This is a genomic window from Streptomyces sp. SDr-06 (assembly GCF_003324565.1).
In the GTDB taxonomy this organism is placed as follows: Bacteria; Actinomycetota; Actinomycetes; order Streptomycetales; family Streptomycetaceae; genus Streptomyces.
In genome coordinates, this window is record NZ_QOLA01000013.1 from 54,777 (window position 1) to 166,986 (window position 112,210).

Genomic DNA, 112,210 nt, shown 5'->3' on the forward strand with positions numbered 1-112,210 from the left:
ACGCGAACAAGGCCCGCTGCGGCGCCGGTCGGAACGTGGGCCTTGGGCGCAACGGCGGGCTCAACGGGGCGCGAGCGCAGCCCAGTTCACCGTGATCTCACCCTGGCGCCAGCGCCGTACGCCGTCCACCACCGGCCAGTCGGCCGAGAGATCCCGTACGGACCTGATCCACCGCTGCCGCGCACCGAGCGAGGCGTACGGGGCGGCCGCCGCCCACGCCCGGTCGAAGTCCCGCAGGAAGGCGTGCACCGGCTCGCCCGGCACATTGCGGTGGATCAGCGCCTTCGGCAGCCGCTCGGCCAGGTCGGAGGGGCGCTCCAGGGAGCCGAGCCGGGTCGCGAAGGTCACGGTGCGCGGGCCCGAGCGGTCCAGGGCGACCCATACGTGGCGGCGCCCGATCTCGTCGCAGGTGCCCTCGACCAGCAGCCCGCCGGGCGCGAGCCGCGCGCACAGCCGGGCCCAGACGGCGGCCACCTCGGCCTCGTCGTACTGGCGCAGCACGTTGGCCGCGCGGATCAGCATCGGGGGCTCGGCCAGCGGCACCTCGAAGCCGCCGTGGCGGAAGGTGAGGCCCTCGCGCTCGTACGGCCGGGCGGCGGCGACCCGGGCCGGCTCGATCTCGATGCCGACCACCGAGATGGCGGGGGCCGCGGTGCGCAGGCGCTGGAGCAGTTCCACCGCGGTCCAGGGGGCGGCCCCGTACCCGAGGTCGACGGCGACCGGGGCGGCCGCGCGGCGCAGCGCGGCCCCGTGTGCGTCGGCGATCCAGCGGTCCATGCGGCGCAGCCGGTTCGGGTTGGTGGTGCCGCGGGTGACGGTGCCGACGGGGCGCTTCGCGGGCGGGGCGGGTGGAGCCATGGAACGAGGGTAGGCGCCGGGGCCGCCGCCCCGCCCCGCCCCGCCCACCTGCGGCGACGCCGCGCCGCCGGGTCCCGTCCCTCGACGACGGACGCCGCCCCGAAAAGGCCTGGCCGAGGGATCCGGCAACATTTTGGCAAAGTGGAAATGAAAGGGCGGATTCCGGTGTTCGGGGCTTTGGAGGGGCGTGTTCGCGTGCCCGCTCCACGTCCGAAGGCAGTGCCCCGAGCCGAGGAGGGCCTCGACGTGAGCCAGTACGTGTCCCGGTTCGCCGGCACCCTGGCGGGGCCGCCCAGGCTCCGGCTGCCCGGCGGCCACCGCAAGCCGCGCCGGGTCGCCATGCTCAGCGTGCACACCTCCCCGCTGCACCAGCCGGGGACGGGCGACGCGGGCGGCATGAACGTGTACATCGTCGAGCTCGCCAAGCGACTGGCCGCGATCAACATCGAGGTCGAGATCTTCACCCGGGCCACCACGGGCGGCCTCGCGCCCGCCGTGGAGATGGCGCCCGGGGTGCTCGTCCGGCACGTGGACGCGGGGCCCTACGAAGGGCTCGCCAAGGAGGAGCTGCCCGCCCAGCTCTGTGCCTTCACCCATGGCGTCATGCAGGCCTGGGCCCACCACCGGCCCGGCTACTACGACCTGGTCCACTCCCACTACTGGCTCTCGGGCCACGTGGGCTGGCTCGCCGCCGAACGCTGGGGGGTGCCGCTCGTCCATGCCATGCACACCATGGCCAAGGTCAAGAACGCGGCGCTCGCCGAGGGCGACACCCCGGAGCCGAGCGCGCGGGTCATCGGCGAGACGCAGATCGTGAACGCGGCGGACCGGCTGATCGCCAACACCGCCGAGGAGGCCGACGAACTCGTCCGCTTCTACGACGCCGACCCCGGCAAGGTCGCCGTCGTCCATCCCGGCGTCAACCTCGACCGCTTCCGCCCGGCGGACGGCAGGACCGCTGCCCGGGACCGGCTCGGGCTGCCGCGCGACGCGTTCATCCCGCTCTTCGCGGGCCGCATACAGCCGCTGAAGGCGCCGGACATCCTGCTGCGCGCGGCGGCCGAACTCCTTGAGCGGGACCCCTCGCTGCGTACGCGGATGATCGTGCCGATCGTGGGCGGGCCGTCCGGGAGCGGCCTGGCCAAGCCGGAGGGGCTGCAGAAGCTGGCGGCCAAGCTCGGCATCAGTGACGTCGTACGGTTCAAGCCACCCGTCGGCCAGGACCGGCTCGCGGACTGGTTCCGGGCGGCGTCCGTCCTGGTCATGCCCTCGTACAGCGAGTCGTTCGGGCTGGTCGCGATCGAGGCGCAGGCGGCCGGCACGCCGGTGGTCGCGGCGTCGGTCGGCGGCCTGCCGGTGGCGGTGCGGGACGGCTCGACCGGCTTCCTGGTGCGGGGCCACGACCCGAAGGACTACGCGAGCGCGCTGCACCGCTTCGTGCGGGACCCCGAGCTGGTCCGGCGGATGGGCGACGCGGCCGCCCGGCACGCCCAGTCCTTCGGCTGGGGCACGGCCGCCGCGGCGACGGCGGACGTGTACACGGCGGCGATGCAGGAGCACCGGCGGCGGGTGCGCTCGCACGGCTGAGGCGGCTCCGGCCGGGCCGGGGGGCTTCGCGTAGGCTCGCGTCATGGCTGACGTGCGGCAGGTCATCGAAGCGGCTCTCAAGGACGCGGAGCTCTCGTGGGAGTCCCCGGAGCCCGGAACGTATGTCCTGACCCTGCCGGGCACACGCAAGCTCTCGACCACCTGCTCGCTGCGGGTCGGCCGCCACTCCCTCTCCGTGAACGCCTTCGTGGTGCGCCATCCCGACGAGAACGAGCCGGCCGTCCACCGCTGGCTCCTCGAACGCAACCTCCGCCTGTACGGGGTGAGTTACGCGGTCGACCAGCTCGGGGACGTGTACCTGGCGGGCAAGCTCCCGCTCTCCTCCGTCACCCCGGACGAACTCGACCGGCTGCTCGGGGTCGTCCTGGAGGAGGCGGACGGCGCCTTCAACACCCTGCTTGAGCTGGGGTTCGCCTCCGCCATCAAGCGGGAGTACGCATGGCGGGTGTCGCGGGGCGAGTCCACGCGGAACCTGGAGGCGTTCGGGCGGCTGACGGGCGGGGCGGAGCAGACCCCCCGCCCGTGAGCGCGGGCCGCCCGCCCCTTCACACCGCCGAATCCGCGCGCTCCCTCACACCGCCGAATCCGCCCGGACCTCGACCCGCCCGGCAGCCGTGTCCGCGTTCTGCTCCCCGGCCGACGGCTGGTCCGGGGACAGGCCGCGCATCAGGAGCCAGTACCCCAGGGCCGCCGCCGTACCCAGGACCGCGCACGCCGCCCACAGCCACTGACCGCCGAAGTGGTCGATCACGTACCCCGACATCAGCGGAGCGACCAGTGCCGCCACCGACCACGACATCGTGTAGACGCCCTGGTAGCGCCCCCGGCCGTGGACGGGGGAGAGGCGGACCACCAGGCCTGTCTGGGTGGGGGCGTTGACGATCTCCGCCAGGGTCCAGACGCAGATCGTCAGGGCGTACACCGCGACCGAACCCGCGAACGCCGTCAGGCCGAAGCCGTAGCCCGCGAGCAGCGCCGAGACGATCAGCAGGCGGCGCGGGTCGCGGTGCTGGATGAAGCGGGTGATGGGGATCTGCACCGCCACGATGAGGACGCCGTTCACCGCGATCGCCAGGCCGAAGTCCGCGCTGGAGAAGCCGTCCGTGCCCATCGCGACCGGCAGTCCCACGTAACCCTGCTGGAAGATCAGGGAGATGAGGAAGGACAGGCCGACCACGCCCATGAACCGGCCGTCCCTCAGCACCGTGCCGATGCCGATCGGCGGTTCGGCCGCCTTCTCCACCGCGGTCCGCACGGGGCGGGACTCCGGCAGCTTGAGGAACACCACGATCGCGCAGACCAGCGTGAGCGTCGCCTCGCCGAGGAAGCCCGCCAGGTAGCTGTACTGCGCGATGAAGCCCGCCGTCGTCGACGAGACGGCGAAACCCAGGTTGATGGCCCAGTAGTTGAGGGAGAACGCGCGGACGCGGTCCTCGGGCTTCACGATGTCCGCCATCATCGCCTGCACCGCGGGCCGCGACGCGTTGCTCGCCATGCCGACGAGGAAGGCCACCCCCGCGATCGCCACCGGATCCGTCATGAAGCCGAGCAGCGCGACCGAGAAGGCCGTCGAGGTCTGGGCGATGACGAGGGTGGGGCGGCGGCCGAGCCGGTCGGTCATGATGCCGCCGCCGATCGACGAGACGACCCCGCCGAGCCCGTGCAGGGAGGCCACAAGTCCCGCGTACGAGGCCGAATAGCCCCGGTCCAGGGTGAGGTAGAGCGCCATGAAAGTGGCGACGAAAGCCCCGAGCCGGTTGATCAGCGTGCTGGTCCACAGCCACCAGAACTCTCGGGGCAGACCCGAGACGGACTCTCGTGCGGCGCGCCTCAGACGGTCGACGGACATGCGGCTTCCCCCGGAACTGTGTCACTCGCGTAAGTGGTGCTGCTGATGGCCGCACGTTACAAGTGGCCCGTTCCCGGGGGCCACTGAATTGACGGCGTCCGTCAATCGAGACGGGTCGGGACCTGTGTCCCCGCGCGCGCGGGGGCCGCGGAACGTCGATTAGGCTCGGACGCATGGCCGACGCACCGTACAAGCTGATCCTCCTCCGCCACGGCGAGAGCGAGTGGAACGAGAAGAACCTGTTCACCGGGTGGGTGGACGTCAACCTCACCCCGAAGGGCGAGAAGGAGGCGGCGCGCGGCGGTGAGCTGCTCAAGGACGCCGGCCTGCTCCCCGACGTGCTGCACACCTCCCTCCAGAAGCGCGCCATCCGCACCGCCCAGCTCGCGCTGGAGTCCGCGGACCGCCACTGGATCCCGGTGCACCGCAGCTGGCGCCTGAACGAGCGCCACTACGGCGCCCTCCAGGGCAAGGACAAGGCGCAGACGCTCGCCGAGTTCGGCGAGGAGCAGTTCATGCTGTGGCGCCGCTCGTACGACACCCCGCCGCCCGCCCTCGAGGACGGCACGGAGTTCTCGCAGAGCGACGACGCCCGATACGCGACGATCCCGCCGGAGCTGCGCCCGCGGACCGAGTGCCTCAAGGACGTCGTCACGCGCATGCTGCCGTACTGGTACGACGGCATCGTCCCCGACCTGCTCGACGGCAAGACCGTCCTGATCGCCGCCCACGGCAACTCGCTGCGCGCGCTGGTCAAGCACCTCGACGGCATCTCGGACGCCGACATCGCGGGCCTGAACATCCCGACCGGCATCCCGCTCGTGTACGAGCTCGACGCCGACTTCAAGCCGGTCAAGCCGGGCGGCACCTACCTGGACCCCGACGCGGCCGCCGCCGCGATCGAGGCCGTGAAGAACCAGGGCAAGAAGAAGTAACGCCCCGGTACGCCCCGACGTGCCCCACGCCCCCCGCCTGCGGTTTTCCGCGGTGCGGGGGGTTTCGCGTTACGCACCGTAGTGGGCCGCACCCTCTCCGGTCGCCATCTGCGCGCACCGTGGATAGCCTCGAAAGGCGCATTTCGCCCACCGCGAGCACCTACCCCTTCCGGCTCCGGGCGGCGAACCGCGCATCACCTGGGGGAGTCCGCCAAGACAGGAGACCAACGTGAAAGCCACCCTGCGCAGCCGTTGTGCCCGGACGTTCGCGGCCGGTGCGCTGTCCGCCGCCCTGCTGACCGCCGGCGCGGCCGGCACCGTCGCCTCGGCCGCCACCAGCGCCAAGCCGAGCCCGTCCGCGTCCGCGTCCGCTTCCAAGTCGACCGCCTCGATCACCGTGAAGGCGACGCCGACGTCGGTGAAGGCCGGCGACAAGGTGACGTTCACCGGCCGCACCAAGGGCATGCCCATAGGCAGCAAGCTCGTGCTGCAGCACAAGAAGGGCAACAAGTGGACGACCCTGCAGGCCAGCACCACGGTCAAGCAGGGCAGCAGCTACTCGCTCGACGCCAAGCTCAACGACAAGGGCAAGCAGGAGCTGCGGGTCAAGTACGACGAGGTCACCTCGCCGACGGTCACCGTCACGGTGAAGTGACCCGGTCGAAACCTTGAGGCCCTGAGGCCCCTGAGGTCATGAGGCCCCTGAGGTCATGAGGAAGGGCCCCGCCCGACCGTGGGCGGGGCCCTTCCTCATGCTCAAAACAGCGCGTTCAGCCGCCGCACTGGCAGGGTGCGCCCGACTGGCAGCCGCAGCCGCAGCCCGAGCCGCAGCCGCAGGCGCCGATCAGGCGCGTTCAGCCGCCGCACTGGCAGGGTGCGCCCGACTGGCAGCCGCAGCCGCAGCCCGAGCCGCAGCCGCAGGCGCCGATCAGGGGCAGCCGGACCACTTCGACGGGGGTGACGGGTGCTTCCTGCCGCGGTTCGGTCGTGGGCGAATCGGCCATGGGTCCCTCCCGGGGGTAGGCAGACGCAAGGAGCCTTCGCTCATTGCATGCCCACGGGAGCGGGCGCGTCAACGGCGCATGCGTGCAAGCCTGTTGGAGCTCCGGGCCGGTCGGCGCGGGCGGGCGCGTTCAGCCGCGTACGGCCGCACCCGCCGCCCCCGGGGTCAGGCCCCCTCGACCTGCGGGGCCGCCTGGAGCTCGTCGGCGTGTTCGCCGGTGACCAGGTAGACCACGCGCTTGGCGACGGACACCGCGTGGTCCGCGAAGCGCTCGTAGTAGCGGCCGAGCAGGGTCACGTCCACCGCGGTCTCGATGCCGTGCTTCCAGCGGTCGTCCATCAGGTGCTGGAAGAGCGTGCGGTGCAGCAGGTCCATCTCGTCGTCGTCCTGCTCCAGCTGGAGGGCCAGGTCGACGTCCTTGGTGATGATGACCTCGGCGGCCTTCGCCATCAGGCGCTGGGCGAGCTGGCCCATCTCCAGGATGGTGGCGTGCAGGTCGTGCGGCACGGCGCGCTCCGGATAGCGCAGCCGGGTCAGCTTGGCCACGTGCTGGGCGAGGTCGCCCGAGCGCTCCAGGTCGGCGCTCATGCGCAGGGAGGTCACCACGATGCGCAGATCGGTGGCGACCGGCTGCTGGCGGGCCAGCAGGGCTATGGCCCTGGCCTCCAGGTCGTGCTGGAGATCGTCGACCTTCTGGTCGGCCGCGATCACGCTCTCGGCGAGCTTCAGGTCGGCGTCGAGCATGGCCGTGGTGGCGCGCCCGATCGCCGACCCGACAAGGCGGGCCATTTCGACCAGGCCCTCGCCGATCGAGTCAAGTTCCTCGTGGTACGCGTCCCGCATGGGTGTCCCTCTCTACAACGTCTCCGGGGGCCGGGGGTGCCTGTGAACCCCACGCTCCCACGTTCCGTCCGTTACGCGTCCGATTCGGCCATAGGAAGTGAACCGTCCCTATCACCTCGGTGAACTCTGGGCGACGAACGTTCGAGCGGCCACCCATTTGGCTGGGAGAGTGTCGGCGCGGCCGCATAACCTGGGTGCATGGACGTGAACGCGGCGGTCGCCGCATTGGCAGCGATCGCCGGGGTGTGCACCGGCGTGATCGCCATGCTGGCGTTCCGCTGGAGCGAGCGCGACCAGGCGCGGCCCACCCGGACATCCCTGCACACCGACGCCGTACTGCCGCCGGGCGTGGACACGGTCCTTTCCGTACTGCGCTCCTCCGCGGTCGTCCTCGACGAGAGCGACTCGGTGGTCAAGGCCAGCTCCGCGGCGTACGCGCTCGGCCTGGTCCGGGGCGGCAAGCTGGCCGTCGAGCCCATGCTGCACATGGCCCGCGACACCCGGCGCGACGGAGAGATACGCCAGGTCGAGCTCGACCTGCCCCGGCGCGGCACGGGCCGGGGCGAGGCCCTCGCGGTCTCGGCCCGGGTCGCCCCGCTCGGCTCCCGCCTCGTCCTGCTCCTCGTGGAGGACCTCACCGAGGCCCGCCGCATCGAGGCCGTCCGGCGCGACTTCGTGGCCAACGTCAGCCACGAGCTCAAGACCCCGACCGGGGCGCTCTCGCTGCTCTCCGAGGCCGTCATGGACGCATCGGACGACCCCGAGGCGGTCACCCGCTTCGCGGGCCGCATGCAGATCGAGGCCACCCGGCTCACCAACCTGGTCCAGGAGCTCATCGACCTCTCCCGGGTCCAGAACGACGACCCGCTGGAGGACGCCGAGCCGGTCCGCGTCGACGAACTCGTCGCCGAGGCCATCGACCGCTCCCGGCACGCCGCGTCCACCAAGCAGATCACGATGGCCGCGGGCGGCACCGCCGACCTGTACGTCTGGGGCAACCGCGGCCAGCTCGCCGCGGCCCTGGGCAACCTCGTCGAGAACGCCGTGAACTACTCGCCGGCCAGGACCCGGGTCGGCATCGCCGGGCGCCGCATCGCCGCGCCGGGCGGGGACCTGATCGAGATCGCCGTGACCGACCAGGGCATCGGCATCTCCGAGAAGGACCGCGAGCGCATCTTCGAGCGCTTCTACCGGGTGGACCCGGCCCGCTCCCGTGCCACCGGCGGCACCGGCCTGGGTCTGGCCATCGTCAAGCACGTGGCCGCCTCGCACGGCGGGGAGGTCACGGTGTGGAGCTCCGAGGGACAGGGCTCCACGTTCACCCTGCGGCTGCCGGAAGCCGGCGCCGTCCGCGACCGCGCCTCCGCGGGGCGCGGTCCGGTCACGGTCGACGAGGACGACGATGTTCCGTACGAGACCTTCAGTTCCGCTGTGCCTGAATCACACGCCATAGTTCCTGCCCCGGAGGTCCTTCCGTGACCCGAGTGCTCGTCGTCGAGGATGAGGAATCCTTCAGCGACGCCCTGTCCTACATGCTCCGCAAGGAGGGGTTCGAGGTCGCGGTGGCGGCCACCGGACCCGACGGTCTGGACGAGTTCGAGCGCAACGGCGCCGACCTGGTCCTGCTCGACCTGATGCTGCCCGGCCTGCCCGGCACCGAGGTCTGCCGTCAGCTGCGCGGCCGCTCCAACGTCCCGGTCATCATGGTGACCGCCAAGGACAGCGAGATCGACAAGGTCGTGGGCCTGGAAATAGGAGCCGACGACTACGTCACCAAGCCGTTCTCCTCGCGCGAGCTGGTCGCCCGCATCCGTGCCGTGCTGCGCCGCCGCGGCGAGCCGGAGGAGGTCACCCCGGCCGCCCTGGAGGCGGGCCCGGTCCGCATGGACGTCGACCGCCACGTGGTCACGGTCTCGGGCGGCAAGGTCGACCTGCCGCTGAAGGAGTTCGACCTCCTGGAGATGCTCCTGCGCAACGCGGGCCGCGTGCTGACGCGTATGCAGCTCATCGACCGGGTGTGGGGCGCGGACTACGTGGGCGACACCAAGACCCTCGACGTCCACGTCAAGCGCCTGCGCGCCAAGATCGAGCCGGACCCGGGCGCGCCGCGCTACCTGGTGACGGTCCGCGGCCTGGGCTACAAGTTCGAGCCGTAGACCGACGGGCCCTGATCCACGGGCCCCGATTCCCCGGTACACGGGCCCCGTCACGCGGGCCGGTAGGGGTACGGCCGTACGCAGACGGTCGGACCGGAACGACAGGAGGGCGGCCCCGGATGTGCTCCGGGGCCGCCCTCCTCGCGTGCTGGTGTCAGTGCCCCGTCGCGCTGTGCGACGCCGAGCCGGACGCCGCGGGCTTGCCGCTGCCGCCCGGGGTGTTCGGCTTGGAGGAGTTGCTCGGGGAGCCCGAGGGAGTGCCCGACGGCTCGCCGGAGGGGGTCTCCTTCGGCTTCGGGAGCTCGCTGGGGCCGACGCCCTGGAAGTAGCTGGTGGCCGGGACCACGAAGGCCGACAGGCTCACCGCGCCGGCCTTGCTGAACTGGAAGGTGACCTTCTGCGCGTCGCCGTTCTTGGCGGCCTCACGGCCGTTGTCGATGACCGCGGAGGCGTTGTCCTTGCCGCCGAGCACGACGGAGCCGTGCGCCGGAACGGTGATCGGACCCGCGCCCTTGGCCGGGGAGAGCTTGACGGTGGCGCTGCCGACCTGGACGGCGTCCAGCGTCTGCGGATCGGCGCCGTTGTTGAACAGCGTGGCCGCGACGACGGCCGGTCCCTCGGCGTCGGGCTTCGGCTGGGTGACGACCGTCGCGTTCTGGACCTTGATGTCGCCGACGGTGACGTAGGCGTTGTCCGCCTTGACCCCGAGCGTCTGGGCACCGTTACCGGCGGCGCAGGCGGAGAGGGAAGCGAGCGAGAACGCGATGGCAGAAGCGGCGAGGGCGCCGCGTCGAAGGCTGCGGCTCACGGCGGCGGCAACTCCTTGGACGTACGAGACGGACTGCTTCGGACGGGCTACGGGTCAGCCGGCCGCGTACCTAAGGGCCAGCTAAGGGTGTGTCAGCGGGCCTAGATTACCGAGCCGTCCGACACGCCCCGCACCCGACCCGCCCCTACGGCCGACGGGTCCGCCGATCCCGGGCGGATCACGTGCTGATCTTGGTCTTTCGCGCGCCGTTCACATATGCCGGGTGATCAATTCCCCTGGCCGCCACACATTCCTTACGGGAAATCCTCCGCGCCGGTCCGGCCGGATCGTTCGTTGATCAATTCCGGAAAGAATCCCGACCGGCCGAACGGGTGAACGAGCGCCGAACGGAGTAGATGAAGTTCACCGTCCGGAACCCGGCAAAACGGGACGTTCAGCCTCTCCGGGCGCCGATCGGGGCCGGGTGGTGTACGCGTTTCGCACCCCCTTCGCAGCCGCTCCGACCTGCGAATACCGCCTTCCGGAAGCCCTCCGCAGCACGTTCCTGTTGCTGTTGTCAAGCCCCGAGATATGCCCTGACCTGCGAAAACGCCATTCAGAAGAAGCCGTATCCGTGTTACCCTGGATAGCCACGGAAGGGGTACCTGTCACATGACGTTCAAGGTTGGCGACACCGTGGTCTATCCCCATCACGGGGCCGCGCTGATCGAGGCCATCGAAACTCGCCAGATCAAAGGCGTGGACAAGACCTACTTGGTGCTCAAGGTCGCCCAGGGCGACCTGACTGTGCGCGTGCCCGCGGACAATGCGGAGTTCGTCGGTGTTCGCGATGTAGTGGGTCAGGACGGGCTGGACCGGGTCTTCGAGGTGCTGCGCGCGCCGTACGCGGAGGAGCCCACGAACTGGTCCCGTCGTTACAAGGCAAATCTTGAGAAGCTCGCCTCCGGCGATGTCATCAAGGTCGCCGAAGTGGTGCGTGACCTGTGGCGTCGCGAGCGCGAGCGCGGACTGTCCGCAGGTGAGAAGCGCATGCTCGCCAAGGCACGGCAGATCCTGGTGAGCGAGCTCGCCCTCGCGGAGAACACCAACGAAGACAAGGCCGAGGCCCTTCTCGACGAGGTTCTCGCGTCCTGACGCCGTAGGGCCTGTCCGGACAGGCCCTTTGTTCCGGGGTGCGCTCCGGAATGCCCGGCATTGCCGCGGTGCCCGCTGACCAGCAGTGAACATTGCTGTGTCGCCGGGCGCTGCGGCATGTTCGTATCCCCTCGCCGCCAGCACCCGCACTGTGTGTGCCGGGTCCGGGCGGCTCGCCTGACCAGTCGTCACGGAAGGGCCGGTCAGGGCGTCGCGCCCGGCACTCCCCCAGGCTCCAGGAGCAGGGGGTACCCCCAGGCCATACCCATGTCGTTTGAGGACACAAACCTTGTCAGACGAATCGCGCCCTTTCCGCACCGCCGCGGTGATTCCAGCGGCCGGACGCGGCGTGCGGCTCGGCCCGGGCGCCCCCAAGGCACTCCGCGCGCTGAGCGGCACCCCCATGCTCATCCACGCCGTCCGGGCGTTGGCCGCGTCCCGCGCGGTCTCGCTCGTCGTCGTGGTCGCGCCGCCGGACGGCGCCACGGAGGTGAAGAACCTCCTCGTCGAGCACGCCCTGCCGGACCGCACCGACTTCCTCGTGGTACCCGGCGGCGAGAGCCGCCAGGAGTCCGTGAAGCTCGGACTGGACGCCCTGCCGCCCGGCTTCGACGCCGTACTGGTCCATGACGCGGCCCGCCCGCTGGTCCCCGTCGACACCGTCGACGCCGTCATCGAGGCGGTACGCGACGGGGCGCCCGCCGTGGTGCCCGCGCTCCCGCTCGCCGACACCGTCAAGCAGGTCGAACCGCGCGCCGACGGCTCGCCCGAGCTGGTCGTCGCCACCCCCGAGCGGGCCCGGCTGCGCGCGGTGCAGACCCCCCAGGGCTTCGACCACGCCACGCTCGTACGCGCCCACGAGACGGTCACCGGCGCTGTCACGGACGACGCCGGCATGATCGAGCAGCTAGGCCTGGACGTCGTGGTGGTGCCCGGCCACGAAGAGGCGTTCAAGGTGACCCGCCCCCTCGACCTCGTACTCGCCGAGGCCGTACTCGCCCGACGGAGGGCCAACGATGGCTTCTGAGGCATCCGGTTCCGGGCTGCCGTCCGGTGACCGCCCGCTGATCCCGCTGGTCGGCATCGGCACCGATGTCCACGCCTTCGAGCGCGGGCGCGAGCTGTGGTGCGCCGGGCTGCTGTGGGAGGACGGCGACGGGTACGGCCTCGCCGGGCACTCCGACGGTGACGTCGCCGCCCACGCCGCCTGCGACGCGATCTTCTCGGCGGCCGGCGTCGGCGATCTCGGCGCCCACTTCGGCACCGACCGCCCCGAGTGGTCCGGCGCCTCCGGCGTCACCCTGCTCGCCGAGGCCGCCCGGATCGTGCGGGCCGAGGGCTACGAGATCGGCAACATCGCGGTGCAGGTCATCGGCGTACGGCCGAAGATCGGCAAGCGGCGTGACGAGGCGCGCGAGGCGTTGTCGGCCGCGGCCGGGGCGCCCGTCTCGGTGTCCGGCACCACCACCGACGGGCTCGGTCTGACCGGCCGGGCCGAGGGCCTGGCGGCCGTCGCCACGGCGATGGTGTACCGGTTGCCGTAGAAACGTGCCGGGTTGGGGTAGGAGAGGAGGCGACCATTCCACCTCGCCCGGAAGGACCCGCCGTGTCTGCTGAGCTCAGCGACAAGCTCAAGAAAATGCTCGACGCCCCCAACTTCGTCAACATCGCCACCATCCAGCCCGACGGCAGCCCCCAGGTGTCGCCGGTCTGGGTGAAGCGCGACGGGAACGACGTGCTGATCTCGACGACCGTGGGCCGGCGCAAGGAGAAGAACCTGCGCCGCGACCCGCGCGTCAGCGTGCTCCTCCAGCTCTTCGACTCCCCGTACGAGTACGCCGAGATCCGGGGCACCGCCGACCTCACCACCGAGGGCGGTCAGGAGCTGATCGACGAGCTCTCGATGAAGTACAGCGGCAAGAAGTACCGCGAATTCAATCCGGATTCGGTCAACGACGCCCCGCGCGTGGTCGTCCGGATCACTCCGCGGAAGATCGTCGGGATGCTCTGAGTCCCAACAGACGCCAAATTGTGTGCCCCGAGGCCCGGAAGGGTCGCGGGGCACTGGTATGAGGCCACTACCCTTGTGGGGTGACCATTCGCCTGTACGACACCAGCGCCCGGCAGATCCGTGACTTCGTCCCGCTGACGCGGGGTTGTGTCTCGATCTACCTGTGTGGTGCCACGGTGCAGGCGGCTCCGCACATCGGGCACATCCGGTCGGGGCTGAACTTCGACATCATGCGGCGGTGGTTCGCCTACCGCGGTTATGACGTGACGTTCATCCGCAATGTCACCGACATCGACGACAAGATCATCAAGAAGGCGGCGGAGCAGGGCCGTCCGTGGTGGTCGATCGGGTACGAGAACGAGCGGGCGTTCAACGACGGCTACACCGCGCTGGGCTGCCTGCCGCCGACCTATGAGCCGCGGGCGACCGGCCACATCACCGAGATGATCGAGATGATGCGCGGTCTGATCGAGCGGGGCCACGCCTATGAGGCGGACGGCAGTGTCTACTTCGACGTGCGGTCCTTCCCCGGGTATCTGGCGCTGTCCAACCAGGACATCGGTGATCTGCGCCAGCCCGACGAGGGTGTCTCGGGCAAGCGTGATCCGCGGGACTTCGCGATGTGGAAGGCGTCCAGGCCGGGCGAGCCGGACTGGGAGACGCCGTGGGGGCGGGGCCGTCCGGGCTGGCATCTGGAGTGCTCGGCGATGGCCCACAAGTACCTGGGTGCCGCGTTCGACATCCATGGCGGGGGCCTCGACCTGATTTTCCCGCACCATGAGAACGAGATCGCGCAGGCCAAGGCGTTCGGGGACGACTTCGCGTCGTACTGGGTGCACAACGCGTGGGTGACGATGTCCGGCGAGAAGATGTCGAAGTCGCTGGGCAACAGTGTGCTGGTCTCGGAGATGGTCAAGCAGTGGCGGCCGATCGTGCTGCGCTACTACCTGGGGACGCCGCACTACCGGTCGATGATCGAGTACAGCCAGGAGGCTCTGCGCGAGGCGGAGTCGGCGTTCGCGCGGATCGAGGGCTTCATCCAGCGGGTGGTGGAGAAGGCGGGGGGCGTCGTCGAGGCGGCCGCCGAGGTGCCGCTCGCGTTCGCCGAGGCGATGGACGACGACCTGGGGGTCCCGCAGGCCCTCGCGATCATCCACACCACGGTCCGCCAGGGCAACAGTGCGCTGGCCGCCGACGACAAGGAAGCCGCCACCGCCCGCCTGGCCGAGGTCCGCGCCATGCTGGGCGTGCTCGGACTGGACCCGCTGGACGCGCACTGGGCCGAGGAGAGCGACCGCGGCGAGGACCTGCACGGGGCCGTCGACACCCTCGTACGCCTGGTCCTGGAACAGCGGGAAGCGGCCCGGGCCCGCAAGGACTGGGCCACCGCCGACGCCATCCGCGACCAGCTCACCCAGTCCGGCCTCGTCATCGAGGACAGCCCCCAAGGCCCCCGCTGGACCCTCGGCCCCCGCTGAGCAGCGCCCTGATGTGCCGCCCGGGCGATCGGGCGGCACACTTCATATACGTACGTACACGATCTGCATCCGCATGTGGATCGCCGATTCACTGAGGAAACAGGTAGTCATGGCCGGGAACAGCCAGCGCAGGAACCGCCGCACGTCCAACAAGAAGGGCGCTACGGTCGGCAGCGGTGGCCAGCGGCGCAGGGGTCTGGAAGGCAAGGGCCCCACGCCGCCCGCCGAGATGCGCAAGAAGCACAAGAAGAACCGCATCGCGACCGCCAAGGCCAAGCAGGCGGCCACCCGCCGCCCCGCCCCGCGGCGCGGTGGCGTCAAGGGCACGTCCGAGATGGTCGTGGGCCGCAACCCGGTCTTCGAGGCGCTGCGCGACGGCGTCCCGGCGACGACGCTCTACGTCCAGCAGTACATCGACAACGACGAGCGGGTCCGCGAGGCCCTTCAGCTCGCCGGTGAGCGCGGCAACATCAACCTGATGGAGGCCCCGCGCGTCGAGCTCGACCGGATGACGAACGGCCTCAACCACCAGGGCCTGGTCCTCCAGGTCCCGCCGTACGAGTACGCCGACCCGCAGGACCTCACGGCCTTCGCGTACGACAACGGCGAGGACCCGCTGATCGTCGCGCTCGACGGCGTGACCGACCCGCGCAACCTCGGCGCGATCGTCCGCTCCACCTCCGCCTTCGGCGGCCACGGCGTGGTCGTGCCGGAGCGGCGCGCGGCCGGCATGACGGCGGGCGCCTGGAAGTCGTCGGCGGGCACCGCGGCGCGCACTCCGGTCTCCCGGGTCACCAACCTGACCCGCGCCCTGGAGGCGTACAAGAAGGAAGGCCTCACGATCGTCGGCCTCGCCGCCGACGGCGAGCACACGGTCGAGGAGCTGGAGCAGATCGGCGGCCCCGTCGTCATCGTGATCGGCAGCGAGGGCAAGGGACTTGGCCGGCTCGTCGGCGAGACCTGCGACTACCGCGTGCGGATCTCGATGCCGGGCGGCGCCGAGTCCCTCAACGCCGGTGTGGCGGCGGGCATCGTGCTCTACGAAGCGGCCCGCCGACGCGGCTGACCTGGGTGATCTTGACGGGTCTCGGACAGATTCGGACCCGTCAAGCAGTGTCCTAACCACTCGTCACTCGGTTAGATGAGTGTGGACACAAGAACGCCCCGGCCCGGGTTCGACGACCAGCCTGCCCTGAGCATGGCCAAGGTGGACTGCGACCCCGCGCAGGTCATCGTCAACCACGCGAGTTTCCGGGTGCAGCTTGCGCCCAAGTCGCTGCCCAAGCCCCTGATTTCGGGAACCGCGGTGCGCCGCAGGGCGCCCGTGGTGTGGAGCGGGAAGTCGGCCCCGGGGGCGAGCGGACTCCTCCAGGCGGTCCGCGCCACCTCCGTCGTCGGCGGCGGCGAGGGCTACGAAACCGGCGCGACCCAGACCATCCCGCGCGTCTCCGTCGACGACACGATGCCGACGCCGCTGATCCCCGGGCCCGGCGCAGGACCGGAGACCGCGCTGCTCCCGCAGATGCGCACTCCCTACGGCCAACAGCCGTACGAGCGCGACGAGTTCGAGGACATCGACGAGCTCGACGGCGGACCGGACGACGGCTCGACCGCCAAGCGGCGCGGCGCCGACCCCGTGCGGCACGCCTACTACCCGGGCCGCCGGATGAACCTCGGCGTCGTGCTGCTCCCGCTGCGCGTCTTCCTCGGCTTCATCTCCGTGTACGCGGGCATGGGCAAGCTGAGCGACCCCGTGTACTTCGACGGCGGCGAACGCGGCTCGATGGTCAAGTGGCTGAATTCGCTGCACCCTTGGGCGCTCGCCGAGCCCCTGCGCGACTTCGCGCTCCAGCACCCCGTGGGCGCCGGCCTGACCGTCGCCTTCCTCCAGGTCGTCGTCGGCGTACTGACGATGCTCGGCCTGTGGCAGCGGGTGGCGGCCGTCTTCGGCGCGATGCTGTCGGCGGCCCTGCTGGTGACGGTGAGCTGGCAGACCGTACGCGCCTACGACGCCCCGGACATCATCTACCTCGCCGCGTGGTCCCCGCTGATCATCGCCGGGGCCCCGGTCTACTCGCTCGACGCCCGGCTCGCGGGCGAGGCCTGGCGCAAGCTCGGGCCGCGTTCCGAACTCTGGGAGCTGCGGCGCCGGGTGCTGCGGCGCGGCCTGGTCATGACGACCATCGTGATCGGCCTGACCCTGACGGTCGGTGCGCTGCTCGGCGGCGCGGTCCGCTCCACCACCGTGGTGACCGTCCCGGGCCCCGACGACGACCCGACCAACTACCTGCCCGGCACCCCGCTGCCGAGCGAGACCGGGCCCGCGCTGGCGCCCCGTACGGCGCCCAGCAGCGCCACGCCGTCGGCGGTCCGGGGCAAGACCTCGGCGAGCCCGTCCGCGAAGGCGTCCAAGAAGCCCAAGGTCCACCAGAGCGCATCGGCGGGCACCTCCGGACAGCCGAGCCACTCGGCGGGCACCGGCGGCCAGGCCCCGTCCCACCACCGCACCGCCCCGCAGGCCCCGCCGTCCACGAGCGCGGGCCCGACGTCCTCGGGCGGCACGGGAGCGGGCAGCGGCAACCGCAACCCCATCGGAGGCCTGCTCGGCTGACCCGGGCGACCGCACCGCGAAGGGGGCCGGAATCCTCCGGCCCCCTTCGCCATGCGGCGAGCACGCCGCGAGCGGTCAACTCCCCTGTCTGGCCAGCTCCTTGGCCGCCTCGGTGAGGTCCTTGGCGGTGTCGATGGCGCGCCAGTACGCTCCGTGGGGCAGCGGGAACCCGGCCAGGCGGCGCTCGCGGGCGAGCCGGGGGAAGGTGGTGCGCTCGTGGTCGCCGACGTCCGGCAGCATCGCGGTGAAGGCGGCGGAGAACACGTACACGCCCGCGTTGATGAGGTACGGCGAGGGCGGCGACTCGATGAAGTCGGTGATGTGGCCGAAGGCGTCGGTCTCGACGGCGCCCCACGGGATGCGGGGGCGGGCCAGGGCCAGGGTGGCGGTCGCGTCACGCTCACCGTGGAAGGAGGCCATCTCGCGGAGCGAGAAGCGCGTCCAGATGTCGCCGTTGGTGGCGTACCAGGGCTGGTCGGGGTGGGGCAGCGAGGCCGCCGCGTACTTGAGGCCGCCGCCCCGGCCCAGCGGCTCGTCCTCGACGACCGTGGTCACGCGCAGCGGCAGATCGGCCTTGGCCAGCCAGTCCTTGAGGACGTCGGCGAGGTGGCCGCAGGAGATGACGGCGTCAGTGACGCCCTCGGCGGCCAGCCAGGCGAGCTGATGGCCGATGATCGGGACCCCGGTGCCCGGGATCTCGACCATCGGCTTGGGGCGGTCGTCGGTGTACGGCCTCAGTCGTGAGCCCTGGCCGCCCGCCAGGACCACGGCCTGCGTCGGAAAGGTCGCAGTTGTGCTCGCAGTCATGCGGTGAACGATAGGCGTCCCCGCAGCGGGGCGTCACCGCTCCTGGGCCACGCCGGAGGCGAAGGAGGTGTCGCAGACGGGGCGGGAGTACGACTGGGCCTTCGCGGGGCCGTAGTGCTCCACGGCGGCCCTGCCGAGCGCGCGGGCGATCGACATGCAGTGCTGGGCGAGCGAGGGCCGGTGCTCCACCTCGCGCTGGAGGTGGGTCAGCGCGGTGCCGGGGTCCTTCTCCTGGAGCTCGGTCAGGAGGGCGTCGCGCAGTACGTCCTGCGGGGCGCGGGACTTGGCGCGTACGGAGACGTTCTCGGAAGAGGCGGTCAGGATCTGCGATTCGTTGCTGCCTGCCCAGTTGACCCGGGTGACCGCGAGTGTCCCGGAGAGCACGAGGACGACGGGCAGGACAAGGGCGAGGGTTCGGCCGATTCGGCGGGCTGTGTGCGTCACGGAGGCGAGCGTAGCGGGGGGTGATGATTTGGCGACATTTAGTCACCCTGTCGGGGGATGGTTCGACGTCGCTTTTCGAATCACCGGTTGACGAACAGGATTCGAAATGGGCGGTGTGCCGGGGTATTTGTCGACAACCGGCGGTGGCCCCGCGCTCGCGCGCGGGGCCACCCCAACCGTAGACCCCCTGGTGGCGGGCGTGTACCGGTCTCAGTCCGTGAGGCGCTCACCCGTGGAGGTGGAGAACACGTGGGTCTCACCCGGACGCGGGACGACGTGCAGCTGAGTGCCCTTGTCGGGGACCGCACGGCCGTTGACGCGGACCACGAGGTCCTTCACTTCGCCGCCGACCTCGGCGGAACCGTACACATAGCCGTCGGCGCCGAGCTCCTCGACGACGTTGACGGTGACGGCGAGACCGGCCGGGGCGTCCGCGGACTCCTTGGTGAGGGTCTTCGCGGCGCCGCCGTTCTGCTCGACGATGTCGAAGTGCTCGGGGCGGACGCCGACCGTGACGGTGCGGTCGCCCTTGTCGGCGGCCGCGGCCAGCGCCTCGCGGCTGACCGGCACCACGCTGTTGCCGAACTTCACGCCGCCGTCGGTGATCGGGACCTCGACCAGGTTCATGGCGGGCGAGCCGATGAAGCCCGCGACGAACAGGTTGGCCGGGCGGTCGTACATGTTGCGCGGCGAGTCGATCTGCTGGAGCAGACCGTCCTTGAGGACGGCCACGCGGTCGCCCATCGTCATGGCCTCGACCTGGTCGTGCGTGACGTACACCGTGGTGATGCCGAGCCGGCGCTGGAGCGAGGCGATCTGCGTACGCGTGGAGACGCGGAGCTTGGCGTCCAGGTTGGACAGCGGCTCGTCCATGAGGAAGACCTGCGGCTCGCGCACGATGGCGCGGCCCATCGCGACGCGCTGGCGCTGACCGCCGGACAGGGCCTTGGGCTTGCGGTCGAGGTACTCGGTCAGGTCGAGGATCTTCGCCGCCTCCTCGACCTTCTTGCGGATCTCCGCCTTGTTCACGCCGGCGATCTTGAGGGCGAAGCCCATGTTGTCGGCGACGGTCATGTGCGGGTAGAGCGCGTAGTTCTGGAACACCATCGCGATGTCCCGGTCCTTGGGCGGCAGGTGCGTGACGTCACGCTCGCCGATGCGGATCGCTCCGCCGTTGACGTCCTCCAGGCCCGCGAGCATGCGCAGGGAGGTGGACTTTCCGCAGCCGGAGGGGCCGACGAGGACGAGGAACTCGCCGTCCTCGATCTCGATCTCCAGCCCGTCGACCGCGGGCTTGGTGGAGCCCGGGTAGATCCGGGTCGCCTTGTCGAACGTGACAGTGGCCATGACTGATGTGTCCCTTCACCGGCAGGAACGTGCCGGACGATCCGAGTAGAGGGAGAAGTGGTGTAGTCCACCTGGGCGAACTGGGTCAGGACGCTACCCGGGGATGTCCGTCTTGTCAGCAGCCCGGCGAAGGGAAGTTCCGGGGGAAGCTCCGCGAAACGACCCCGCCGGGCCCCGCTCCCCGCCGGGCCCCACGAATTTCCGGCCGCACCCGGGCGAGCGTTGGTTACACTTCACGCGTTGCCTCCTTAGCTCAGCTGGCCAGAGCACCGCTCTTGTAAAGCGGGGGTCGTCGGTTCGAACCCGACAGGGGGCTCTTGGGGGAAGGCTCCCGGCCGATCTTGGCTGGGGGCCTTTTCGCGTTCGGGGGTGGGCGCGGGGGCCTGGGTGGGGGGCTTGTGATCATGGGTGTCGTGCCGCCGTGGAAGGGGTGTCGGCCAATGCGATCCTTGGTGGGCAGGGGTGAATCGGGGAGGGGTGCGCGAGGATGAGTCGTCGTTCCGGTGGGCTGGTCGGCGTCTGGGCGGAGGCGCAGCGCCAGCAGCAGCGTCAGCGGGAGGCGCAGCAGCGGGCGGTGGTCCAGCAGCAGCGGCAGCAGCGGGCGTACGAGCGTGATCTCGCGCGGGCGCAGCGGGAGCAGCAGGCGGCGTACCGGCAGGGGCGGGACGCGGACGCGCGGCAGCGCACCCAGGAGCTCGAGGATCAAGTCGCGGCCCTGGCCGGGCTGTTGACGGCTGGGTGCAGGGCGGCGCCCTTCCGGGTGGCCTCGCTGACCCGGGAGCAGAGGGTCGCGCCGTTCGAGCCGGGGCAGCTCGGGCAGCCCGTGGTGATGCCCGACCCGGCGCACTACCAGGCACAGGGCGGCTGGTCGGCCGGGCGGCGGGCGCAGGCCCAGCAGGAGGCGCAGGCCAGGTACGAGCACGACTGGCGGGCCGCGCAGGCCGCTGAGGCGCACCGGGTCCAGCAGCTCGCGGCGTACCGGGCGCAGTACGACGCGTGGGCGGCGGAGCAGCTCGCCGAGGTGCGCGCGCACAACGCGGGCCTCGCCCAGCTGGTGGACGCGCTGCGGGCCGGGGACCCGGGCGCCGCGGTCGACTACTTCTCGGCCGCCCTGTACTCCTCCGGCGCCTGGCCCGAGGGCTTCCCCCGGCAGGTGGCGGCCGCGTTCGACCGGGGCGCCCGCCAGCTCGTCCTGGACTGGGAGCTGCCCGGGATCGACATCGTCCCCGAGGCCAAGTCCGTGCGCTACGTGGCCAGTTCAGACCAGGACAAGGAGACGGCCCGGCCGGTGACCCAGCGCCGGGCGCTGTACCGGGACGCGCTCGCGCAGTGCGTGCTGCTCGTGCTGCGCGAGGTGTTCGCGGCGGACGAGTTCGGGGTGCTGGAGTCCGTCGTCCTGAACGGGTTCGTCGACGACGTGGACCCCGCCACCGGGCGCCGGGCCGAGATCTTCCTGGCGACCGTGAGCGTGCCGCGCGCCTCCTTCGAGCAGCTGAACCTCGGCCAGGTCAGCGCGGTCGACTGCCTGGTGGACGCGCTGCGCGGGCAGCTGTCCGCCCGCCCCGACCAGCGCACCGCCGTACGCCCCGGGCGGCGCCCCGCCGACGTCGGTACGGGTGTGGTGTCGCTCGGCGGCGGCGAGGAGCCCGACCTGTTCACGATGGACCCGATCGAGTTCGAGGGCCTGGTCGCCGAGCTGTTCCGGGCCCGCGGGATGCAGGCGCTCACCACCCAGCGCTCCAACGACGGCGGCGTGGACGTCGAGGCCCTCGATCCCGACCCGATCAGCGGTGGCAGGATCATCGTCCAGGTCAAGCGGTACCGCAACACGGTCCCGCCGACGGCGGTGCGCGATCTGTACGGGACGGTCCAGGGGGCCGGGGCCAACAAGGGCGTCCTGGTGACGACGTCGGGCTTCGGGCCCGGGTCGTACGGGTTCGCCGAGGGCAAGCCGCTGACCCTGGTCTCGGGGGCGGAGCTGGTGGATCTGCTGCATCAGCACGGGTTGCGGGGGCGGTTGGGCTCTGCGGGTCCTTCGGGCTCTGCTGAGGGGGGCGGGTCTGTCGTGCCGGCCCAGCGGTCGGCGCCCGAGGAGGCCGAGGACTTCAGCCTGCTCGGCATGACGTGGGCCGGGGCGGTCGCGCTCGACGTGTGCGCGCTGGTGTGCCGGGGGTCGCGGGTGCTGGCCGAGGACCACTTCGTGTTCTTCAACAACCCCGCGAATCCAGGGGGTTCGGTACGGATGGTGCCGGGCACGGGGGGTGACCGGGCGGCGATACGGGTGGTCTTCGACGCGCTGCCCGAGGGGGCCGACCGGCTGGTGCTGGTCGCCGCCGTCGACCCCGAGGCCGACCCGGGGGGCGACCTCGCGGGGTTCACCGATGCGGCGGTGTGCCTGCGGGACCCTGCCGGGCGCGAACTCGACCGGCTGCCCGTGGCGGACGGGCGGCCCGGGGAGACGGCGCTGGTCCTCGGGTCGTTCCGGCGGCGTGGGGGTGGGGACTGGGACTTCGTGGCGGGGGGCAAGGGGTATCGGGGTGGGTTGGGGGAGCTGGTCGGCGAGTACGGCATCGCGGTGGCCTGAGCGTCCCCCACCCCGCCCCTTCCCGAGACCCTCCGGGGGTGTGGAGGGCTGAGGACGACTCCCGGGGCTCCGCCCCAGACCCCGTTCGCGCCTAAAGGGCGCTCGTCCTCAATCGCCGGACGGGCTAAAGATGCCCATGCTGGCCCCCCTACAGGGGCGCGGGGAACTGCGCGAGCGGCCACGCACGGTGGGCGGATGAAGGCGGGTTTCAGGGGCGCGAGGAACTGCGCGAGCAAGTGGGCACGGTGGGCGGATGAAGGCGGGTTTTTGGGGGCGCGGGGAACTGCGCGAGCGGCCACGCACGGTGGGTGGATGAAGGCGGGTTTTGGGGGCGCGGGGAACTGCGCGCCAAGCCACGCACGGTGGGTGGATGAAAGCGGGTTTTGGGGGCGCGGGGAAGTGCGCGAGCAAGTGGGCACGGTCCGCGGATCGAAGGGGGTTGAAGGGGCGCGGGGAACTGCGCACGGGGCCGCTCTGACGCCGGGCTGGGTCAGTTGCGGGACGCGATACGGTTGGCCAGGGTGGCCAGGCGGGACGTCGCGGGGCCGTGGCCGACCAGTTCCTGGCGGTCCGCCACGCGATACGCCGCGTACATCCCCCGCACCCCCACCCACCGCAACGGCTCCGGCTCCCACATCCGCACCTTGTGGTTGACCCACGGCAGCGTCGTCAGCTCGGTGGCGCCCGCCTGGCCCGAGTCCTCCTGGATCAGGTCCCGCAGCGTACGCGCCGCGAGGTTCGCCGTGGCCACGCCCGAGCCGACGTAACCGCCCGCCCAGCCGAGCCCCGTCGTGCGGTCCAGGGTGACCGAGGCGCACCAGTCGCGCGGCACGCCGAGCACACCCGACCAGGCGTGGCTGATCCGGACCCCGGCCAGCTGGGGGAAGAAGCGGACGAGGATCTCCCGCAGCGCCTCGACCGTCGCCGGCTGCGTACGGCCGTCGTTGTCGGTGCGCGAGCCGAAGCGGTACGGCACGCCCCTGCCGCCCAGCGCGATGCGGTCGTCGGCGGTGCGCTGCGCATACATGTACGCGTGCGCCATGTCGCCCAGCGTCTCGCGGCCCGCCCAGCCGATCGCCTCCCACACCTCGGGACCGAGCGGCTCCGTGGCGATCATGGAGGAGTTCATGGGCAGCCAGGCCCGCCGCTGCCCCTTGAGCGAGGCGGTGAACCCCTCCGTGCACCGCAGGACGTACGGCGCGCGGACCGTTCCGTACGGCGTGACCGCGTGCCGGGGGCGGATCTCGGTGACCGGTGTCGACTCGTACACGGTGACGCCCAGCGCCTCGACCGCGCTCGCCAGCCCCTTGAGTAGTTTCACCGGGTGGACGCGCGCACCGTGCGGGGTCCAGGTCGAGCCGACCGCCCCGCTGACCCGGACGCGCCCGGCGGTCTCGCGCGCGCCGAGCAGCTCGCGGTCCTTCTCGCCGAAGGCGACCTCCGCCGCGTGAAAGGCCTTGAGCCGCCCCAACTGGGCCGGGGTGTAAGCGACTTCGAGTACGCCACCCTGGTGGATGTCCGCGTCGATCGACTCCGCCCCGGCGACCCGCACCACCTCGCCCACGGTGTCGTTCATCGCCCGCTGGAGGCGCACCGCGCTGTCCTGGCCGTGCAGCTTCGCGTACCGGTCGCGGCCCGCGATGCCGTTGTACAGCCAGCCGCCGTTGCGGCCGGACGCGCCGTAGCCGCAGAACCGGGACTCCAGGACGGTGATGTTGAGGAAGGGGGCCGCCTTCTTCAGGTAGTACGCCGTCCACAGGCCGGTGTATCCGCCGCCGACGATCACCACGTCGGCGGTGGCGTCGCCGGACAGCGGCTCGCGGGGCACGGGTATGCCGTCGGTCGCGTACCAGAAGGAGATTCCGCCGTTGATCGCGCTCATGGGGCTTGTTCGTACACCCGCTCCGGCGGCCTGTCCAGCTTCGGAATCCGCAGGTGGGCGGGGTCGTTGCGGAATCCGTGGGACCAATGGCGGCGTGGGGCGGGACCTTTGGCGGCCGGGACGGCGCGGCGGGGTGTTTAGTGTCGAAGGTCAGGCTTTTTGCACTGTTTTGGGCCGGAGGGTTGGTTTTTCATGGGCGTACGCACTTTCCGTCGTGCCGCCGTCGCGGCGGTGGCGGCCACGGCCCTCGGCCTCTCGGCGGCCGCCTGCTCCTCGGACTCCGGTTCGGGCGCGTCCTCGCAGGCAGAGCTCGCCGTGAAGACCTCGCCGGACGCCGCCACGCTCGCGAAGCTCCCCGCGAAGGTCGAGGGTGCGGAAATCGTCGTGGGCGATCCGGCCGCGCCCCATACCGTGACGGTGTACGAGGACCCGCGCTGCCCCTTCTGCAAGCACTTCGAGGAGGGCGGCGCGACGGCGGTCGCCAAGCTCGCCGCCGAGGGCAAGGTCAAGATCCGCTACACGATCGCCTCGTTCCTGGACGCCAACTTCGGCGGTGACAGCTCCAAGCGAGCCGTGAACGCCATGCGCGCCTCGGTCGAGCGGGGCAAGTTCGCGGAGTTCCACGCGGCCGTGTTCGCCAGTCAGCCGCCGAAGGAGACGGACGACGCCTTCACCGCCGACAACCTCCTCAAGATCGCCGACAAGGTGCCGGGCCTGCGCGGGGCCGCCTTCGACAAGGCGGTACGGGAGAACACGTACAAGGACTTCGTGAAGGCGGCGGAGGGGGCTTTCGAGGACTCGGGCGTCAACGGCAGCCCCGTGGTCCTGATCGACGGGAAGAAGCCGGCCGGCGACGGGCGGGCGATCTTCGACGCGGACGCGTTCAAGAAGGTGCTGGCCCAGGCGGGCATCTCCTAGCCGGACCCCTCGCCCGCCGCCCGGGGCGCGCTCGCCCGCCGCGCCGCCGTACGCAGCGTGTCGACCGGGTTCCAGGGCGGCCCGCCCCGGCCACGGGTCAGCGGGTAGCAGGCGAGGCCGATGAGGACGGACGCGAAGTGGCCCAGGTCGGTGAAGGTGCGGCCGTCGAGGAGCGGGGCGGTGTACAGGACGAGGACCACGGCGAGGTAGAGGTAGCGGTACGGGCGGGCGATCCGGTAGGTGAGCACCGCGACCACCCCGGCCAGGGCGTAACTGACGCCCACGTCGAGGGTGTTGACCGCCGCGTGGGGTGCGTAGTCGTGCCGGATCGCCCACAGCAGCGCGCCCTCGCTGATGAACGTGGCCGCCACGTGCGTACCGAAGGCGACCACCAGCCAGCGCAGGGTGCCGAGCCAGCGCTCGGCCTGGGCGTGGAAGACGCTGTAGAGCACGGCGTACGGGAGCCAGCCTCCGCCGTCGATCCAGAAGGCGCTCGCGATCAGCACCCGGCGGGGGTTGGTCGACAGCGCGTGAATGTTGGTGGAGCGCTGCCGCAGGAAGTCCGCCTCGAACTCCGGGGACATGTGGTGCAGGGCGATCGTCGTGACGAACAGGGCGGCGAGCCAGAGGTAGGTGCCGGGGGAGCGGCGGACGTACCGCCGCGCTCGGCGGGCCAGGCGGGTGGCCCGCCGCGGGCCTGGGTGCGTCTTCGTATGCCGGTCGGTGGGGGTGCCGGGTCGCCCGCCGAGACCCACTTCGGGCCTTTCCGCTGGCCCTTCCTCGGGTCGTCCGCCGGGTCGTCCTTCGGGTGGGAATCGCCGCATGGATCGATTCACGCATGGGGGGTGGGGCGGGTGGGGGAGCGACATTCGGCCCGGCGGGGTGAGGGGACGGGGCGGGTCGCCCCGCGCCCCCGTGCCGTCTTCGGTCTGCGGGCCGTGGATGGTTGCTCGCGCAGTTCCCCGCGCCCCTGAACCCCCTCCGATCTGCGGACCGTGCCCGCTTGCTCGCGGGGTTCCTCGCGGTCCTGAAATCCTTGGGGGGTGGGGCGGGGTGGGATCTACTCTTCCGGCATGATTCGTAACGCCACAGCTGCCGACATTCCCGTGATCCACCAGATGGTCCGCGAACTCGCCGACTACGAGAAGTGCCTCGACGAGGCCCGCGCCACCGAGGAGCAGCTTCGTGAGGCGCTCTTCGGTGAGCGCCCGGCCGCCTTCGCGCACATCGCGGAGGACGGGGCGGGCGAGCCGGTGGGGTTCTCGATCTGGTTCCTGAACTTCTCCACGTGGCGCGGGGTGCACGGCATCTACCTGGAGGACCTGTACGTACGACCCGAGGCCCGGGGCGGCGGCCACGGCCGGGCCCTCCTGGCCGAGCTGGCCCGCATCTGCGTGGCCCGGGGGTACGAGCGGCTCGAATGGTCGGTCCTGAACTGGAACACCCCGTCGATCGCCTTCTACGAGTCGCTGGGGGCGCGGCCGCAGGACGAGTGGACCGTTTACCGGCTCACGGACGAGGCGCTGGTGACCCTCGGCGGCGCGGGGGACTAGGCGCGTACCGCTCCTCAACCGCCTTGGGCGCTCGCCTCGTTGGCGCGGCGGGACAGGCGCAGGGCCCGCAGGGCCAGGGACGCGGCTTCCATTCCGCTGTTGAACGCCACCTCCGAGAGGATGCCGGGGGCAGCCACCTGGTCGCCCGCCAGGTACACGCCGTGGCCCCGGTCGATCGCGGGGCGGTCGCGCCAGGTGGTGCCGGGTGGGTCGACCGCGCCGGTGCGGCCCGTCGCCAGGGCCTCGCGGCGCCAGGTGGTGCGCTCGCGCCACGCCGGGAACCCGGCGTCCAGGAGGCGCTCGGCACGGGTGATGCCGTCGGCCTTCGACTCGTGCGGGGCGATGGGGAAGTGGCCCTGGAAGAGCTGCTCGCCGGCCGGGGCGAGAGCCGGGTCGTGGCCGGTGAAGCGTTCCAGCCAGCCGGGTCCGTCCAGGTCGGCGACGACGAACGGGTCGCCCCGGCGTGCGGCGAGGGCCAGGTCGAGCAGGACGGTGCGACCACTGGGCCAGCTCAGGGTCTCGTCGCCGAGGAGGCGGCGGGCCGCGTCCAGGGAGGTCGCCACCACCACCGGCCCCTCGACGGTGGGGAGTTCGCCGACGCGGGCGTCCGTCTCGATGCGTACACCGAGGTCCCACGCGCGGGACGCCATCCGCTCGATGAGCGCGCCCCAGCCGCCGACCGGGTAGTGCGCCTCGGGCGGCAGGGCCGCCGCCCGGTGCAGCCGCTCCTGCACGAAGCGGGCGGAGAGCGAGCCGGGATCGTGGTGGAAGAGCGCGACGGCGACGTAGTACGCGGCCGCACGGGCACCCCGCGCGCCGACCTGCCGGGTGGCCCAGGTGGTGAAGTCGTCGTTCACCGGGGCGAGTTCGGGTGCCGTGCGGGCCAGGCGCGGCAGGGTGAGGGGCGGGATGCGGTGCAGGGTTCCGTGCCGGTGGAAGCGGAACCGCAGGGCCTCCGCCGGTCGTACCGCCGAGACCGGGCCGAGCAGTCCGCGCTGCTTGAGCCAGGCCCAGTGCGGGCCGCCGCTGTAGAGGGCGTGCGGTCCCTCGTTGGTGCGGTAGGGGGCGGCGGCGGTGCGGGCCCGGCCGCCCAGGTCGGCGTGCGCCTCGTACAGCGTGACGGTGGCGCCGGACTCGGCGGCGGTGATCGCGGCGGTCAGTCCGGCGAAGCCGCCGCCCACGACCGTGATCCGGCCCGCGTCGCGCGGCCCCCTCCTCGTCCCCGTGCCTGCCTCTGTCCCCATCCCTGTCTCCCTTCGCGCGGTGCGGCGGGCGTGCCGCGGTCACGGAAACAGGACGGAGCGGGGTCCGCGAATGTGACATGTCCTGAGCGCGAATTTACGGAGTGGGGGCTTCCCCGGCTTCCGAGCAGGGGTGATTGTCAGTGCCATGGTCCAGCATGGGGACATGGCAGCGGCACGGAGTGCGAAGAAGACGGCGGCTACGGCGGGTGCCCGCAGGACGGAGGTGCGACTGCCGCCACTGGCGCCGTTCGGCGCGGGTGAGCTGGAGCCGGAGGGCGATTATGACGGGCTGGAGTTCAGGGACCTCGACCTGGCGGGACAGCAGGCGCACAGCGCGCGCTTCCTCGACTGCGGGATCTACGGCTGCGGTCTGGACGATACGCGGCTGACGGGAGCCCGCTTCATCGACTCGGTCCTGTCCGGGGTGCGCGGTGTGGGTACGGACCTGGCGCGGGCGAACCTGCGGGACGTGGAGGTGCGCGACGTCCGGATGGGCGGGGTGCAGCTGCACGGGGCGATGCTGGAGCGTGTGCTGATCAAGGGCGGGAAGATCGACTACCTGAACCTGCGGGAGGCCGAGCTGCGTGACGTCGTCTTCGACGGCTGCGTGCTGTCCGAGCCCGACTTCGGCGGGGCCACGCTGACGCGGGTGGAGTTCCGGGGCTGCGAGCTGCGCCGGGCCGACTTCACGGGGGCCCGGATGAAGGACGTCGACCTGCGCGGGGCCACCCTGCTCGACATCGCGCGCGGGGTGGAACGGCTCGCGGGTGCGGTCATCAGCCCGTCCCAACTCCTCGACCTGGCACCGGCGTTCGCGGCCCAGGTGGGGGTGCGGGTGGAGGCGTGATGCTCTGCCGTGCTCGGGGGGCGGTCAGGGGAGCCGGGGGAAGCGGGCCTGGAGGTCCCAGACGATCGGGTTGTCGCCGAGGTCCTCGTGCAGGTCGGTGAGGTCGGCGATCAGGTCGTGCAGGAAGTCCCTTGTCTCGCGCCGGAGTTCGGCGTGCGAGAAGGTGAGGGGCGCCTCCTCGGCGGGCATCCAGTCGGCCTCCACGTCCACCCAGCCGAAGCGGCGCTCGAAGAGCATGCGGTCGCTCGACTCGGTGAAGTCGATCTCGGCGTACTGGGGGCGGGCGGCGCGCGAGCCGAGGGGGTCCTCGTCGAGGCGCTCGACGGTGTCGCACAGGGCCCAGGCGAAGTCGAGCACCGGCACCCATCCCCAGGCTGTGGACACCTCGCGGTCCGCCTTGGTGTCGGCGAGGTAGACGTCTCCGCAGAACAGGTCGTGGCGCAGGGTGTAGACGTCCGCGCGGCTGTAGTCGATCCGGGTGGGGTCGGGGAAGCGGCGGGATAGGGAGTAGCCGATGTCGAGCACGGGTCGATGGTGTCACGCCGGGAGCGCACCCCCCTCCGGGGGCCTCCGCCCCCGGGCCCGCCCGTCCCTTTGCGGGGCGGGCGTCGTCCGCGCTGGCCCCCCTGCGAGGGCGGGGCTGTCCGCGCTGGCCCCCTGCGGGGTCTGGGCGGGGCTGTGCCCCGGGCCGCTTGCGGGTCTGATGTCCCCTGCGGGCCGTGCGTGGCCGCTCGCGCAGTTCCTCGCGCCCCTGAGCCCGCCTTCGTCCGCCGACCGTGCGTGGCTGGTCGCGCAGTTCCTCGCGCCCCTGTAGGGGGGCCAGCATCGGCATCCTCAGCCCGTCCGGCGATTGAGGACGAGCGCCGTTCAGGCGCGAGCGGGGTCTGGGGCGGAGCCCCGGGAGTCGTCCTCAGCCCACTCGCAGGAATCGGGCCGAGCCCACCCGCCCTCACGGCAGAAGGCGCCGTTCCTTGGCGACGGACACCGCCCCCGCCCGCGTGTCAACGCCCAGCTTTTCGTAGATGCGCCCCAGATGCGTCTTCACCGTGGCCTCGCTGATGAACAGCGCACGGGCGATGTCCCGGTTGCCCAGACCGTTGGCCAGCTGCGCCAGGATGTCGAGTTCGCGGGGCGTGAGGGTGGGGCGGGCGGCGCCGCGCAGCTGGTTCATCACGCGGCTGGCCACCGGCGCGGACAGCGTGGTGCGGCCCTCGGCGGCGGCCCGGATCGCGGCGAAGAGCTCCTCGGGGCGTTCGGCCTTGAGGAGGTAGCCCGTCGCGCCGGCGGCGATGGCCCGGGTGATGTCGGCATCGGTGTCGTACGTCGTCAGGACGAGGACGCGCACCCCGGTCGCGGAGATGCGGCGGGTGGCCTCGACGCCGTCGATGCCGGGCCCCAGCTGGAGGTCCATGAGCACGACGTCCGGCTTCAGCTTGGCCGCCGCGGCCACGGCCTCCTCGCCGCTGCCCGCCTCCCCGGCCACCTCGATGTCCGGCTCGCTGCCGAGGAGGGCGAGCAGCCCGGCGCGCACCACGGCGTGGTCGTCGCAGAGCAGAATCCGTACGGGGTCGGTCATGGCCGGGGCTCCAGGGGGATCGCGGCGGACAGGACGGTGCCTTCGCCGGGCGCCGACTCGACGGTGAGGCTCCCGCCGAGCTGCCGCACCCGCGCGTACATCGCGGGCAGCCCGTGCCCCCGCACCCCGGCGCCTCGCCCCGTCGCGTCCGCCCCCTCGCCCGGGGTCAAGCCCCGGCCGTCGTCCGCGATGTCCAGGACCACCTGGTCGCCCAGGTAGGTGAGGGTGAGGGCCGCTGTCGTCGCGGACGCGTGTTCGCGGACGTTCGCCAGGGCGCCCTGGGCGATGCGCAGCAGGGCGGAGCCGACGCGGTCGGGCAGGGGAGTGGTCGGGGCGCCGTCGATGTGGCAGCGAACCTCGAACGCCCCGGACTCCGCCGACTCCCGCGCGGCCAGCGCGCGCAGGGCCGCGTCCAGGCCGCCGCCCTCCGCGAGCTCCGCGGGGGCCAGGTCGTGCACGAACCGGCGGGCCTCGGCGAGGTTGCGCTCGGCGATGGACTCGGCGGTACGGACATGGCGGCGCGCCGCGTCGGGGTCGGCGGCCCACACCCGGTCGGCCGCCTGGAGCAGCATCTGCTGACTGGACAGGCCCTGGGCGAGGGTGTCGTGGATCTCCATGGAGAGCCGCTGCCGTTCCGCGAGCGTGCCCTCGCGGCGTTCGGTGGCCGCGAGTTCGCGCCGGGTGCGCAGCAGGTCGTCGATCAACTCCCGCTGCTGGTCGGTCAGTTCCCGCTGGCGGTCGGACTGGCGCTGCATCTGGACGAAGACGGCGGTCGCGATGGCGGCCACGGCGGGCGGCGCGAGGACGAGGTTCGGGTCGAAGCCGTTGTGCGACAGCTCGACCTGCGCCGTCACCACGAACGCGGTCAGCACCCCGACGAGCACCAGCGCCGCGCGGGGACGCAGGGTGCGCAGCCCGGTGTAGAACAGCGGCACCGCGCACCACGCGAAGCTCGGCGCGAGCACGACGAGGACCATCCAGGTGGCCACGACCCCGGCGAGCCAGCCGAGGCGGCGCGGGGTCGGCCGCGAGCCCAGCGCGGGGCCGAGCACGTAGAGCAGGGCCAGCGTGGCCGACAGCGCGATGATCCAGGGGGTGCGGGCCTCCCCGGGATGGCGGATCAGGAACCGCGCGAGCGAGGCGCCGAGCAGCAGGAAGAACGCCGCGTGCATCACCACGGGCAGCCACCGCTCGGTGCCCCGCGGGTCCGCACCGTCCTTCATCCGCTTCCTCCCTGCGCCTCTCACCTGCGCGTACGTACTCATCGTGACCCGATGCGGCCACCCCCGCATCAACCGATCGGCTGACGGGAGGGTCGGCCGTACCGCGCGCCGTGAGCAGCCGGTACGCCGACGGGATCGGGGCGCGTCCGCCCGGAGGATCGAAGCATGAACCTCACCACGAAGAACCCGGACCTCTCCACGGACCACGCGAAGGGTGCGAAGCGCACGATGAACAAGAAGCTCGCCCTCGCGCTCACCGGCCTCGCGGTCGCCGCCGCCGGAACCTTCGGCGTCGTCTCCGCCAACGCCGCCACCCCGGCCGCCCCCGCCGCCCCGGCCGCGAGCGGCGCCGCCGTCGGCGACCGGGACCTGACCACCACCACCCACCTCACCGTCGGCGCCGCCACCAAGGCCGCCCAGGCCGCGCTCGACGCCGCCGCGAAGGAGAACCAGAAGGTGTCGGTCGCCGTCGTCGACCGCGACGGCAACACCCTCGTCACGCTGCGCGGCGACGGCGCCGGGCCGCAGTCCCCCGAGTCGGCCGTGCGCAAGGCGTACACCGCGGTCTCCTGGAACGCGCCCACCTCGGAGCTGGCCAAGCGCCTCGCGCAGGCCCCGAACCTCAAGGACATCCCCGGCACCCTGTTCCTGGCGGGCGGCGCCCCCGTCACGGCGAAGGGCGCCCCGGTCGCGGGTGTCGGCGTGGCCGGTGCCCCGAGCGGCGACCTCGACGAGAAGTTCGCCCGGGCGGGCCTCGCGGCCCTCAACAAGTAACCCGGGCACCAGCGGTCACGGGGCCCGGCCGCGAAGCGCCGCGAAGAGTACGGACACAGGTAGCGGGCCCCCGCGCCGCCCGTAGGATCACAGGCGTGGACTCAGGAACGGAGAGGCGGGCGGCGCCGCAGCGGCGCGGGGCGCACCGTGCCCGCCTCGTCTCCGTCGCGCTGCTCACCGCCCTCGCCGTCATCTCGTGCAGCGGGGGCGTGACCGGCACCCCGGGCTCCTCCGGCGCGCACGACCGGCTCTTCCCCAAGCTCGGCAACGACGGCTACGACGTCCAGCACTACAGCCTGGACCTCGACTACGACCCGGCGACCGGCCACCTGGTGGGCGCGGCCACGATCGTGGCGCGGGCCACCAAGGACCTCAGCGCCTTCGACCTCGACTTCGCCGGGATGGACGTGCGGGACGCGACCGTCGACGGCCGGCCCGCCGCCGTCAACCGGGCCGGGGACGAGCTGACCCTGCGCCCCCGGGAGGACCTCGGCAAGGGTGCGACGTTCACGGCGGTCGTGCGCTACTCGGGTAGCCCGAAGACCCTCACGGACGCCGACGGCTCCCAGGAGGGCTGGCTGAGGTCGCCCGGCGGGGGCGTGCTCGCGCTGGGGGAGCCGACGGGTTCGATGGCGTGGTTCCCCTCCAACAACCACCCGAGCGCCAAGGCCACGTACGACATCAAGGTGACCGTGCCCGACGGTCTGCAGGCCGTGTCCAACGGCGAGTTGGCGTCCAAGGTGAGCAACGGCGGCCGCACCTCGTTCAGTTGGCGGGTCAAGGAGCCGATGGCCACCTATCTCGCGACCGTGGCGATCGGGCCGTACGAGATCGACGACAAGGGGACGACCAAGTCCGGCATCCCGCTCTACAGCGCTGTCGACCCGGGGGTGCGCCAGCAGGCCGCCGCGGTGGTGGCGCGGATCCCGGACATCCTGGAGTGGGAGGAGAAGAGGTTCGGGCCGTATCCGTTCTCCTCGGCGGGTGTGATCGTGGCGCCGGAGAAGGCCTCGGGCTACGCCCTGGAGACGCAGAACCGGCCGGTGATGCCGCTGGACCACTTCGACACCAGCACCCTCGTGCACGAGCTGGCCCACCAGTGGTTCGGCGATTCCGTCACCCCGGCGGCGTGGCGCGACATGTGGCTGAACGAGGGGTTCGCGCAGTACTCGGAGTGGCTCTGGAGCGAGGACCACGGCGGCGCGACGGCGCAGCAGCACTTCGACGAGGAGTACGCCAAGGGCGAGGGCGACGAGATCTGGGCCTTCCCGCCGGCCGATCCGCCGACGGCCGCCGACGTGTCGGGCCGTCCGGTGTACGTGCGCGGCGCCATGGTCGTCCACAAGATCCGCGGGATTCTCGGGGACCAGAAGTTCTACGCGCTGCTTCAGGCCTGGACGCGCGCGCACCGGCACGCCAACGCCTCCACCACGGACTTCACCCGCTTCGCCGACGAGCAGGCCGGCGAAGCGGGCGGGAAGCTCTCGGCGGTGTGGGACACCTGGCTCCACGGGGACGGGAAGCCCGACTCCCCGTAGAACCAGGCGGGTCGACCGCCGGTCGTTCGTCTACGTCGCGATGGTGACGGTCACTTCACGTTGATGGCGGTCCAGGCGGCCGCCACCGTCTTGTACTCGGTGCTGGTCGCGCCGTACAGGTCGGCCGCCGCCTTCAGGGTCGTGGTGCGCGCGCCCTTGTAGTTGGTGGTCGAGGTCATGTAGGTGGAGAGCGCCTTGTACCAGATCTTGTACGCCTTGACCCGGCCGATTCCGGTGACCTTGGAGCCGTCGTACGTGGGGGAGTTGTAGTTCACCCCGTTGATCGTCTTCGCGCCGCTGCCCTCGGACAGCAGGTAGAAGAAGTGGTTGGCGGGGCCGGACGAGTAGTGCACGTCCTTGTTGCCGACCGAGCTCGACCAGTAGTCGGCGGAGTTGCCGTCCTTGCTCGGCTTGTCCATGTAGCGCAGCGGCGTGCCGTTGCCGTTGATGTCGATCTTCTCGCCGATGAGGTAGTCGCCCTTGTCGGAGGCGTTGTTGGCGAAGAACTCGACCGACGTGCCGAAGATGTCGCTGGTCGCCTCGTTGAGGCCGCCGGACTCCCCGCTGTAGTTCAGCTTGGCGGTGGCGGCGGTCAGGCCGTGGCTCATCTCGTGCCCGGCCACGTCGAGCGCGGTGAGCGGCTTCTTGTTGCCCGCGCCGTCGCCGTACGTCATGCAGAAGCAGCTGTCGTCCCAGAACGCGTTGACGTACGCGTTGCCGTAGTGGACCCGCGAGTAGGCGGCCTTGCCGTTGCCCGCGATGCCGTTGCGGCCGAGCTCGGTCTTGTAGAAGTCCCAGGTCTCGGCGGCGCCGTAGTGGGCGTCGACGGCGGCGGTCTCGCGGTTGGACGGCAGGCCGTTGCCCCACGTGTCGGTGGACTTCGTGAAGAGCGTGCCGGTGCCGGAGCTGCCGCCCTTCAGGTCGTACGTCTTGTGACCGCCGCGCGCGGCGTCGGTGAGGCTGTAGGTCGAGCCGCTCTTGGTGGTGCCGAGGGTGACCTGGCCGGAGTACTCGCTGGTGCCGATGCCGGTCTCGATCTCCTCGTGGGAGTAGAGCTCGGCGCCGGTGGTGGCGTCGGTGACGATGTCGCGGCGGCTCGGGGTGCCGTCCGGCTGGGTGCCGGTGACGGTGCGCTCGTAGGCCAGGACGGGCTTGCCGGAGGCGGCCCAGACGACCTTGCGGGAGCCGGTGGGGGCGGCCTTGAGCGAGGTCGTGGTGGCGACGGCTATCTTCGCGTCGGTCGCCTTGTCGACGCCCTTGAGGGCGCCGTCCTTCGCGGTGTGCACGACGAGGTCGCCACCGAGGACGGGCAGGCCGTTGAAGGTGCGCTCGTAGCGGGTGTGGACCGTGTCGTCGGCGTCCTTGAGCACATCGCGGACGACGAGCTGCTCGCCGGAGCCGAGCCCGATCTGGCGGGCGGTGGCGGGCGCGGCGGTCTGGGCCGCGCTCAGGGCGGCGGCGCGCTGGGGGGTGCTGAGGTCAAGCGCGGTGGCACCGGCGGCGCGGTCGGTGGCACCGGCGGTCGAGCCGGCCTGGACGCCGACGACGACCATGGCGGCGGATGCAGCAAGAGCGGCGGCACGCAGAGTGGTTCGCACTCGGTGGTCTCCTTCACTCGTTCTGTGGGGGCGAGTTGGAGACTGCCAGCAGATGACCACTTCTTGACAGTGACCCGACAAGCATTTGGCTTGATCGTGTCCGAAACGGGGTCCCTGGTGTCCGCTGAGCGACTAATTCAAGCCGCGCATGGGGGAGTTGATGCCCCCGGTACGACTGAGGTGCCCCCGGTGTTCACACCGGGGGCACCTCGGACACGTCAGGGGCGGTGTCAGACGTTGACGCCGAAGTCCTGCGCGATGCCGACCAGGCCCGAGGCGTACCCCTGGCCCACGGCGCGGAACTTCCACTCGGCGCCGTTGCGGTACAGCTCGCCGAAGACCATCGCGGTCTCGGTCGCGGCGTCCTCGCTCAGGTCGTAGCGGGCGATCTCGGCACCGCCGGCCTGGTTGACGATGCGGATGTAGGCGTTCCGCACCTGGCCGAAGTTCTGCGAGCGGGCCTCGGCGTCGTAGATGGAGACCGGGAAGACGATCTTGTCGACATCGGCGGGCAGGCCCGCGAGGTTGACCTTGATCGACTCGTCGTCGCCCTCGCCCTGGCCGGTGGTGTTGTCACCGGTGTGGACGATGGTCTGGTCCGGCGTCGACTTGTTGTTGAAGAAGACGAAGTGCCCGTCGGAGTACACCTTGCCCGCCGCGTTCACCGCGATGGCCGAGGCGTCGAGGTCGAAGTCGGCTCCGGTGGTGGTGCGGACGTCCCAGCCGAGGCCGACCGTGACGGCGGTCAGGCCCGGGGCCTCCTTGGTGAGCGATACGTTGCCGCCCTTGGACAGGCTTACAGCCATGGGATGTCCCCTCATCGTGTTCATCGTGGTGTGCGGGCTCCGAGCCGTCCCGAAGCTGCCGTCACTCCCCATAACGTCGGTGGGGGACCGCGAGGTTCCAATCCGCTTTGCCTTCTTTGCCAAGAGCCCGACAAGAGCCCGGCACGAGGCCGGGGGGCCCGGCCGGAGCGCGGCAGGGCGCCCGCACGAGCCCGGCCGGGACCCGCCGCGGAGTGCGGAGGCGGGAGCGGGCGAGGCGGGAGCCCGGGAAAAGCGGGTGACGCGGTGCTGGGGAGGAGTCACCATGGATGTCATGTCCGGGCCCTACCTCATCCGCGGCTCCGTCTCCCTCCCGGAGGCCGAGCTGATCTGGCGTTTCTCCAGGTCGTCAGGGCCCGGCGGCCAGCACGTCAACACCAGCGACTCCCAGGTGGAGCTCCGCTTCGACCTCGCGCGGACCGAGTCGCTGCCGGAGGTCTGGAAGGCCCGCGCGCTGGAGCGGCTCGCGAGCCGCCTGGTGGGCGGCGTCATCTCCGTACGCGCCTCGGAGCACCGCTCGCAGTGGCGCAACCGCGAGACCGCGGCGGTCCGGCTCGCGTCCCTGCTGGCCGAGGCCACCGCCCCGCCGCCCAAGCCGCGCCGCGCCACGAAGATCCCGCGCGGCATCAACGAGCGGCGTCTGCGCGAGAAGAAGCAGCGTGCCCAGACGAAGAAGGGCCGCTCCGGCCGCGACTGGTGACGTCGCGGCGGGCGCGGCCCGCGTTCCTCCGGGCGCCCGGCCCGGCCGCCCGGGGCAACTCCCGTGGCGGCCGGACGGGTCGGAGCGGGGGAGCGGCTCAGAACGGACGGCCGTGTCACAGACCGGAACGGATCGGTTCAGCCCGGAAAAGCCGTTCTGCGGACCGGTTTTGGCGCAACCGGCCGACGCCAGCGGTCCCGGCTCCGGACCACGTCAGGCGACACCGGATGCCGTCGGGCGTCTCCGCAGGCGGTGCCGCCGGTCACCCCAACCGCCGGTAGCGGCCCCGGAAGTACGTCAGCGGGCCGCCCTCCGCGCTCGGCAGGTTCGCCGTCAGGACGTGGCCGATCGCCAGCGTGTGGTCACCCGCCTCCACGCGCTGTTCGGTACGGCACTCCAGCGTCGCCAGCGCGCCGCCGACCAGGGGTGCGCCACTGGCCTCGCCCCTGCTGTACGGGATGTCCTCGAACAGGAGGCGGTCGCTGATCCGGCCCTTCATCGCGAACCGGCCCGCGATGTGCCGCTGGCTCTCGGACAGCACGGAGACCGCCCACAGCGGCTGCTCCGCGAGCAGGTCGTCCATCCGCGACCCGTTGCGCAGCGAGACCAGGACGAGGGGCGGGTCGAGGGAGACCGACATGAAGGCCGTCGCGGTCATGCCCACGTCCTCGCCGCGGGGGCCGTCGTCGCTGTCGTGCGCGGTCACCAGGACCACGCCCGCGGCCAGCCGGGACATCGCGGCGCGGAACTCGTCATTGCTCACCCCCACAGGATGAGGGGTTCCGGGGGAGAGTGCGGAAAGGGCGGCGGTAAGGGGTGTCTGCAACACAAACGGAACGCTAGTCTCCTGCCACCGCGGACCGCATCGGGCCCGGGGACCAGCCGGGACCTAGGTCTCGCGGCCGACGCGTGACAGGCCGCCGTGGCGCCCCCGCCGTTCCCAGCCCGTTCTCAGTTTGCGTTCAGGAAAGGTAGGGGGCAAAGACGGAAAGAACGGCCAACCCCCCATCATCTGCTGTGACTTGAGTCACAGAAGGCACTATTTGTTGACCCTGTGTACCGGCTAGACAGCTCGCTGTGATTCAGTGGCGGGGACCGTGCAAAAGGAAGGCCGATCTGAAGCCAGGAGTTGCTGTCGAGGTCTCGGGGAGAGCGAGCAATGGAGACCGAGTCGGAGCCCTACGTCCGTCTTGCGACCCTGCGGCAGCTGCACCAAGTGGTCGGGGAACTCAATACGGCCCGCAGCCTCGCGGACACGTTGCAGACCGTCGCGGACGGTGTCATCGCCGGACTCGGCTACGAGCTGGCCTGCGTCAATCTCGTACGCCCCGACGGTGACCTGGTCGTCGCCGCCTTCGCCGGCAACGCCGCGGCGGAGGCCCTGATCACCGGCCGGGTCGGATCCCGCAGCTCCTGGGAGCGGCGCCTGGCGATGGGCGAGGACTGGGACGGGCTGCGCTTCATCCCGCACACCGAGGGCTGGGTGCTCCTGGAGGACGACGTGCCCCAGTGGTACACGGAGGGCCCCGATCCCCGGTTCGCGGACGAGTGGCACCCGCAGGACCGCCTCTACGCCCCGATGTACACCTCGGGCGGCACCCAGGAACTCCTGGGCGTCATCTCCGTCGACAAGCCCCGCAACGGCCGCAAGCCCGGCGCCTGGGGGCGCGAAGCGCTCCAGATGTATGCATCGCAGGCCGCGATTGCGATCAGCAACGCCCGGCTCCGCGCAAACATGCAGCGCGCCCTGGTCCGCCTGGAGCGCGAGCAGCAGGCGCTGCGCGCCAGCGAGGAGAGCTTCCGCCAGGCCTTCGAGTACGCGCCCTCCGGCATGGCCATCGCCGAGATGGGCGGCGACCAGCACGGACGCCTGCTGCGGACGAACGACGCCCTGTGCCGGCTGCTCGGCCGCCCCGCCTCCGTCATGCGGCGCTACTCCTTCGCGGACCTGGTGCACCCCGAGGACATAGGGACACTCCTGCGGACCTCCGCCGAGGGCGGCCGGGCGGAGCTGCGGCTCGGGCGGCGCGACGGCACCTACGTCTGGGTGTCGCTGCGCAACTCCGTGGTCGCCGACACCGCCGACGGACCCCGCTTCCTGCTCACCCACGTCGAGGACATCGAGGACCGCAAGCGGCACGAGCTCCAGCTCGCCCACCGCGCCTCCCACGACGCCCTCACCGGCCTGCCCAACAGCGCCGAGCTGCGCGCGAGACTGTCGGCGCGGCTCTGTCCCCGGCCGCACTCGGTCGGCCCGGCGAGTGCGGTCGAGGCCCTCGACGCGGCCTACGGCAGGCCCCCGGGCGCGGGGGAGTCCGAGGCGCACGGGCACGCCTTCCGCGCCGACGGCTTCGACTTCGATGCGGTGCCCGGCGGCGGCCCCTACGACCACCATGTCCACACCGTGGCCCCCGACAGTGAGATCGACGACGGCACGAAGGGGCTCGCGGTGCTCTTCTGCGACCTCGACGGCTTCAAGTCGATCAACGACAGGTTCGGCCACCACACCGGCGACGCGGTCCTCATCGAGGTCGCGCGGCGGCTCACCACGGGCGTGCGCGACGGCGACACCGTGGCCCGGCTCGGCGGTGACGAGTTCGTCGTCCTCGCGGACGGGCTCGGCGCCGCGGACGCCGCCGACCTGGCGGTTCGGCTGCGCAACGCGATCATCCCGCCCATCCGGGTGGACGGCCGGGCGGTCCGCGTCGGCGCCAGTTTCGGCATCGGCTGGGCCAGCTGCGGGATGTCCGTCGAAGAGGTCCTGCGCTCCGCCGACCAGCGGATGTACATCGAGAAGCGGTCGCGCTCCAAGGTCCACCGCCGCGCGGGCTGAGCGGATTGGGGTCTGGATCACGTGTGGCCAGGGCCAGACCGGGCAGTGGTCCGTTCGGGGTAGGCTCGGCCGGTCGGCGACGGCTGGCGGACAGTGAGGAGTGACCCCGGATGACGACGCCCGGCAACAACGGCGCGAACACCCCCGAGGACGACGATCCGTTCGGCTACCTGTACGAGGACGGGCAGGCGTCAGGCGCCACGCCGCCCCGCACCGGTGGCGGCTACGGCTACCCGGGTCCGACGGTGGGGCACCAGCAGCCCGGAGTCCCGAGGACGTCGTACAACCAGGTGCGCACGGTCGGTGAGCGCCAGTACGGACAGATCCCGCAGCAGCAGTACCAGGGACCTCCCCAGCAGCAGTACGGGCAGCCGACCGCGCAGTACGCGGCGCCCGAGACCTACCCCGGCGGCGCCCCGCCCCGGCAGGGACCGCCCCCGCAGCAGAACGGCGGCGGTGGCCGCGGCCCCAACACCAAGGGGCTCCTGATCGGCGCGGTCGCGGTGGTCGCGGCCGTCGTCATCGGCATCGCCGTGGCGCTCGCCAGCAACAGCGGCGACAAGGACAAGAAGGACAACACCGCCAACCCGGGCGCGACCACCTCCGGCCAGCCGACGCAGCCGAGCACCAACCCGTCGCCGTCGGCCTCCGCCCCGGCCAGCCTGCCCAAGGACGACGCGGCGACGCTCACCCTGGGCGGCTCCGCGCAGGTCGGCACCAACGTGCCGGGCGCGCAGGGCACCGGCGGCGCGTTCGTCGGCAACTTCAACAGCGTGGGCGCCTCGGTCACCTGGAAGCCGAACGTCCCCAAGGCCGGCTCGTACAAGCTGAACCTGCGCTTCGGCATCCCGGGCACGGACGCGAACGCGACGATAACGATCAACGGCAAGCCCGAGAGCCGGCCCATGAACATGAAGAACTTCGCCCACTCCCCGGCGGGCGACTGGGCCAAGGGCTGGCAGAGCACCTACGCGCTTGTGCAGCTCGACAAGGGCGCCAACGAGATCAAGCTGTCCTGCGAGCAGGGCAACCAGTGCAACGCCAACCTCGACCAGGTCTGGCTGACCCCCGCCTAGACCGCCCGGCTCAGTGCGCGTGCTCGGTCACGCGCACCGAGCCGAGCATGTCCTCGTACGCCGCGGGGTCGAACTCGCCCGCCGCGGGCGCCAGTACGGTCGCCGCGGACAGCGCCACCGCGCGCGTCAGCCGCCCCGGCCAGTCGAGCCCCTCGACCAGCCCCGACAGCAGACCGGCCACCGCCGAGTCGCCCGCGCCCGTCGGATTGCCGCGCACCGCGGCCGGCGGGGCCGCCTGCCACAGCCCCTCGGGGGTGGCCGCCAGCAGGCCGTCCGCGCCGAGCGAGGCGACCACCGTGTGGGCCCCGCGCCTGCGCGCGTCGCGGGCCGCCCGCAGCGGCTCGCGCGCACCCGTCAGCTGGGCCAGCTCGTCGGCGTTGGGCTTGACCAGGTCGGGCCGGGCCGCGATGCCGCGCCGCAGCGCCTCACCGCTGGTGTCCAGGAGCACGGGCACCTTCGCGCCGCGGGCCTGGCGCACCAGCTGCGCGTACGCCCCGACGGGCAGCCCCGGCGGCAGGCTCCCGCACAGCGCCACCGCCTCGGCGCCGTCCAGCAGCCGCCCGTACGCGGCCAGGAAGGCGTCCCACTCGGCGGGCGTGACGAGCGGGCCCGGCTCGTTGAGCTGGGTGGTGTCGCCGGTCGCCGCGTCCGCGACGGCGATCGTGCGGCGGGTGGCGCCCGCGACGGGGACGAGTGCGTCGACGGGCGCGAGCTCCGCGAGCAGCGCGCGCAGCACCTCGCCGCTCGGGCCGCCCGCGAACCCCGTCACCACCGCCTCGTGCCCGAGCGCGGCCAGCACCCGCGCGACGTTGAGCCCCTTGCCGCCGGGGCGCTCCGTAACCTCTTCGACGCGATGGCTCGCGTGCGGTACGAGGGCGGGGACGCGGTAGGTGATGTCGAGCGCGGTGTTCAGCGTGACGGTCAGAATCACGGGGTGATCATGCCAAACGGACGGCGGCAGGCCCAGACCTCCAACCGGCCGCCGTCCGGATACCGCGATCCGGTGTGCGCGGGGCGGGCTTCAGCCGAGCTTCGGCTCGACCACCCAACTGCCCTTGCGCAGCACGCCCTTGACGGTGAAGTCGGCGTCCAGGACCACCAGGTCGGCGTCCTTGCCCGGTTCGAGCGAGCCCACCGTGTCGTCGACGCCGAGCAGGCGCGCCGGATTGGCCGAAAGCGCCCGTACGGTGTCCTCGACCGAGATGCCGTCGATCGTCACCGAGCGCTTGAACGCGCGGTCCAGGGTGAGCGTTGAGCCCGCGATGGAGCCGCCCTCCACGAGCCGCGCCACGCCGTCCTTGACCTCGACCTCCAGCGGGCCCAGGTGGTAGAGCCCGTCGCCGAACCCGGCCGCGTCCATGGCGTCGGTGATGAACGCGACGCGGCCTGCGCCCTTGTGCCGGAAGGCGAGTTCGAGGGCGGCCGGGTGCAGGTGCGTCCCGTCGTTGATGAGCTCGACGGTGACCCGGTCGTCCTCCAGGAGGGCCGCGATCGGACCCGGCTCGCGGTGGCCGAGCGGGGGCATCGCGTTGAAGAGGTGGGTGGCCACGGTGGCGCCCGCGTCGATCGCCTCGACGGTCTGCTCGTACGAGGCGTCGGTGTGGCCGATCGCCGCGATCACGCCGTGCTCGGCGAGCAGGCGTACGGAGTCGAGGCCGCCGGGCAGCTCGGTGGCGAGCGTGAACATCTTCGCGGTGCCGCGCGCGGCGTCCAGGAGCTTGCGGACCTCGGCCGGGTCCGGGTGGCGCAGCAGGCCCTCGCTGTGCGCGCCCTTGCGGCACGGCGAGATGAACGGGCCCTCGAAGTGGATGCCCGCCAGGTCGCCCTGCTCGACCAGTTCGGAGAGCAGCCCGGCGCGCTGGGCCAGGACGTCCATCTCGCCGGTCACGGTGGAGGCGACCACGGTGGTGGTGCCGTGCAGCCGATGGGTGTGGACGCCCTTGAGGACGTCCTCGACCGTGCCGTTGGTGAAGGAGGCGCCGCCGCCGCCGTGGTTGTGCAGATCGACGAAGCCGGGCACGACCCAGTGGCCCGCGAGATCGAGGGAGGGCGCGTCGGCCGGGGCGGCGCCCGCGATGGCGGTGCCGTCGACGATCACGCGTCCGTTCTCGACGACCCCGGTCGGGAGGACGACGCGGGCGCCGGAGAGAACAAGCGATGCGGCCATCAGGCGGTTACCTCACTGGAGTCGGGGTCGGCGTCGGCACGGAAGTGAGCGGCGGTCTCGGCGTTCCCGGCGGTCTCGGCGACCAGGTCCCAGGCGAGCAGGCCCGCCCCGAGGCAGCCGGCGGTGTCGCCGAGGGCCGCGGGGACGATCTCGGGCAGCTTCTGGAACGTCACGCGCTCCTCGACGGCGGCCCGAAGCGGCACGAACAAGGTTTCCCCGGCTTCGGCGAGTCCGCCACCGATGATCAGCGTGCGGGGGTCGAGCAGGGTGAGCGCGGTGACCAGCCCGTCGGCGAGCGCCTCCACCGCGTCGCGCCACACGGCGAGCGCCCGGGGGTCGCCGGACTCGACGGCCTTGGCGCAGTCGGCGGCGTCCGCGTCCGGGTCCCCGCTCGCCTCGGCCCAGGCGAGCGTCACCGCGGAGGCCGAGGCCAGCCGCTCCAGACAGCCCCGCTGGCCGCAGGGGCAGGGGATGCCTCCGGGGCGTACGACGATGTGGCCGATCTCCCCGGCGAAACCGTGCGCGCCCGGCTCGACCCGGCCGTCGATGCCGATGGCGCCCGCGATGCCGGTGCCCAGCGGCACGAACAGGAAGCGGTCGGCGCCCTTGCCCGCGCCGATCCGGCCCTCGGCCAGTCCTCCGGTGCGCACGTCGTGGCCGAGCGCGACCGGCACGCCGTGCAGCCGCTCGCTGAGCAGCCGCCGCATGGGGACGTCGCGCCAGCCCAGATTGGCCGCGTAGGCGGCGATGCCGTTCTCGGCGTCCACGATGCCGGGCACGGCGACGCCCGCCGCGACCGCGCTCTCGCCCAGGTGCTCCTCGCCGTACGCCCGCAGGTCCGCGGCGAAGTCGAGGATCGACTCGACGACGGCCTCGGGCCCGCGCTCTCTGCCGGTGGGCCTGCGCGCCTCGTGGAGGAGCGTGGGCGGGCTGGGGGGATTCCCCCCGGACAGCACGGTTCCCGCCCCGACCAGGGCGGCCTTCATCCCGGTGCCGCCCACATCCAGGGCGATGACGTGTCTCACGGGGGACAGTCTCGCGCCAACACCCACTAAAGGTCTAGTCCACTCGCCGGAAGAGGGAGAAAGCGCTTTCCGCGCTGAAAATTCCCCAATGTACTCTTGCACCGGGCGTTGCGGAAGCGATATGCGACTGGTGTAGACCTCATACCCCCGTATGAGGGAAAATCGCAGCTCATTACAGGACGTCACGGGGGACCGACTGGATCCGCCAGGATCACGACGAGGGTGGGATAGCGCGTGCAGCGGCGCTTCTTGGGCTTGACCGCGGCGGTGGCCGCATTCGGCATGACGGCAGTGCTCTCGGGATGCGGCGGGCAGAGCGGCTCCGGCGACGTCACCCTCAAGCTGGTGGCCGCGGACTATGACATATCCGGCGGCGGCAGCACGAAGACGTACTGGCACAACGTTGTCGCGGACTTCGAGAAGAAGAACCCGGGCATCAAGGTCGACGTCCAGATCTTCTCCTGGGACGTCGTCGACGCCAAGGTCGCCGAGATGGTGAAGGCGGGCAACGCCCCCGACATCGCGCAGATCGGCGCGTACTCCGACTACGCGGCGACCGGCAAGCTCTACAGCGTCGACCAGCTGCTCTCCATCCCCGTCGAGGCCAACTTCCTGTCGCCGCTGGCGGACGCGGGCAACGTCAAGCGCGTCCAGTACGGCATGCCGTTCGTGGCCTCCACGCGCCTGCTCTTCTACAACCAGACGCTGTTCGACCAGGCCCACATCAAGGCGCCGACCACCTGGGGCGAGCTCGCCTCCGACGCCAAGGCGCTCAAGGCCAAGGGGGTCAAGACCCCCTTCGCGCTGCCGCTCGGCAGCGAGGAGGCGCAGGCCGAGACCATGATGTGGATGCTCAGCGGCAACGGCGGCTACACCAACACCGTCGACGGCTACGACATCGACTCGCCCGAGAACATCCAGACCTTCGACTGGCTGAAGACCAACCTGGTCGAGCCCGAGCTGACCGGCCCGGTCGCGCCCGGCAAGCTCAACCGCCAGGACGCCTTCGACGCGTTCGCCAAGGGCGAGGTCGGCATGCTCAACGGCCACCCCTCGCTGATGGAGCAGGCCAAGAAGAAGGGCATCAAGTTCGGCATGGTCCCGCTGCCCGGACCGAACGGACCGGCCAAGGCGGCGATGGGCGTCGCCGACTGGATCATGGGCTTCAAGCAGGGCGGGCACCGGGCGCAGATCGGCAAGTTCCTGGACTTCACGTTCGCCGACCAGAACGTGCTGAATTTCGCGGAGCAGTACGACCTGCTGCCGTCCACGGTGTCGGCCTCCTCGGCGATGGCCGTGGACGCCAAGCACAAGGACCTCAAGCCGTTCCTGACCGCCCTGCCCACGTCCGAGCTGCCCCCGGTCGGCAAGACGTCGTGGCCGAAGGTGAGCGAGACGGTGAAGAAGAAGATCGGCTCGGCGGTGACTCCGGGGGGCTCCCCGAAGGCGGTCCTCCAGGACATCGCGAAGGTGGCGACGGACGCGGAGAACGCGGAGTAGTCCGCGCGAGGGTGGGCGCACGCAGGGGCTCGCCCCTGCACCCGGCCCCACCCGGTCCGCACCCCGGGCCCCTTCTGCCCGGGGCGGGCCCCGACCCCGGGGCCCGTATGTCGTCCGCGGGCCGTGGGCGGCTGGTCGCGCAGTTCCCCGCGCCCCTGGGTGGGTTGTTCCCTGCGGGGTGGTCATGTGTGCCCCGCGCCCCTCAGCAGTACTGGTGCCGGCCGGCATGGGCTTCTTCGGTCTGGGCGGGGCCGGACCGGCACCCCGGGACGGGGGCTACCGTGGGGCCATGACAGAGGAGCTGGACGACCGCGCGAAGGCCGTGCTGCGGATGGAGGGGCGATCCTGGCCCGCCCCGGGGGCCAAGGAGAGGGCCGTCCGAGAAGAGCTCGGAATGTCCCCCACGCGCTACTACCAACTGCTCAACGCCCTCCTCGACGACACCCGCGCCCTCGCCCACGACCCCGTCACGGTCAACCGCCTGCGCCGGGTCAGGGACGAACAGCGCGACCGCCGCTGAGGGACGCGCGCCGTTGCGCCATACGTGCCCCCGCCCCGCCGGGCCCGCTCCCCGATAAGGTCGACCGCATGGGCAGCCAACCGCAACCCTTGCCGACCCCCGCCACTCAGTCCGGCCGTGAGGGACTCGCCGCGATCCTGGAGCGGCCGGAGCGCACCGTCGTGGCGATCGACTTCGACGGCACGCTCGCCGAGATCGTCCCCGACCCCGAGCAGGCCCGGGCCCACCCGGACGCAGTGCCCGCGCTGGCCGCACTCGCCCCGCACGTGGCCTCCGTCGCCGTGATCACCGGCCGCCCGGCGGGCGTCGCGGTCCGCTACGGGGGCTTCGCGGGCGTACCCGGTCTGGAGCACCTCGTGGTGCTCGGCCACTACGGTGCCGAGCGCTGGGACGCGGTGACCGGCACGGTCCGTACCCCCGACCCCCACCCCGGCGTGGCCGCCGCCCGGGCGGACCTGCCCGGGTTCCTCGAAGCGCATGGCGCCTGGCGCGGTACGTGGGTGGAGGAGAAGGGGCAGGCCGTGGCGGTGCACACGCGGCGGGCCCGCGACCCGCAGGCCGCGTTCGAGGCCCTGCGCGGCCCCCTCGCGGAGCTGGCCACGCAGCACGGCCTGGTACTCGAACCGGGCCGCCTGGTACTGGAGTTGAGGCCGCCCGGCATGGACAAGGGGGTGGCGCTGGCGGCGTACATACGAGAGGTGGGCGCGGAGTCGGTCCTGTACGCGGGGGACGACCTGGGCGACCTCCCCGCGTTCACGGCCGTGGAGAAACTCCGCTCGGACGGGGTGCCGGGGCTGCTGGTGGCGGCGGACACGGTGATCCCGGAGCTGGCGGAAAGGGCGGACCTGCGGATGTCCGGCCCGGAGTCCACGGCCCGATTCCTGACCACCCTGGCCACGCACCTGAACCAGCCCCCGTCCGCGCAGTAGCCCCGCCTTTCGTCCGCGGGCGCCGGGGCGGCTTTTCGCGCAGTTCCCCGCGCCCCTAAAGCCGTCTTCCTCCGCGGGCCGCGGGTGGCTGGTCGCGCAGTTCCCCGCGCCCCTGTAGGGGGCTCAGCATCGGCAACCTCAGCCCGTCATGGGGGTCCCCCCTGGCCCTTAAGGCCTTGGGGGAGATTGAGGACGAGCGCCCCTAAGGCGCGAACGGGGTCTGGGGCGGAGCCCCAGGGGTTTCGGTCAGGCCAGCGCCTCAAGCTGGGCCAAGAACCAGCGCCGGGGCGAAAGCGCCGTCCCCGCCGCAGCGAGCCGCTTCGTCCGCTCAGCCCGCTCCCCCGCCCCCATCCCAAGCCCCGCGTGCAACGCGTCAGCCGTCCCCGTCACGTCGTACGGGTTCACGACCAGCGCGTCCTCCCCGAGCTCCTCGTACGCCCCCGCCTCCCGCGACAGCACGAGCACGCACCCCGCGTCGGACACGACGGGCACCTCCTTGGCGACGAGGTTCATGCCGTCCCGTACGGGGTTGACGAGGGCGACGTCCGCGAGGCGGTAGGCGGCCAGGGAGCGGGCGAAGTCGTCCTGGACGTGGAGCACGACCGGGGTCCAACCATCCGTCCCGTACGCCGAGTTGATGTCGGCGGCGACCCGCGCGACCTCCGCCGTGTAGTCGCGGTACACCGCGAGGTCCTGCCGCGAGGGGTACGCGAAGGCGACGTGCACGACCCGCTCGCGCCACTCCGGGTGCGTGTCGAGCAGATGCCGGTAGGCGAGCAGGCCGCGCACGATGTTCTTGGACAGCTCGGTGCGGTCGACCCGCACGATCGTCTTGCGGCCGGCCCCGATCTGCTCGCGCAGGGAGACCATCCGCTCCTCGACGTCGGCCTCGTGCGCACGCCGGCGCAGGAAGTCGCCGTCCGCGCCGAGCGAATGGACGGCGATGTCCGTCTCGCGCGAGGGCGCCCCCGCCGGCCCGTGCCGGAAGAACCGGCGCCCGTCGACCCCGGGACCGGACAGCTCGCCCTCGTCCGGCCCCAGCACGCCCGCGACACAGTCCATGAACGCCGAGGCCCACCGCGAGGTGAGGAACCCGAGCCGGTCCGCCCCCAGCATCCCCCGCAGCAGCTGCCGCGCGATGTCGTCGGGCAGCATCCGGAAGTAGTCGACCGGCGCCCAGGGGGTGTGGGAGAAGTGGCCGATCCGCAGGTCGGGGCGGAGCTCGCGGAGCAGGCCCGGCACCAGCGCGAGATGGTAGTCCTGCACCAGGACGCGCGCCCCGTCCGCGGCCTCGGCCGCGAGCGCCTCCGCGAAGGCCCGGTTGTACGCCTCGTACGAGGCCCACTGGCGCCGGAACTCCGCGTCGAAGACCGGTTCCAGCGGCGTCTGGTACAGCATGTGCTGGACGAACCACAGCACCGAGTTCGCGATGCCGTTGTAGGCGTCGGAGAAGACGGACGCCTCGATGTCCAGCATCCGGACACCTTTCTCGCCCACGCCGCGCCGCACCGCCTCGCGGTCCCCGTCGCCAAGCGCCGCGCACACCCACAAAGACTCCACGTCGGAGCCGATCGCGCTGAGCCCGGACACGAGCCCGCCCCCGCCCCGCTTGGGTTCGAGCGAGCCGTCCTCCTTCAGGGCGTAGGAGACGGGGCCGCGGTTGGACGCGACGAGTACCTGGGCCCGGGGGGCTGCGTGCGCGGTGACCATGTGGCGAACCTAGCCCGACCCGGGGGCCCTCAAACACGCGTGCGCCCGCCCCTGGGGACCGGATCCGGCCACCGGCGCCCGGCTATGCCGCCCGGTGGACCTGGTACTCCTCGATGTCCCGCATGGGCGGCCGCTCCTCGGTGTCCACGGCGTACGTACGCGGCACGAAGCCGTGCTCGCCGCGCTCGAACTGGGTCAGCTCCGGGCGTACGAGAGGGGCCCGGGACAGCCGCAGCTGCGCGGTGCGGTAGATCGCGGCGGCCATCCGGCCGAGCGCCTGCCCGTCCTGGTGGCGGTGCTTGCGCACGCCCACGTCGACCTGCGCGAGCGCGTCGAGGCCCACCGTGTGCAGCGCGTCGACGAGGAGCGCCATCTCCACGCCGTACCCGACGGGGAAGGGCAGCCGCTCAAGGAGCGAGCGCCGGGCCGCGTACTCGCCGCCCAACGGCTGGACCACTCCGGCCAGTTGGGGCCAGTGCAGGTTGAGCAGCGGGCGCGCCACCAGCTCGGTGACCCGGCCGCCCTGGCCCGCCGCCGCCCCGAAGGGACGGTCGTACATCGCCTTGACGAAGTCGATGTCCGGGTCGGTCAGGAGCGGCCCGACGATCCCGGAGACGAACCCCGCGTCGAAGTCCTTCAGGTCGGCGTCGATGAAGCACACGATGTCGCCGCTGGTCACCAGGAGCGAGCGCCACAGCACCTCGCCCTTGCCGGGCAGCGCGGGGACGCGCGGCAGGATCGCGTCCCGGTGCACGACCCGCGCGCCGGCCCGCTCCGCGACCTCGGCCGTACGGTCGGTGGAGCCGGAGTCGACGACCACGAGCTCGTCGACCAGAGGCACGGAAGCGGTCATCAGCTCGCGCCGGATCGCGGCCACGATGTCACCGACCGTGGCCTCCTCGTCGAGCGCGGGCAACACGACGCTCACCGTCGTGCCCGTCCGCTGTTTCGCGGCCAGGATCGTGTCGATCGGCCGCTGGGCCGCGGACCAGGAACGCCTGCTCAGCCAGCGTTCCACCTCTTCCAGCACGTCTCCCGGCCTCCTCGTGTGATCCATCTCGCGGTTCGGACGACTATCTCAACCGTCCAGGGCTTCGGTTACAGTCTTGAACAACGCGGATGACCGTCGCATGTCGGGGGTCGTCGTCACGCTGACAATCGAATACCGCTCATCCAGAGGGGCAGAGGGAAACGGCCCGTTGAAGCCCCGGCAACCCTCCAGTCGGTTCTCGTCGATCAAGACACGAGGCCACCGGCTAGGGAAGGTGCCAAATCCGTCTCATGGCGAAGTTCGCCCTGAGGAAGATGAGGAGAAAGGGCCTCCCCTCCATGTCCGCACAGACTGTTGACAGCGCTACCTCTGCCGAGACCACTTCCGGCACCCCCGTCGATCTCGGTCCCGCGTCCGGGCTTTCCTGCCGTGAGTGCGGCCAGCGTTTCGAACTCGGCCCGATCTTCGCCTGCGAACTGTGTTTCGGACCGCTCGAAGTGGCTTATGACCTGCCGCTCGGCGACCCCGAGGCGCTGCGCAAGCAGATCGAGGCGGGCCCCGAGAACATCTGGCGTTACGCGCCGCTGCTGCCCGTCCCCGCCGACGTGGCCGACAAGCCGAACCTGAACCCGGGCTTCACCAAGCTCGTCAAGGCCGAGAACCTGGCGCGCGAGCTGGGCGTCGAGCCGGGCAAGCTGTTCGTCAAGGACGACTCCGGCAACCCGACGCACTCCTTCAAGGACCGGGTCGTCGCCCAGGCCCTGGAGGCCGCCCGCGCCTTCGGCTTCACCACGCTCTCCTGCTCCTCCACCGGAAACCTCGCGGGCGCGGTCGGCGCCGCCGCCGCGCGGGCCGGCTTCCGCTCGTGCGTGTTCATCCCGCACGACCTGGAGCAGGGCAAGGTCGTCATGGCCGCGGTGTACGGCGGCGAGCTCGTCGGCATCGAGGGCAACTACGACGACGTGAACCGCTTCTGCTCCGAGCTCATCGGCGACCCGCTCGGCGAGGGCTGGGGCTTCGTCAACGTCAACCTGAGGCCGTACTACGGCGAGGGTTCCAAGACGCTGGCGTACGAGATCTGCGAGCAGCTCGGCTGGCGGCTGCCCGACCAGCTGGTCATCCCGATCGCCTCGGGCTCCCAGCTCACCAAGATCGACAAGGGGCTTCAGGAGCTCATCAAGCTCGGCCTGGTCGAGGACAAGCCGTACAAGATCTTCGGCGCTCAGGCCGAGGGCTGCTCCCCGGTGTCCACCGCCTTCAAGGCCGGGCACGACGTCGTACGGCCCCAGAAGCCGGACACCATCGCCAAGTCGCTGGCCATCGGCAACCCGGCGGACGGGCCGTACGTCCTGGACATCGCGCGCCGCACGGGCGGTGCGGTGGAGGACGTCGACGACGAGCAGATCGTCGACGCCATCAAGCTGCTCGCCCGGACCGAGGGCATCTTCGCGGAGACCGCGGGCGGTGTGACGGTCGGCGTCACGCGCAAGCTCATCGAGGCCGGTCTCATCGACCCGTCGCTCACCACGGTCGTGCTCAACACCGGCGACGGGCTCAAGACCCTGGACGCGGTGGCCGCCACGTCCCAGGCGACCGCGACCATCCGCCCGAGCCTGGACGCCTTCCGCGACGCGGGCCTCGCCCACTGAGCCTCTGCCGATCGACTAGGAGTACCGAACCATGAGCGTGAACGTCCGCATCCCCACCATCCTGCGCACCTACACCGGCGGCCGGGCCGAGGTCGCCGCCGAGGGCGCGACGCTGGCCGAGGTCATCGCCGACCTGGAGAAGAACCACGCCGGGATCGCCGCGCGCGTCCTGGACGACCAGGGCAAGCTGCGCCGCTTCGTCAACGTGTACGTCAACGACGACGACGTGCGCTTCGAGCAGGGCCTCCAGACGGCCACGCCCGAGGGCGCCGGCGTCTCGATCATTCCGGCGGTCGCGGGCGGCTGAACCGCCGCGCGCTGAACGTCATCTGTACGCAGAGTTGCCCCCTCCGCACGAGAAGCGGAGGGGGCAATTCAGCATGGTTGAGCGGGGTACAGTTGGGGAAGCGCCTTCGCTTCGAGTGCCACGTGCATATGAGAACGCGACAACATGAGGTCAAAGTGTGTGTGTCCTTTGTGCCTTAAGTGCGCTTTGCCCGGCCCGACTTGCCCCGGAATGCTGAATTCATGGCATTCCGCTCACTGCGCGTGCCCGGAATTCTCGTCCGATTGACCTGTTGCAGAGGGCAGTTGGGCAGATACATTCAGCCGCGGTCGACGCGTTCCGGCGCACACCCTCTCCTGTCGGAGGGTGGAGGTCTGACCCGGGTCCGCGAAGTGTGGTCCCGTGCAAGGGCCAGTAATAGGGGAGTTAGGCATGGCTCAGGGCACCGTCAAGTGGTTCAACGCGGAGAAGGGGTACGGCTTCATCGCGGTCGACGGTGGTGCGGATGTTTTCGTCCACTACAGCGCGATCCAGATGGACGGTTACCGCACCCTTGAAGAAGGTCAGCGAGTCGAGTTCGAGATCTCGCAGGGCCAGAAGGGTCCGCAGGCGGACATGGTCAAGCTCGCCGTCTGATCTCGGCGCGATCGGCCACCGACGCACGCACGCATGAAGGGGGCCACCCATGAAGGGTGGCCCCCTTCACGCACCCCCGGCCCCGGGGGCTTGCCCGTACGACTCGACCCCCGCCCCTCCTGGGGCTCCGCCCCAGACCCCGAGGGTTTTCCCACCCGCCCGCCCGTACAGGGGGTTGGTTGGTTCCGCCCCTGGGGCTGCGCCCCAGACCCCTCGAGGGGCTCCGCCCCTCGGACCCCGGGGGGTCTGCCCACCCGCCCGCCCGTGCAGGGGGTTGGTTGGTTCCGCCCCTGGGGCTGCGCCCCAGACCCCTCGAGGGGCTCCGCCCCTCGGACCCCGGGGGGTCTGCCCACCCGCCCGCCCGTGCAGGGGGTTGGTTGGTTCCGCCCCTGGGGCTGCGCCCCAGACCCCCTGAGGGGCTCCGCCCCTCGAACCCCGGCGGGGGCTCCGCCCCCTGCACCCCCGTTCGCGCCTGAACGGCGCTCGTCCTCAATCTCCCCCAAGGCCTTAAGGGCCAGGGGGGACCCCCATGACGGGCTGAGGTGCCCGGTGCAGGCCAGCACGAGTACTGCCAGGGGCGCGGGGAACTGCGCGAGAAGCGGGCACGGTCCGCAGATCGAAAGGGGTTTGAGGGGCGCGAGGAACTGCGCGAACAACCACGCACGGTCGCCAGCCGAAGGACGGCCCGAAAGGGGCGCGGGGAACTGCGCGAGCAACCACACGCGGCCCGCGGACGAAGCCGCATCGAGGGGCGCGGGGAACTGCGCGAGCAACGACGCACGGCCGTCGGCCGAAGGACGGCCCAAAGGGGGCGCGGGGAACCGCGCGAGCGCGTGCCCGCGGCCTGCGGAAAAGGGGGGCGGAGGGGGCCCGGGGGCGGAGCCCCCGCACGCCCGAGGGGCCCGCCCGCCGCGGCCAGGCAACCCCCCCGGTTCCAGAGACTCGCTTGCACTCGCAGGTGCCGAGTGCTAATCATTGGGCTTAGCACTCTCCGAGTGAGAGTGACAGAACTTGGATCGGGTCAGTGAGGCCCGCAGACCGGGTGGGGCAAGGAACCACAAGGGCTGCAGGCCGTCCGTCGCGGGCACCGGCGCGATCCACGAAGAACGCCACCCCTGTCCGGGAGGACCACTTCACATGGCCAAGATCATCGCGTTCGACGAGGAGGCACGGCGCGGTCTCGAGCGCGGGATGAACCAGCTCGCCGACGCCGTCAAGGTCACCCTCGGCCCCAAGGGCCGCAACGTCGTCCTCGAGAAGAAGTGGGGCGCCCCCACGATCACCAACGATGGTGTTTCCATCGCCAAGGAGATCGAGCTCGAGGACCCGTACGAGAAGATCGGCGCCGAGCTGGTCAAGGAAGTCGCCAAGAAGACGGACGACGTCGCCGGTGACGGTACGACCACCGCGACCGTTCTCGCCCAGGCCCTGGTGCGCGAGGGTCTGCGCAACGTCGCCGCCGGCGCCAACCCGATGGCCCTGAAGCGCGGTATCGAGAAGGCCGTCGAGGCCGTCTCCGCCGCCCTCCTGGAGCAGGCCAAGGACGTGGAGACCAAGGAGCAGATCGCTTCGACGGCCTCCATCTCCGCCGCCGACACCCAGATCGGCGAGCTCATCGCCGAGGCGATGGACAAGGTCGGCAAGGAAGGCGTCATCACCGTCGAGGAGTCGCAGACCTTCGGGCTCGAGCTTGAGCTCACCGAGGGCATGCGCTTCGACAAGGGCTACATCTCGGCGTACTTCGCCACCGACATGGAGCGTATGGAGGCGTCGCTCGACGACCCGTACATCCTGATCGTCAACTCGAAGATCAGCTCGGTCAAGGACCTGCTGCCGCTCCTCGAGAAGGTCATGCAGTCCGGCAAGCCGCTGCTGATCATCGCCGAGGACGTCGAGGGCGAGGCCCTGTCGACCCTGGTCGTCAACAAGATCCGTGGCACCTTCAAGTCCGTCGCCGTCAAGGCCCCGGGCTTCGGTGACCGCCGCAAGGCCATGCTCGGTGACATCGCCATCCTCACGGGCGGCACGGTCATCTCCGAGGAGGTCGGCCTCAAGCTGGAGAACGCCGGTCTCGACCTGCTCGGCCGCGCCCGCAAGGTCGTCATCACCAAGGACGAGACGACGATCGTCGACGGTGCCGGTGACAGCGACCAGGTCCAGGGCCGCGTCAACCAGATCCGCGCCGAGATCGAGAACAGCGACTCGGACTACGACCGCGAGAAGCTCCAGGAGCGCCTCGCCAAGCTCGCCGGCGGCGTGGCCGTCATCAAGGCGGGCGCGGCCACCGAGGTCGAGCTCAAGGAGCGCAAGCACCGCATCGAGGACGCCGTTCGCAACGCGAAGGCGGCCGTCGAGGAGGGCATCGTCGCCGGTGGTGGCGTGGCCCTGCTCCAGGCCTCCGCGGTGTTCGAGAAGCTTGAGCTCGACGGTGACGAGGCGACCGGCGCCAACGCCGTGAAGCTCGCCCTTGAGGCCCCGCTGAAGCAGATCGCCGTCAACGGTGGTCTCGAAGGCGGCGTCGTCGTGGAGAAGGTGCGCAACCTGGCCGTCGGCCACGGTCTGAACGCCGCCACGGGCGAGTACGTCGACATGATCGCCGAGGGCATCATCGACCCGGCGAAGGTCACCCGCTCCGCGCTGCAGAACGCCGCCTCCATCGCGGCGCTCTTCCTCACCACCGAGGCCGTCATCGCCGACAAGCCGGAGAAGGCCGCCGCGGCCGCTCCGGGCGGCATGCCGGGCGGTGACATGGACTTCTGAGCCCCGGCTCGGTAGATCCTGGTTGTACGCCGAGGGCGGCACCCCCATCACGGGGGTGCCGCCCTCGGGCGTTTCCCGGAACTTCGCGGTTGCGAACCGTGGGGGTACGGAAATCCGAAGGTCGATACGGGTGCTGGCTCCATGGTGCGAGGCCTGGTGGCGGGGCTAATTTGGTGACCGGAGGGGGCGAGAACAGGCCCCAACTGGCACACATTCGGGGGACTTTCATGAGCACCACACGACTGCGGATCCGCACCCTCGCGGCCGTGACCCTGACCGCCCTCGCGGCCGGCGCCCTCGGCGCGTGCGGCCCGCTGGACGACAAGACGTTCAAGGACGACGCCACGGTCAAGGAGAGGATCACCGCGGTGCGCCTCGACGGGCACTCGGACGGTTTCCGGGTGCGCGGCAAGAAGGACCCCGGCAAGGTGTCGGTGCACCGCGAGGTCAATTACCGGGGAAAGACGAAGCCGGAGGGTACGACCTACCGCGTCGAGAACGGCGTGCTGGTGCTGGAAGGCTGCGGGAAAAACTGCTCGGTGGACTACACGGTCGACGTCCCGGCCGGAATCCCGGTGACCGGATCGAGCACTGAGGGAACGCTGAGCCTGTCCTCGGTCGGTGAGGTCAAGGTCTCCACGAAGGACGGCGACGTGCGGGTGTCCGGCGCGACGGGCCCGGTCGACATAGGCACCACCAACGGCTCGATCAGCGGCAACGGCCTGAAGGGCACGGGCGTCACGGCCCGCACGTCGAACGGCTCGATCTCCCTGACCCCCGACACCGTGCAGGACGTCACGGCGCAGACCTCCAACGGCAGCATCAGCGTGACCGCGCCGTCCGCTCCGTACCACGTCTCGGCCCGGACCAGCAGGGGCGCCACGAAGCTCGGCATACCCGACGCCCCGACCGCCGCCCACCAGCTGAACCTGACCACCAGCAACGGCGACATCACCCTGAAGGCGTCCAAGTAGCCGACAGGGCCCGGGGCTTGGAAGTCCCGGGCCCGGCGCTACACCTTCAGCTCAGGCGCGTACGTCGTCGATGAACGCGGACCAGGCGGCGGCCGGGAACACGAGGACGGGCCCGTCGGGGTCCTTGGAGTCGCGAACAGGGACGAACTCGCTGTACCCGTCGCCTACTTCGAGGCAGTTGCCTCCGCTGGCGTCGCTGTGCGTGGACTTACGCCAGTGGCCGACCTCAAGGCAGTTGCCGCCCTCGCCACCGCTGTAGCTGGACTTGTGCCAGCGGGCGACCTCAAGGCAGTCGCCGCCGCTTCCACCGCTGTAACTCGACTTGTGCCAGGTGGCCTTGCTCAGGTCGTACTCAGGGCTGATCCTCATGCGCGTAATCCTCCGCCACTGATTCGATCAGGGCCAGGGATTGTTGTGGTGACAGTGCGCTGGCCCCCATCAAATCGTAGGTGAGTTCGTAACGTGTGACGGTCGCTGGGTCGTCCTGCAAGCGCCCTGTGCCGAGGCCTTGGAGGTAGGCGAGTGGGGGAGCGTCCTCGAAGGACATCAGCTTGAGGGAGCCTTCCAGGGCCATGTGTGCACCCGAGCTGAACGGCAGCACCTGAACAATGATCCGGTGTCGGGAGCCGAGGTTGGCTACGTGGGCGAGGGCTTCGGCCATCACCCTGGGGCCGCCTACCTCCCTCCGCAGTACGGCCTCGTCAAGTACGGCCCACATCAGGGGCGTTGTTGGATCAGCGAGGAGGTGGGCGCGGTCCAGGCGGGCCGTCACCAGGTCGTCGATGACGGCTTCCGGGGCCGTGGGCTGGTAGGCACGGAACACGGCCCGCGCATACGCCTCGGTCTGAAGGAGACCCGGGATGAGAAGGAGCGCGTACTCGCGAATGGCCGTGGCGATGGCTTCCGCCTCGGCGGCCTCGGCGAAGTGGTCGGGGTACTTGGACTTGGCGGCGGCGACGCAGTTGCGGGTGAAGAAGCCGTTGGTGCCGAGGATCTTGTCGATCTGGCGGGCGTATTCGAGGTGCATGCGGCGGGTGCCCGCTTCGAGCTGGCCGATGAAGGAGCCGGAGACGAAGAGGGGCTGACCGAGTTCGTCCTGGGTGAGCCCGGCCTTCTCGCGGGCGAAGCGGAGTTCGGCCCCGAGGAGGGCGCGGGGAGAGGAGGAGGGGTCGAGGTTCTTCGGTCCTGGCATGCGCAACTCCCTGGACACGCGGGGTTGTTGGATCGCCGACAGTAGTCAGGCTAGCCCGTTTCGGACACGCTGGGTGAGGAAATCAGTACAGTCGGTGGAGCGGAAGGCTAGGGACATGGCGCTGACGGCGGAGGAGAGGGTGCGGGCGACGGAGAATGCCGTCGAGCAGTTGCGGGAGGTGCTGATGCGGTCCGGGGTGGTGCTGCCGTCCCTCAGGATCGACCCGCTGACGTGTGCGGGCCACGTGCTGTATCCGCTGGTGGACCTGGGCCGCTGCAATCTGGACATGGCGCTGCGCCTGGTGTCCGTGCTGGCGGGGACGTACAGCGCGGAAGGGGCACCGCCGGTGGGCGGCACCCCTTCCGTGAGGTCGACGACGGGTCACTGACGCGGCGTCGGGGACCGAGGGTTATCCCAGGCTGTTCCTGCGGCGTCGCAGCCAGACGAGTCCGGCTCCGGCGGCGAGGAGGGCGAGGGCGGCGGCCGCGACCGTGGCGATCTGGGTGCCGGTGTTGGCGAGACCGCCACCGGCGTGCGGGTCGCCCGGCTGGTTCCGGCCGCCCTGGCCGGTGGGCCCGGGGTTGGGGCTGGGGGAGGCCGGGGGAGTGGACGGCTGGCCGGAGTGGGTCGGTGTGGGCGTGGGTGTCGGGGTGGGACCGCCGCCGGTGCCGGTGTGGGCGGCGGTGTTGCCGCCGAGGGCGAGGAGGGCCTTGTTCTCCGCGTCGTCGGTCATCGCCTTGACGGAGATGTCGGTCGTGCGGGGGAGGTGCTTGTGCTCGGCGGTGAACTTGGCCTGGGTGACGTTCTGCTTGGGCGACTTGGAGAAGTCGACGCCGCCCATGACGCAGGTGCCGGGTCGGCCCGCCTTCTCGCAGGGGTAGCTGTAGTCGCCCTGGGTGAAGGACTTCACGTAGTCCCGGTAGGTCTGCTCGGGCGTCCAGGAGGCGTTCGTGCCGCGCAGCGGCCAGTCGGCGACCCGGTTGCTGTTGATGACGGCGTGGTAGTCCGTGGGGGACTGGGTGTCCTGCTGGCGGATCCACTCGGCGGCGACGCGGGCGTTGTAGACGGCGCGCAGGTCGGCGTACCGGGGGTCGGTGTTCACCTTCTTCTCGATGTCCGGCACGATCAGCGCGTCCATGAGCGCGGTGACGCGCTTGTGCTGGGCGTCGGTGAGGTTGCACTTGCCGTTCGGGCTGGGGGTGTTGACCTCCTGCGGAACGGAGTTGACCTTGAGCGGGGCGTCGAGGATGTAGAGGCCGCCGTTCTGCTCGCGGACCTCGGCGGGCTTGGGGACGATCCAGTTGCGCACGCCGTGGGTGCAGGGGATGTGCTCGGCGTTGAGCTGGTCCCAGAGCTGCTTGCCGACGCCGGTGCGGGGGTCCATGTCCTTGGCGTAGTCGTGCTTCATCTCCAGGTCGGCCTGGAGCAGGACGCGTCCGGCGTCGGTCTTGCCGAACGTCTTGTCCATGATCTTGTCGGGCTGGTCCGGGTTGAGGTTGACCCAGAACTTCTCGGGGGTCAGGGCGAGCCAGGTGAAGAAGGAGTCGGAGATGAGCTCGGCCTTCTGCCGCCCGCCGTAGCCGAGGCCGGAGGACTCGTCGACCTTGTTGGCGGAGAAGGAGTAGTTCAGGCCCTGGCCCTTGACGGGCTTGCCGACGTAGCGGAGCTCCAGGGTGGAGAAGTCGACGCCGCCGGGCCCGCGCACCCGCATGCCCTCGGGGTCGGCGGCGCGGATGCGGTCCAGCTGCCGCTTCATGTCGCCCGGGGTCGCGGGCGACTGCCGGATGACGTCGGAGCCGCGCCCGATGCTGTTGCGGGTGTCCTGCGCGGTGTACTTGCCGGGCTGGAACTCGGTCTCCGGGGTGGAGACGTGCTCGTACGTGGTGACCCGGCCCTGGCCGCCCAGCTGCTTGAGCCCGTTGGTGTACTTGAGGGTGTCCTCGGACTGCGGCTGCCCGAAGGTGTACCGCAGCTTGTAGTCCTTGAACTTGGGGTCCTTCAGGAACGCGCGGTCCTTCGGTGCCTGCGAACTGTCGTGGTTGCCGCCGGACTTGACCTCGAGGACCTCCTTGGTCTTGTGGTTGACCGCGTCGAAGCGCCGTTGGTAGGTCTTGCCGGTGTCCGGGTCGGTGACCGAGACGGTCTCCTCGCAGATCCAGTCCGGCCCGAGCAGCCCGAGGTCCTTGACGACCTTGCCGTGGAAGGCCTCGCCGCGCGGGTTGCGTCCGTACACCTCGATGTAGGCCTCGTTGAGCCAGTTGCCGAAGCCGCCGTACTTGGTGTCGGTGTTGCCGTTGCGCGAGAGGTAGTCCTTGTACGTCGCGTAGACGCGCTCGGGCGTGCCTTCCGGATACTTCTTGTAGGGCAGGGTGAGCTTGTCGAGGATCTTGTCCCGCTCAACGGGGTCGTCGGGCAGGGTGAGGCCGTCCATGGCCTGGCGCTGGTTGGGGAATCCGTAGGAGTCCCAGTCGGTCTCGGGCCGGACCGCGTCGCCCTTGGCCCATGGCAGGCTGCCCGGATCGGTGGGCTTCCCCTTGAGCTTGAACATCTGCTCGCAGGGCATTGCCTTGGTCGCCGCGTCGGCCGTGCCCTGGAGTTGCGGCAGGCCGCCGGCGGAGAGGATGCCGACGGTGGCGAGAGCGACCGCGGCGCGCGCCCACAGGTGGTGCCGGCGCGTGGATATCGGATGGTTCACGCGAACGTGTCTTTCCCCGGGAGCCCAGAGAGGTGGGCATGGAGCAGTGCCGCGACACCAGGGGCCCCCGTGCTCAATGGTGTCGCGCAGCACCACACGCTAGCCCTCCCGAGCCACAGGCGCCCCACAGTTTTCCCGCTCCCCAAACTCCCAACTCGCCATCTCCACAAAGCCCTTACGCCCCTGCCGTACGCTCGCTGCTCATGAGCGAACAGCAGTGGACGAGCCATCCCCGGCTGACGGCGTGGCTGGCGGAGCAGGAGGCGGCGTTCGGGGAGTGGGCCGCGTCGCATCCGGGAAGCTGGGACTTCTCGGCGGAATCGGTCGACGCGCTGGAGCGGGCGGTGCGGGAGGACTTCGCGGCGTCGGAGTGGGAGGACGTGAGGGCCGCCCAGCACACCCCGAGGGTGACCGCCCCCGCGTGGTACCTCGGCGAGGTCTGCGTACGCGCGGGCGCGGTGTGGAAACTGAACCCGGCGGCCCCCGTCGACCCCGGCACGTGGGAGGGCCCCTTCGTGGGAGTCCCCGGCGACCCGATGGAGAACCCGGACCACGAGGACCAGTACGAGGACGACGACTACTACCCGGCCGCGGTCCCGGTGGCCGAACTGCGCGGCATGTTCCTGAAGTCCCCACCGTGGCGCCTGCGGAACGTGGTGGAGGAGTTCGAGGAGTGGGAACGCCCGTGAACCCGACCGCGCGGAGCTAGGGGGCGGGCGTGGGGGCGGACCAGAAGTCGTCCTGGAGGTAAGGGCGGGGGAGCGGCTTGCCGCCTTCGTAGGCAGGGGTGTTGGTGTCGACGTTGGACGGCGTGGTGGGTTTCCCCACCGGGGACTTGGGTGCGCAGGGGCTGGTGACGCCGAATCGGAACTGGCCTTCGCCCCCTACCGCCGCCTCCAAGCGGAAGCCGTCCGGAGTCGACGCGTACACCGCGGGGAACTCGGCGTCCGCGCGCACGTTCGTCACGGTGAAGCCGCGACCCTTCCAGCCGCGCTCGACCATGCCGAGGAGGCTGCCGCGCCGTTCGGGGGAGACGACCGTCATCACCATGAGGCCACGGCTGACGTAGCCGGTCCCGGCGTCGGTGTTCTTCCAGTCCGTGCAGGTGCTCTGGCCGGGTGCCTCATGCACCCAGCGCAGCTTCGGAGTGACCCCGGCGACGGTTTCCTGGAGAAGGGCGTCGGCCTTGTCGGCGGCCTGCTGCATGTTCATGTCCGTCGACACTCCTTTCTGCTTGCTGGTGGAGGTGGGTGAGATGAGGCCACAACCGGCGACGGCCAGCATCACGAGCAGGCCGCATGCGCGGCGGAAGTGCTTCATCGGGGCTCCTGAGACGTGACCAAGCGGGGTTTCCCCGCGACGACGGCGGCGATGTTGGCCGCGGACACCGGATCGTCGTCGAAGTAGTTGGAGTGGGCGGGCACGGGCCCCTGACCGTCGATGAAGGGCCGAGGGCCGTCCCCCACCTGGAATCGGTGGGCGCCGAAGGTGTGGTTCGCAGGGTCCGTGCCGAAGTAGATCTGACTGGGGTCGCTGGCTGCGTTCCCGATGATGTAGCCGTCCAGAGCGCCCGCCGCGGCACCCAGGAGAGACCCTCCGGGGACTGGGGAGACGAGCCCCTCAAGGGCCCCGACAGCCCCTCCGCCCAGGATGGCCTGCGCTTCCCTCTTGTTCGGCAGCATCGTCACTGGATCGTTCTCGGCCGCGCCCACGTAGACATGATCGCGGCCCACCCCGAGGGCGTCGGCGGTTTTCGCCCCTGTTCCCGGGCTGCCGACGAGGATGATGTCGTCGGCACCGGGAATGCCGCCCGGCCGCTGGGCTGCCAGGCCTACGGTGAGCGAACCGTAGGAGTGGCCGATGGCGGTGATGTGCGGGTCTGCGCTCTGGTTCGTCACCCGGATACCGTCCATGAAGTGGTTGTACGACGTCGCGCCCACCTCCGCGTCGTGGGTCCCCATGACGGCCACGTCGTCGACGACTTGATCGGCGGGCAGCTGAGGAGCGTCATAGCCGAGCCAGACGATGGAGGCGCTGGAGTGGTCGAGGAAGGCTGCGGACTTGGCGGTCGAGCGGGCGCGCTCGATGTCGTTCGTCGCGAAGTGCTCGCTGAGCGTGGTACCGAGCCCCGGGACGTATGCGGAGACGTTGTGCGCGGTGTCGGGGTCGCCGAAGGAGACGATCGCCCGGCCGTTGCCCTGATCGCCGATGCCCAGCAGGTACATCGGGGGTACTCCGGTATCCGGGGTGGCCCGCAGCTGTTTGTCGATGGACAGCAGCCCGGCCAGCTGTGTCCGCGAACGCTCGTCGTCCGCTCCCGCCAGCTTCCCGATCAGCACCTGCAGGTTGTCGCGGTTGGCCTCGTCGCGGACTGTGCTGGGGATGCCGTCCAGGTTTCCGATGATGTCCGGGTACGCCGCGAGGTACTCCTCGCGTTCCTTCTCCGTGAGGTAGGACCACCAGGCCTTGCGTTCGGCCGGAGACTTGTCCGTGGGGATGTCGTTCTTCAGATAGTGGTCGGCTACCTCCCGTACCGCGGCCGCGTCGGCGGCCATGTCCTGCCAGGTCGCGGTGGCCACGCTCAGGCCGGGTTCGGCCTTGAGCTTCGTGAGGGTCGCACTGAAGCGCTCGTCGATGCGGCGGGCTTCCTGGAGCGCGTCGTGGATCCGGTCCGCGATGGCCTGGGCCTTCGCGTGGTTCGGGTTGGTGTCGGTGAAGCCTGGCGGGGTCTGGGTGAGCGAGGGCGGGCGCGAGAAGAGGGGAGAGCCCCCGGTCACGCTGCCGCCGGGAAGCGGCTGCTTCGACATCAGGTTCTCGCCGCCGGGGGGATAGCTGACGGAACCGTCCCCGCCCACGGTGAACCTCAGCGCCGCCGCGTCGGACAGCGCGTCCGTCAACTTGCGTTGGGGACCGGCCAGTTCATAGGCGAGCGAGTCGAGGGAGGCGCGGACCAGTCCGCATTCGATGTGGACGTAGTCGTAGTTGCGGTCCAGGCCCCTCAGGCGGACCGCCGCGTTGTCGGCGGCGTTGCTGATCTGGGACTTCTCGATCGCGCCCAGCATCTCGTTGCTGAGCCGGCCTCGGGCGGCGTCGGCGTGGCGGCTGACGGTGCCCCAGCCGTCGGCCGCGTGCTGGAGGCCGGTCAGTTTGAGGTCGCGAAGTTGCTGCCAGGTGAGCACCACGTCACCGGCCCTTCGGGTCGGCCGGGGCCGGGTCGGCGTATCGGGTGAGGGAGGACTTCACGCCGTGGTCGGTGCTGCCCATCGTGCGGGCGACCGCGCGCAACGCGGGTTCCAGGGAGGCGCATTCGTCGCGCACGGCGGCGAGCCGCTCCTCCCAGGACGTCAGCACGGTCTTGAGCGCGGCGACACTCAACAGGCCTTCGGTTTCCGTGTCGATACCCGCGTGGGCGCTGGTCAGCGTGCCCTTCGCCGTGTCGGTGTCGGTGCGCAGCGAGTGGGCGGCCGCGGCGGCGTCGTTCCACGGTTTGGGCGTGTGCCGCAGGTCGCCTCCCCCGCCGGGGGTGGCCGATGCCAGCGCCATGGCGGGGCTGGGCGGCCCGGCCAGATCGAGCATCCGCTGCCAGCTCTCCGGATGTGCCGCAGTACTCATGTCCCCCGCGCCCCTTGTTCCCCGTGCGGCCCCTCCGCCGCCCCGTATGACGTTAGGCCGACGGATGTGGGGCTGTGCAAGCGCGAACAGGGCGTTGGCTGAAAAAAGTGCGGCGTCGCATAACAGGCCGCGCGCCGTCCGCGCAAGAGCGATCCCCCTCAGGCCGTGCGGAGGGGGTCACCCAGATGGGGAGCTGCCGCCCGACCGGCCGCCCTGGTCAGGCCTCGGCGGGTTGCCGGGTTGGGGTGGGGGCGGGGGCCGGTTCGGTTGGGGGGGTGTTCAGGTCGGTCAGGGACTGGCGGGTGAAGCCGAAGTAGTACGTGGCCAGGAAGCCCACCGCGTAGCCGGTCAGGAGGCCGCCCGCGTAGATCGCGATCGTCGTGCCGAGGCCGTGGTTGCCCTGGAGCAGGGGGAACAGGGCCCAGCCCGAGGGGCCGATCGCCGTCGAGCCCACCTTGTCGCCCAGCATCGAGAACAGGCCGACGAACGCGCCGCCCGCGGCTCCGCCCGCGCATGCCGTGACGAAGGGGCGGCCTAGGGGGAGCGAGACTCCGTAGATCAGGGGTTCGCCCACGCCCAGGAAGCCCGCCGGGAGCGCGGATTTGATGGTGGCGCGCAGGGAGTCGTTCCTCTTCGCGCGCAGGTAGACCGCCACCGCGCAGCCCACCTGGCCCGCGCCCGCCATCGCCAGGATGGGCAGCAGGACGGTGTAGCCCTGCTGCTCGATCAGGGTGGTGTGGATCGGGATCAGCGCCTGGTGCAGGCCCAGCATGACCAGCGGGAGGAACAGGCCGCCCAGGACCAGGCCCGCGAAGGCGCCGGTGTTGTCCAGGAGCCAGTTCGCCCCGTGGCCGATGCCCGTCGAGACCTCGCCCGCCAGGAACATCAGGCCGTACAGCGTGACCAGGCCGGAGATCAGCACCGTCAGGGTCGGCGTCACCAGGACGTCCAGGGCCTCCGGCACCCAGCGCCTGCACCACCGCTCGACGTACACCGCGAGCAGCGCCGCTCCCAGGGCGCCGAGGACGCCGCCCTGGCCCGGGGCCAGGGTCTGGCCGAAGACCGTGATCTTCGCGACGCCCGCGAAGACGATGATCGACGCCACCGCCCCGCCGAGGACGGGAGTGCCCCCGAACTCCTTCGCCGTGTTGAAGCCGACGAACACCGCGATCAGCGCCATGAAGCCGGACGCGATGGCGGCGAGGGCGGGGGTCACGCCCGTCAACCAGCCCAGGTTCACCAGGAGGCCGTTGAGGCCCGCGATGATGCCGCAGCCGATCAGGGCCGGGATCAGCGGGACGAAGATGTTGGCGATCCTGCGGAGGAAGAGTTTGAACGGCGTGGCGTTCTTCGCCTTGCGGGCCGCCTTCAGCTCCTCGCCCCTGCTCGCCAACTCCTGTGCGGTGACAGGCGGTTGGGCGTCCCTCTGCGACGCCACCAGCTCCTCGAACTCGGGGGCCACCCGCGCCACCGTGCCCGGCCCGAGCACGATCTGGTACGTGTCGTCCTCGACCACGCCCATGACCGCGGGCAGTGCCTTCAGGGCGTCGTCCTGGACCAGCGCGCGGTCCTTCAGGCCGAGCCGGAGCCGGGTCATGCAGTGGGCGATCGAGTCGATGTTCCGGGCACCGCCGACGAGCGGGAGGATCGCGGCGGCGGTGGCGCGGTTCTTGTTCTCTGGTGCCATGGTGCTGGTGCCTTGCTGTGCGGAGCCGGGAGGGGATGTCAGGGGGCGGCGTGCAGCGCCGCACGCAGGTGGCCCCGGCTCTCGGTCAGGAGGCGGGCCGCCGTCGGGCCCTCCACGCCGCCGAGGATGACGAGGATCGCGTTCTTCACCTCGCCGTCGGTCGCGGCGAGCGCGGCCTCGATCTCGGCGTCGTCCGCGCCGGTCGCCAGCGCCACGATGCGGCGCGAGCGGGCGCGCAGCTTCTCGTTGGAGGCGCGCACGTCGACCATGAGGTTCCCGTACGTCTTGCCGAGCCGGATCATGGTGATCGTCGAGATCATGTTGAGGACCAGCTTCTGGGCCGTGCCCGACTTCAACCGCGTGGAGCCCGTGAGGAGTTCGGGTCCGACCACGACCTCGATGCCGTGCTCGGCCGCCGCCGCGAGCGCGCTGCCCGCGTTGCAGGACAGGCCGATGGTGAGGGCGCCCAGGCGGCGGGCGTGCTCGACCGCGCCGATCGCGTACGGCGTGCGGCCCGAGGCCGAGATGCCGACGACCGTGTCGCGGTCGGTCAGGCGCAGCCCGTCGAGGTCCTCGGCGGCCAACTGCCGGGAGTCCTCGGCCCCTTCGACCGCCTTGACCATCGCGGAGGGGCCGCCCGCGATCAGGCCGATGACCTCGGACGGGTCGGTGTTGAACGTCGGGGGGCACTCGCTGGCGTCCAGGACGCCGAGCCGCCCGGCCGTGCCGGCGCCCGCGTAGATCAGCCGCCCGCCCTCGGCCATCCGCGCGGCCGTGGCGTCGATCGCGGCCGCGATCTCCGGGAGCCGCTCGGCCACGGCGGCGGGGACGGTGGCGTCCTCGCCGTTCATGATCCGCGCGATCTCGGCGGTCGGGAGCCGGTCGATCTCCGCGAGGTCGGGCCGGAACGCCTCGGTGGTGAGGGTGGCCAGCTGGGCGCGGAGCTCGGCGTAGTCCTGGGTGGTCATGTGACGGCGGCTCTTTCTCTGCGTACGGCTCTGACGGGTGCGGTGCTAGCGGGTGCGGGGGTTGTGGCGGTGGGCGAGCGCCTCGTACGAGGCGGACAGGGCCGGGGCCGCCGTCTCGTAGGTGCGCTGGGCGATGCCGACGAACAGGCAGTCCACGACGAGGAGCTGGCTCGTGCGGGACGACATGGCGGCCGGGCGCAGCTCGCTCTCGCGGGCCGTGGAGGTGGTCAGGACGTGGTCGGCGTACTGCGAGACCGGGCCGTCGGGGCGGCCGGTGATCGCGATGGTGGTGGCGCCGTGGTCGAAGGCGACCCGCAGCGGCTCGATGACGTCGCCGGTGGAGCCGGAGTGGGTGATCGCCACCGCCGCGTCGCCGGAGCGCAGCTGCACGGCGTTGGTGACCGCCAGGTGCGGGTCGGTGTGGGCGTGCGCGATGAGCCCGATGCGCAGCAGCTTCTGCGCGAGGTCCTGGCCGACCAGCGAGGAGGCCCCGGCGCCGTAGATGTCGATCCGCCGGGCACCCGCCAACGCGCCCACGGCGGCGCCGAGTTGGACGGTGTCGAGACCGGCCGCGGTGTCGGCGAGGGTCTGCTGCTCGTCGTAGGCGAGCTTCGCGACGACGTCCGCGATCGGGTCGTCGACGGCTATGTCGGCGGTGACGGCGGGGGCCCGGCCGGACTGCTGCTGGGCGGCGAGCCCGGCCAGCGCCAGGCGCAGGTCGCGGTAGCCGGGGTAGCCGAGGAGGCGGGCGGTGCGCACCACGGTGGCCTCACTGGTGCCGGTGAGCTCGGCGAGGCCGGTGACCGTGAGGGCCGCGCAGCCGGCCGGGTCGCCGGCGACGGCCTCGGCGACCCGCTGCATGGAGCGGGTCATGGACGGGGCGAGCGTGCGCACCTTGGCCGCGAGGGCCGCCGGTGCGGGCGGGGCGCCGCCGCTGAAACTTTCCTTCACGTCATTGGTCACACTTGAAAGATATTTTCGCGACCTTGTGGGGTCAACCCCCTTTGGTCCCGTCGCGGCCCGGTCCTTGGTCCCCGCGCCCCGGTGGCCGTGGTGCGGGTGGGGTGACAATGGAGGACATGGACGACGCACAGCCCATCCGGCCGCTGGAACAAGCACTGCACGCCGCCCGCGCCCTGGTCCTGGCGGACCTCGCGGCGCGCGACGTGGCGCACGCGGACGTCGTCTCGCTGGTCGAGGACGCGGTGACCCACCGGCGCTGGTGGGTGGAGCAGTGGCCCGAGGGCACGGAGTACGTCGCGGGGCTCGTCGCCCAGGACGTACAGGACGCGCTCCTTGAGCGGTACGGCCGCTGGCCGCTGTGCCCGGTGTGCGACGCGGGCGATCCGCACGCGCTGGACGTGGAGCCCGAGCTCGGCCCCGACCCGCACTGGGTGTGCGCCAAGGCGGGCGTCGTGGTGGCCCGGGTCGGCGGGCTCGGCGGATGACCCTGTATATCGACCCGCCCACCTGGCCGGGCCACGGCCGCATGTGGTCGCACCTGGTCAGCGACGTCTCGTACGAGGAACTGCACGCGTTCGCCGCGTCCATCGGCTGCCCGCCGCGAGCCTTCGAACGTGATCACTACGACGTGCCCTCGCACCGGTACGACGACGCGGTGCGGGCGGGCGCGGTGGAGATCGGCTCGAAGGAGCTCGTACGCCGTCTCACGGAGGCGGGACTGCGGCGGCCCAAGGGCCGTCCGGCCTGAGGCGCGGCGGCCTGGGGGCCAGGTGCGGGGCCCGTCGGACCGCCCGTCCGGCCGCCGGGAAGGCCCGCCGGACCTGCCCCGGAGCCGCCCCGGAGGCGTCCGCCCGGCCGGAACTTGTCCCCGGTTCGGCTGCGGCCCGTAGCCAGACGACTGCGGATCGGCTAACTTCCTTGCCAGTAGTCGTGGTTCCGAAGTCTCAACGCCCGCGGTTTACGCCGTGGGCGTTTGCTGTGCAGCAATGTCCGAGGACCAGGGCGATCACCTCACCCAGGGGTACTGACAAGCCAGTACCCCGCGATCCTCGACAGGGGAAACACATGGCAACCGGCACCGTGAAGTGGTTCAACGCCGAAAAGGGCTTCGGTTTCATCGCGCAGGACGGCGGCGGCCCGGACGTCTTCGTCCACTACTCCGCGATCAACTCCACCGGCTTCCGTGAGCTGCAGGAGAACCAGCAGGTCAACTTCGACGTGACCCAGGGCCCGAAGGGCCCGCAGGCGGAGAACGTCACCCCCGCCTAAGCACCGCACCGAAGCGCCCCGCACCCGGTCACCGGGTGCGGGGCGCTTCGCCGTGCGGGGCGGGGTCAGACGCGGGCGCGCGCCCGGGCGGGGGCCGATTGCGCCGAGCGGGCCACCACGCGGGACCGCGACCGGTGCAGGCGCAGCGAGGCCGTGACGAGCGCCAGGGCGAGGACCGTCATCGCGGCGCCCGCCCAGGCGGTGGCCGCGAAGCCCAGGTTCGCGCTGATCACCACACCGCCGAGCCAGGGGCCCGCGGTGTTGCCCAGGTTGAACGAGGACGTCGTCGTCGCGCCGGCCAGCGTGGGGGCGGCGCCGCCGACGTTGAACATGCGGGCGTTGAGCGCCGGGGCCGTGTAGAACGCCGACAGGCCGATCAGGAACGACAGGGTGATCGCGACCGCGGGCGTCGAGGCGAACAGCGCCAGCGCGACCAGGAACACGGTCGAGGCGGTGATGCCGCTGAGCAGCACGCCGAAGAGGTGCGCGTCGGCGACCCGGCCGCCGATCGTGGTGCCGATCAGCGCGCCCACCCCGAACAGGCCGAGGACGGCCGGGACCCAGCCCGCGTCCACGTGCGCGACATCGGTGAGCAGCGGCTTGAGGTAGCTGAACGCGCAGAACACGCCGCCCGCGGCGAGCGCGGTGATCGCGACCGACAGGAGGACCTGCGGATCGCGGTAGATCCGCAGCTCTCGGCCGAGCCGGGGCCTCTCGGCGGGGAGCGGGATGCGGGGGATGCGCGTCACGATGCCGACGAGCGCGATCGCGGAGGCCGCGCCGACCGCCCAGAACGCCGCGCGCCAGCCCAGCCCGTCACCGAGCAGCGCGCCGAGCGGCACGCCCAGGACGTTCGCGATCGACAGTCCGCCGATCATGACGGCCATCGCGCGGGCCCTCGCGTTGACCGGGACCATCGCGATGGCGACCGCGGCGCCGACCGCCCAGAACCCGGCACAGGCCAGCGCGGAGACGATCCGCGAGGCGAAGAGCAGCGCGTAGTTCGGGGCCAGCGCGCCCGCCACCTGCCCCAGGCCGAACGTCGTGATCAGCGCGATCAGGGTGGTGCGCCGCGGAAGGCGCAGCGTCGCCACCGCGAGCAGCGGGGCGCCCACCACCATGCCGATCGCGAAGGCCGAGATCAGCAGGCCCGCCTGCGGGATGGACACGCTCATGTCGTCGGCGATGGCCGGGAGCAGCCCGGTGAGCATGAACTCGCTGGTCCCGAGGGCGAAGACGGACAGGCCCAGGATGTAGACGGCGAGCGGCATGCGGCCGCCGGAGGGCGCGGAGGATTGAGCGGGAGAAGCGGGGGTGGGCGCGGGCACGGGCGTGGGTATGGGCTCGGCGGGCATATCGGGTGCCAACGCCGGATGGCCGAATCCGTATTCCCGAGCCCGGTCCTCCGCCCACCCCGGGCCCGCTCGAAGAGGACCGGCGGCCCCGTCAGTCCCGGGTCTGCTCGAAGAGGTGCTGGGCCTCCCTGCCGCCGATGGGGCGCGGGGTGTCGCCGATGCGCCGGAAGCCCGCGCGTTCCAGGACGCGCTGCGAGGCGGTGTTGTCCTCGTCCGTCGTGGCGTACACCGTCTCGACGGACGGCTGGGCCAGCGCCCACGCGGTGAGCGCCTTGAGGGACTCGGTGGCGTATCCCCGGCCGCGTACGGACTCCGCCAGGTCGTAGCCGATCTCGACCCGGCCGTCCTCGGGCGGGCCGTGGAAGCCGATGCCGCCGATGGCCCGGTCGTCCTCGGTGCGGACGATGACGTAGGCGCCCCAGCCCGTGCGGTGGCGGCCGGTCTCCATGCCCGCCAGCATCTTCGCGGCGGCGAAGCGGCTGCCCTCGTGCGGGCCGCCGGGGGCCCAGCGCCAGCCGCCGGAGCCGCCTTCCTGGAGCTCGGCGGCCGACGCGCGGGTCAGCTCGTGGAGGGCGATGCGTTCGGCCTGGACCGTCACGGGGAGCACGCCGGGACACCTGCTTTCCGTCAGGGAGCGGAGCGAGCCGTGGGCTCAGGCTGATTATGTGGTGAGCAGGGTCAGTTCCGCCTCCAGGTTCTCCCGGGCCGCCGCCTCCCACTCGCGGGCGCCGTACGGGGTGCGGAACAGCCGCGGCAGCCCCAGCAGTTGGGTCAGCACCTCGGCGCGGCCCGCCCGGAACGCCTCGGCGGGCACGAAGGCGTACTCCTCGCGTACGGCCGCGGCGTAGGCGGCGTACGCCTCCGGGGCGGCGGCCAGGATCGCGAGGTCGGCGTCGCACAGGACCTCGCCGTCGGTGTCGCCGTCCTCGGGCGCGTGGGTCACGGTCAGCCGCACCAGGCGGGCCACCTCCGCGGTGTCCTCGGCGCTCAACCCGGCCTCGGCCAGGGCGCGTTCGGCGAGCCGGGCCGAACGCTCCTCGTTCTCCGAGCGGTCGGGCAGGTACACGGCGTCGTGGAACCAGGCGGCCAGGCGTACGAGGTCGGGGTGGTCGGCGTATCGCTCCAGTACGTCGATGTGGTCCAGGACCGCGGTGAGGTGGGCGGTGTCGTGGTAGCGGCGGTGGGGTTCCGCCCACCGGGCCAGCAGGGCGTCGCCGTACGGCGCGGGGTCGACGGCGTCGTCCTGGGCGGGGCGCACCGCCGTGAGCGCGGCCCGCCAGCGGGCGCGGAGGGGGTCGTTGTCCGGCATGCGGCCGAGCGTAGCGGGCCCGGTTTTCCCGCCCGCCCCGTGTTCCGCCGCCGGGCGGTGCCGCCTCGCCCCGGTCACCTCTGGCGGGTGCGCTGTCACATTCGTCCGGGCCCGTGGGTCAGCGCGGTGACGGTCCTGGTGGCGAGGGTGAGGAGAGGTGGGCCATGGGCGGGCACGACTACCTGGCGGAGCGGTTCGAGGGGCACCGGGGGCACCTGCGGGCGGTGGCCTACCGGATGCTCGGGTCACTGCACGAGGCCGACGACGCCGTGCAGGAGGCCTGGCTGCGGCTCAGCCGGTCCGACACCAGCGCGGTGGAGAACCTCGGGGGCTGGCTGACCACGGTCGTCGGACGGGTCTGCCTCGACATGCTGCGCGCCCGGGTCTCGCGCCGCGAGGAGCCGCTCGGGCTGCGCGTGCCGGACCCGATCATCAGCGGCGCGGACGGCACCGGGCCGGAGGGTGACGTGCTGCTCGCCGACTCGGTGGGGCTGGCCCTGATCGTCGTCCTGGAGACGCTGGGCCCGGCGGAGCGGCTCGCCTTCGTGCTGCACGACCTGTTCGCCGTGCCGTTCGACGAGATCGCCCCCGTGATCGGCCGCTCCCCGGCCGCGGCCCGTCAGCTCGCCTCCCGGGCCCGCCGCCGGGTCCAGGGCGGCGCCCCGGCGCCGGACACGGACCTCGCGGGCCGCCGCAGGGTGGTCGAGGCGTTCATGGCGGCGGCCCGGGGCGGTGACTTCGAGGCGCTGGTCGAGGTGCTCGACCCGGACGTGGTGGCCCGGTCCGACGGCGGCGAGCTGCGGCCCGGCGGCGTGCTGCGCGGCGCGCAAGCGGTGGCGGGCGGGGCGCTGTTCGGGGCGCGGCTCGCCGAGTTCACCGTCCTCGTGCTGGTCAACGGCAGCCCGGGGCTCGTCTCGCTGGCCGAGGGGCGGCCGCTGTCGGTGATGGCGTTCACGATGACCGGCGGCAGGATCGCCACGATCGACATCCTGGCCGACCCCGACCGCCTCAGCGAACTCGACCTCACGGTCCTGACGGCCTGAACTCCCCTTCGAGGAAGGGGAGTTCAGGGTCTGCACATCGCCGGTTCAGGAGGCCTTGAAGCTCCTCAGGCGCAGGGAGTTGCCCACCACGAAGACCGAGGAGAAGGCCATCGAGGCGCCCGCGATCATCGGGTTCAGCAGGCCCGCCGCCGCGAGCGGCAGGGCGGCCACGTTGTAGGCGAAGGCCCAGAACAGGTTGGACTTGATGGTGCCGAGCGTCTTGCGGGAGAGCCGGATCGCGTCGGCCGCCGCCCGCAGGTCGCCGCGGACCAGGGTCAGGTCGCCGGCCTCGATGGCGGCGTCCGTGCCCGTGCCCATCGCGAGGCCGAGGTCGGCCTGGGCGAGGGCGGCCGCGTCGTTGACGCCGTCGCCGACCATGGCGACCGAACGCCCCTTGGCCTGAAGGGACTTGACGACGTCGACCTTGTCCTGGGGCATGACCTCCGCGTACACCTCCTCGATGCCGACCTCGGCGGCGACCGCCTCGGCGACCGCCCGGTTGTCGCCGGTCAGCAGGATCGGGGTGAGGCCGAGGGCGCGCAGCCGCCGGATCGCCTCGGGGCTGGTCTCCTTGATCGCGTCGGCGACCTCGATGACCGCGCGGGCCTCGCCGTCCCAGGCGACCGCGATGGCGGTGCGCCCGGCCGCCTCGGCCGTCTCCTTCGCCGCCTTCAGGGCGGGGGTGAGCTCCATCGCCCACTCCTTGAGCAGCTGCTCGCGGCCGACCAGGACCGCGTGGCCCTCGACGACGCCCTGGACGCCGAGGCCCGCGAGGGTGGCGAAGTCCTCGGGGGTGGGCAGGGTGCCGGTGCGGGCGGTGGCTCCGTCGGCGACCGCGCGGGCGATGGGGTGCTCGGAGGAGTGCTCCAACGCGCCCGCGAGTCGCAGGACTTCGGCCTCGGTGGTGGTGTCGGCCACGTGCACGGCGAGCAGGGTCATGCGGCCGGTGGTCACGGTGCCGGTCTTGTCCAGGACGATCGTGTCGACCTTGCGGGTGGTCTCCAGGACTTCCGGGCCCTTGATCAGGATGCCGAGCTGGGCGCCCCGGCCGGTGCCGACCATGAGCGCGGTCGGCGTGGCCAGGCCCAGGGCGCAGGGGCAGGCGATGATCAGTACGGCCACGGCGGCCGTGAACGCGGCGGTCAGGCCGGAGCCGTTGCCGAGCCAGAAGCCGAGGGTGGCGAGCGCGAGGCCGATGACGACCGGCACGAAGACCGCCGAGATCCTGTCGGCGAGGCGCTGGGCGGCGGCCTTGCCGTTCTGGGCGTCCTCGACGAGCCGGGCCATGCGCGCCAGCTGGGTGTCCGCGCCGACCCGGGACGCCTCGACGACCAGGCGGCCGCCCGCGTTGAGGGTGGCGCCCGTGACGGTGTCGCCGGGGGCGACCTCGACCGGTACGGACTCGCCGGTGAGCATGGACGCGTCCACGGCGGAGGAGCCCTCGACGACCGTGCCGTCGGTGGCGATCTTCTCGCCGGGGCGGACCAGGAAGCGGTCGCCGACCTTCAACTCCGTGGTGGGAAGGGTCTGTTCGGTGCCGTCGGCGCGCAGCACGGTCACGTCCTTGGCGCCGAGTTCGAGCAGCGCCTTCAGGGCCGCGCCCGCCTTGCGCTTGGAGCGGGCCTCGAAGTAGCGCCCGGCGAGGATGAAGGCGGTGACTCCGGCGGCGGCCTCCAGGTAGATGTCGCCCGAGCCGTCCGAGCGGCCGATCGTCAGCTCGAAGGGGTGGGTCATGCCCGGGGTCCCGGCCGTGCCGAAGAACAGGGCCCACAGGGACCAGAGGAACGCGGCCGATGTGCCGACCGAGATCAGCGTGTCCATGGTCGCCGCGCCGTGCCGCGCGTTGGTCCAGGCGGCCCGGTGGAAGGGCCAGGCGGCGTACGTCACGACGGGCGCGGTCAGGGTGAGGGAGAGCCACTGCCAGTAGTCGAACTGGAGGGCCGGGACCATCGACATCGCGATGACGGGGAGCGCGAGGGCGACCGCGGTGAACAGCCGCTGGCGCAGCGGCCGCAGCGCGTCGGCGGGCTCCGGGGCGCCGTCCTGGCTCTCGGTCCGCACCGGCGCGGGCTCCTCGGCGGTGTAGCCGGTGGCCTCGACGGTGGCGATGAGGTCGGCGACGGAGACGTCCTCGCGGAAGGTGACCTTGGCCTTCTCGGTGGCGTAGTTGACGGTGGCCTCGACCCCGTCCATCCGGTTGAGCTTCTTCTCGATGCGGGCCGCGCACGAGGCGCAGGTCATGCCGCCGATGGCGAGTTCGACGTCGGCGGCGCCGGGTGTGGTGGTGGTCATGGCTGCGGCTCCTCGTGCGTAGGGCGGTGCGGGCGGAGACCGGGATCGGGTCCCCGTCCGGTCCGGGGTGGTCAGGCGCGGCCGGCGAAGGTGTAGCCCGCGTCGTCGACGGTGTCGGCGATCAGCTGGTCGTCGGGGGCGCCGGTGGTCGTGACCGTCGTGCGGCCGGTGCCGATCTCGACGTCGACGGAGATCACGTGGTCGAGCCCGCCGATGGCCTTGGCGACGATGCTCTGGCAGTGCGCGCTGCCCACGCCCTCGACCGTGTAGGTGGCGGTGGTGGTGGCTGCGTCCGGCATGACGTCCTCCGTGTGATGAGCAGGGTCCGTGGTCCTTGGTGGACCATGGTACCCCCCGGGGGTATGGCGATGGGTCATGTATACCCCCCGGGTGTATCGATTCGCAAGGGGTTCCCGGGGCTTGACTAGATACCCCTAGGGGGTATGTTGAAGGCGTCGGTCACCGGAACGGGTGGCCGGTCGGCGGGGATCTGCCGGAGCGCAGGCAACGTGGGGAGTTCGTCATGAAGGTCGTCATGAACACAGGGCTGAAGATCACCGCCTTCGCCGCCGCGCTGGCCGCGACGTTCGGCACGGCGTACGGCGTGGGCAAGGGGGTCGACCCGGTGGTGGCGCGGCAGGCGCCGCACGCCGGGCACGGGGAGGCTTCGGGCGGGAGCGCCGGACCGGAGCACGCGGGGCACGGGGAGGCGTCCTCGACGCCGGGCGGGCTCCAGGTCGCCGACGGCGGCTACCGCCTCGACCTCAAGACGCCCCGGGTCGCGGCGGGCGGGGCCGCCGAGCTCCGGTTCGCGGTGACCGGGCACGACGGGCGCCCGGTCACCGCCTTCCGGAGCGAGCACGGCAAGGAACTGCACCTCATCGTCGCGTCGACCGACCTCGGCGTGTACCGCCACCTGCACCCCGTGCGGGCCGCCGACGGCACGTGGTCGGTCGCCGCCCAGCTCCCCGAAGCCGGGGGCTACCGGGTCCTCGCCGACTTCACGCCCGCCGACGTGAAGGACGCCAAGGGCCTCGTCCTGGGGGCGGACCTCGCGGTCTCCGGGGCGTACGCGCCCAAGGAACTGCCCGCACCGGCGGCCACGGCGCAGGCGGGCGACGGGTACGAGGTCGCCCTGGAGGGCTCGCTGCTCCCCGGCCGGACGACCGAGCTGAAGCTCTCGGTGTCCAAGGACGGGAAGCCGGTGACCGACCTGGAGCCCTACCTCGGGGCGTACGGACACCTCGTCGCGCTGCGCTCCGGTGACCTCGCCTATCTGCACGTCCACCCGAACGAGGGCGGCCCCGGCCCGGTCGTCTCCTTCAGTGCGACCCCGCCCAGCGCCGGTGCGTACCGTCTCTTCCTGGACTTCCAGCACGGCGGAAAGGTCCGCACGGCCGCGTTTACCGTCCACGTGGGTGGGCATTTCGCCGCGTAGGCTAGTCAATGGACTAGACCTATTGGGGCCGAGCTGGGCCCGGGTTACGGAGGAATGGGGTCAGATGAGCAACCGTGCACTGCTTGAGGTGATCGCGCTCGACGCGGAGGACGCCGTCGCGGCCCAGGCCGGCGGGGCGGACCGCCTGGAGCTGGTCACCGACATGGCGGCCGACGGGCTGACCCCGCCCCTGGAGACCTTCGCCGCGATCCGCGCCGCCGTCGACATCCCGCTGCGCGTGATGCTGCGCTCGGCGGACGGGTTCGCGGCGGGCGACGTCGACGCACTCGTACGGGATGCGCAGGCGCTGCGCGCCGAGGGCGCGGACGAGTTCGTGCTGGGCTTCCTCGACGAGACCGGAGCCCCCGACATGGCGGCCGTCCGCGCCCTCGCCGCCGCGCTGACCGGGTGCCGGTGGACCTTCCACCGGGCCATCGACCGGGCCGCCTCCCGCGACGCCCTGCGCAAGGAGCTCTCCGACCTGCCGGGCCTCGACACCTATCTGACCGCCGGGTCCCCGCAGGGTGTCGACGACGGCCTGCCGGTGCTCCTCGCGGAGGCCGCGCGATCCGGCGAGCCGGGCTACGAACCCCGGATCCTGGTCGGCGGCGGGCTGCGCCTCTCCCATCTGCCGGTGCTGCGGGCCGCGGGCATCGACGCGGTCCACATCGGCGGCGCGTCGAGGCCCGGCGGCTGGTCCGCCCCGGTCTCCGCGGCCGCGGTCGCCGAGTGGCGCTCGGCACTGGACGCCTAGGGGCCGGGAGCCGGTTCGCCGCCGCCGCGTCGCGCCCGTCGAACCGCACCGGCCTGCGGCGTATCAGGCGAGCTGGGCCGGGAGCGGGGCGGTGTGCACGACCGTGAGGCCGGAGACCGCACGGGTCAGGGCCACGTACAGGCGGCGCAGGCCGGTGCGCTCGTCGGGCTCGCCGCCGACCACCGCGGCGGGCTCGTCCAGCACCACGTAGTCGTACTCCAATCCCTTGGCGAGCGAGGCCGGGACCAGCGTCAGCCGGGACTCGGCCGTCGTCTCCTCGCCCGGCGCCAGATGGGCGAGGCCCGCGGCCTCAAGTGCCGCCGCCAGTACGGGAATGCGGGCATCGGCCGCGATCAGCCCGATGGAGCCCTCGTGCGCGAGGGACTCCCGGCACGCCGCCACCACGTCCGCGTCCAGATCCGCCGACGCGCGCACGTCGAGCGAACCCGGCGTCTCACGCACCGACTCCACCGCCGCCAGGCCGGGGGAGATCGACGGCAGCAGCTTCGAGGCGTACGCGATGACCTCGCGCGGCACGCGGAAACCCGCCGTCAGCTCCTCGACCACCGCGTCCTGCTTGCCCAGATGGCGCAGCGCCTCGGCCCAACTCGCCGTCGCCCAGGGCGTGGTGCCCTGCGCCAGGTCGCCGAGCACCGTCGCCGAACCCGTCGTGCAGCGCCGCCCCACCGCCCGGTACTGCATGGGGGAGAGGTCCTGCGCCTCGTCGAGCACCACATGGCCGAGCGAGTGGGTGCGGGCCACCAGGTCGTTCGCCTCGTCGACGAGGACGGCGTCCGCGGCCGTCCACTTCGCCGACTTCACGCTGCGGGCGGGCCGGGGCGCGAGGATCGCCTTCTGCTCCTCGTCGGTGAGGACGCCCGCGGCGTGCTCGGCGAGGAAGTCCGGGTCGTTGAGCAGCCGCAGCACCAGCTTCGCCGGGTCGACCGGGGGCCAGATCTCCTTGACGGCCGCCTTCACCGCCGCGTTGCGGGCCACCGCGTCCTGCACCCGGTCGTCGGGGGCCTCGCCCGCCTGCTCCATCCGCACCAGGACCGTGTGCGCGATCCGCTGCGGCAGCGCCTCCCGAGCGGCCCCGTAACGGATGTCCCGGTCCCTCAACTCCTCGACGATTTCGGCGAGTTCGTACGCCGGGACCCGCCAGCGGCGCGAACCGCGCACCACCACGAGCGGCTCGGCGGGAGTGGTGACGTGCGACCACACCGCGCGGCGCAGCACCTCGGCCATACGGGCGTCGCCCTTGACCACGGCCGCCTCGGCGGGGTCGGCGGCGCGCACCTCGATGCCCCCCGCGACCAGGTCGTCCACGGTGGCCTGGCGCACCTCCAGCTCGCCGAGCGCGGGCAGGACCTGCTCGATGTAGTGCAGGAAGGACCGGTTCGGCCCGATGACCAGGGTGCCGGTGCGGGCCAGGCGGTCGCGGTGGGCGTACAGGAGGTAGGCCACCCGGTGCAGGCCGACGGCGGTCTTGCCGGTGCCGGGGCCTCCCTGCACACAAACGCTGCCGTTCAGGCCGGACCGTACGATCTCGTCCTGCTCGGGCTGGATCGTCGCGACGATGTCGCGCATCGGGCCCACGCGGGGGCGCTCGATCTCCGCCTGGAGCAGCTTGCTGGTCCGCGCGTCCTCCGTGGGGTCCGTGAGGTGCTCGTCCTCGTACGCCGTGAGGTCGCCGCCCGTGTAGCCGAAGCGGCGGCGCAGCCCGATGTCCATCGGGTCCTTCTTCGAGGCGCGGTAGAACGGCTGCGACACCGGGGCGCGCCAGTCGATGACCATCGGGTCGCCGTCCGCGTCGTGGACGTGCCGGCGGCCGATGTAGAACCGCTCGCCCTCGGCCCCCTCGGCGAGGGCCGCGCCCGGGGCGTGCAGGTAGTCGAGGCGGCCGAAGAAGAGGGGAGTGTGGGAGAGGTCCGCCAGGGCCTTGATGCGGTCGTCGATCTGGCGCTGGAGGACGGCGGCGTTGACCCAGTTCGCGGTGACGTCCTTGATGTCGAGGGCCTCGACGTCCTCGCGCATGGCGCGCAGGGCTGCGCGGGAGTGGGCGAGGTGGGTGCGTTCGCGGAGCAGGGGGTCGAGGGCTTCGGGGTCGTGCCTCTGCACGGGGTGCCTCCGGCGGTTTTGGGGGAGGGGGGATTTTAGGCGCGGCCGGGCTCTGCGGGCCACTGCATTTCCCCCGGGGGTTGAAGGCCCCCCTGGGGCTCCGCCCCAGCCCCCGTTCGCGCCTGAACGGCGCTCGTCCTCAATCTCCCCCAAGGCCTTAAGGGCCAGGGGGGACCCCCATGACGGGCTGAGGTTGCCTGTGCTGGCCCCCCTTGAAGGGGCGCGGGGAACTGCGCGAGGGGCGGGCACGGTCCGCGGATCGGAGGGGGTTTTGGGGGCGCGGGGAACTGCGTGGGGAGTGGGCGCGGCCCGCAGGTTGAAGGGGGTTGAAGGGGGGCGGGGCCCGCCCCCCTCATGGGGTCAGGCGCAGAGGAACGTGGTGTTCAGGGTGGGGAGGCGCTGGGGGTCCGCCAGGATGTTGAGCTCGGTGACCCGCCCGTCCACCCCCAGCGTGAAGGCCAGCACCGAGAACACCCGCCCCTCGCCCGCCGCCACGATCCCCGGCATGCCGTTGACAAGCACCAGCCGGTTGAACGCGGCCAACTTGCGGAAGGAGTGGGCCTGTTCGGCCACCACCCGCGCACCCCGCACCAGCTTCGTCGCCGGCAGCCGCCCCGCGTCCGCGCGCAGCACGACGTCCGGGTCGAGCAGGGCGAGCAGCGCCTCGAAGTCACCCCCGCGCGCGGCCGAGATGAACGCCTCGACCACCTCGCGCTGCCGCGCGCGGTCCGCCGACGGCGAGGGCGCCTGGCCCTGCACCCGCCTGCGCGCCCGGCTCGCCAGCTGCCGCGCCGCCGCGGGCGTCTTGTCGACGATCGGTGCGATGTCCTCGAACGGCACCGCGAACATGTCGTGCAGCACGAAGGAAAGCCGCTCCGCGGGGGCCAGCGTCTCCAGGACGACCATCAGCGCCAGGCCCACCGAGTCGGCGAGCAGTACCTCCTGCTCGGGGTCCACCGCGTCCACCGGGCCGAGCACCGGATCCGGCACGTGGACGTACTCGTACTCCTCGACGTCCAGGGCCGCCTCGCGCCGGGTGCCGCGCGCACGCAGCATGTTGAGGCAGATCCGCGCGACGATCGTGGTCAGCCAGCCGCCCATGTTGTCCACCGCGCCGCTGTCCGCGCGGCTGGCCCGCAGCCAGCCCTCCTGGACGGCGTCCTCGGCCTCGCTGAGCGAGCCGAGCATCCGGTACGCCACCGCGCGCAGGTGACCGCGGTGTTCCTCGAAGCGCTGCGCGAGGTGTTCCTCGGCGTCCATCTCTGTCGTTCCTCCGTCGCGTTGCGTGGTGGCACTGCTCTGACACGGACAAGGGGGCCGATGTGACAGCCGGGTAGGGGGCGATCGCTCCTACCCGTAGGGGACGGGGTCGCACCAGAGGACTACGCGGCGGACGGTGAGGTTCAACCCGGGGAGCGATGTGACGGGGATGTCCGAAATCCATCATGGATACATGAGTGCAGCGACCTTCACCCCAGCCCCCTCCGCCCGCCCCGGCACCCCCAAGGGCGCCACCGCCTCGGGCGCCGCCCCTCACCGTACCCACAAGATCGGCAACGCGGTCCGGGCCGCGCGGGTCCTCGCCGGTGCCGCGTTCAGCGTCGTCGTCATGGGCGAGTTCGCCGAGGAGGCCGGGGTCCGGCGCCGTCAGCACTGACCGGCCGGACGGCATCGGCGCGCACACGGGCGCGCGGACCCGCCGCTGATCACCCGCGCCACTAGGGTCACTTCGTGTGACCGACCGTTCACCCCGCGCCGTCGCCCCGGCCCTGCTCGGGCTCTCGCTCGCCGCGCTCGCCGCGCTCTGCCTGACCTTGCGCATCCCCATGGCGGACGCCCTGGTCTACCGGGCGGAGGGGGCGGCCGTCGCCCACGGCACCTCCCTGTACGGCTTCACCGTCACCGCCTGGCGGCTGCCCGCCACCTATCCGCCGTTCGCCGCCCTGCTCTTCGTGCCGGCCGCGTACGTGCCCCTCGCCGCGCTCAAGGCGGCCTTCTGCGTCGGCAACGTCGCGCTCTGCGCGCTGCTGGTCCACCTCTCCTGCCGGTTCGCGGGCCTCGCGCCGGGCCGCACCGTCGTGCTGGGTGCCACCGCCCTCGGCCTCTGGCTCGAACCCGTCTTCCAGACCCTGCTCTTCGGACAGGTCAACCTCGCGCTCGCCTGCCTCGTGCTCTGGGACCTCTCCCGGCCGGCGGGCGCCCCGGGCAAGGGGTTCGCGGTCGGCGTCGCCGCCGGGATCAAGCTCACGCCGCTGTTCTTCGTGCCGCACCTGCTGGTACGGGGACGCCACCGCGAGGCCCTCACCGTGCTCGCCGGGTTCGGCGCGACCGTGCTGCTCGGGGCGCTCGTACTCCCCGACGCCAGCGTCGAGTTCTTCACACGGCGGCTGTTCGAGACCGGGCGGGTCGGCAAGGCGTGGATCGTCGACAACCAGTCCTTGCAGGGGCTGCTCGCGCGCCTGCTGCACACCACCGCCCCCGGCCCGGTGTGGGCCCTCGCGGCGGCCGCCGTCGGCGCCGCCGGACTGTGGACCGCCCACCGCGCCGACGAACGCCGGGCCCTGCTCGTGTCCGCCTTCACCGCGCTGCTGATCTCCCCCATCAGCTGGTCGCACCACTGGGTGTGGTGCGTCCCGCTGATCGCCGTGCTGGTCGCCGAGGGGCATCCGCGTACGGCCGCCGCGACCGCCGTCGTTTTCACCGCCCGCAGCCTGTGGCTCGTACCGCACGCGGGCGATCTCGACCTCCGGCTTCCGCTCTGGCAGCAGCCGTTGGCCGCCCCCTATCCGCTGATCGGGCTCGCCGTACTGGGCTGGGCGGCGTGGCGGGCCCGGGCGGTCGGTGTCGACTCTCAGCTGTCCGCGAGGAGTTCGTCCGCGTCCATGATCCGGTAGGCATAGCCCTGTTCGGCCAGGAAGCGCTGGCGGTGGGCCGCGAAGTCCTGGTCGATGGTGTCGCGGGCGACCACCGAGTAGAAATGCGCCTGGTGGCCGTCCGCCTTCGGGCGCAGGACGCGGCCCAGCCGCTGGGCCTCCTCCTGGCGGGAGCCGAACGTGCCGGACACCTGGATGGCGACGGTCGCCTCCGGCAGGTCGATCGAGAAGTTCGCCACCTTGGACACCACCAGGACGCTGATCTCGCCCTCCCGGAACGCGCCGAACAGCTTCTCGCGCTGCGCGTTGCTCGTTTCGCCCTTGATGACCGGCGCGTCCAAGTGCTCGCCCAGCTCGTCGAGTTGGTCGATGTACTGGCCGATGACGAGGATCTGCTGGCCCTTGAACTTCCGTACCAGCGCCTCCGTGACCTTCCGCTTGGTCGCGGTCGTGGCGCAGAAGCGGTACTTCTCCTCGGTCTCGGCGGTCGCGTACGCGAGGCGCTCGGAGTCGGTCAGATTGACCCGGACCTCCACGCAGTCGGCGGGCGCGATGTAGCCCTGCGCCTCGATCTCCTTCCACGGGGCGTCGAACCGCTTGGGCCCGATGAGCGAGAACACGTCCGACTCGCGGCCGTCCTCGCGCACCAGCGTTGCGGTCAGGCCCAGACGGCGGCGGGCCTGGAGGTCGGCGGTGAACTTGAAGACCGGCGCGGGCAGCAGGTGCACCTCGTCGTAGACGATCAGCCCCCAGTCGCGCGAGTCGAACAGCTCCAGGTGCGCGTAGACGCCCTTACGACGGGTGGTGAGGACCTGGTACGTGGCGATGGTGACCGGGCGGATCTCCTTCTTCGTGCCGCTGTACTCGCCGATCTCGTCCTCGGTCAGACTCGTCCGCTTCACCAGCTCGTGCTTCCACTGGCGGGCCGAGACGGTGTTGGTGACCAGGATGAGCGTGGTCGCCTTCGCCTCGGCCATCGCCCCGGCCCCGACCAGCGTCTTGCCCGCGCCGCAGGGCAGCACGACCACACCACTGCCGCCGTGCCAGAACCCCTCGACGGCCTGCTTCTGGTACGGGCGCAGCGCCCAGCCGTCCTCGGCGAGCTCGATGGGGTGCGCCTCACCGTCGACGTACCCGGCGAGGTCCTCGGCCGGCCAGCCCAGCTTCAGCAGGGTCTGCTTGATCTGGCCGCGCTCGGAGGGGTGCACGGCGACCGTGTCCGCGTCGATGCGGGCGCCCACCAGCGGGGTGACCTTCTTCGAGCGCAGGATCTCCTCCAGCACCGGCCGGTCGGTGGAGGTGAGCACCAGGCCGTGGACGGGGTGCTTGCTCAGGGTGAGGCGGCCGTAGCGCGCCATCGTCTCGGCGACATCCACGAGCAGGGCGTGCGGCACGGGGTAGCGCGAGTACTCGACCAGCGCGTCGACGACCTGCTCCGCGTCGTGCCCGGCGGCCCGCGCGTTCCACAGACCCAGCGGGGTCACCCGGTAGGTGTGGATGTGCTCGGGGGCCCGCTCCAGCTCCGCGAAGGGCGCGATGGCGCGACGGCAGGCGTCGGCCTGCTCGTGGTCGACCTCCAGGAGCAGAGTCTTGTCGCTCTGGACGATGAGTGGTCCGGTCACCTGGGGCATGTCCCTTCCGACGGATGGCCCGCCGGGCAGGGCGGGCAAACTTCCAGTCTGCCGCATCGGGGGGCCCGGTGGGGCGTCGAGTCGTGCCTGCGGGCCGGAGTGCCCGGGCCGTGCGGACGGGGACCGGCTGAGCGTGCGGACGGCGGCGGGGCGGCAGGCCCCGGGACAACACAGGGTGGCCCGAGGATAGGCGGCTGATCCCGGCAGGTCTAAGGTCTGGATTCCAGGACCAGAACGATGGGGGGCGCCAGGCTCGTGGATCAGGACGATGACGTCGTCGGCCGCCCCGGAGTGCTGCTCGTCGCCACCCGTGGAGCCGCCGGACCGGGCGAGGTCCTGGTGAGCGTCAGAGGCGGCACGGAGGCCTTCCTCGCCTGGTCGGAGGAGCCCCTGCCCAAGGGGGCGACCGTGCTCGTGATCGGGTCCCGTGGTACGCGCCAGGTGGACGTCATCGAGTGGGCCGATCCGCTGGACGCGTTGGGCGGTTTCTCCGCCGACGCCGGCTGAGACGCCGTTTCCAAGCCGTTTCTAAGGAGACAAAGGATGTTCGGTTACCGGGTGCCCGCCCCCGACGAGGCGATGCTGATCTCGGGTGGCAGGCGCGGTCTCGGGGGTGCCCCGTTCCGCGTAGTGACCGGCCACGGCAAGTTCGTCCTGCCGATTTTCCGCAAGACCCGCTTCCTCACCCTGTCGATGTGCGAGGCCGAGGTCACCGAGACCTGTGTGACCAAGCAGGGCATCGCGCTGCATGTGCGCGCGGTGATCGCGTTCAAGGTCGGCAACGACACCGAGTCCATCGTGAACGCGGGCCAGCGCTTCCTCTCCGACCAGGACCAGATGTCGGTCCTGACCGGCCGGATCTTCGCCGGTCACCTGCGGTCCATCATCGGCTCGATGACCGTCGAGGAGATCGTCACCGAGCGGCAGAAGCTCGCCGCGGAAGTCCTGGAGACCTCGAAGACCGAGATGGCGAAGATCGGTCTCATCGTGGACTCGTTGCAGATCCAGTCGATCGACGACGGCGACACGGGCTACATCGACGCGATGTCCGCGCCGCACAAGGCCGCCATCCAGCGGGCCGCGCAGATCGCGCAGGCGCAGGCCACCCAGGCGTCCGTCGAGGCCGAGCAGGTGGCGGCGCGCAACCAGGCCGAGTACGCCCGGCAGACGGCGGTGGTCAAGGCCGAGTACTCCGCGGAGGTCGACCGCGCCCAGGCGCACGCCGCCCAGGCCGGGCCGCTGGCCCAGGCGCACGCCCAGCAGGAGGTGCTCGCCGCGCAGACCGAGCTGGCCCAGCGGGCCGCCGAGCTCCGCCAGCAGCAGCTGGTCGCCGAGATCGTCAAGCCCGCCCAGGCCGAGGCCGAGCGGATCAAGGTCCTCGCGATCGCCGAGGCCGAGCGCATGAAGATCCAGGCCGAGGCGGCGGCGTCGTACGACCGCGTCGCGCTCGACCGGATGCTCATCGACCAGCTGCCGCAGATCGTGAAGGAGGCGGCGGGCGGTCTCGCGGGGGCGAACGTGAACGTGCTGAACGGCGCGGACGGGCTCGGCGAGATCGCGGCCGGTCTGGTGGGCCAGGGTCTGACGATCCTGGACTCGGTCCGGCAGAACCTGAGCGGATCGGGGGAGCGTCCGGACAGCAAGAGCGGGGCCCAGCTCTCCCTGCCGGGGCTGCTCTCCGGCAAGCCGGAGCCCCGCGAGGGCAAGGGGGACGGGCCGGTCGACCTCGACTAGACCTCCGGGGGCTGAAGGAGACTCCTGGGGCTCCGCCCCAGACCCCGGTTCGCGCCTAAAGGGCGCTCGTCCTCAATCGCCGGACCGGCAACCACGCACGGTCCGCAGGCGATCGTCACCCCCCGGAGGGTCTGGGGCGGAGCCCGAGGGGGTGGGGTCAGGCCGGGTCGTCGGCCAGTTCTGCCACGCCTGTGATGCGGTGGAGCGGATACGTGCGGACCTCGTCCGCCGTGTGGTCGTACGCGGTCACGAACCCACCCTCCACCCGCACCGGCGCGATGACCCGCTGACTGGCCGTGCCCTCCGCGTTGACGTAGCCGATCCACAGCGCGGACCCGGTCATGGCCGCCGCCTGCACGGTGGCCAGCGTCTCCGCGGACGAGGTGCGCGGCAGCGAGCCGTCCGCGCGGGCGGCCTCCGGCTCCTTGCGTACGACGGTGGCCGCCGTGTCGCCCGCGCGGATCGCCCGCACCGCCGCGTCGAGCAGCGTCTCGTCGGGCAGCGGCGGTCCGTCCGGGACCGGCACCGGCGCCGTGCGGCGCGGGGTGCGGCGGGAGTCGGCGCGGGCGATGAGGACATCGCCCTCGGCGGACTCGGCGGCCGGGGCGTACCCCATCGATCTCAACCCGTCGAGCAGCGCGGCCGGTTCGGCGGTGGTCGCGAGCACCGTCGGGGCGAGCCGGCGCAGCCGCAGCGGCTGGCTGCGCCGGTCGGCGAGGATCTCACTCAGCATCGCCTCGTCGTCGCAGCGTACGTACGCCGAAGCGGCGCCCACCCTGAGGTGGCCGTGTCTGCGGGCCACGTCGTCGATCAGATAGCTGAGCGGCTGCGGCACCGGCGTACGGCTGTGGTCGGTCAGGAAGGCCTGGAGGTCGGCGGCGGTCTGCCCGGCGTCGAGGGCGCGGCGCACCGAGCCCGCGGTGAAGCGGTAGACGGTGGCGCCGCCCTTGGACTCGATGTCGGCGAGCACCCCGAGCATCGCCGCGAGCGGCCGTCGCAGCGGGCCGGGCGCGACCGCCGTGAGGTCCGCCTGGAGCAGTACGTGGTCGACGGGCTCGGGCAGGTGCGGGGCCAGCGCGGCGGCGGCGCGCAGGCCGAGCGCCTCGCGTTCGGCGGCGCCGGCGGCCGGGGCGAGCAGGGCGCGGCCGTGGGTGGTCAGCGCGCCCCGGCCGGTCACCCCCAGCAACTCGGCCTCGGACAGCGTCCATTGGGCGAGCCGGGAGCGCAGGTCGTCGGGGCCGCTGCGGGCCGGGCGCTCCCAGCGGAGCCGGGCGAGCAGCGACTCGGGCTCCGGCGAGGTGGCCTCGGGCAGGGTGGTGAGCAGGGTCAGGACGCGGTGGCGGACCTCGGGGGCGGGGGAGCGGTCGAGGTCGGGGCCGAGCGCCGCGAGGGTGCGGCCCTTGGCGTCCTGATCGCCGACGAGGCCGGCGGTGCGGGTGGCGCCCAGCCAGGCCACGGCGAGCCGGGCCCAGCGTTCGGCGGGCGGCAGCTCCAGCCAGTCGTCGTACTCGGGGGTCGGCGCGTAGCGCTCGTCCGCCTCGCCGTCGGACGCCAACAGCCCTGCCGCGTAAGCAAGTTCGAGCCAGAACGCGGCGACCGGCTCGGTGGTGTCGAGGGCGGTCGCGGTGCGCTTGAGGTCGCGTACGGAAAGCCCGCCCGCGCGCAGCACGGCGGGGCCGCCCTCGTTCCACTCGGCGAGCAGGTCCTCGACGGTGGTGAGCGCGGTGAACGCCTGGCCCGCGGCCGTCGCGTCCACCACCTGGGCGCGGTACTCGCGCAGCGGCGCGACGGCGGGCGGCACCGGCTCGGTGGTGCGGTGCGCGCGCCCGGCGCGCAGATGCAGGGCGACCTCGCGCGGCAGCACCAGGGTGCGCGCGGACGCCGGGAGCAGCAGGCCGTGGTCGCGCAGCCAGCGCACCGGCGGCGGCGGATCGGCCGACACCTCGCCGTACGGCGGGCCCCACACCAGCCGGTCCAGAACGGTGAGCGCCTCGGTCGGGGCCGTGTCGAGGAGCTCGGCCATGCGCTTGCGGTCGGTGAACAGGGAGGTCAGCGCGGCGACCGCGGACACCGGGTCGTGGGTGGCCGGGAGCCCGGCGGCCTGCAGGATCTCCTGGATCCGGCCCGGCGACATGCCCGCGGTCGCCTCGGCGACGGTGGGGCCGAGACCGGTCGGCGAGGGGTGGGTGGGGGAGGGGGCGAGCAGTTCGCGGGCGGTGCGCACCAGGCGGAGCCGGTCGTCGCCGCCCCAGACGAGGGCCTGCTCGCGCAGCGTGGCGAGCGCGCCGGGCAGCGCCTCCACCACGGCCGCGTCGCCGTCGTCCCCGGCGAGCAGGGCGCGTACGGCGTCGTAGGGTGCCGGGTCCGGCGCCACGGCCAGGGCCTGGGCGGTCTGCAGGGCGAACTTGTCCAGTCGCTCCAGGGCCCGTACGACCGAGGCCCGGGTGCCGGCCCGGGTGGCCAGCTGGGTCAGGTCGCCGGGCACGGGGCTGAGCAGATCGGGGCGGGCCCGCAGCAGTGCGGCGAGGGACTCGTCGGGGCGGGTGCGCAGGGCCTCGGCGAGGGTGCGGGGTGCCGAGGCCGCGGTGCGGGGCGCCGCGGCTGCCCCGCTCGTCTCGCCGGTCGTTCCTTCGGGCACGTGCGCCTCCTGATTGCGCTCGCCGGTCCCCATCCGCCCCACGGTAGCCCGTGCGCGCTACCGTCAGGACCCGGAGCCGGTGTCCGAAACGCGACCGGACCGGTGAACGGCTCGGGGCGGGTGGAGCCCGCGGAGGGGAAACGCGCGTGGGGATCGAGAGCGACCAGCTGGTCTACGACTACCTGAGCCGGGTCGGGGACCTGGCCCAGCAGCGGCAGCTGCCCTCCGGGGACCGGATGCGCCTCGTGTCGTCGCTGCGCAACGAGATCGACAGGCAGCGGGCGAAGTACGGGAGCGAGACGCCCGCGACGGTACGGCGTGTTCTCGGGCGGTTCGGGACGCCGGAGGAGGTGGTGGAGGCGGCCGCGTCCGGGTCCGGCCCGGGCTTCGGCGCCGGTGCGGGGTCGTACGCGGCGGAGCCCGCCGCCGACCCGGCGGTGCCGGTCCAGCGCGACCGGCTGTTCCCGGGGCATGCCAAACGCGTACCGCGCCCCCGCCCGCGCGAGGCGGAGGAGGCGCCCCCGCCCGCGCTGCCCGCCCCGCCGCACCTGGCGGGCATCGACGAACTCGGCACGCAGGGCGTCGAGCCCGACTGGTGGCGGATCGAGCCGGGCGGGTCCGTCGGGGGGTTCGTGGGCGGGGTCGAGATCCCCGAAATACTGAAACCTCCGGCGGGTGACGAGGAGGAGGCCGGGGCGGACGAGGAGGCCGAACCGGACGCCGAGACCGAGGACGTGGTCGAGGCCGCCCCGGTGCGGCGCAGGCGCCTGGGCCTGGGCCCGCGCCGCTCGGCCGAGGGCCGCCGCGGCTTCTCCAACCCCCTGCTCCTCCTCGCGGCGGCGCTGCTCGTGGCGGGCGCGCTGTTCGGCCTGTGGCTGGCCCTGGGCGCGGGCTGGCTCCTGGCGTACGCGTCCCGTCGGCTGACCCGGGCGGAGTCGAAGTGGGCGGTCCTCGGCATGCCGGGCCTGACTCTGCTGGGCGGCCTGACCTGGCTGTGGGGCCGCCAGGACGGGCGCTGGGGCACGCCGATCGCCGAGGGCGGGATGGGGGCGGCGCTGACGGATATGTGGCCTTGGCTGATCCGGGTGGCGGCGGTGTCGTCGGCGGCGTTCCTGATATGGCGCTCCCAACGCCGCCCCCGCTGAGGGTGCTTGCCTCCGACCCCCTCCGCCCCCAAAACCCCGCCCGCGGGCCGTGCGCGCCTGCCCGCACAGTTCCCCGCGCCCCTGAATGCGCCTTCGTCCGCGGGCCGTGCGTGCTTGTTCGCGCAGTTCCCCGCGCCCCTAAACTCGATGTCGGCCTCGGGTCGTGTGTGGCTGGTCGCGCAGTTCCCCGCGCCCCTTAAACCCCGATGTCGGCCTCGCGCCGTGGACGGCTGGTCGCGTAGTTCCTCGCGCCCCTCAAACCCCTTTCGATCTGCGGACCGTGCCCGCTTCTCGCGCAGTTCCCCGCGCCCCTGGCAGTACTCGTGCTGGCCTGCACCGGGCACCTCAGCCCGTCATGGGGGTCCCCCCTGGCCCTTAAGGCCTTGGGGGAGTTTGAGGACGAGCGCCGTTCAGGCGCGAACGGGGGTGCAGGGGGCGGAGCCCCCGCCGGGGTTCGAGGGGCGGAGCCCCTCAGGGGGTCTGGGGCGCAGCCCCAGGGGCCGGGCCTTCCAACCCCGCGCGACGGGCGGGCGGGTGGGCAGACCCGCCGGGGTTCGAGGGGCGGAGCCCCTCAGGGGGGTTTGGGGGCGCAGCCCCCAAGGCTCAGCCCATCCAACCCGCCGCACGGGCGGGCGGGTGGGAAACCCCCCGGGGTCTGGGGCGGAGCCCCGGAACCAACCCCGCCGCACGGGCGGGCGGGTGGGCAAGCGGCCCCGGGTGGGGGCTAGTGCGGGAGCAGGTCGCTCAGGTCGGTCAGGACGCGCCCAGCCGCCCCGTACCCGATCCCCTGGATCCACAGCTCGTCGTCCACCGCGTGGACCCGCCCCGCCCGCACCGCGGGCAGCCCCTTCCACAGGGCGCTGGACAACGTCCGGGTCCGCTTCGCCTTCGCCGGGTCCCCGTACGTGGCGTAGAAGATGACGTCCGCGTCCGCGAGATCGATCCGCTCGGGGCTCACGTCGTACGAGAACCCGTCCTTGGCCCGGTCGACGACGGACGGCCGCCCGAGGCCGACGTCGTCGAGCAGCGTCGCGATGTAGTTCCGGCGGCCGTAGATGCGAATGTCCGCGCCCTCGACGAAGCGCACGACGTTGACCTTCAGCGCCGCCGCCCTGGCGGGCCCGCCGAGCCGGGCGGTCACCTCCCGCACCCGCGCCCCGTACGCGTCGGTGACCCGCTTCGCCTCGGCCACCTTGCCCAGCGCGAGAGCGTGCAGCTGGAAGTTCTCCTTCCAGGGGTAGCCGGTGGACTCCGTCATCACCGTCGGCGCGATCTCCTTGAGCTGCGCGTACGCCGCGCCGTGCCGCACCTTGCTGGTCAGGATCAGGTCGGGCTTGAGCGCCGCGACGGACTCCAGGTTCGGGCTCGTCATCGCGCCGACGTCCTTGATGCCCGCAAGTCCGTCCCGGGGCAGGTAGTCGAGGAACCCGGAGGCGACATCGGTGTGCGTCGCGCCGACCGGCCGTACGCCGAGCGTGATCGCCGAGTCGAGTTCCGCCGTGTCCAGGACCACGACGCGCTGCGGGTGCTCCTTGACGCGTACGTCCCCCATCGCCGTCTTGACGAGGTGTGAAGTGCCCTGGAATGAAGGCGAGTTGCCCCCGGACGAGCATGCCGTCGTGGTGGGCGCGGCCGTCAGGGCCAGGGCGCCTGCCAGTACGGTGCGGCGCGGAAGGGTCATCCGGGAATCCTCTCCACGGGGGGCGAGTAGGGGGCGCCGGGCACCACCAGGGGGGAGCCCGTCACCGGGTCCGGGACCACCACCGAGTCCAGGCCGAACACCTCGCGTACGAGATCCGCCGTCACCACGTCCTCGGGGCGGCCCTCGGCGACGATCCGCCCCGCCTTCATCGCCACGAGGTGGTCGGCGTACCGCGCGGCCTGGTTGAGATCGTGCAGCACCATCACCACCGTACGACCTCGCTCGTGGTTCAACTGCCTTACCAGGTCCATGACTTCGACCTGGTGCGCGATGTCCAGGTAGGTCGTCGGCTCGTCGAGGAGGAGGACGTCCGTCTCCTGGGCGAGCGCCATCGCGATCCACACGCGCTGGCGCTGGCCGCCCGACAGCTCGTCGACCGGGCGGTCGGCGAGCGCCGTCACGTCGGTGCGCTCCATCGCGTCCGTCACCGCGCTCTCGTCCGCCTGGGACCACTGCTGCCACCAGTGCTGGTGCGGCTGGCGGCCGCGCGAGACCAGGTCGGCGACGGTGATCGCCTCGGGCGCCACGGGCGACTGCGGAAGCAGACCGATCGACTGGGCGATCCGCCTGGTGGGGAGCCGCGCCAGCTCCGTGCCGTCGAGCAGCACCGCGCCGCCGCGCGGCTTCAGGAGGCGGCCGAGCGCGCGCAACGTGGTCGACTTTCCACAGGCGTTGGGGCCGACGATCACCGTCACCCGTCCGTCCGGTACCGCGAGGTCGAGATCCCGCACGACCGTACGGTCCTCGTAGGCGAGGGTCAGCTCGCGGGCCGTCAGCCGGCTGGTCATCTACTTTCCTCCCGTGGTACGGCTGCGCACGATCAGCCAGATCAGGTACGGCGCGCCGATCACGGCGGTGAGCACGCCCACCGGCAGCTCGGTCGGCGAGAACAGCTTGCGGGCCAGGAGATCGGCCAGGACCACGATGACCGCTCCCGTCAACGCCGAGCAGAACAAGGGTATGTGGGCCGTCCGCGTCATCCGGCGGGCGATCTGCGGGGCGAGCAGCGCGACGAAGTCGACGGGACCCGCCGCGCCCGTCGCCACGGAGGCGAGCACCACCCCGACGACGACCAGGCCCAGCCGCACCCGGCCGAGCCGTACGCCGAGCGCGGTCGCCGTGTCGTCGTCGAGGGAGACCGTGCGCTGGGCGCGGGCCGCCCACAGCACGGCGGGCACCAGCGCGAGCAGCACCCAGCCGAGCGGCGCCGCCTCGTCCCAGCCGCGCCCGTTGAGCGAGCCCGTCATCCAGATCTGCGCCTGCTGGGCGACCAGGTAGTCGCCCTTGGTCATGAACAGCGTCGTGAGGGAGCGCAGCGCGATGGCGCAGCCGATGCCGATCAGGACGAAGCGCGTGGCGTGCAGCCCGCCCCGCCAGGCGAAGACGTACACCAGGGCGGCGGCCACGACACCGCCGACGACGGACAGATAGGGCAGCACGGTGTACGAGGTGACGCCGAACGTCATCGCGCCGACCGTCAGCGCCGAGGCACCCTGACTGATGCCGATGATGTCGGGGCTGGCGAGCGGGTTGCGTGCGACGGTCTGGATGAGCCCGCCCGCGATGCCGAACGCGGCGCCGACCAGCAGCCCGACCACCATGCGCGGCAGCCGCAGCGTGCCGACGACGAGTTCGGCGTACGAGTCCTGGCCGGTCAGCACCTTCAGCACGTCGCCGGGCGCGACGAAGCTCTCGCCGACGCAGAGGTAGGCGACGCACAGCGCGGCCAGGACGACGAGGAGGGACGCGCCCACCGCCGTCGCCCCGCGGTGCAGCAGGAAGGCCGCGCGCCCGGCGCGTACGACCGTGTAACCGGCGGGCCGCACCGGGGCGGGCGCGGTCACGGTCGCGCGGGGGCCGCTCATGCCGGGACCGCCTTCCTGCGGACCAGCGTGACCAGGAACGGCACCCCGATCAGGGCGGTCATCACGCCCGCCGGGATCTCGCTCGGCGGGAAGACGACCCGGCCGATCGTGTCGGCGACCAGCAGCATCACCGGGCCCACCAGCGCCGCCATCGGCAGCACCCAGCGGTGGTCGCCGCCCACGATCGCGCGGGCGATGTGGGGGATCGCGAGACCGATGAACGCGATCGGCCCGGCCGCCGCCACCCCGACGCCGGTCAGCACCGTGGCTCCGATGCCGCCCAGGACGCGTACCGTCGCGACGTTCTGGCCGAGGCCCTTCGCCACGTCCTCGCCGAGCGCCAGCGCGTCGAGGCCGCGCGCGACCCAGGCCACGAGGACGACGCCGACCAGCAGGAACGGCCATATCTGGTGGGCGACTTGGGCATCGCGGCCGGCCAGCGCGCCGACCTGCCAGAAGCGAAACTCGTCGAGCGCCGCCGCCCTGGTGGTGAGCACGCCCATCGTCACGGACACGAGCAGCGCGTTGATCGCGGCGCCGCCGAGCGCGAGCTTCACCGGGGTCGCGCCGCCGCGCCCGCTGGACGCGATCGCGTACACGACGACGGAGGCGATGGCCGCGCCCGCGAACGCGAACCACACGTATCCCGTCAGCGTGTGCACCCCGAGGAACGCGATGGCCAGGACCACCCCGACCGAGGCGCCCTGGCTGATGCCGAGGATGCCGGGGTCGGCGATGGGGTTGCGGGTGAGGCCCTGGAGCACCGTGCCCGCCACCGCGAGGGCGGCGCCGACCATCAGGCCGATCAGGGTGCGCGGCACCCGCAGTTCGCGGACGACCTCGGCATTGGGGGTGTGCGCGCCGCCGAACAGGGCGTCCAGGACCTGGGACGGCGGGATCGGGCGCGCCCCGACGGCGAGCGAGAGCAGGACCGCGACCAGGAGCGCCGCGACGGCCGCCGCCGTCGCGAGCGCGCGTCTGGTCCGGCGGGGTGCGGCTGACATAGGGCCCATCACAGGTCGGTGTTTGGTAAGGCTTGGCTAACTACGGGCGTCAGTCTAAGGGCCGGGACGCGCCGCCCACCTGGGCACAATGGCCCTCATGCCCCTCGACGCGCCCACGGTCGGCTTCGACCTCGACATGACCCTGATCGACTCCCGGCCCGGCATCCACGCCGTCTACCAGGAGCTTTCCGCCGCCACCGGCACGTACATAGACGCCGACCAGGCCGTCAGCAGGCTCGGGCCGCCGCTCGACTGGGAGCTGCGGCACTGGTTCCCCGAGGAGCTCATCGCCGAGATGGTCCTCAAATACCGTGAGATCTACCCCACACGCGCGATCCTGCCCACCCCGGCGATGCCCGGCGCGGTCGACGCGGTGCGCGCGGTGCGGGAGCTCGGTGGCCGCGCCGTCGTCGTCACCGCCAAGAACGCCCCGCAGGCCAGGCTGCACCTCGACCACCTCGGCATCACCCCGGACGAGGTCGTCGGCGGGCTGTGGGCCGAGGGCAAGGCGACCGCGCTGCGCGAACACGGCGCCGCGGTCTACGTCGGCGACCACCTCGGCGACGTGCTCGGGGCGCGCGCCGCGGGCGCCCTGTCCGTGGCGGTGCCGACCGGGCCGATCGGCGCGGCCGAACTGCGCGAGGCGGGCGCGGACGTGGTCCTCGACGATCTCACGTCATTTCCGGCCTGGTTGAAGGGTTACGCCGCCGAACGCGCTTGACAGCGGGGCCTCGTACTTGCGTACGGGACGGGCCGGTTCAGGTGAGACGGGACCCGGTCAGGCGCGGGCCCGGCGGCGCTGCTCCGCGACGGTGAGCAGCACGCCCGCGCCCGCGATCAGGAAGCCGACGCCCATCAGCATGCAGACGAGATAGGCGAACGACGGGAACGGCGCCGTGTGCAGGAACAGCGGGGCCACCGTGACGAGCGTGGCGAGCGCGCCCACGAAGAACACGACGACGCCGACGCGAACCAGCCGATCACCGGTGGTGAGGGCGTCGCGGTCGGTCTTGGCCTGGGTTTCGGTACTCACCCCGCCAGGGTAGTTCCCTGGTCGTAAGGACGGGCCGGGACGTCTTGTCAGTAGCTCCTGGACCATTAGCCTTGGTGTCGGCGGGTCGGAAGGCGACCCGCTGTAGTGCTATCCAGAGCCGTTTTTTCGGCGCCCCGCACACAACGACGAGTACGAGGACGAGGACAGACGTGCCTACCGGCAAGGTCAAGTGGTTCAACAGCGAGAAGGGCTTCGGCTTTCTCTCCCGGGACGACGGCGGCGACGTCTTCGTCCACTCCTCCGTGCTCCCCGCTGGAGTCGACGCACTCAAGCCCGGTCAGCGCGTCGAGTTCGGCGTCGTCGCCGGGCAGCGCGGTGACCAGGCCCTCTCCGTCACGGTCCTCGACCCGGCCCCCTCGGTGGCCGCGGCCCAGCGCCGCAAGCCCGACGAACTGGCCTCCATCGTGCAGGACCTGACGACGCTCCTGGAGAACATCACGCCCATGCTGGAGAAGGGGCGCTACCCCGACAAGGCGGCGGGCAAGAAGATCGCGGGCCTGCTGCGGGCGGTGGCCGACCAGCTCGACGTCTGATCCGACCACCGCCGCGCGGACGGCGGGCGGCCGTCCTGATCCAGGAGGTCCAAGAGCCCCAGGAGATCGGCGGGAGCTAGGGAGTCCGTGGGAACGACAGCGCATCGCGGCCGAGGGGCGGGACGAGCCCCTCGGCCGCGGCGCGTGTCAGCAGCCCGCGCACCGCGGCGTAGCCGTCCTCGCCGAGGTCCGCGGTGAACTCGTTGACGTAGAGCCCGATGTGCCGGTCGGCCACGGACGGGTCCATCTCCTGGGCGTGCTCCAGTACGTAGGGCCGGGACGCCTCGGGGTCGTCCCAGGCCAGCCGCACGGAGGCGCGGGCCGACTCGGCGAGCAGCCGCAGCGTGTCCTCGCCGAGGGAGCGCTTGGCGATGATCGCGCCGAGCGGGATCGGCAGGCCGGTGGTCGCCTCCCAGTGCTCGCCCATGTCGGCGAGCGAGTGCAGCCCGTACTGCTGATAGGTGAAGCGCGCCTCGTGGATGACGAGTCCGGCGTCCACCTTGCCGTCGCGCACGGCGGGCATGATCTCGTGGAACGGCATGACGACGACCTCGCCGACCCCGCCGGGCACGACGTCCGCGGCCCACAGCCGGAACAGCAGGTACGCCGTCGACCTCTCGCTGGGCACGGCGACCGTCTTGCCGGTCAGGTCACCGTCCCCGGCGCCCCGGGTGAGGACCAGCGGGCCGCAGCCGCGGCCCAGCGCGCCGCCGCAGGGCAGCAGCGCGTACTCGTCCAGGACCCAGGGCAGCACCGCGTACGACACCTTGAGCACGTCGAACTCGCCGCGCTCGGCCATGCCGTTGGTGATGTCGATGTCCGCGAACGTCACGTCGAGGGCGGGCGCGCCGGGCACCCGGCCGTGCGCCCAGGCATCGAAGACGAAGGTGTCGTTCGGGCAGGGGGAGTAGGCGATCTTCAGCGGCTCCGCCGTCTGCGGGCCGGTGTGCTGCGGCTCAGTGGGGCTCATGGGGTGTCCAACTCTCCAGTACGGTCGGGAGCTTCCCGAACGCGTCGGCGAGCGCCGCGAGCGCGTCGCCGATCCGCCAGGCCGAACGGTCGCGCGGGCCCACGGAGTTGGAGACCGCGCGGATTTCGAGGAGCGGGACGCCGAGCCGGTCGGCGGCCTCGGCGACGCCGAAGCCCTCCATCGCCTCGGCGGCGGCCAAGGGGTGGCGGGCCAGGAGTTCGGCCGTGCGCTCGGCGGTGCCGGTGGCGGTGGTCACGGTGAGGACCGGGGCCTCCAGGGCGCCGAGCGCCTCGGCGACGTCCCGGCGCAGCGCGGGCGGGGAGGCCAGCCGGTCGCGGCCGAAGCCGAGCTCGGTCAGCGGCAGGAAGCCCTCGGGGGAGTCAGCGCCGAGGTCGGCGGCGATGAGGTCCGAGGCGACGACGAGGGAGCCCAGCGGCGCGACGCCGGGGAAGCCGCCGCCGATTCCGGCCGAGACGACCAGGTCGTACGGGGTGCGGGCGAGCGCGACGGCGGTGCCGGCCGCGGCGGCCGCGGGGCCCGCGCCCACGGGCAGCACGTCGATCGCGTGGCCTTCGCGGCGGAAGCCGGCCGGCCGCGCGGGCGGCTCCTCGTCCCGCGCCGTATATCCGGCGCGGGCGAGGCCGGCGGCGACGGAGTCCGCCTCCGCCGCCACCGCGGTCACGACCAGCACACGCATCAGGCGGGGCCCGCTCGTCAGGAGTTGCTGCGCTTGAGCGTGAAGCTCCAGACCGACTCGGGCTTGTTGTCCTTGTTGACCTGCACGATGCTGACCTTCTTCTCCTTCGGCGCGGCGCCCTGCCCGCCGGTGGAGAAGACGTCGGCGCCGGGGAAGCTCCGGTAGGTCTGGGCGGAGGCCTCGGTGATCGGGCTGCCGTCGAGCAGCGCGATCCACTTGCTGCCGTCCTCGACGACCTTGGGGTCGACGCCGAGGCGCAGGGTCGCGCCGGGCGCGTAGTCGATCGACTTGGCGTCCTTGACGCCGCTGAGGCAGCTGGTGAGCTTGTCCTCGGCGAGCGGCTTGCCGTCGTCGCCGCGGCAGGACGCCTCGGTGTTGACGGAGTTCGTGCCGACCGTCACGGTCGCGAGAGGCGTCGGCTTGTCGCAGGCGGAGAGGACGAGGAGTCCGGCGGAGGCGGCGGCGAGTGCGACGCCGGCCCGGCGGGTCCTGCCGGAAGTGAACGCAACGGTCATGCAGCGAAGGCTATCGGTCGCCCCGAGCCAAGCCGCGCGGGGGTGTGGCGTGCCGTGTCGTGAGTCGCTCAGGCGACCCGGGGACGCGGGGTTCCGCGCCGCGCCGCGCCGAGCAGGCCGCGGACGGAGACGGCCGCCCCCAGAGCCAGCAGGGCCGCGGCCACCGACATGCCCAGGATGCCGTTGAGCGGCAGCGCGATGCCGATCGCGCCGCCGAGCACCCAGGCCACCTGGAGCAGCGTCTCCGAGCGGGCGAACGCGGACGTGCGGACCTCCTCCGGCACGTCGCGCTGGATCATCGCATCCAAAGACAGCTTGGCCAGCGCCTGGGTGAGCCCGGCCGTGGCGCCGAGCACGGCCACCATCAGGCCGCCGAAGAACGCGGCGCACAGCATCGCCATGCCCAGCGCGATGGTCAGCATCGTCACGATCAGGACCTCGGGTCCGCGCGCCCGCAGCAGCGAGCCGACCGCCGTGCCCAGCGCGTTGCCGACCCCCGCCGACACGCCGACGATGCCGAGCGAGACGGCCGCGCTCTGCCCGGACAGGGGGTGCTCGCGCAGCAGGAACGCCAGGAAGAAGATCAGGAACCCGGAGAGGGCGCGCAGCGCGGCATTGGCGTACAGGCCGTTCAGGACGGGCACGCCGACCGTACGCAGACTGGGCTTGCGGCCGCCGCGGTCCGAGAGCCGCGCCCGGGCCTCGCCCTTCGACGAGTCGACCTTGTGCGGCAGCGTGAACGCCAGGAACGTACCCGCGACGAAGACGCAGAACGCCCCGTAGAGCGGCCACTCGGGCCCGATGCGGGAGAGCCCGGCGCCGATCGGGGCGGCGATGCCGGTGGCCAGCAGCCCGGCGAGGGTGACCCGCGAGTTCGCCTTCACCAGGGAGAAGCGGGGTGGCAGCAGCCGCGGCACCACGGCGCTCCTGACCACGCCGTACGCCTTCGACGCGACCAGCACGCCGAGCGCCGCGGGATAGAGCTCCAGGCCGCCGGTGGCGACGGCGCCGGACATCGTGAGGGCGAGCAGGGCGCGGGCCAGCATCGCGCCGGCCATCGCGGCGCGCCGGCCGTGCGGCATCCGGTCGAGCAGCGGGCCGATGACGGGCGCCAGAAGGGTGAACGGCGCCATCGTGATGGCCAGGTAGAGGGCGACCCGGCCGCGGGCCTGGTCGGTCGGCACGGAGAAGAACACGGTCGAGGCGAGCGCCACGGTGATCATGACGTCGCCGGCGCCGTTCACCGCGTGAAGTTCGATCAGTTTGCCGAGCCCCGACTCACCGGCGCCGTGCGCGTGGGTCGCTTTTCTGATCGACCGGGCCGTCCCCGTGAACGGCAGGTGCAGGGCGCGGCCGACCGCCCGGCCTGCCCTGCGGAGGCGGCCGGACCCGTCCGTAGACCCTGACGACCTGGCGGTTGCCACCCCGCCATAGTGCCCCAACCCCGTCCGACCCGAACCAGGATTCGGACGTGCAGGTGGGCCGGGGGCCACGAAGGGGGTAGCGTGACAGGCGCGCCGCCCGCGGCTGCCCAAGGCCGCGCGCCTCTCCGCGATCCCGCAGAATGGATCGCAGAAGGTGCGCCTCCACGCTCATACGGAGCAGGGGGGACCCCCTTGGTCAGTGAACTGGACAGCCGCTGGGCAGTTGATCGCCCGGGCGCGGACGTTGACGCGGCCCCCTGGTCCGCTCCGCCCGCCGCCCGTACGCATTCGGCTCCCCGGCGCACCCGTGAGACGGCGTAGGAGAGAAGCGAGACCTGTGAGTGCTGCGACGACGCGAAGCCGTACCCCTGACCGCCTGTGCGCCGAGGCGGTCGACCTAGCCCGCGAGGCGGCGGAGGAAGCCGCCGCGCCGGGTGTGGTCGGCGAGCATGTGGCCCTGGTGTCGGAGGGCGACCGGGTCGTCACGCACTTCTTCGAGTGCAAGGAGCCCGGCTACCGCGGCTGGCGCTGGGCGGTGACCGTCGCCCGCGCCTCGCGCGCCAAGCTGGTCACCCTCGACGAGACGGTGCTGCTGCCCGGCCCGGACGCGCTCCAGGCCCCGGAGTGGGTGCCGTGGAGCGAACGGCTGCGCCCCGGTGACATGGGCCCCGGCGATCTGCTGCCCACCGAGGCCGATGACCTGCGTCTGGAGCCCGGGTACTCCGGCGAGGACGCGCCGCCGCCGAACTCCGCGGTCTCCGAGGAGATGGCCGAGCGGGTCGAGGCGGAGGACGCGGAGTTCGCCGAGCGGGACACCCCGGTGGCCACCACGCGCGGCTCCATCGCGGCCGTCGCCGAGGAACTCGGCATGCGGCGGGCGCGGGTCCTTTCGCGGTACGGGCTGCACACGGCGGCCGACCGCTGGGAGGAGTCCTTCGGCGGCAAGACCGCGATGGCTCAGGCGGCACCGGCCTCGTGCGTGTCCTGCGCGTTCCTGGTGCCCATCGCCGGATCCCTCTCCCAGGCGTTCGGGATCTGCGCCAACGAATTCGGTCCCGCGGACGGGCGTGTCGTGGCGCTCGACTACGGCTGCGGGGGGCACTCCGAGGCGGCGGTCATGCCCAAGCCGCCCCGCCCGGCGCCCCCTGTCCTGGACACGGTCGCCCCCGACCCGCTGGCCCTGCGGCCCCCTCGCGACGGCTCCGTCCCGGACGCGCCGGACCCGACGGACGACCTGGGCCACTCCTAGCCCCGGGCCCCTTGGGCTCCGCCCCGGACCCCGGGGGTTTGCCCACCCACCCGCCCGTGCAGGGGGTTGGATGCCCCAGCCCCTGGGGCTCCGCCCCAGACCCCGGGGGTTTGCCCACCCGCCCGCCCGTGCAGGGGGTTGGATGGGCTGTGCCCTGGGGGCTGCGCCCCCACACCCCCTGCGGGGACTGCGTCCCCTGCGCCCCTCGCGGGGCTTCGCCCCGGACCCCGGGGGAGTTTGCCCGCCCGCCCGTGCAGGGGGTTGGATGAGCTGAGCCCTGGGGGCTCCGCCCCCAGACCCCCAGCCGGGACTGCGTCCCCTGCACCCCTCGCGGGGCTTCGCCCCGGACACCCGCCTGAACGGCGCTCGTCCTCAATCTCCCCCAAGGCCTTGAGGGCCAGGGGCCCCCATGACGGGTTGAGGTTGCCCATGCGGGCCAGCACCGACCCCGCCAGGGGCGCGGGGAACTGCGCGAGCGGCCACGCACGGTCCGCGGGCGGGAACGGGTTGAGGGGCGCGGGGAACTGCGCGAGAGGCCGCCGCCCGCAGATCCCGCCCTGCCGCGGACGCCCACGCTCGGACGAGCATTCCAGGAATCCGGCCACCAGGGAGTCCGAGGGGGCGGAGCCCCCCCGTAGGCCGCTCCAAGGGTGAAACCCGCCCGATTCCCCCGGAGGGTCTGGGGAAGGGGGCGGGGAGGGGGAATTGAAGCCCCGCCCCCCACGCGCGGTACCTTCGGGCCGCAGTCCCGGAACGCGGGGCAGGACAGAGCGGAGTACGGCGTGATCGTCAAGGCGATGGCGGCCGAAGGGGCCGACCCCTTCGGGACGGCGCGGCTGCGGCGCGGGGTCCTGAACGCCTGGGGCGCGGGCCCGGCCAGGTTCCGCGAGGACGCCAACGCCGAGGAGGACCTGGCCCTGGGCGGCTACCGCGACCGCCTCGTCGTGGAGCTCGCCCAGAACGCCGCCGACGCGGCCGCCCGGGCGAACACCACGGGCCGCCTCAGGCTGACCCTGCACCCCGCGACCCAGGACACCCCGGCCGTGCTGGCCGCGGCCAACACCGGCGCCCCGCTGGACGCGATCGGCGTCGAGTCGCTGTCCACCCTGCGCGCCAGCGCCAAGCGGGCCGACACCGAGGTGGCCGTGGGCCGGTTCGGCGTCGGGTTCGCCGCGGTCCTGGCCGTCAGCGACGAGCCCGCCGTGGCGGGCCGGACCGGCGGCGTGCGCTGGTCGCTCGCCGAGGCCCGCGAGCTGGCCGCCGATGCCGCCGCCGCCAGCCCCGGCCTGGGCGACGAACTGCGCCGCAGGGACGGACACGTACCGCTGCTCAGGCTGCCGCTGCCCGCCGAGGGCGCCGCCCCCGAGGGGTACGACACCGTCGTGGTGCTGCCGCTGCGGGACGGCACGGCGGAGGATCTCGTACGCCGCCTCCTCGACGGCATCGACGACGCGCTGCTGCTCACGCTGCCCGGTCTGACCGAGATCGTCGTCGAGACCCCGGGCGCGACACGGGTGTTGAGGCGCTCGGTGCACGACGCGTACGTGCACATCGACGACAGCCGGGACGAGACGATCCACCGCTGGCGGACCGTCAGCCACCACGGGCCGATCGGCAAGGACCTGCTCGCCGACCGGCCCGTCGAGGAGCGGCTGCGTCCGCACTGGACGGTGACCTGGGCGGTCCCGGTGGACGAGGACGGCGCGCCCGAACGGCCCCGTACCGCCGCCGTCGTGCACGCCCCGACCCCCACCGACGAGCCGCTCGGCGTACCGGCGCTGCTCATCGCCTCGTTCCCGCTCGACACCGCGCGCCGCCACCCCGCGCCCGGCCCGCTGACCGACTTCCTGGTGCGGCGCGCGGCCGACGCGTACGCCGAACTCCTCGGCGGCTGGCGTCCGGTGACCGCTGCCACCGTCGACCTGGTGCCGGGCCCGCTCGGCCGGGGCGAGCTGGACGGCGCCCTGCGCGCGGCCATCCTGGAACGGCTGCCGCGCGTGGCGTTCCTGGCGCCCGCCGCGCCCACCGAGGAGCTGGTGGCGCTGCGCCCGTTCGAGGCGGAGGTCGTCGAGGGCGCGGGCGCCGACACCGTACGCGTCCTCGCCGAGGTGCTGCCCACCCTGCTGCCCGCCGGTCTCGAACGCCGCCCCGAGCTGCGCACGCTGGAGGTGGGGCGGCTGCCGCTCGGCGACGCCATCGAGCGGATCGCCGGGGCGGAACGGGTCCCCGAGTGGTGGCACCGGCTCTACGACACGCTCGCCGGAGTCGACCCCGACCGGCTGTCCGGCCTCCCGGTGCCGCTCGTGGGCGGCCGCACCGCCATCGGGCCCCGCCAGATCCTGCTGCCGCTCCCGGACACCCCGGCCGACCTCGGCCGCCTCGGCCTGAAGGTCGCCCACCCGGACGCGGCCCACCCGCTGCTCGAAAAGCTCGGCGCGCTGCCCGCCACTCCGCGCGCCGTCCTGACGACGCCTCAGGTGAGGGCGGCCGTGGCCGCCTCGCTCGACAGCGGGGATATCTGGGACGAGGACGGCGGCGGTCTGGACGCCGACGAACTCGCCGACACCGTCCTGACCCTGGCGCGCGAGGCGAACCTCGCGCCCGGTGACGAACCCTGGCTCGGCGCGCTCGCGCTGCCCGACGAGGACGGCGAACTCGCCCCCGCCGGCGAACTCGTCCTGCCCGGCTCCCCCTTCGCCTCCGTCATCCGGGAGGGCGAACTGGCCGAGGTCGACCGGGAGTTGGCGGAGCGCTGGGGCGAGCAGCCGCTCACCGCCTGCGGCGTGCTGGCCACGTTCGCGCTCGTCCGCGCCACCGACGTGGTCCTCGACCCGGACGAACTGGAGCCGCGCGACGGCGACTTCGCCGAGCCGGACGACGCGGGGCTGCTCGACGCGGTCGACGTGTGGTGCGAGGACGTCCTCGACCGCCTGCCCGACTCCCCGGTCCCGCCGGTCGCCACCGAGCTCATCGCGGTGCGCGACCTCGACCTGGTCGACGACGACGCCTGGCCCCGGGCCCTCGCCCTGCTCGCCCGGCCGCCGCTGCGGGACGCCCTGACCCAGCCCGTACGGGTGCTGCTGCCCGACGGCACGACCGAGTCCGTACGCCCCTACACCGCCTGGTGGCTGCGCGACCACCCGGTGCTCGACGGGCGCCGCCCGGCCGGTCTGCGTGCGGCGGGCTCCGACCCCCTCCTGTCCGGCCTGTACGAGTCCGTGGACGCGACCGGCTTCGACGACGCGCAGGTCCTGCGGGCGCTGGGGGTACGCACCTCGGTGTCCGCGCTGCTCGACGAGCCGGGCGGCGCGGCGGAGCTCCTCGGGCGCCTGGCGGACGAGGACCGGCCGGTGTCGGGGGCCCAACTCCACGCGCTGTACACGGCGTTGGCGGACCTCGACCCCGAGCAGGTCACGCTGCCGGACGAGCTGCGGGCGGTGGTGGACGGGGAGGTCCGCGTCGTCGACGCCTCGGACGCGGTGGTGGCCGACGCCCCCGACCTGCTGCCGCTCGCGGGCGGCACGGCGCTGCTCCCGGTGGCCCCGGCCCGCGCGGCCGAGCTCGCCGAGCTGCTCCAGGTGGGGCGGCTGAGCGAGGCGGCGTCGGCGGAGGTGACGTCGACGGGCGTCGAGCGCGCGGTGCCGGACGCGGTGCGGGCCCTGCTCGGCCCCGCCGCCCCGGCCACGTACATCGAGCACGAGGAGCTGCTCGCAGGCGGCGTGGAACTGGACTGGCGGCGCCCGGCCGACGGCACGGTCCACGCGGCGACGCTCGAGGGGGTGGCGGCGGGTCTCGCCTGGGCGGCGGGCCAGTGGCCCCGTCGGTTCGAGGTGGCGGCGCTGCTGGAGGATCCGTCGCGGACGACGGAACTGGCGAGGGACCGCTGGTTCGACTAGCCCCGCCCCGCCGCGTGGCCTCCGAGTGGCTCCGCCCCTCGGACTCCCCGGGGGCTGGATTGCGCCCCTTCACCCGCTTTCGTCCGCGGACCGTAGGGGCCGCTCGCGCAGTTCCCCGCGCCCCTCGAACCCCCTTCTATCTGCGGACCGTGCCCGCTTCTCGCGCAGTTCCCCGCGCCCCTTGGCAGGACGGTGCCGGCCCGCATGGGCATACCCAGCCCGTCCGGCAGATGAGGAGGAGCGCCGTTCAGGCGCGAACGGGGGTGCGGGGGCGGAGCCCCCGGAGCGGGTGGGGGGTGGGCCGGAGTTACTGGTCCGGCCACCTGCGGACGACCCAGCGCCAGGTCAGTTCCAGCACGGCCGACCCCACCACCGCGATGCCGACGGCAGTCCACGGCATCACCGTCCCCACCAGCTTCAGCGCGAAGAAGTGCTGAAGCCACGGCACCGCGAGGACCAGCAGGAAGGCGACGCCCATCGCCACGACCAGGGCGACGCGCCACCACGTGTAGGGGCGGGCGATGATCGCCAGGACCCACATCGACACGAGGAAGAGGGTGAGGGTCGTGACGCTGGTCTCCGCGTCCAGCTCGCCGGGCCCGGAGTAGTACGCCCGCGCGATCATGTACGTCACGAACGTGGCCACCGCCGCGATGACCCCGCTGGGGATCGCGTACCGCATCACCCTCCGCACGAAGTGCGGTTTGGCGCGCTCCTTGTTGGGGGCGAGGGCGAGGAAGAACGCCGGGATGCCGATGGTGAAGGTGGACAGCAGCGTCAGGTGCCGGGGCAGGAAGGGGTATTCGACCTGGAAGCAGACCACCAGGACGGCGAGCAGGACCGAGTACACCGTCTTGGTGAGGAACAGCGTGGCGACCCGGGTGATGTTGCCGATCACCCGGCGCCCCTCCGCCACCACCGAAGGCAGCGTGGCGAAGCTGTTGTTGAGCAGGACGATCTGGGCGACCGCGCGGGTCGCCTCGGAGCCGGCGCCCATGCTCACGCCGATGTCCGCGTCCTTGAGGGCGAGCACGTCGTTGACGCCGTCGCCGGTCATCGCCACGGTGTGGCCGCGCGACTGGAGCGCCGCCACCATGTCCCGCTTCTGCTGCGGGGTGACCCGGCCGAAGACGGAGTTGGAGTCGAGGACGTCGGCCATCTCGTCCGGGTCGGTGGGGAGTTGGCGGGCGTCCACGGTGTCGGCCGCGCCGGGCAGGCCGAGCTTTCCGGCGACCGCGCCGACGGACACCGCGTTGTCGCCGGAGATGACCTTGGCCTTGACGTTCTGCTCCTCGAAGTAGCGCAGGGTGTCGGCGGCGTCGGGCCGCAGGCGCTGTTCGAGGACGACCAGGGCGGTGGGCCGGGCGTCGGAGGCGACCTGGGGGTCGTCGAGTTCGCGAGAGGCGCGGGCGAGCAGCAGCACGCGCAGGCCCTGCTCGTTGAGCGCGTCGATCTCGGCGAGCGCCGGGTCGCCGGGCCTGAGCAGCACGTCGGGCGCGCCGAGCAGCCAGGTGCTGTTCTCGCCGTCGCCCTCGCTGAACGCGGCGCCGCTGTACTTGCGGGCCGAGGAGAACGGCAGGGATTCGGTGCAGCGCCACACCTCGCTGTCCGGGTAGGCGTCGATGATCGCCTGGAGGGATGCGTTGGGCCGGGGGTCGGACTCGCCGAGCGCGCCGAGCACCTTGCGTATGTACGTCTCGTCGGAGCCGTTGAGGGCGCGCAGCTCGGTGACGTCCATGCCGCCCTCGGTGAGGGTGCCCGTCTTGTCGAGGCACACCACGTCGACGCGGGCCAGGCCCTCGATGGCGGGGAGTTCCTGCACCAGGCACTGCTTGCGGCCGAGCCGGATGACGCCGATCGCGAAGGCGACCGAGGTCAGCAGGACGAGCCCTTCGGGGATCATCGGGACGATGCCGCCGACGGTGCGGGCGATGGAGTCCTTGATGTTGTCGTCCTTGACCACGAGCTGGCTGATGACCAGGCCGAGGGCGGTGGGGACCATCATCCACGTGACGTACTTGAGGATGGTGGAGATGCCGCTGCGCAGCTCGGAGTGGACGAGGGTGAACCGGCTCGCCTCCTCGGCCAGTTGGGCCGCGTAGGCCTCGCGGCCGACCCGGGTCGCGGTGAACGCGCCGCCGCCCGCGACGACGAAGGCGCCCGACATCATCTTGTCGCCGGGCTTCTTGAGGACCGGGTCGGCCTCACCGGTCAGCAGGGACTCGTCGACTTCGAGGCCGTCCGCCTCGACCGCCTCGCCGTCCACCACGATCTTGTCGCCGGGCCCGAGCTCGATGACGTCGCCGAGCACGATCTCGGAGGTGGAGATCTCGGCGGCCCGCCCGTCGCGCCGCACGGTGGGTTTCGCCTCGCCGATGACCGCGAGTCCGTCCAGGGTCTTCTTGGCGCGCATCTCCTGGATGATGCCGATGCCGGTGTTGGCGATGATCACGAAACCGAAGAGGCTGTCCTGGATCGGCGCCACCACGAGCATGACCGCCCACAGCACGCCGATGATCGCGTTGAAGCGGGTGAACACATTGCCGCGGACGATCTCCGCGGTGGAGCGACTGCTGCGGACGGGAACGTCGTTGACCTCGCCGCGCGCCACCCGCTCGGCGACCTCGGCCGCCGTCAGGCCCTCCGCGCGCCCCGTCGGCGCGGGCGGCTTCACGGGATGGACGGGGTCGAGTTCCGCCCCGGCGTCGATGTTGGCGCGCTGCGTCATGATGTCGACGGTACGGCGGGAACGGGCGCTTCACCTGCCGGGACGGCCGAACATCCGACCTCGGGAGGAGACGAATGGTCCTCTGGCGGTACGCAGGTCCGAAGGGCTACTGACTTTCGGCCCTTGCGCTCCGCTCGGCGGCGTCCGCCAGCTGGGCGGCGTGCCGCTTGAGCGCGGCGTCGCGGCCGCGGACGTACCAGATGCCGATGAGGCCCAGGCAGCCGCCGGCCAGGCAGGTCCACACCCACCACAGGTGGCCGTGGTCGTCGAACCAGCCGTAGAACGGGAGCTGGACGAGGAAGAGGACGAACCAGAGGATCGTGCCGCCGGTGATGGTGGCGACCACGGGGCCCTCAAGGGGCTCCGGCGCCTCGTGTTTCGGTGTCCACTTCGCCATGCGATCAGTGTAGGGCGCGGCCTTTTGCCGGAATCCCGGCGCCGACCGGCCCAGTGGGGCCAAGGGTCTACGCGCGGAGATGGTGATCTTCGACTTATGTATTCATACTGAAACGGCTTACGGCTGACTCATTCTGTTCGTTAAAACGTCCAAAGAAGTTCGGGTACGTGCCGTTTCCCCGCCCCTTCACGACTGAGGTTCCGCATGCCCTCCTCGGCCCCCGACACGGTCGACGCCGCAGCTCAGCCGCCGGCACCCGCCACGCCGACCAACGCCCTGGACCGCTACTTCAAGATCTCCGAGCGGGGCTCCACCCTCGCCCGTGAGATCCGCGGCGGATTCGCGACCTTCTTCGCGATGGCCTACATCATCGTGCTGAACCCGATCATCCTCGGCAGCGCGAAGGACATGTACGGCCACCAGCTCAACAGCGGGCAGCTGGTCACCGCGACCGTGCTCACCGCCGCCTTCACCACGCTGCTCATGGGCGTCATCGGCAACGTGCCGATCGCGCTCGCGGCGGGGCTCGGCGTCAACACCGTCGTCGCCCTCCAGCTCGCGCCCCGCATGAGCTGGCCCGACGCGATGGGCATGGTCGTCCTGGCCGGCCTCGTGGTGATGCTCCTGGTCGCGACCGGGCTGCGCGAGCGCGTCATGAGCGCGGTGCCGCTCGGCCTGCGCAAGGGCATCGCGATCGGCATCGGCCTGTTCATCATGCTGATCGGCCTGGTCGACTCGGGCTTCGTCTCGCGCATCCCGGACGCCGCGCACACCACCGTGCCCCTCCAGCTCGGCGGCAACGGGCACCTGCTGGGCTGGCCGGTCCTGGTCTTCGTCCTCGGCGTCCTGCTCACGCTCGCGCTGATGGTCCGCAAGGTGCCCGGCGCGATCCTGATCTCCATCGTCACGATGACGGTCGTCGCGATGATCATCAATGCCGTGGCCACCGTGCCGTCCTGGGGCCTGACCACCCCGAAGTGGCCGGGCAACCCCGTCGACACCCCGGACTTCGGGCTCGTCGGCCAGGTCAGCCTCTTCGGCGGGTTCTCCAAGGTCGGCGTCCTGACCGGCGTCCTCTTCGTCTTCACCGTGCTGCTCTCGTGCTTCTTCGACGCGATGGGCACGATCATGGGCATCAGCGACGAGGCGGGTCTGACCGACGCCCAGGGCTACATGCCGGGCATGAACAAGGTCCTGTTCGTCGACGGCATCGCGGTCGCGGCGGGCGGCGCCTCGTCCGCCTCCGCAACCACCTGCTTCGTGGAGTCCACGGCGGGTGTCGGTGAGGGCGCGCGGACCGGCTTCGCGAACGTGGTCACGGGCGGCCTGTTCACCGTCGCCCTCTTCCTGACGCCGCTCGCCACGATGGTGCCCTCCCAGGCGGCCACCCCGGCGCTGCTCGCGGTCGGCTTCCTGATCCTCTCCGGCTCGATCCGGGAGATCGACTGGGCGGACTGGACGATCGCCATCCCGGCCTTCGTGACGATGCTGATGATGCCGTTCACGTACTCGATCACCAACGGCATCGGCATGGGCTTCGTCACCTTCACGGTGCTGCGCCTGGTGGCCGGCCGGGCCCGCGAGATCCCGGTCGCGATGTACATCGTCTCGGCGGTCTTCGGCTTCTACTACCTGATGCCGGCGCTCGGCCTGACCTGATCCCCGCCCGCCGGGCGCGGCCGACCGAAAACCCCCGGCCGCGGAGCGCTACGCCGCCCCGTAGAACTTCTCCGTCTCGTCGACCGCCGCCTTGAAGCGCTCGTCGAAGTCGTCGCGTATGAGCGTCCGGACCACATAGTCCTGGACGCTCATTCCGCGTTTCGCGGCATGGTGCCTGAGCCGTTCGAGCAGCTCACCGTCTATTCGCAGGCTGAGCACGCTGGTCCCCATGGACCGAGGGTGGCCGCCCGCCCGGGCCCCGCGCGTCATTTTCCGGAGACGACTCACTCGTTCGGGTGATCTGTGGCGCGAAGGCGCCGGTGTGGCGCTGGACACCTGGGCTTAACCAGGTGGTATTTAGCCAGAGTAATGAGTTATGCTAACGAACATGTCTGACCTGTCCCACGGCAGCGGCGAGGACGCCGCCGCCGTGAACTCCCTGCGCTCGGCCGTCATGCGGCTGGGCCGGCGCCTCAAGCACCAGCGCGTCGACGAATCGCTCAGCCCGACCGAGATGTCGGTGCTCGGCACCCTGGCGCGATGCGGCTCGGCCACCCCCGGTGAGCTGGCCCGCAAAGAGCACGTACAGCCGCCGTCGATGACCCGCATCGTCGCGCTCCTTGAGGCGAAGGGCCTGGTCAGGCTGGAGCCACATCCCGATGACCGCCGGCAGAAGGTGGTCAGCCAGACCGAAGAGGCCGAGGCGATGCTCGAAGAGAGCCGCCGCAAGCGCAACGTCTGGCTGGCCTCCCTTGTCGAAGGCCTGGACGAGGACGAGTGGGCGAAGCTTCGCGCGGCCGCCCCGGTCCTGGAGAAGCTCGCACACCTGTAAGGCGCATCGCTAGGAGGCGAACACTTTTTGAGTACGGGACCCGGATCACCATCCGCCCCCGCACCTACCCCTACCTACAACAAGCGCGGTGGGGGGATGTTCTCCTCGCTCGCGGTCCGCAACTACCGGCTGTTCTTCTCCGGTGCCATCGTGTCCAACATCGGCACCTGGATGGCCCGGATCACCCAGGACTGGCTGGTCCTGACGATCACCGGCTCGTCGGTCGCGGTGGGCATCACCACCGCCATGCAGTTCCTGCCGATGCTCCTGTTCGGCCTGTACGGCGGCGTCATCGCCGACCGGTTCGCCAAGCGGAACATCCTGTTCGTGACGCAGACGGCGATGGGTCTCGGCGGGCTCTTCCTCGCCGTGATGACCCTGTCCGGGCACGTCCAGGTCTGGCACGTCTACCTGACGGCCTTCTTCACGGGCCTGGTCACCGTCGTCGACAACCCGACCCGGCAGTCCTTCGTCTCCGAGATGGTCGGGCCCGACCGGGTGCGCAACGCGGTCAGCCTGAACTCGGCGAACTTCCAGTCCGCCCGGCTCGTCGGCCCCGCCGTCGCGGGCGCGGTCATGGCGGCCGTCGGACCCGGCTGGGCGTTCCTCGCCAACGGCCTGTCCTTCACCGCCCCGCTGATCATGCTCACGCTGATGCGCACCAAGGAGCTCCAGCCGACCCGGCTCGCCCCGCGCGGCAAGGGCCAGCTGAAGGAGGGGCTCGCGTACGTGTCGGAGCGGCCCGAGCTGATCTGGCCGATCGTCCTGGTGGGCTTCGTCGGCACCTTCGGGTTCAACTTCCCGATCTGGCTGAGCGCGTTGGCCTCCGACGTCTTCCACGGCGATTCCGGGCTGTACGGCCTGTTCAACAGCCTGATGGCGATCGGCTCGCTGATCGGCGCCCTGCTCGCGGCGCGGCGCGCCACCACGCGCCTGCGGATGCTGGCGCTCGCGGCGCTGGTGTTCGCGGTGCTCGAACTCGCCGCGTCGGCCGCCCCCGGCCTCGGGGTGTTCATGGCGCTGCTCATCCCCGTCGGCATCCTCGGCCTCACGGTCAACGTGACGGCCAATGCCTCGGTGCAGATGGCCACCGACCCCGAGATGCGGGGCCGCGTGATGAGTCTGTTCATGATGGTCTTCACTGGCGGCACCCCGCTGGGCGGTCCGCTCTTCGGCTGGCTGACCGACGTCTACGGCGTCCGCGTCAGCCTCGCGCTCGGCGGTCTGATCTGCGGTGCGGCGGCGATCGGCGTGGGCCTGATGCTGGCCCGCGCGGCCAACCTGCGCCTGAAGGTCGACGTGCGCCCCGGCCACCGGCACCTCGAGTTCGTCCCGAGGGACCGGGCTCTGGTCGCGGCCGCCTGACGGCCTCGCGCGTGACGGCGAACGGCCCGGCCCCCGTCGAGGGAGCCGGGCCGTCGTGCGCGTACGGGCGGACGGCTCAGAAGATGTCGCTCATCGCCCAGTTCCAGTCGTGGTGGGGGTCGCCGAAGGTGCCCTTGCCGGTGCCCGGGTAGGTCGTGAGCTCGCGGTCCGACTTGGCGAGCAGGTCGGGCGCGTTCCAGGCCAGGTCGTCCAGGACGTCGCCGACGCACAGCAGCGTCCGGTACGTGTCCCAGCCCGCGCCGCCGATCAGCACCCGGGGGCGGAATCCTCCGTGCCCGTCGCCGGGGTAGCGCCACAGGCGGCCCGAGGTGTCGTTGGCGACGATGTCGTCGTGCCCGTCGCCGTCGAGGTCGCCCGTGCCGGTGAACGTCAGGGTCGTGTTCCAGCCCGCGCCCAGGCTCTTGCGGTGGCCGAAGCCGCCGTGGCCGTCGCCCGGGTACAGCCAGGCGCGCCCCGCGCCGTCGAGAGCCATGAGGTCGTTGTGGCCGTCGCCGTCGAGGTCGCCCACCGGGGCGAAGTGCCGCATGCCGGCCCAGCCCGCCCCCACGCGCAGGCGCTTGCCGAGGCGCCCGTCGCCCTGGCCGGGATACAGCCACAGCACCCCGGCCCGGTCCCGGGCGAGCACGTCCTCCTTGCCGTCGCCGGTGAGGTCGCCGTGCCGGGCCAGGGTCATGCCGTTCCAGCCGCGCCCGAGGAAGGTGCCGTTGCCGTCGCCGTCCAGGAAGTAGAGGCTGCCGTTCCAGTTGCGCTGGAGCAGGTCGGCCTGGCCGTCGCCGTTGAGGTCGCCGAAGGACTGGGCGCGTACGTCGTCACCGCCGCCGGAGCTCCAGTCGGAGTACTCCTTGCCCGACTGGCACTCGCGCAGCGTCCGGCCCCAGCGGAACGAGGTGTTGTCGTCCTTGCGGGGCTTCGCGCCGTGCGGGGCGGGCTTGGGCGGCGGGGTGCCTATGCCCGGGCCCTTGAGGTACATGTCGCGCCCCGGGTCCAGGTACTGGAACTCCGCCGGGCTCCACATGCAGGAGAACTCGCCGCCGGAGCGGTTGTAGACCGCCGGGGTCTCGTCGTCCCACGGCTCGGCCGAGGCCTGCGGCCCGGCGTAGGCGTCCATCGGGGCCTGGTTGTCGGCCCGGTCGAAGACGCAGAACTTGCCCACCGGGCAGTGGTCGAAGCCGACGGAGGCGTGGGCGGGGGTGAGCGCCGTGACGGTGAACCCCAGGACGGCGGCAGCCGTCGACAGAACAGTGCGGATGGTCGGCCGCATGAATCATTTCCCCCCAGGGAAGCCGGGGCGCGGGCCCCGCAGAAACGAGCGACGGGATCCTACGACAGGCCTCGCGGCGGCTCGGCACAGGGGGCCGATCTTGGTTGACTGTCCCCATGCGCCTCTTCGCCGCCGTACTCCCCCCGGCCCCG

General features: G+C 72.1%; 103 protein-coding genes, 1 tRNA gene, 1 pseudogene and 1 riboswitch (1 of these 106 running past the window's edge). Of the genes and pseudogenes, 52 read left to right on the plus strand and 53 right to left on the minus strand.

Annotation, left to right across the window (positions count from 1 at the left end; all coding sequences use genetic code 11):
• Window positions 1-60: 60 nt before the first annotated feature.
• Window positions 61-858 carry a class I SAM-dependent methyltransferase gene (locus DT019_RS24430; RefSeq protein WP_114039042.1) on the minus strand — a complete coding sequence of 266 codons (798 nt, stop codon included), beginning with the start codon at window positions 856-858 and terminating at the stop codon, window positions 61-63.
• A gap of 246 nt (window positions 859-1,104) precedes the next feature.
• Here DT019_RS24430 and mshA point away from each other — a divergent pair, with 246 nt between their 5' ends.
• Together mshA and DT019_RS24440 are read left to right on the plus strand one after the other, a co-directional pair.
• The gene (gene mshA / locus DT019_RS24435; protein WP_114039043.1) at window positions 1,105-2,445 is read left to right on the plus strand and encodes a D-inositol-3-phosphate glycosyltransferase; all 1,341 of its coding nucleotides are present in this window, start codon (window positions 1,105-1,107) and stop codon (window positions 2,443-2,445) included.
• Window positions 2,446-2,488: 43 nt separating this feature from the next.
• Window positions 2,489-2,992: a YbjN domain-containing protein gene (locus DT019_RS24440; RefSeq protein WP_114039044.1), complete on the plus strand. Its 504-nt coding sequence runs from the start codon at window positions 2,489-2,491 to the stop codon at window positions 2,990-2,992.
• Window positions 2,993-3,037: 45 nt separating this feature from the next.
• Here DT019_RS24440 and DT019_RS24445 read toward each other — a convergent pair whose 3' ends face one another.
• Complete coding sequence (locus tag DT019_RS24445; RefSeq protein WP_114039045.1) at window positions 3,038-4,315, minus strand: MDR family MFS transporter; 1,278 nt, start codon at window positions 4,313-4,315, stop codon at window positions 3,038-3,040.
• Window positions 4,316-4,488: 173 nt separating this feature from the next.
• Between DT019_RS24445 and DT019_RS24450 the strand changes: the two genes are divergently transcribed.
• Window positions 4,489-5,250 (plus strand): phosphoglyceromutase, encoded by a 762-nt coding sequence (locus DT019_RS24450; RefSeq protein ID WP_114039046.1) that lies wholly within the window; start codon window positions 4,489-4,491, stop codon window positions 5,248-5,250.
• Window positions 5,251-5,479: 229 nt separating this feature from the next.
• The gene (locus DT019_RS24455) at window positions 5,480-5,905 is read left to right on the plus strand and encodes a hypothetical protein (RefSeq protein WP_114039047.1); all 426 of its coding nucleotides are present in this window, start codon (window positions 5,480-5,482) and stop codon (window positions 5,903-5,905) included.
• Window positions 5,906-6,104: 199 nt separating this feature from the next.
• Here DT019_RS24455 and DT019_RS39740 read toward each other — a convergent pair whose 3' ends face one another.
• Window positions 6,105-6,254 carry a hypothetical protein gene (locus DT019_RS39740; RefSeq protein WP_167158121.1) on the minus strand — a complete coding sequence of 50 codons (150 nt, stop codon included), beginning with the start codon at window positions 6,252-6,254 and terminating at the stop codon, window positions 6,105-6,107.
• Window positions 6,255-6,418: 164 nt separating this feature from the next.
• Window positions 6,419-7,096 carry a phosphate signaling complex protein PhoU gene (gene phoU / locus DT019_RS24460; protein ID WP_114039048.1) on the minus strand — a complete coding sequence of 226 codons (678 nt, stop codon included), beginning with the start codon at window positions 7,094-7,096 and terminating at the stop codon, window positions 6,419-6,421.
• Between the two features lie 198 nt (window positions 7,097-7,294).
• Between phoU and DT019_RS24465 the strand changes: the two genes are divergently transcribed.
• A complete protein-coding gene (locus DT019_RS24465) occupies window positions 7,295-8,575 on the plus strand; it encodes a sensor histidine kinase (protein WP_114039049.1) in 1,281 nt (426 codons plus the stop codon).
• A complete protein-coding gene (locus DT019_RS24470) occupies window positions 8,572-9,252 on the plus strand; it encodes a response regulator transcription factor (RefSeq protein ID WP_017242433.1) in 681 nt (226 codons plus the stop codon). Before DT019_RS24465 ends, DT019_RS24470 begins: the two co-directional genes overlap by 4 nt.
• 154 nt (window positions 9,253-9,406) lie before the next feature.
• On the opposite strand, the gene DT019_RS24475 is transcribed toward DT019_RS24470, so the two are convergent.
• A complete protein-coding gene (locus DT019_RS24475; protein ID WP_114039050.1) occupies window positions 9,407-10,060 on the minus strand; it encodes a DUF461 domain-containing protein in 654 nt (217 codons plus the stop codon).
• Window positions 10,061-10,672: 612 nt separating this feature from the next.
• On the opposite strand from DT019_RS24475, the gene DT019_RS24485 reads away from it, so the two are divergent.
• The 7 genes from DT019_RS24485 to DT019_RS24515 all read left to right on the plus strand — a co-directional run bounded on the left by DT019_RS24485 (window position 10,673) and on the right by DT019_RS24515 (window position 17,255).
• Window positions 10,673-11,155, plus strand: coding sequence for a CarD family transcriptional regulator (locus tag DT019_RS24485; RefSeq protein ID WP_003953493.1), 483 nt, complete (start codon window positions 10,673-10,675; stop codon window positions 11,153-11,155).
• Between the two features lie 289 nt (window positions 11,156-11,444).
• Window positions 11,445-12,182, plus strand: a complete 738-nt coding sequence (gene ispD, locus DT019_RS24490) for a 2-C-methyl-D-erythritol 4-phosphate cytidylyltransferase (protein WP_114039051.1) — start codon at window positions 11,445-11,447, stop codon at window positions 12,180-12,182.
• Complete coding sequence (gene ispF / locus DT019_RS24495; protein ID WP_114039052.1) at window positions 12,172-12,699, plus strand: 2-C-methyl-D-erythritol 2,4-cyclodiphosphate synthase; 528 nt, start codon at window positions 12,172-12,174, stop codon at window positions 12,697-12,699. The genes ispD and ispF overlap by 11 nt, the downstream gene beginning before the upstream one ends.
• A gap of 62 nt (window positions 12,700-12,761) precedes the next feature.
• The gene (locus DT019_RS24500) at window positions 12,762-13,166 is read left to right on the plus strand and encodes a PPOX class F420-dependent oxidoreductase (RefSeq protein WP_114039053.1); all 405 of its coding nucleotides are present in this window, start codon (window positions 12,762-12,764) and stop codon (window positions 13,164-13,166) included.
• Window positions 13,167-13,246: 80 nt separating this feature from the next.
• Window positions 13,247-14,644, plus strand: coding sequence for a cysteine--tRNA ligase (gene cysS / locus DT019_RS24505; protein WP_114039054.1), 1,398 nt, complete (start codon window positions 13,247-13,249; stop codon window positions 14,642-14,644).
• A gap of 109 nt (window positions 14,645-14,753) precedes the next feature.
• Window positions 14,754-15,710 carry a 23S rRNA (guanosine(2251)-2'-O)-methyltransferase RlmB gene (rlmB, locus tag DT019_RS24510; protein ID WP_114039055.1) on the plus strand — a complete coding sequence of 319 codons (957 nt, stop codon included), beginning with the start codon at window positions 14,754-14,756 and terminating at the stop codon, window positions 15,708-15,710.
• 75 nt (window positions 15,711-15,785) lie between these two features.
• Entirely contained in the window at window positions 15,786-17,255 is a 1,470-nt protein-coding gene (locus tag DT019_RS24515) for a DoxX family protein (RefSeq protein WP_189389897.1), read from the plus strand.
• Between the two features lie 75 nt (window positions 17,256-17,330).
• Here the strand turns inward: DT019_RS24515 and DT019_RS24520 are convergent, their stop codons facing one another.
• The 3 genes from DT019_RS24520 to DT019_RS24530 all read right to left on the minus strand — a co-directional run bounded on the left by DT019_RS24520 (window position 17,331) and on the right by DT019_RS24530 (window position 19,853).
• Entirely contained in the window at window positions 17,331-18,062 is a 732-nt protein-coding gene (locus DT019_RS24520; RefSeq protein WP_114039057.1) for an NDP-sugar synthase, read from the minus strand.
• Between the two features lie 33 nt (window positions 18,063-18,095).
• Complete coding sequence (locus DT019_RS24525) at window positions 18,096-18,506, minus strand: hypothetical protein (protein WP_114039058.1); 411 nt, start codon at window positions 18,504-18,506, stop codon at window positions 18,096-18,098.
• Window positions 18,507-18,716: 210 nt separating this feature from the next.
• Entirely contained in the window at window positions 18,717-19,853 is a 1,137-nt protein-coding gene (locus tag DT019_RS24530; RefSeq protein WP_114039059.1) for an ABC transporter ATP-binding protein, read from the minus strand.
• A 242-nt stretch (window positions 19,854-20,095) separates the two neighbouring features.
• Here DT019_RS24530 and DT019_RS24535 point away from each other — a divergent pair.
• Both DT019_RS24535 and DT019_RS24545 read left to right on the plus strand, forming a co-directional pair.
• Window positions 20,096-20,169: transfer RNA gene (locus tag DT019_RS24535), tRNA-Thr, on the plus strand.
• Between the two features lie 171 nt (window positions 20,170-20,340).
• The gene (locus DT019_RS24545; RefSeq protein ID WP_189389899.1) at window positions 20,341-22,437 is read left to right on the plus strand and encodes a restriction endonuclease; all 2,097 of its coding nucleotides are present in this window, start codon (window positions 20,341-20,343) and stop codon (window positions 22,435-22,437) included.
• Window positions 22,438-22,927: 490 nt separating this feature from the next.
• Here the strand turns inward: DT019_RS24545 and DT019_RS24550 are convergent, their stop codons facing one another.
• Complete coding sequence (locus DT019_RS24550) at window positions 22,928-24,319, minus strand: NAD(P)/FAD-dependent oxidoreductase (RefSeq protein WP_114039060.1); 1,392 nt, start codon at window positions 24,317-24,319, stop codon at window positions 22,928-22,930.
• Window positions 24,320-24,511: 192 nt separating this feature from the next.
• Here DT019_RS24550 and DT019_RS24555 point away from each other — a divergent pair, with 192 nt between their 5' ends.
• A complete protein-coding gene (locus DT019_RS24555) occupies window positions 24,512-25,237 on the plus strand; it encodes a DsbA family protein (protein WP_114039061.1) in 726 nt (241 codons plus the stop codon).
• Here the strand turns inward: DT019_RS24555 and DT019_RS24560 are convergent.
• The gene (locus tag DT019_RS24560; RefSeq protein WP_411292727.1) at window positions 25,234-25,992 is read right to left on the minus strand and encodes a rhomboid-like protein; all 759 of its coding nucleotides are present in this window, start codon (window positions 25,990-25,992) and stop codon (window positions 25,234-25,236) included. The two genes, DT019_RS24555 and DT019_RS24560, sit on opposite strands and share 4 nt — an antisense overlap.
• Window positions 25,993-26,310: 318 nt before the next feature.
• Between DT019_RS24560 and DT019_RS24565 the strand changes: the two genes are divergently transcribed.
• Window positions 26,311-26,790 (plus strand): GNAT family N-acetyltransferase, encoded by a 480-nt coding sequence (locus DT019_RS24565; protein WP_114039062.1) that lies wholly within the window; start codon window positions 26,311-26,313, stop codon window positions 26,788-26,790.
• Between the two features lie 14 nt (window positions 26,791-26,804).
• Here DT019_RS24565 and DT019_RS24570 read toward each other — a convergent pair.
• A pseudogene (locus DT019_RS24570) lies at window positions 26,805-28,049 on the minus strand (NAD(P)-binding protein); the annotation flags it as partial.
• A 148-nt stretch (window positions 28,050-28,197) separates the two neighbouring features.
• On the opposite strand from DT019_RS24570, the gene DT019_RS24575 reads away from it, so the two are divergent.
• Window positions 28,198-28,881: a pentapeptide repeat-containing protein gene (locus tag DT019_RS24575; protein ID WP_114039191.1), complete on the plus strand. Its 684-nt coding sequence runs from the start codon at window positions 28,198-28,200 to the stop codon at window positions 28,879-28,881.
• Window positions 28,882-28,905: 24 nt separating this feature from the next.
• Here the strand turns inward: DT019_RS24575 and DT019_RS24580 are convergent, their stop codons facing one another.
• From DT019_RS24580 to DT019_RS24590, 3 genes are all read right to left on the minus strand, one after another.
• A complete protein-coding gene (locus tag DT019_RS24580; RefSeq protein WP_114039064.1) occupies window positions 28,906-29,406 on the minus strand; it encodes a hypothetical protein in 501 nt (166 codons plus the stop codon).
• A gap of 424 nt (window positions 29,407-29,830) precedes the next feature.
• Window positions 29,831-30,457: a response regulator gene (locus tag DT019_RS24585; protein WP_114039065.1), complete on the minus strand. Its 627-nt coding sequence runs from the start codon at window positions 30,455-30,457 to the stop codon at window positions 29,831-29,833.
• A complete protein-coding gene (locus DT019_RS24590) occupies window positions 30,454-31,680 on the minus strand; it encodes a sensor histidine kinase (protein WP_114039066.1) in 1,227 nt (408 codons plus the stop codon). The genes DT019_RS24585 and DT019_RS24590 overlap by 4 nt, the downstream gene beginning before the upstream one ends.
• Window positions 31,681-31,908: 228 nt before the next feature.
• Here DT019_RS24590 and DT019_RS24595 point away from each other — a divergent pair, with 228 nt between their 5' ends.
• On the plus strand, window positions 31,909-32,454 hold the full coding sequence (locus DT019_RS24595; protein ID WP_114039192.1) for a GlcG/HbpS family heme-binding protein: 546 nt from the start codon (window positions 31,909-31,911) through the stop codon (window positions 32,452-32,454).
• A gap of 95 nt (window positions 32,455-32,549) precedes the next feature.
• A complete protein-coding gene (locus DT019_RS24600) occupies window positions 32,550-33,992 on the plus strand; it encodes a M1 family metallopeptidase (RefSeq protein WP_114039067.1) in 1,443 nt (480 codons plus the stop codon).
• Between the two features lie 50 nt (window positions 33,993-34,042).
• On the opposite strand, the gene DT019_RS24605 is transcribed toward DT019_RS24600, so the two are convergent.
• Window positions 34,043-35,545, minus strand: coding sequence for a M4 family metallopeptidase (locus tag DT019_RS24605; protein WP_114039068.1), 1,503 nt, complete (start codon window positions 35,543-35,545; stop codon window positions 34,043-34,045).
• A gap of 275 nt (window positions 35,546-35,820) precedes the next feature.
• Window positions 35,821-36,396 (minus strand): TerD family protein, encoded by a 576-nt coding sequence (locus tag DT019_RS24610; protein WP_114039069.1) that lies wholly within the window; start codon window positions 36,394-36,396, stop codon window positions 35,821-35,823.
• Window positions 36,397-36,679: 283 nt separating this feature from the next.
• Here DT019_RS24610 and arfB point away from each other — a divergent pair, with 283 nt between their 5' ends.
• On the plus strand, window positions 36,680-37,114 hold the full coding sequence (gene arfB, locus DT019_RS24615; RefSeq protein ID WP_114039070.1) for an alternative ribosome rescue aminoacyl-tRNA hydrolase ArfB: 435 nt from the start codon (window positions 36,680-36,682) through the stop codon (window positions 37,112-37,114).
• Window positions 37,115-37,376: 262 nt separating this feature from the next.
• Here the strand turns inward: arfB and DT019_RS24620 are convergent, their stop codons facing one another.
• Window positions 37,377-37,943: a flavin reductase family protein gene (locus DT019_RS24620; RefSeq protein WP_114039071.1), complete on the minus strand. Its 567-nt coding sequence runs from the start codon at window positions 37,941-37,943 to the stop codon at window positions 37,377-37,379.
• A gap of 330 nt (window positions 37,944-38,273) precedes the next feature.
• On the opposite strand from DT019_RS24620, the gene cdgB reads away from it, so the two are divergent.
• Window positions 38,274-39,947 carry a diguanylate cyclase CdgB gene (gene cdgB, locus DT019_RS24625; RefSeq protein ID WP_114039072.1) on the plus strand — a complete coding sequence of 558 codons (1,674 nt, stop codon included), beginning with the start codon at window positions 38,274-38,276 and terminating at the stop codon, window positions 39,945-39,947.
• A gap of 110 nt (window positions 39,948-40,057) precedes the next feature.
• On the plus strand, window positions 40,058-41,023 hold the full coding sequence (locus tag DT019_RS24630) for a CBM35 domain-containing protein (protein ID WP_114039073.1): 966 nt from the start codon (window positions 40,058-40,060) through the stop codon (window positions 41,021-41,023).
• Between the two features lie 10 nt (window positions 41,024-41,033).
• Here DT019_RS24630 and DT019_RS24635 read toward each other — a convergent pair whose 3' ends face one another.
• The 3 genes from DT019_RS24635 to DT019_RS24645 form a co-directional block, all read right to left on the minus strand.
• On the minus strand, window positions 41,034-41,954 hold the full coding sequence (locus DT019_RS24635) for a 1-phosphofructokinase family hexose kinase (RefSeq protein WP_114039074.1): 921 nt from the start codon (window positions 41,952-41,954) through the stop codon (window positions 41,034-41,036).
• 90 nt (window positions 41,955-42,044) lie between these two features.
• Window positions 42,045-43,190 (minus strand): N-acetylglucosamine-6-phosphate deacetylase, encoded by a 1,146-nt coding sequence (nagA, locus tag DT019_RS24640; RefSeq protein WP_114039075.1) that lies wholly within the window; start codon window positions 43,188-43,190, stop codon window positions 42,045-42,047.
• The gene (locus tag DT019_RS24645; protein ID WP_189389903.1) at window positions 43,190-44,215 is read right to left on the minus strand and encodes an ROK family protein; all 1,026 of its coding nucleotides are present in this window, start codon (window positions 44,213-44,215) and stop codon (window positions 43,190-43,192) included. Before DT019_RS24645 ends, nagA begins: the two co-directional genes overlap by 1 nt.
• Window positions 44,216-44,497: 282 nt before the next feature.
• Between DT019_RS24645 and DT019_RS24650 the strand changes: the two genes are divergently transcribed.
• From DT019_RS24650 to otsB, 3 genes are all read left to right on the plus strand, one after another.
• Window positions 44,498-45,715, plus strand: coding sequence for an extracellular solute-binding protein (locus DT019_RS24650; protein WP_114039193.1), 1,218 nt, complete (start codon window positions 44,498-44,500; stop codon window positions 45,713-45,715).
• 289 nt (window positions 45,716-46,004) lie between these two features.
• Entirely contained in the window at window positions 46,005-46,235 is a 231-nt protein-coding gene (locus DT019_RS24655) for a DUF3263 domain-containing protein (RefSeq protein WP_114039194.1), read from the plus strand.
• Window positions 46,236-46,303: 68 nt separating this feature from the next.
• Window positions 46,304-47,164, plus strand: a complete 861-nt coding sequence (gene otsB / locus DT019_RS24660; RefSeq protein WP_114039077.1) for a trehalose-phosphatase — start codon at window positions 46,304-46,306, stop codon at window positions 47,162-47,164.
• A 246-nt stretch (window positions 47,165-47,410) separates the two neighbouring features.
• Here the strand turns inward: otsB and DT019_RS24665 are convergent, their stop codons facing one another.
• Both DT019_RS24665 and DT019_RS24670 read right to left on the minus strand, forming a co-directional pair.
• Window positions 47,411-48,874, minus strand: coding sequence for a trehalose-6-phosphate synthase (locus DT019_RS24665; protein ID WP_114039078.1), 1,464 nt, complete (start codon window positions 48,872-48,874; stop codon window positions 47,411-47,413).
• 82 nt (window positions 48,875-48,956) lie between these two features.
• Complete coding sequence (locus DT019_RS24670) at window positions 48,957-49,904, minus strand: glucosyl-3-phosphoglycerate synthase (protein WP_114039079.1); 948 nt, start codon at window positions 49,902-49,904, stop codon at window positions 48,957-48,959.
• 136 nt (window positions 49,905-50,040) lie between these two features.
• Window positions 50,041-50,186, plus strand: a riboswitch (SAM riboswitch).
• Between the two features lie 17 nt (window positions 50,187-50,203).
• Between DT019_RS24670 and thrC the strand changes: the two genes are divergently transcribed.
• The 5 genes from thrC (at window position 50,204) to DT019_RS24695 (ending at window position 56,170) form a co-directional block, all read left to right on the plus strand.
• On the plus strand, window positions 50,204-51,514 hold the full coding sequence (thrC, locus tag DT019_RS24675) for a threonine synthase (RefSeq protein ID WP_114039080.1): 1,311 nt from the start codon (window positions 50,204-50,206) through the stop codon (window positions 51,512-51,514).
• Window positions 51,515-51,545: 31 nt separating this feature from the next.
• Window positions 51,546-51,821 (plus strand): MoaD/ThiS family protein, encoded by a 276-nt coding sequence (locus DT019_RS24680; protein WP_053728152.1) that lies wholly within the window; start codon window positions 51,546-51,548, stop codon window positions 51,819-51,821.
• Window positions 51,822-52,232: 411 nt separating this feature from the next.
• The gene (locus tag DT019_RS24685; RefSeq protein ID WP_005315736.1) at window positions 52,233-52,436 is read left to right on the plus strand and encodes a cold-shock protein; all 204 of its coding nucleotides are present in this window, start codon (window positions 52,233-52,235) and stop codon (window positions 52,434-52,436) included.
• 1,137 nt (window positions 52,437-53,573) lie between these two features.
• Window positions 53,574-55,196 carry a chaperonin GroEL gene (gene groL, locus DT019_RS24690; RefSeq protein ID WP_114039081.1) on the plus strand — a complete coding sequence of 541 codons (1,623 nt, stop codon included), beginning with the start codon at window positions 53,574-53,576 and terminating at the stop codon, window positions 55,194-55,196.
• Window positions 55,197-55,423: 227 nt separating this feature from the next.
• Window positions 55,424-56,170: a DUF4097 family beta strand repeat-containing protein gene (locus DT019_RS24695; RefSeq protein ID WP_114039082.1), complete on the plus strand. Its 747-nt coding sequence runs from the start codon at window positions 55,424-55,426 to the stop codon at window positions 56,168-56,170.
• Window positions 56,171-56,221: 51 nt separating this feature from the next.
• Here the strand turns inward: DT019_RS24695 and DT019_RS24700 are convergent, their stop codons facing one another.
• Window positions 56,222-56,539, minus strand: a complete 318-nt coding sequence (locus DT019_RS24700; protein ID WP_114039083.1) for a DUF397 domain-containing protein — start codon at window positions 56,537-56,539, stop codon at window positions 56,222-56,224.
• Window positions 56,523-57,362, minus strand: a complete 840-nt coding sequence (locus tag DT019_RS24705) for a helix-turn-helix domain-containing protein (RefSeq protein ID WP_114039084.1) — start codon at window positions 57,360-57,362, stop codon at window positions 56,523-56,525. The genes DT019_RS24700 and DT019_RS24705 overlap by 17 nt, the downstream gene beginning before the upstream one ends.
• Before the next feature lie 115 nt (window positions 57,363-57,477).
• Here DT019_RS24705 and DT019_RS24710 point away from each other — a divergent pair, with 115 nt between their 5' ends.
• Window positions 57,478-57,750 (plus strand): hypothetical protein, encoded by a 273-nt coding sequence (locus DT019_RS24710; protein ID WP_223279737.1) that lies wholly within the window; start codon window positions 57,478-57,480, stop codon window positions 57,748-57,750.
• Window positions 57,751-57,771: 21 nt separating this feature from the next.
• Here the strand turns inward: DT019_RS24710 and DT019_RS24715 are convergent, their stop codons facing one another.
• Complete coding sequence (locus DT019_RS24715; protein WP_114039085.1) at window positions 57,772-60,057, minus strand: LPXTG cell wall anchor domain-containing protein; 2,286 nt, start codon at window positions 60,055-60,057, stop codon at window positions 57,772-57,774.
• 203 nt (window positions 60,058-60,260) lie between these two features.
• Here DT019_RS24715 and DT019_RS24720 point away from each other — a divergent pair, with 203 nt between their 5' ends.
• Window positions 60,261-60,746 carry a hypothetical protein gene (locus tag DT019_RS24720; protein WP_114039086.1) on the plus strand — a complete coding sequence of 162 codons (486 nt, stop codon included), beginning with the start codon at window positions 60,261-60,263 and terminating at the stop codon, window positions 60,744-60,746.
• A gap of 16 nt (window positions 60,747-60,762) precedes the next feature.
• Here DT019_RS24720 and DT019_RS24725 read toward each other — a convergent pair whose 3' ends face one another.
• The 6 genes from DT019_RS24725 to DT019_RS24750 form a co-directional block, all read right to left on the minus strand.
• Window positions 60,763-61,377 carry a hypothetical protein gene (locus tag DT019_RS24725; protein ID WP_114039087.1) on the minus strand — a complete coding sequence of 205 codons (615 nt, stop codon included), beginning with the start codon at window positions 61,375-61,377 and terminating at the stop codon, window positions 60,763-60,765.
• A complete protein-coding gene (locus DT019_RS24730; RefSeq protein WP_114039088.1) occupies window positions 61,374-63,239 on the minus strand; it encodes an alpha/beta hydrolase in 1,866 nt (621 codons plus the stop codon). Before DT019_RS24730 ends, DT019_RS24725 begins: the two co-directional genes overlap by 4 nt.
• Before the next feature lies 1 nt (window position 63,240).
• Entirely contained in the window at window positions 63,241-63,669 is a 429-nt protein-coding gene (locus DT019_RS24735; protein WP_223279738.1) for a hypothetical protein, read from the minus strand.
• 217 nt (window positions 63,670-63,886) lie between these two features.
• Window positions 63,887-65,356, minus strand: a complete 1,470-nt coding sequence (locus DT019_RS24740; protein WP_114039090.1) for a PTS transporter subunit EIIC — start codon at window positions 65,354-65,356, stop codon at window positions 63,887-63,889.
• Window positions 65,357-65,394: 38 nt separating this feature from the next.
• Window positions 65,395-66,324, minus strand: a complete 930-nt coding sequence (gene murQ / locus DT019_RS24745) for an N-acetylmuramic acid 6-phosphate etherase (protein ID WP_114039091.1) — start codon at window positions 66,322-66,324, stop codon at window positions 65,395-65,397.
• Between the two features lie 45 nt (window positions 66,325-66,369).
• Window positions 66,370-67,287: a MurR/RpiR family transcriptional regulator gene (locus DT019_RS24750; RefSeq protein WP_114039092.1), complete on the minus strand. Its 918-nt coding sequence runs from the start codon at window positions 67,285-67,287 to the stop codon at window positions 66,370-66,372.
• Window positions 67,288-67,403: 116 nt separating this feature from the next.
• Between DT019_RS24750 and DT019_RS24755 the strand changes: the two genes are divergently transcribed.
• The 3 genes from DT019_RS24755 (at window position 67,404) to DT019_RS24765 (ending at window position 68,556) form a co-directional block, all read left to right on the plus strand.
• Entirely contained in the window at window positions 67,404-67,772 is a 369-nt protein-coding gene (locus DT019_RS24755; RefSeq protein WP_189389905.1) for a hypothetical protein, read from the plus strand.
• Window positions 67,769-68,035 carry a DUF4031 domain-containing protein gene (locus DT019_RS24760; protein WP_114039094.1) on the plus strand — a complete coding sequence of 89 codons (267 nt, stop codon included), beginning with the start codon at window positions 67,769-67,771 and terminating at the stop codon, window positions 68,033-68,035. The genes DT019_RS24755 and DT019_RS24760 overlap by 4 nt, the downstream gene beginning before the upstream one ends.
• A gap of 317 nt (window positions 68,036-68,352) precedes the next feature.
• The gene (locus tag DT019_RS24765) at window positions 68,353-68,556 is read left to right on the plus strand and encodes a cold-shock protein (RefSeq protein WP_053724154.1); all 204 of its coding nucleotides are present in this window, start codon (window positions 68,353-68,355) and stop codon (window positions 68,554-68,556) included.
• A gap of 65 nt (window positions 68,557-68,621) precedes the next feature.
• Here the strand turns inward: DT019_RS24765 and DT019_RS24770 are convergent, their stop codons facing one another.
• The 3 genes from DT019_RS24770 to DT019_RS24780 all read right to left on the minus strand — a co-directional run bounded on the left by DT019_RS24770 (window position 68,622) and on the right by DT019_RS24780 (window position 71,220).
• Window positions 68,622-69,827, minus strand: a complete 1,206-nt coding sequence (locus DT019_RS24770) for a Cmx/CmrA family chloramphenicol efflux MFS transporter (protein ID WP_114039095.1) — start codon at window positions 69,825-69,827, stop codon at window positions 68,622-68,624.
• A 175-nt stretch (window positions 69,828-70,002) separates the two neighbouring features.
• On the minus strand, window positions 70,003-70,518 hold the full coding sequence (locus DT019_RS24775; RefSeq protein ID WP_114039096.1) for a GNAT family N-acetyltransferase: 516 nt from the start codon (window positions 70,516-70,518) through the stop codon (window positions 70,003-70,005).
• 54 nt (window positions 70,519-70,572) lie between these two features.
• Window positions 70,573-71,220, minus strand: coding sequence for a hypothetical protein (locus DT019_RS24780; protein ID WP_114039097.1), 648 nt, complete (start codon window positions 71,218-71,220; stop codon window positions 70,573-70,575).
• Window positions 71,221-71,384: 164 nt separating this feature from the next.
• Between DT019_RS24780 and DT019_RS24785 the strand changes: the two genes are divergently transcribed.
• Window positions 71,385-72,263, plus strand: coding sequence for a sigma-70 family RNA polymerase sigma factor (locus DT019_RS24785; protein WP_114039098.1), 879 nt, complete (start codon window positions 71,385-71,387; stop codon window positions 72,261-72,263).
• A gap of 45 nt (window positions 72,264-72,308) precedes the next feature.
• Here DT019_RS24785 and DT019_RS24790 read toward each other — a convergent pair whose 3' ends face one another.
• Window positions 72,309-74,555 (minus strand): heavy metal translocating P-type ATPase, encoded by a 2,247-nt coding sequence (locus tag DT019_RS24790; protein WP_114039099.1) that lies wholly within the window; start codon window positions 74,553-74,555, stop codon window positions 72,309-72,311.
• 71 nt (window positions 74,556-74,626) lie between these two features.
• Window positions 74,627-74,854, minus strand: a complete 228-nt coding sequence (locus DT019_RS24795; RefSeq protein ID WP_114039100.1) for a cation transporter — start codon at window positions 74,852-74,854, stop codon at window positions 74,627-74,629.
• A gap of 236 nt (window positions 74,855-75,090) precedes the next feature.
• On the opposite strand from DT019_RS24795, the gene DT019_RS24800 reads away from it, so the two are divergent.
• Together DT019_RS24800 and DT019_RS24805 are read left to right on the plus strand one after the other, a co-directional pair.
• Window positions 75,091-75,993 carry a hypothetical protein gene (locus DT019_RS24800; RefSeq protein ID WP_114039195.1) on the plus strand — a complete coding sequence of 301 codons (903 nt, stop codon included), beginning with the start codon at window positions 75,091-75,093 and terminating at the stop codon, window positions 75,991-75,993.
• A gap of 64 nt (window positions 75,994-76,057) precedes the next feature.
• Window positions 76,058-76,747 carry a copper homeostasis protein CutC gene (locus DT019_RS24805; protein WP_114039101.1) on the plus strand — a complete coding sequence of 230 codons (690 nt, stop codon included), beginning with the start codon at window positions 76,058-76,060 and terminating at the stop codon, window positions 76,745-76,747.
• A 63-nt stretch (window positions 76,748-76,810) separates the two neighbouring features.
• On the opposite strand, the gene DT019_RS24810 is transcribed toward DT019_RS24805, so the two are convergent.
• Window positions 76,811-78,781: a HelD family protein gene (locus tag DT019_RS24810; protein WP_114039196.1), complete on the minus strand. Its 1,971-nt coding sequence runs from the start codon at window positions 78,779-78,781 to the stop codon at window positions 76,811-76,813.
• Between the two features lie 444 nt (window positions 78,782-79,225).
• Window positions 79,226-80,125 carry a sigma-70 family RNA polymerase sigma factor gene (locus DT019_RS24815; RefSeq protein WP_114039102.1) on the minus strand — a complete coding sequence of 300 codons (900 nt, stop codon included), beginning with the start codon at window positions 80,123-80,125 and terminating at the stop codon, window positions 79,226-79,228.
• 193 nt (window positions 80,126-80,318) lie between these two features.
• On the opposite strand from DT019_RS24815, the gene DT019_RS24820 reads away from it, so the two are divergent.
• Together DT019_RS24820 and DT019_RS24825 are read left to right on the plus strand one after the other, a co-directional pair.
• Entirely contained in the window at window positions 80,319-80,522 is a 204-nt protein-coding gene (locus DT019_RS24820; RefSeq protein WP_114039103.1) for a hypothetical protein, read from the plus strand.
• A 76-nt stretch (window positions 80,523-80,598) separates the two neighbouring features.
• Window positions 80,599-81,759 (plus strand): glycosyltransferase 87 family protein, encoded by a 1,161-nt coding sequence (locus tag DT019_RS24825; RefSeq protein WP_223279739.1) that lies wholly within the window; start codon window positions 80,599-80,601, stop codon window positions 81,757-81,759.
• On the opposite strand, the gene DT019_RS24830 is transcribed toward DT019_RS24825, so the two are convergent.
• Complete coding sequence (locus tag DT019_RS24830; protein WP_114039198.1) at window positions 81,717-83,360, minus strand: DNA repair helicase XPB; 1,644 nt, start codon at window positions 83,358-83,360, stop codon at window positions 81,717-81,719. The two genes, DT019_RS24825 and DT019_RS24830, sit on opposite strands and share 43 nt — an antisense overlap.
• Window positions 83,361-83,624: 264 nt before the next feature.
• Between DT019_RS24830 and DT019_RS24835 the strand changes: the two genes are divergently transcribed.
• Both DT019_RS24835 and DT019_RS24840 read left to right on the plus strand, forming a co-directional pair.
• Window positions 83,625-83,876 carry a hypothetical protein gene (locus tag DT019_RS24835; RefSeq protein ID WP_114039199.1) on the plus strand — a complete coding sequence of 84 codons (252 nt, stop codon included), beginning with the start codon at window positions 83,625-83,627 and terminating at the stop codon, window positions 83,874-83,876.
• A 36-nt stretch (window positions 83,877-83,912) separates the two neighbouring features.
• On the plus strand, window positions 83,913-85,103 hold the full coding sequence (locus DT019_RS24840; RefSeq protein WP_114039104.1) for a flotillin family protein: 1,191 nt from the start codon (window positions 83,913-83,915) through the stop codon (window positions 85,101-85,103).
• A gap of 157 nt (window positions 85,104-85,260) precedes the next feature.
• Here DT019_RS24840 and DT019_RS24845 read toward each other — a convergent pair whose 3' ends face one another.
• Window positions 85,261-87,774, minus strand: a complete 2,514-nt coding sequence (locus DT019_RS24845; RefSeq protein WP_114039105.1) for a helicase C-terminal domain-containing protein — start codon at window positions 87,772-87,774, stop codon at window positions 85,261-85,263.
• Between the two features lie 113 nt (window positions 87,775-87,887).
• Here DT019_RS24845 and DT019_RS24850 point away from each other — a divergent pair, with 113 nt between their 5' ends.
• Window positions 87,888-88,886 carry a hypothetical protein gene (locus DT019_RS24850; protein ID WP_114039106.1) on the plus strand — a complete coding sequence of 333 codons (999 nt, stop codon included), beginning with the start codon at window positions 87,888-87,890 and terminating at the stop codon, window positions 88,884-88,886.
• A gap of 724 nt (window positions 88,887-89,610) precedes the next feature.
• Here the strand turns inward: DT019_RS24850 and DT019_RS24855 are convergent.
• From DT019_RS24855 to DT019_RS24870, 4 genes are read right to left on the minus strand one after another with little or no spacing between them, the layout of a single operon-like run.
• Complete coding sequence (locus DT019_RS24855; RefSeq protein ID WP_114039107.1) at window positions 89,611-90,567, minus strand: ABC transporter substrate-binding protein; 957 nt, start codon at window positions 90,565-90,567, stop codon at window positions 89,611-89,613.
• The gene (locus DT019_RS24860) at window positions 90,564-91,376 is read right to left on the minus strand and encodes an ABC transporter ATP-binding protein (RefSeq protein WP_114039108.1); all 813 of its coding nucleotides are present in this window, start codon (window positions 91,374-91,376) and stop codon (window positions 90,564-90,566) included. The genes DT019_RS24855 and DT019_RS24860 overlap by 4 nt, the downstream gene beginning before the upstream one ends.
• Window positions 91,377-92,453, minus strand: a complete 1,077-nt coding sequence (locus tag DT019_RS24865; RefSeq protein WP_114039109.1) for a FecCD family ABC transporter permease — start codon at window positions 92,451-92,453, stop codon at window positions 91,377-91,379.
• Entirely contained in the window at window positions 92,450-93,457 is a 1,008-nt protein-coding gene (locus tag DT019_RS24870; protein WP_223279740.1) for a FecCD family ABC transporter permease, read from the minus strand. Before DT019_RS24870 ends, DT019_RS24865 begins: the two co-directional genes overlap by 4 nt.
• An 88-nt stretch (window positions 93,458-93,545) precedes the next feature.
• Here DT019_RS24870 and DT019_RS24875 point away from each other — a divergent pair, with 88 nt between their 5' ends.
• A complete protein-coding gene (locus tag DT019_RS24875; protein ID WP_114039111.1) occupies window positions 93,546-94,178 on the plus strand; it encodes an HAD family hydrolase in 633 nt (210 codons plus the stop codon).
• 57 nt (window positions 94,179-94,235) lie between these two features.
• Here DT019_RS24875 and DT019_RS24880 read toward each other — a convergent pair whose 3' ends face one another.
• On the minus strand, window positions 94,236-94,490 hold the full coding sequence (locus tag DT019_RS24880) for a hypothetical protein (RefSeq protein WP_114039112.1): 255 nt from the start codon (window positions 94,488-94,490) through the stop codon (window positions 94,236-94,238).
• A gap of 170 nt (window positions 94,491-94,660) precedes the next feature.
• On the opposite strand from DT019_RS24880, the gene DT019_RS40920 reads away from it, so the two are divergent.
• Window positions 94,661-95,044, plus strand: a complete 384-nt coding sequence (locus DT019_RS40920) for a cold-shock protein (protein ID WP_114039113.1) — start codon at window positions 94,661-94,663, stop codon at window positions 95,042-95,044.
• A gap of 76 nt (window positions 95,045-95,120) precedes the next feature.
• On the opposite strand, the gene DT019_RS24890 is transcribed toward DT019_RS40920, so the two are convergent.
• The 4 genes from DT019_RS24890 to DT019_RS24905 all read right to left on the minus strand — a co-directional run bounded on the left by DT019_RS24890 (window position 95,121) and on the right by DT019_RS24905 (window position 98,668).
• Window positions 95,121-96,014: a 1,4-dihydroxy-6-naphthoate synthase gene (locus DT019_RS24890; RefSeq protein WP_114039114.1), complete on the minus strand. Its 894-nt coding sequence runs from the start codon at window positions 96,012-96,014 to the stop codon at window positions 95,121-95,123.
• Window positions 96,001-96,711: a futalosine hydrolase gene (locus DT019_RS24895; protein ID WP_114039115.1), complete on the minus strand. Its 711-nt coding sequence runs from the start codon at window positions 96,709-96,711 to the stop codon at window positions 96,001-96,003. The genes DT019_RS24890 and DT019_RS24895 overlap by 14 nt, the downstream gene beginning before the upstream one ends.
• A 17-nt stretch (window positions 96,712-96,728) precedes the next feature.
• On the minus strand, window positions 96,729-97,226 hold the full coding sequence (locus tag DT019_RS24900) for a DUF2771 domain-containing protein (protein ID WP_114039116.1): 498 nt from the start codon (window positions 97,224-97,226) through the stop codon (window positions 96,729-96,731).
• Window positions 97,227-97,294: 68 nt separating this feature from the next.
• A complete protein-coding gene (locus DT019_RS24905; RefSeq protein ID WP_388980836.1) occupies window positions 97,295-98,668 on the minus strand; it encodes an MFS transporter in 1,374 nt (457 codons plus the stop codon).
• Window positions 98,669-98,987: 319 nt separating this feature from the next.
• On the opposite strand from DT019_RS24905, the gene DT019_RS24910 reads away from it, so the two are divergent.
• Together DT019_RS24910 and DT019_RS24915 are read left to right on the plus strand one after the other, a co-directional pair.
• Window positions 98,988-99,899 (plus strand): DUF3027 domain-containing protein, encoded by a 912-nt coding sequence (locus DT019_RS24910; protein WP_114039118.1) that lies wholly within the window; start codon window positions 98,988-98,990, stop codon window positions 99,897-99,899.
• Between the two features lie 797 nt (window positions 99,900-100,696).
• Window positions 100,697-103,795: a sacsin N-terminal ATP-binding-like domain-containing protein gene (locus DT019_RS24915; protein ID WP_114039200.1), complete on the plus strand. Its 3,099-nt coding sequence runs from the start codon at window positions 100,697-100,699 to the stop codon at window positions 103,793-103,795.
• A 307-nt stretch (window positions 103,796-104,102) separates the two neighbouring features.
• On the opposite strand, the gene DT019_RS24920 is transcribed toward DT019_RS24915, so the two are convergent.
• Window positions 104,103-106,523 carry a cation-translocating P-type ATPase gene (locus tag DT019_RS24920; protein ID WP_114039119.1) on the minus strand — a complete coding sequence of 807 codons (2,421 nt, stop codon included), beginning with the start codon at window positions 106,521-106,523 and terminating at the stop codon, window positions 104,103-104,105.
• Window positions 106,524-106,629: 106 nt separating this feature from the next.
• A complete protein-coding gene (locus tag DT019_RS24925; protein ID WP_114039120.1) occupies window positions 106,630-106,920 on the minus strand; it encodes a DUF2530 domain-containing protein in 291 nt (96 codons plus the stop codon).
• Between the two features lie 204 nt (window positions 106,921-107,124).
• On the opposite strand from DT019_RS24925, the gene DT019_RS24930 reads away from it, so the two are divergent.
• A complete protein-coding gene (locus DT019_RS24930) occupies window positions 107,125-108,579 on the plus strand; it encodes an NCS2 family permease (protein WP_114039121.1) in 1,455 nt (484 codons plus the stop codon).
• Between the two features lie 48 nt (window positions 108,580-108,627).
• On the opposite strand, the gene DT019_RS24935 is transcribed toward DT019_RS24930, so the two are convergent.
• Window positions 108,628-108,810 carry a ribbon-helix-helix protein, CopG family gene (locus DT019_RS24935; RefSeq protein WP_114039201.1) on the minus strand — a complete coding sequence of 61 codons (183 nt, stop codon included), beginning with the start codon at window positions 108,808-108,810 and terminating at the stop codon, window positions 108,628-108,630.
• 157 nt (window positions 108,811-108,967) lie between these two features.
• Between DT019_RS24935 and DT019_RS24940 the strand changes: the two genes are divergently transcribed.
• Together DT019_RS24940 and DT019_RS24945 are read left to right on the plus strand one after the other, a co-directional pair.
• Window positions 108,968-109,411: a MarR family winged helix-turn-helix transcriptional regulator gene (locus DT019_RS24940; protein ID WP_114039122.1), complete on the plus strand. Its 444-nt coding sequence runs from the start codon at window positions 108,968-108,970 to the stop codon at window positions 109,409-109,411.
• 27 nt (window positions 109,412-109,438) lie between these two features.
• Window positions 109,439-110,776 carry an MFS transporter gene (locus DT019_RS24945; protein ID WP_114039123.1) on the plus strand — a complete coding sequence of 446 codons (1,338 nt, stop codon included), beginning with the start codon at window positions 109,439-109,441 and terminating at the stop codon, window positions 110,774-110,776.
• Window positions 110,777-110,852: 76 nt separating this feature from the next.
• Here the strand turns inward: DT019_RS24945 and DT019_RS24950 are convergent, their stop codons facing one another.
• Complete coding sequence (locus DT019_RS24950; RefSeq protein WP_114039124.1) at window positions 110,853-112,058, minus strand: FG-GAP repeat domain-containing protein; 1,206 nt, start codon at window positions 112,056-112,058, stop codon at window positions 110,853-110,855.
• Window positions 112,059-112,174: 116 nt separating this feature from the next.
• Between DT019_RS24950 and thpR the strand changes: the two genes are divergently transcribed.
• A protein-coding gene (thpR, locus tag DT019_RS24955) for an RNA 2',3'-cyclic phosphodiesterase (RefSeq protein ID WP_114039125.1) crosses the window boundary here: on the plus strand, window positions 112,175-112,210 show its start. 534 nt of this gene lie beyond the right edge of the window; 36 of the gene's 570 nt are visible here — the first part of the coding sequence; it begins with the start codon at window positions 112,175-112,177; its stop codon lies beyond the right edge, outside the window.

Bases quoted from the DNA above. Each gene is read 5' to 3' on its own strand.
- DT019_RS24810 (WP_114039196.1), bottom strand. From the start codon at position 78,781: ATGCGCGAGGACGTCGAGGCCCTCGACATCAAGGACGTCACCGCGAAC.
- cdgB (WP_114039072.1), top strand. From the start codon at position 38,274: ATGGAGACCGAGTCGGAGCCCTACGTCCGTCTTGCGACCCTGCGGCAG.
- DT019_RS24780 (WP_114039097.1), bottom strand. From the start codon at position 71,220: ATGCCGGACAACGACCCCCTCCGCGCCCGCTGGCGGGCCGCGCTCACG.
- DT019_RS24920 (WP_114039119.1), bottom strand. From the start codon at position 106,523: ATGACGCAGCGCGCCAACATCGACGCCGGGGCGGAACTCGACCCCGTC.
- DT019_RS24565 (WP_114039062.1), top strand. From the start codon at position 26,311: ATGATTCGTAACGCCACAGCTGCCGACATTCCCGTGATCCACCAGATG.
- murQ (WP_114039091.1), bottom strand. From the start codon at position 66,324: ATGACCACCCAGGACTACGCCGAGCTCCGCGCCCAGCTGGCCACCCTC.
- DT019_RS24445 (WP_114039045.1), bottom strand. From the start codon at position 4,315: ATGTCCGTCGACCGTCTGAGGCGCGCCGCACGAGAGTCCGTCTCGGGT.
- DT019_RS24530 (WP_114039059.1), bottom strand. From the start codon at position 19,853: ATGGCCACTGTCACGTTCGACAAGGCGACCCGGATCTACCCGGGCTCC.
- DT019_RS24865 (WP_114039109.1), bottom strand. From the start codon at position 92,453: ATGAGCGGCCCCCGCGCGACCGTGACCGCGCCCGCCCCGGTGCGGCCC.
- DT019_RS24875 (WP_114039111.1), top strand. From the start codon at position 93,546: ATGGCCCTCATGCCCCTCGACGCGCCCACGGTCGGCTTCGACCTCGAC.
- DT019_RS24845 (WP_114039105.1), bottom strand. From the start codon at position 87,774: ATGGGGACCGGCGAGCGCAATCAGGAGGCGCACGTGCCCGAAGGAACG.
- DT019_RS24605 (WP_114039068.1), bottom strand. From the start codon at position 35,545: ATGGTCGTCGTCGGCGTCCAGGCCGGCTCGACCGCCGGTGCCACCGAC.
- DT019_RS24765 (WP_053724154.1), top strand. From the start codon at position 68,353: ATGGCAACCGGCACCGTGAAGTGGTTCAACGCCGAAAAGGGCTTCGGT.
- DT019_RS24430 (WP_114039042.1), bottom strand. From the start codon at position 858: ATGGCTCCACCCGCCCCGCCCGCGAAGCGCCCCGTCGGCACCGTCACC.
- DT019_RS24770 (WP_114039095.1), bottom strand. From the start codon at position 69,827: ATGCCGCTCGCCGTCTACATCCTGGGCCTGTCCGTCTTCGCCCTCGGG.
- DT019_RS24680 (WP_053728152.1), top strand. From the start codon at position 51,546: ATGAGCGTGAACGTCCGCATCCCCACCATCCTGCGCACCTACACCGGC.
- DT019_RS24925 (WP_114039120.1), bottom strand. From the start codon at position 106,920: ATGGCGAAGTGGACACCGAAACACGAGGCGCCGGAGCCCCTTGAGGGC.
- DT019_RS24705 (WP_114039084.1), bottom strand. From the start codon at position 57,362: ATGCCAGGACCGAAGAACCTCGACCCCTCCTCCTCTCCCCGCGCCCTC.
- DT019_RS24515 (WP_189389897.1), top strand. From the start codon at position 15,786: ATGAGTGTGGACACAAGAACGCCCCGGCCCGGGTTCGACGACCAGCCT.
- DT019_RS24950 (WP_114039124.1), bottom strand. From the start codon at position 112,058: ATGCGGCCGACCATCCGCACTGTTCTGTCGACGGCTGCCGCCGTCCTG.
- DT019_RS24465 (WP_114039049.1), top strand. From the start codon at position 7,295: ATGGACGTGAACGCGGCGGTCGCCGCATTGGCAGCGATCGCCGGGGTG.
- DT019_RS24725 (WP_114039087.1), bottom strand. From the start codon at position 61,377: ATGAAGCACTTCCGCCGCGCATGCGGCCTGCTCGTGATGCTGGCCGTC.
- DT019_RS24820 (WP_114039103.1), top strand. From the start codon at position 80,319: ATGAGTGCAGCGACCTTCACCCCAGCCCCCTCCGCCCGCCCCGGCACC.
- DT019_RS24575 (WP_114039191.1), top strand. From the start codon at position 28,198: ATGGCAGCGGCACGGAGTGCGAAGAAGACGGCGGCTACGGCGGGTGCC.
- DT019_RS24760 (WP_114039094.1), top strand. From the start codon at position 67,769: ATGACCCTGTATATCGACCCGCCCACCTGGCCGGGCCACGGCCGCATG.
- DT019_RS24545 (WP_189389899.1), top strand. From the start codon at position 20,341: ATGAGTCGTCGTTCCGGTGGGCTGGTCGGCGTCTGGGCGGAGGCGCAG.
- DT019_RS24685 (WP_005315736.1), top strand. From the start codon at position 52,233: ATGGCTCAGGGCACCGTCAAGTGGTTCAACGCGGAGAAGGGGTACGGC.
- DT019_RS24550 (WP_114039060.1), bottom strand. From the start codon at position 24,319: ATGAGCGCGATCAACGGCGGAATCTCCTTCTGGTACGCGACCGACGGC.
- rlmB (WP_114039055.1), top strand. From the start codon at position 14,754: ATGGCCGGGAACAGCCAGCGCAGGAACCGCCGCACGTCCAACAAGAAG.
- DT019_RS24590 (WP_114039066.1), bottom strand. From the start codon at position 31,680: ATGAAGGACGGTGCGGACCCGCGGGGCACCGAGCGGTGGCTGCCCGTG.
- DT019_RS24665 (WP_114039078.1), bottom strand. From the start codon at position 48,874: ATGGTCACCGCGCACGCAGCCCCCCGGGCCCAGGTACTCGTCGCGTCC.
- DT019_RS24585 (WP_114039065.1), bottom strand. From the start codon at position 30,457: ATGACCGACCCCGTACGGATTCTGCTCTGCGACGACCACGCCGTGGTG.
- DT019_RS24735 (WP_223279738.1), bottom strand. From the start codon at position 63,669: ATGAGTACTGCGGCACATCCGGAGAGCTGGCAGCGGATGCTCGATCTG.
- DT019_RS24815 (WP_114039102.1), bottom strand. From the start codon at position 80,125: ATGGACGCCGAGGAACACCTCGCGCAGCGCTTCGAGGAACACCGCGGT.
- DT019_RS24795 (WP_114039100.1), bottom strand. From the start codon at position 74,854: ATGCCGGACGCAGCCACCACCACCGCCACCTACACGGTCGAGGGCGTG.
- DT019_RS24940 (WP_114039122.1), top strand. From the start codon at position 108,968: ATGTCTGACCTGTCCCACGGCAGCGGCGAGGACGCCGCCGCCGTGAAC.
- DT019_RS24930 (WP_114039121.1), top strand. From the start codon at position 107,125: ATGCCCTCCTCGGCCCCCGACACGGTCGACGCCGCAGCTCAGCCGCCG.
- DT019_RS39740 (WP_167158121.1), bottom strand. From the start codon at position 6,254: ATGGCCGATTCGCCCACGACCGAACCGCGGCAGGAAGCACCCGTCACC.
- DT019_RS24650 (WP_114039193.1), top strand. From the start codon at position 44,498: ATGACGGCAGTGCTCTCGGGATGCGGCGGGCAGAGCGGCTCCGGCGAC.
- DT019_RS24860 (WP_114039108.1), bottom strand. From the start codon at position 91,376: ATGACCAGCCGGCTGACGGCCCGCGAGCTGACCCTCGCCTACGAGGAC.
- nagA (WP_114039075.1), bottom strand. From the start codon at position 43,190: ATGGCCGCATCGCTTGTTCTCTCCGGCGCCCGCGTCGTCCTCCCGACC.
- DT019_RS24610 (WP_114039069.1), bottom strand. From the start codon at position 36,396: ATGGCTGTAAGCCTGTCCAAGGGCGGCAACGTATCGCTCACCAAGGAG.
- DT019_RS24630 (WP_114039073.1), top strand. From the start codon at position 40,058: ATGACGACGCCCGGCAACAACGGCGCGAACACCCCCGAGGACGACGAT.
- DT019_RS24720 (WP_114039086.1), top strand. From the start codon at position 60,261: ATGAGCGAACAGCAGTGGACGAGCCATCCCCGGCTGACGGCGTGGCTG.
- DT019_RS24855 (WP_114039107.1), bottom strand. From the start codon at position 90,567: ATGACCCTTCCGCGCCGCACCGTACTGGCAGGCGCCCTGGCCCTGACG.
- DT019_RS24710 (WP_223279737.1), top strand. From the start codon at position 57,478: ATGGCGCTGACGGCGGAGGAGAGGGTGCGGGCGACGGAGAATGCCGTC.
- DT019_RS24440 (WP_114039044.1), top strand. From the start codon at position 2,489: ATGGCTGACGTGCGGCAGGTCATCGAAGCGGCTCTCAAGGACGCGGAG.
- DT019_RS24700 (WP_114039083.1), bottom strand. From the start codon at position 56,539: ATGAGGATCAGCCCTGAGTACGACCTGAGCAAGGCCACCTGGCACAAG.
- DT019_RS24655 (WP_114039194.1), top strand. From the start codon at position 46,005: ATGACAGAGGAGCTGGACGACCGCGCGAAGGCCGTGCTGCGGATGGAG.
- thrC (WP_114039080.1), top strand. From the start codon at position 50,204: ATGTCCGCACAGACTGTTGACAGCGCTACCTCTGCCGAGACCACTTCC.
- phoU (WP_114039048.1), bottom strand. From the start codon at position 7,096: ATGCGGGACGCGTACCACGAGGAACTTGACTCGATCGGCGAGGGCCTG.
- DT019_RS24935 (WP_114039201.1), bottom strand. From the start codon at position 108,810: ATGGGGACCAGCGTGCTCAGCCTGCGAATAGACGGTGAGCTGCTCGAA.
- DT019_RS24755 (WP_189389905.1), top strand. From the start codon at position 67,404: ATGGACGACGCACAGCCCATCCGGCCGCTGGAACAAGCACTGCACGCC.
- DT019_RS24900 (WP_114039116.1), bottom strand. From the start codon at position 97,226: ATGACCGTTGCGTTCACTTCCGGCAGGACCCGCCGGGCCGGCGTCGCA.
- DT019_RS24890 (WP_114039114.1), bottom strand. From the start codon at position 96,014: ATGAGCCCCACTGAGCCGCAGCACACCGGCCCGCAGACGGCGGAGCCG.
- DT019_RS24520 (WP_114039057.1), bottom strand. From the start codon at position 18,062: ATGACTGCGAGCACAACTGCGACCTTTCCGACGCAGGCCGTGGTCCTG.
- DT019_RS24555 (WP_114039061.1), top strand. From the start codon at position 24,512: ATGGGCGTACGCACTTTCCGTCGTGCCGCCGTCGCGGCGGTGGCGGCC.
- groL (WP_114039081.1), top strand. From the start codon at position 53,574: ATGGCCAAGATCATCGCGTTCGACGAGGAGGCACGGCGCGGTCTCGAG.
- DT019_RS24785 (WP_114039098.1), top strand. From the start codon at position 71,385: ATGGGCGGGCACGACTACCTGGCGGAGCGGTTCGAGGGGCACCGGGGG.
- DT019_RS24915 (WP_114039200.1), top strand. From the start codon at position 100,697: ATGGCGGCCGAAGGGGCCGACCCCTTCGGGACGGCGCGGCTGCGGCGC.
- DT019_RS24895 (WP_114039115.1), bottom strand. From the start codon at position 96,711: ATGCGTGTGCTGGTCGTGACCGCGGTGGCGGCGGAGGCGGACTCCGTC.
- DT019_RS24805 (WP_114039101.1), top strand. From the start codon at position 76,058: ATGAGCAACCGTGCACTGCTTGAGGTGATCGCGCTCGACGCGGAGGAC.
- DT019_RS24695 (WP_114039082.1), top strand. From the start codon at position 55,424: ATGAGCACCACACGACTGCGGATCCGCACCCTCGCGGCCGTGACCCTG.
- DT019_RS24800 (WP_114039195.1), top strand. From the start codon at position 75,091: ATGAACACAGGGCTGAAGATCACCGCCTTCGCCGCCGCGCTGGCCGCG.
- DT019_RS24740 (WP_114039090.1), bottom strand. From the start codon at position 65,356: ATGGCACCAGAGAACAAGAACCGCGCCACCGCCGCCGCGATCCTCCCG.
- DT019_RS24870 (WP_223279740.1), bottom strand. From the start codon at position 93,457: ATGTCAGCCGCACCCCGCCGGACCAGACGCGCGCTCGCGACGGCGGCG.
- ispF (WP_114039052.1), top strand. From the start codon at position 12,172: ATGGCTTCTGAGGCATCCGGTTCCGGGCTGCCGTCCGGTGACCGCCCG.
- DT019_RS24450 (WP_114039046.1), top strand. From the start codon at position 4,489: ATGGCCGACGCACCGTACAAGCTGATCCTCCTCCGCCACGGCGAGAGC.
- DT019_RS24790 (WP_114039099.1), bottom strand. From the start codon at position 74,555: ATGACCACCACCACACCCGGCGCCGCCGACGTCGAACTCGCCATCGGC.
- DT019_RS24595 (WP_114039192.1), top strand. From the start codon at position 31,909: ATGAACAAGAAGCTCGCCCTCGCGCTCACCGGCCTCGCGGTCGCCGCC.
- DT019_RS24485 (WP_003953493.1), top strand. From the start codon at position 10,673: ATGACGTTCAAGGTTGGCGACACCGTGGTCTATCCCCATCACGGGGCC.
- DT019_RS24840 (WP_114039104.1), top strand. From the start codon at position 83,913: ATGTTCGGTTACCGGGTGCCCGCCCCCGACGAGGCGATGCTGATCTCG.
- otsB (WP_114039077.1), top strand. From the start codon at position 46,304: ATGGGCAGCCAACCGCAACCCTTGCCGACCCCCGCCACTCAGTCCGGC.
- arfB (WP_114039070.1), top strand. From the start codon at position 36,680: ATGGATGTCATGTCCGGGCCCTACCTCATCCGCGGCTCCGTCTCCCTC.